Annotated in this window: 104 protein-coding genes and 1 tRNA gene (2 of these 105 running past the window's edge); 45 read left to right on the forward strand and 60 right to left on the reverse strand. The window is 61.4% G+C overall.

Going from position 1 to position 114,658, the window contains the following annotated elements; all coding sequences use genetic code 11:
* Window positions 1-286, forward strand: the 3' end of a protein-coding gene (gene etfB / locus Q8X51_RS10800; RefSeq protein WP_065947490.1) for an electron transfer flavoprotein subunit beta. The gene continues 485 nt to the left of window position 1, outside the view; 286 of the gene's 771 nt are visible here — the last part of the coding sequence; its start codon lies beyond the left edge, outside the window; the stop codon is at window positions 284-286.
* 118 nt (window positions 287-404) lie between these two features.
* Here etfB and Q8X51_RS10805 read toward each other — a convergent pair whose 3' ends face one another.
* From Q8X51_RS10805 to gbcA, 14 genes are all read right to left on the reverse strand, one after another.
* A complete protein-coding gene (locus tag Q8X51_RS10805) occupies window positions 405-2,330 on the reverse strand; it encodes a secretin N-terminal domain-containing protein (protein ID WP_065925454.1) in 1,926 nt (641 codons plus the stop codon).
* Between the two features lie 18 nt (window positions 2,331-2,348).
* Complete coding sequence (locus tag Q8X51_RS10810; RefSeq protein WP_065947488.1) at window positions 2,349-2,840, reverse strand: hypothetical protein; 492 nt, start codon at window positions 2,838-2,840, stop codon at window positions 2,349-2,351.
* Window positions 2,837-3,373, reverse strand: coding sequence for a hypothetical protein (locus Q8X51_RS10815; RefSeq protein ID WP_027605995.1), 537 nt, complete (start codon window positions 3,371-3,373; stop codon window positions 2,837-2,839). Before Q8X51_RS10815 ends, Q8X51_RS10810 begins: the two co-directional genes overlap by 4 nt.
* A gap of 6 nt (window positions 3,374-3,379) precedes the next feature.
* Window positions 3,380-3,937, reverse strand: coding sequence for a hypothetical protein (locus Q8X51_RS10820; protein ID WP_407693658.1), 558 nt, complete (start codon window positions 3,935-3,937; stop codon window positions 3,380-3,382).
* Window positions 3,934-4,659 carry a hypothetical protein gene (locus Q8X51_RS10825; RefSeq protein WP_407693657.1) on the reverse strand — a complete coding sequence of 242 codons (726 nt, stop codon included), beginning with the start codon at window positions 4,657-4,659 and terminating at the stop codon, window positions 3,934-3,936. Before Q8X51_RS10825 ends, Q8X51_RS10820 begins: the two co-directional genes overlap by 4 nt.
* Window positions 4,640-6,277: a GspE/PulE family protein gene (locus Q8X51_RS10830; protein ID WP_407693656.1), complete on the reverse strand. Its 1,638-nt coding sequence runs from the start codon at window positions 6,275-6,277 to the stop codon at window positions 4,640-4,642. The genes Q8X51_RS10825 and Q8X51_RS10830 overlap by 20 nt, the downstream gene beginning before the upstream one ends.
* 4 nt (window positions 6,278-6,281) lie before the next feature.
* The gene (locus Q8X51_RS10835) at window positions 6,282-7,466 is read right to left on the reverse strand and encodes a type II secretion system F family protein (protein ID WP_407693655.1); all 1,185 of its coding nucleotides are present in this window, start codon (window positions 7,464-7,466) and stop codon (window positions 6,282-6,284) included.
* On the reverse strand, window positions 7,463-7,927 hold the full coding sequence (locus Q8X51_RS10840) for a transglycosylase SLT domain-containing protein (RefSeq protein WP_407693654.1): 465 nt from the start codon (window positions 7,925-7,927) through the stop codon (window positions 7,463-7,465). The genes Q8X51_RS10835 and Q8X51_RS10840 overlap by 4 nt, the downstream gene beginning before the upstream one ends.
* 6 nt (window positions 7,928-7,933) lie before the next feature.
* Window positions 7,934-8,365: a type II secretion system major pseudopilin GspG gene (gspG, locus tag Q8X51_RS10845; RefSeq protein ID WP_407693653.1), complete on the reverse strand. Its 432-nt coding sequence runs from the start codon at window positions 8,363-8,365 to the stop codon at window positions 7,934-7,936.
* A 218-nt stretch (window positions 8,366-8,583) separates the two neighbouring features.
* Window positions 8,584-10,128 carry a lytic polysaccharide monooxygenase gene (locus Q8X51_RS10850; protein ID WP_407693652.1) on the reverse strand — a complete coding sequence of 515 codons (1,545 nt, stop codon included), beginning with the start codon at window positions 10,126-10,128 and terminating at the stop codon, window positions 8,584-8,586.
* Between the two features lie 75 nt (window positions 10,129-10,203).
* Window positions 10,204-10,710 (reverse strand): type II secretion system protein, encoded by a 507-nt coding sequence (locus tag Q8X51_RS10855; RefSeq protein ID WP_407693651.1) that lies wholly within the window; start codon window positions 10,708-10,710, stop codon window positions 10,204-10,206.
* Window positions 10,697-11,077 carry a type II secretion system protein gene (locus Q8X51_RS10860; RefSeq protein WP_065925445.1) on the reverse strand — a complete coding sequence of 127 codons (381 nt, stop codon included), beginning with the start codon at window positions 11,075-11,077 and terminating at the stop codon, window positions 10,697-10,699. Before Q8X51_RS10860 ends, Q8X51_RS10855 begins: the two co-directional genes overlap by 14 nt.
* Window positions 11,052-11,546: a type II secretion system protein gene (locus Q8X51_RS10865; RefSeq protein ID WP_074847786.1), complete on the reverse strand. Its 495-nt coding sequence runs from the start codon at window positions 11,544-11,546 to the stop codon at window positions 11,052-11,054. The genes Q8X51_RS10860 and Q8X51_RS10865 overlap by 26 nt, the downstream gene beginning before the upstream one ends.
* Before the next feature lie 929 nt (window positions 11,547-12,475).
* Complete coding sequence (gene gbcA, locus Q8X51_RS10870; protein WP_065925443.1) at window positions 12,476-13,771, reverse strand: glycine-betaine demethylase subunit GbcA; 1,296 nt, start codon at window positions 13,769-13,771, stop codon at window positions 12,476-12,478.
* A gap of 281 nt (window positions 13,772-14,052) precedes the next feature.
* Between gbcA and gbcB the strand changes: the two genes are divergently transcribed.
* On the forward strand, window positions 14,053-15,153 hold the full coding sequence (gene gbcB / locus Q8X51_RS10875) for a glycine-betaine demethylase subunit GbcB (protein WP_065925442.1): 1,101 nt from the start codon (window positions 14,053-14,055) through the stop codon (window positions 15,151-15,153).
* 86 nt (window positions 15,154-15,239) lie between these two features.
* Here the strand turns inward: gbcB and Q8X51_RS10880 are convergent, their stop codons facing one another.
* Complete coding sequence (locus Q8X51_RS10880) at window positions 15,240-16,280, reverse strand: threonine aldolase family protein (protein WP_027605982.1); 1,041 nt, start codon at window positions 16,278-16,280, stop codon at window positions 15,240-15,242.
* A gap of 90 nt (window positions 16,281-16,370) precedes the next feature.
* On the opposite strand from Q8X51_RS10880, the gene Q8X51_RS10885 reads away from it, so the two are divergent.
* The 8 genes from Q8X51_RS10885 to fdhA all read left to right on the forward strand — a co-directional run bounded on the left by Q8X51_RS10885 (window position 16,371) and on the right by fdhA (window position 26,307).
* The gene (locus tag Q8X51_RS10885; RefSeq protein ID WP_065925441.1) at window positions 16,371-17,099 is read left to right on the forward strand and encodes a TraX family protein; all 729 of its coding nucleotides are present in this window, start codon (window positions 16,371-16,373) and stop codon (window positions 17,097-17,099) included.
* Between the two features lie 251 nt (window positions 17,100-17,350).
* Window positions 17,351-18,604, forward strand: coding sequence for a serine hydroxymethyltransferase (gene glyA, locus Q8X51_RS10890; RefSeq protein ID WP_065947481.1), 1,254 nt, complete (start codon window positions 17,351-17,353; stop codon window positions 18,602-18,604).
* A 22-nt stretch (window positions 18,605-18,626) separates the two neighbouring features.
* On the forward strand, window positions 18,627-19,877 hold the full coding sequence (locus tag Q8X51_RS10895; protein ID WP_010207084.1) for a sarcosine oxidase subunit beta: 1,251 nt from the start codon (window positions 18,627-18,629) through the stop codon (window positions 19,875-19,877).
* 15 nt (window positions 19,878-19,892) lie between these two features.
* Window positions 19,893-20,195 (forward strand): sarcosine oxidase subunit delta, encoded by a 303-nt coding sequence (locus Q8X51_RS10900; protein WP_003194855.1) that lies wholly within the window; start codon window positions 19,893-19,895, stop codon window positions 20,193-20,195.
* The gene (locus Q8X51_RS10905) at window positions 20,192-23,209 is read left to right on the forward strand and encodes a sarcosine oxidase subunit alpha (RefSeq protein WP_065925439.1); all 3,018 of its coding nucleotides are present in this window, start codon (window positions 20,192-20,194) and stop codon (window positions 23,207-23,209) included. Before Q8X51_RS10900 ends, Q8X51_RS10905 begins: the two co-directional genes overlap by 4 nt.
* Before the next feature lie 145 nt (window positions 23,210-23,354).
* Window positions 23,355-23,987 (forward strand): sarcosine oxidase subunit gamma, encoded by a 633-nt coding sequence (locus Q8X51_RS10910; protein WP_027605977.1) that lies wholly within the window; start codon window positions 23,355-23,357, stop codon window positions 23,985-23,987.
* Window positions 23,988-24,129: 142 nt separating this feature from the next.
* The gene (purU, locus tag Q8X51_RS10915) at window positions 24,130-24,987 is read left to right on the forward strand and encodes a formyltetrahydrofolate deformylase (protein ID WP_057702207.1); all 858 of its coding nucleotides are present in this window, start codon (window positions 24,130-24,132) and stop codon (window positions 24,985-24,987) included.
* Between the two features lie 120 nt (window positions 24,988-25,107).
* Window positions 25,108-26,307, forward strand: coding sequence for a formaldehyde dehydrogenase, glutathione-independent (fdhA, locus tag Q8X51_RS10920; RefSeq protein ID WP_053130983.1), 1,200 nt, complete (start codon window positions 25,108-25,110; stop codon window positions 26,305-26,307).
* Window positions 26,308-26,442: 135 nt separating this feature from the next.
* Here fdhA and Q8X51_RS10925 read toward each other — a convergent pair whose 3' ends face one another.
* Window positions 26,443-26,901, reverse strand: coding sequence for an anti-sigma factor (locus Q8X51_RS10925; RefSeq protein WP_065925437.1), 459 nt, complete (start codon window positions 26,899-26,901; stop codon window positions 26,443-26,445).
* 138 nt (window positions 26,902-27,039) lie between these two features.
* On the opposite strand from Q8X51_RS10925, the gene Q8X51_RS10930 reads away from it, so the two are divergent.
* Window positions 27,040-27,612: a DUF2780 domain-containing protein gene (locus Q8X51_RS10930; protein ID WP_407693650.1), complete on the forward strand. Its 573-nt coding sequence runs from the start codon at window positions 27,040-27,042 to the stop codon at window positions 27,610-27,612.
* On the opposite strand, the gene Q8X51_RS10935 is transcribed toward Q8X51_RS10930, so the two are convergent.
* Complete coding sequence (locus Q8X51_RS10935) at window positions 27,609-28,496, reverse strand: acyltransferase (protein WP_065925435.1); 888 nt, start codon at window positions 28,494-28,496, stop codon at window positions 27,609-27,611. The two genes, Q8X51_RS10930 and Q8X51_RS10935, sit on opposite strands and share 4 nt — an antisense overlap.
* Window positions 28,497-28,669: 173 nt before the next feature.
* Between Q8X51_RS10935 and rloA2 the strand changes: the two genes are divergently transcribed.
* The 4 genes from rloA2 to creD are packed head-to-tail and all read left to right on the forward strand — an operon-like array spanning window position 28,670 to window position 32,713.
* The gene (rloA2, locus tag Q8X51_RS10940; protein WP_065925434.1) at window positions 28,670-29,170 is read left to right on the forward strand and encodes a retropepsin-like aspartic peptidase RloA2; all 501 of its coding nucleotides are present in this window, start codon (window positions 28,670-28,672) and stop codon (window positions 29,168-29,170) included.
* Window positions 29,171-29,179: 9 nt separating this feature from the next.
* Entirely contained in the window at window positions 29,180-29,848 is a 669-nt protein-coding gene (gene creB / locus Q8X51_RS10945) for a two-component system response regulator CreB (protein WP_407693649.1), read from the forward strand.
* On the forward strand, window positions 29,848-31,287 hold the full coding sequence (gene creC, locus Q8X51_RS10950; RefSeq protein ID WP_407693648.1) for a two-component system sensor histidine kinase CreC: 1,440 nt from the start codon (window positions 29,848-29,850) through the stop codon (window positions 31,285-31,287). The genes creB and creC overlap by 1 nt, the downstream gene beginning before the upstream one ends.
* Before the next feature lie 52 nt (window positions 31,288-31,339).
* The gene (gene creD / locus Q8X51_RS10955) at window positions 31,340-32,713 is read left to right on the forward strand and encodes a cell envelope integrity protein CreD (protein WP_065925432.1); all 1,374 of its coding nucleotides are present in this window, start codon (window positions 31,340-31,342) and stop codon (window positions 32,711-32,713) included.
* Between the two features lie 225 nt (window positions 32,714-32,938).
* Here creD and Q8X51_RS10960 read toward each other — a convergent pair whose 3' ends face one another.
* The 8 genes from Q8X51_RS10960 to Q8X51_RS10995 form a co-directional block, all read right to left on the reverse strand.
* On the reverse strand, window positions 32,939-33,568 hold the full coding sequence (locus Q8X51_RS10960; protein WP_065947477.1) for a glutathione S-transferase: 630 nt from the start codon (window positions 33,566-33,568) through the stop codon (window positions 32,939-32,941).
* Between the two features lie 106 nt (window positions 33,569-33,674).
* The gene (locus Q8X51_RS10965) at window positions 33,675-33,845 is read right to left on the reverse strand and encodes a DUF4175 domain-containing protein (RefSeq protein ID WP_137212390.1); all 171 of its coding nucleotides are present in this window, start codon (window positions 33,843-33,845) and stop codon (window positions 33,675-33,677) included.
* On the reverse strand, window positions 33,842-34,945 hold the full coding sequence (locus Q8X51_RS10970; RefSeq protein WP_407693647.1) for a PepSY-associated TM helix domain-containing protein: 1,104 nt from the start codon (window positions 34,943-34,945) through the stop codon (window positions 33,842-33,844). The genes Q8X51_RS10965 and Q8X51_RS10970 overlap by 4 nt, the downstream gene beginning before the upstream one ends.
* Before the next feature lie 171 nt (window positions 34,946-35,116).
* Complete coding sequence (locus Q8X51_RS10975; protein ID WP_065947475.1) at window positions 35,117-37,549, reverse strand: TonB-dependent siderophore receptor; 2,433 nt, start codon at window positions 37,547-37,549, stop codon at window positions 35,117-35,119.
* 86 nt (window positions 37,550-37,635) lie between these two features.
* Window positions 37,636-38,616 (reverse strand): FecR domain-containing protein, encoded by a 981-nt coding sequence (locus Q8X51_RS10980; RefSeq protein WP_407693646.1) that lies wholly within the window; start codon window positions 38,614-38,616, stop codon window positions 37,636-37,638.
* Window positions 38,613-39,131, reverse strand: coding sequence for an RNA polymerase sigma factor (locus tag Q8X51_RS10985; RefSeq protein ID WP_027605963.1), 519 nt, complete (start codon window positions 39,129-39,131; stop codon window positions 38,613-38,615). The genes Q8X51_RS10980 and Q8X51_RS10985 overlap by 4 nt, the downstream gene beginning before the upstream one ends.
* 100 nt (window positions 39,132-39,231) lie before the next feature.
* Complete coding sequence (locus tag Q8X51_RS10990; RefSeq protein WP_065925427.1) at window positions 39,232-39,939, reverse strand: 3'-5' exonuclease; 708 nt, start codon at window positions 39,937-39,939, stop codon at window positions 39,232-39,234.
* Window positions 39,936-41,858: a putative nucleotidyltransferase substrate binding domain-containing protein gene (locus Q8X51_RS10995; protein WP_407693705.1), complete on the reverse strand. Its 1,923-nt coding sequence runs from the start codon at window positions 41,856-41,858 to the stop codon at window positions 39,936-39,938. The genes Q8X51_RS10990 and Q8X51_RS10995 overlap by 4 nt, the downstream gene beginning before the upstream one ends.
* A gap of 246 nt (window positions 41,859-42,104) precedes the next feature.
* On the opposite strand from Q8X51_RS10995, the gene Q8X51_RS11000 reads away from it, so the two are divergent.
* The gene (locus tag Q8X51_RS11000; RefSeq protein ID WP_065925425.1) at window positions 42,105-42,551 is read left to right on the forward strand and encodes a response regulator; all 447 of its coding nucleotides are present in this window, start codon (window positions 42,105-42,107) and stop codon (window positions 42,549-42,551) included.
* A gap of 118 nt (window positions 42,552-42,669) precedes the next feature.
* Here Q8X51_RS11000 and Q8X51_RS11005 read toward each other — a convergent pair whose 3' ends face one another.
* Complete coding sequence (locus Q8X51_RS11005; protein WP_407693645.1) at window positions 42,670-44,847, reverse strand: malate synthase G; 2,178 nt, start codon at window positions 44,845-44,847, stop codon at window positions 42,670-42,672.
* 266 nt (window positions 44,848-45,113) lie between these two features.
* Between Q8X51_RS11005 and Q8X51_RS11010 the strand changes: the two genes are divergently transcribed.
* A complete protein-coding gene (locus Q8X51_RS11010; RefSeq protein ID WP_027605957.1) occupies window positions 45,114-45,626 on the forward strand; it encodes a glycine cleavage system protein R in 513 nt (170 codons plus the stop codon).
* A gap of 222 nt (window positions 45,627-45,848) precedes the next feature.
* On the opposite strand, the gene rarD is transcribed toward Q8X51_RS11010, so the two are convergent.
* The 5 genes from rarD to Q8X51_RS11035 all read right to left on the reverse strand — a co-directional run bounded on the left by rarD (window position 45,849) and on the right by Q8X51_RS11035 (window position 51,594).
* Window positions 45,849-46,733: an EamA family transporter RarD gene (rarD, locus tag Q8X51_RS11015; protein ID WP_065925422.1), complete on the reverse strand. Its 885-nt coding sequence runs from the start codon at window positions 46,731-46,733 to the stop codon at window positions 45,849-45,851.
* Window positions 46,734-46,921: 188 nt separating this feature from the next.
* The gene (locus Q8X51_RS11020) at window positions 46,922-47,896 is read right to left on the reverse strand and encodes a serine/threonine protein kinase (protein WP_407693644.1); all 975 of its coding nucleotides are present in this window, start codon (window positions 47,894-47,896) and stop codon (window positions 46,922-46,924) included.
* A gap of 165 nt (window positions 47,897-48,061) precedes the next feature.
* Window positions 48,062-49,960, reverse strand: a complete 1,899-nt coding sequence (locus Q8X51_RS11025) for a PhoX family protein (protein ID WP_065947470.1) — start codon at window positions 49,958-49,960, stop codon at window positions 48,062-48,064.
* Window positions 49,961-50,039: 79 nt separating this feature from the next.
* On the reverse strand, window positions 50,040-50,804 hold the full coding sequence (locus tag Q8X51_RS11030) for a TOBE domain-containing protein (protein ID WP_407693643.1): 765 nt from the start codon (window positions 50,802-50,804) through the stop codon (window positions 50,040-50,042).
* Between the two features lie 52 nt (window positions 50,805-50,856).
* Entirely contained in the window at window positions 50,857-51,594 is a 738-nt protein-coding gene (locus Q8X51_RS11035; protein WP_407693642.1) for a ComF family protein, read from the reverse strand.
* 93 nt (window positions 51,595-51,687) lie between these two features.
* Here Q8X51_RS11035 and bioB point away from each other — a divergent pair, with 93 nt between their 5' ends.
* From bioB to Q8X51_RS11085, 10 genes are all read left to right on the forward strand, one after another.
* Complete coding sequence (gene bioB / locus Q8X51_RS11040) at window positions 51,688-52,743, forward strand: biotin synthase BioB (RefSeq protein ID WP_137212396.1); 1,056 nt, start codon at window positions 51,688-51,690, stop codon at window positions 52,741-52,743.
* Window positions 52,744-52,789: 46 nt separating this feature from the next.
* Entirely contained in the window at window positions 52,790-53,971 is a 1,182-nt protein-coding gene (gene bioF, locus Q8X51_RS11045; protein ID WP_407693641.1) for an 8-amino-7-oxononanoate synthase, read from the forward strand.
* The gene (locus Q8X51_RS11050) at window positions 53,964-54,695 is read left to right on the forward strand and encodes an alpha/beta fold hydrolase (RefSeq protein ID WP_065925415.1); all 732 of its coding nucleotides are present in this window, start codon (window positions 53,964-53,966) and stop codon (window positions 54,693-54,695) included. Before bioF ends, Q8X51_RS11050 begins: the two co-directional genes overlap by 8 nt.
* Entirely contained in the window at window positions 54,688-55,500 is an 813-nt protein-coding gene (bioC, locus tag Q8X51_RS11055; protein WP_065925414.1) for a malonyl-ACP O-methyltransferase BioC, read from the forward strand. Before Q8X51_RS11050 ends, bioC begins: the two co-directional genes overlap by 8 nt.
* Window positions 55,497-56,177: a dethiobiotin synthase gene (bioD, locus tag Q8X51_RS11060; RefSeq protein ID WP_065925413.1), complete on the forward strand. Its 681-nt coding sequence runs from the start codon at window positions 55,497-55,499 to the stop codon at window positions 56,175-56,177. The genes bioC and bioD overlap by 4 nt, the downstream gene beginning before the upstream one ends.
* Window positions 56,178-56,283: 106 nt before the next feature.
* The gene (locus Q8X51_RS11065) at window positions 56,284-56,565 is read left to right on the forward strand and encodes a pyrroloquinoline quinone biosynthesis protein PqqE (protein WP_065925412.1); all 282 of its coding nucleotides are present in this window, start codon (window positions 56,284-56,286) and stop codon (window positions 56,563-56,565) included.
* A 252-nt stretch (window positions 56,566-56,817) separates the two neighbouring features.
* A complete protein-coding gene (locus Q8X51_RS11070; protein WP_027605944.1) occupies window positions 56,818-58,623 on the forward strand; it encodes a phenylacyl-CoA dehydrogenase in 1,806 nt (601 codons plus the stop codon).
* Between the two features lie 204 nt (window positions 58,624-58,827).
* Window positions 58,828-60,117, forward strand: coding sequence for a GGDEF domain-containing protein (locus tag Q8X51_RS11075; RefSeq protein ID WP_065925411.1), 1,290 nt, complete (start codon window positions 58,828-58,830; stop codon window positions 60,115-60,117).
* A 90-nt stretch (window positions 60,118-60,207) separates the two neighbouring features.
* Window positions 60,208-61,977 (forward strand): acyl-CoA dehydrogenase C-terminal domain-containing protein, encoded by a 1,770-nt coding sequence (locus Q8X51_RS11080; RefSeq protein ID WP_065947467.1) that lies wholly within the window; start codon window positions 60,208-60,210, stop codon window positions 61,975-61,977.
* A gap of 122 nt (window positions 61,978-62,099) precedes the next feature.
* A complete protein-coding gene (locus Q8X51_RS11085) occupies window positions 62,100-63,878 on the forward strand; it encodes an acyl-CoA dehydrogenase C-terminal domain-containing protein (RefSeq protein WP_065925409.1) in 1,779 nt (592 codons plus the stop codon).
* A 240-nt stretch (window positions 63,879-64,118) separates the two neighbouring features.
* On the opposite strand, the gene Q8X51_RS11090 is transcribed toward Q8X51_RS11085, so the two are convergent.
* Entirely contained in the window at window positions 64,119-65,018 is a 900-nt protein-coding gene (locus Q8X51_RS11090) for a LysR family transcriptional regulator (RefSeq protein WP_407693640.1), read from the reverse strand.
* A 209-nt stretch (window positions 65,019-65,227) separates the two neighbouring features.
* Between Q8X51_RS11090 and Q8X51_RS11095 the strand changes: the two genes are divergently transcribed.
* From Q8X51_RS11095 to Q8X51_RS11110, 4 genes are all read left to right on the forward strand, one after another.
* A complete protein-coding gene (locus Q8X51_RS11095) occupies window positions 65,228-66,496 on the forward strand; it encodes an aspartate aminotransferase family protein (RefSeq protein WP_407693639.1) in 1,269 nt (422 codons plus the stop codon).
* A gap of 224 nt (window positions 66,497-66,720) precedes the next feature.
* Entirely contained in the window at window positions 66,721-67,086 is a 366-nt protein-coding gene (locus Q8X51_RS11100; RefSeq protein ID WP_074847776.1) for a type II toxin-antitoxin system RelE/ParE family toxin, read from the forward strand.
* Window positions 67,070-67,390, forward strand: a complete 321-nt coding sequence (locus Q8X51_RS11105) for a helix-turn-helix domain-containing protein (protein WP_065925406.1) — start codon at window positions 67,070-67,072, stop codon at window positions 67,388-67,390. Before Q8X51_RS11100 ends, Q8X51_RS11105 begins: the two co-directional genes overlap by 17 nt.
* A 95-nt stretch (window positions 67,391-67,485) precedes the next feature.
* Entirely contained in the window at window positions 67,486-67,644 is a 159-nt protein-coding gene (locus Q8X51_RS11110; RefSeq protein ID WP_010207008.1) for a YqaE/Pmp3 family membrane protein, read from the forward strand.
* A gap of 5 nt (window positions 67,645-67,649) precedes the next feature.
* Here Q8X51_RS11110 and pqqE read toward each other — a convergent pair whose 3' ends face one another.
* The 10 genes from pqqE to Q8X51_RS11160 form a co-directional block, all read right to left on the reverse strand.
* Window positions 67,650-68,780, reverse strand: a complete 1,131-nt coding sequence (pqqE, locus tag Q8X51_RS11115) for a pyrroloquinoline quinone biosynthesis protein PqqE (RefSeq protein WP_065938222.1) — start codon at window positions 68,778-68,780, stop codon at window positions 67,650-67,652.
* Window positions 68,773-69,048 (reverse strand): pyrroloquinoline quinone biosynthesis peptide chaperone PqqD, encoded by a 276-nt coding sequence (gene pqqD, locus Q8X51_RS11120; protein WP_065925404.1) that lies wholly within the window; start codon window positions 69,046-69,048, stop codon window positions 68,773-68,775. The genes pqqE and pqqD overlap by 8 nt, the downstream gene beginning before the upstream one ends.
* Window positions 69,045-69,797 carry a pyrroloquinoline-quinone synthase PqqC gene (gene pqqC, locus Q8X51_RS11125; protein ID WP_065925403.1) on the reverse strand — a complete coding sequence of 251 codons (753 nt, stop codon included), beginning with the start codon at window positions 69,795-69,797 and terminating at the stop codon, window positions 69,045-69,047. The genes pqqD and pqqC overlap by 4 nt, the downstream gene beginning before the upstream one ends.
* A gap of 106 nt (window positions 69,798-69,903) precedes the next feature.
* The gene (pqqB, locus tag Q8X51_RS11130; RefSeq protein WP_323146723.1) at window positions 69,904-70,815 is read right to left on the reverse strand and encodes a pyrroloquinoline quinone biosynthesis protein PqqB; all 912 of its coding nucleotides are present in this window, start codon (window positions 70,813-70,815) and stop codon (window positions 69,904-69,906) included.
* Window positions 70,816-70,886: 71 nt separating this feature from the next.
* Window positions 70,887-70,961 (reverse strand): pyrroloquinoline quinone precursor peptide PqqA, encoded by a 75-nt coding sequence (gene pqqA / locus Q8X51_RS11135; RefSeq protein ID WP_003194766.1) that lies wholly within the window; start codon window positions 70,959-70,961, stop codon window positions 70,887-70,889.
* 159 nt (window positions 70,962-71,120) lie between these two features.
* Complete coding sequence (gene pqqF / locus Q8X51_RS11140) at window positions 71,121-73,490, reverse strand: pyrroloquinoline quinone biosynthesis protein PqqF (RefSeq protein ID WP_407693638.1); 2,370 nt, start codon at window positions 73,488-73,490, stop codon at window positions 71,121-71,123.
* Between the two features lie 47 nt (window positions 73,491-73,537).
* Window positions 73,538-74,332: a carbon-nitrogen hydrolase family protein gene (locus tag Q8X51_RS11145; protein ID WP_407693637.1), complete on the reverse strand. Its 795-nt coding sequence runs from the start codon at window positions 74,330-74,332 to the stop codon at window positions 73,538-73,540.
* Window positions 74,333-74,342: 10 nt separating this feature from the next.
* Entirely contained in the window at window positions 74,343-76,025 is a 1,683-nt protein-coding gene (locus Q8X51_RS11150; protein WP_065925505.1) for a flavin monoamine oxidase family protein, read from the reverse strand.
* A 168-nt stretch (window positions 76,026-76,193) separates the two neighbouring features.
* Window positions 76,194-76,640 (reverse strand): Lrp/AsnC family transcriptional regulator, encoded by a 447-nt coding sequence (locus Q8X51_RS11155; RefSeq protein ID WP_032883895.1) that lies wholly within the window; start codon window positions 76,638-76,640, stop codon window positions 76,194-76,196.
* Between the two features lie 36 nt (window positions 76,641-76,676).
* Complete coding sequence (locus Q8X51_RS11160) at window positions 76,677-77,546, reverse strand: LysR family transcriptional regulator (protein WP_065925400.1); 870 nt, start codon at window positions 77,544-77,546, stop codon at window positions 76,677-76,679.
* A gap of 111 nt (window positions 77,547-77,657) precedes the next feature.
* On the opposite strand from Q8X51_RS11160, the gene Q8X51_RS11165 reads away from it, so the two are divergent.
* Window positions 77,658-78,083, forward strand: coding sequence for a VOC family protein (locus Q8X51_RS11165; RefSeq protein WP_027605927.1), 426 nt, complete (start codon window positions 77,658-77,660; stop codon window positions 78,081-78,083).
* Between the two features lie 73 nt (window positions 78,084-78,156).
* Here Q8X51_RS11165 and Q8X51_RS11170 read toward each other — a convergent pair.
* The 5 genes from Q8X51_RS11170 to rpsU all read right to left on the reverse strand — a co-directional run bounded on the left by Q8X51_RS11170 (window position 78,157) and on the right by rpsU (window position 86,662).
* Window positions 78,157-78,233, reverse strand: a tRNA-Ile gene (locus tag Q8X51_RS11170).
* 15 nt (window positions 78,234-78,248) lie between these two features.
* Entirely contained in the window at window positions 78,249-81,992 is a 3,744-nt protein-coding gene (locus Q8X51_RS11175; RefSeq protein WP_407693636.1) for an EAL domain-containing protein, read from the reverse strand.
* 121 nt (window positions 81,993-82,113) lie between these two features.
* Entirely contained in the window at window positions 82,114-83,964 is a 1,851-nt protein-coding gene (gene rpoD / locus Q8X51_RS11180; protein ID WP_065925398.1) for an RNA polymerase sigma factor RpoD, read from the reverse strand.
* Window positions 83,965-84,031: 67 nt separating this feature from the next.
* Window positions 84,032-86,002, reverse strand: coding sequence for a DNA primase (gene dnaG, locus Q8X51_RS11185; RefSeq protein WP_027605924.1), 1,971 nt, complete (start codon window positions 86,000-86,002; stop codon window positions 84,032-84,034).
* A gap of 444 nt (window positions 86,003-86,446) precedes the next feature.
* Window positions 86,447-86,662, reverse strand: coding sequence for a 30S ribosomal protein S21 (gene rpsU, locus Q8X51_RS11190; protein WP_002551877.1), 216 nt, complete (start codon window positions 86,660-86,662; stop codon window positions 86,447-86,449).
* Between the two features lie 203 nt (window positions 86,663-86,865).
* On the opposite strand from rpsU, the gene tsaD reads away from it, so the two are divergent.
* On the forward strand, window positions 86,866-87,891 hold the full coding sequence (tsaD, locus tag Q8X51_RS11195) for a tRNA (adenosine(37)-N6)-threonylcarbamoyltransferase complex transferase subunit TsaD (protein WP_027605922.1): 1,026 nt from the start codon (window positions 86,866-86,868) through the stop codon (window positions 87,889-87,891).
* A gap of 33 nt (window positions 87,892-87,924) precedes the next feature.
* On the opposite strand, the gene plsY is transcribed toward tsaD, so the two are convergent.
* Window positions 87,925-88,494, reverse strand: a complete 570-nt coding sequence (gene plsY, locus Q8X51_RS11200; protein WP_065925396.1) for a glycerol-3-phosphate 1-O-acyltransferase PlsY — start codon at window positions 88,492-88,494, stop codon at window positions 87,925-87,927.
* 72 nt (window positions 88,495-88,566) lie between these two features.
* Here plsY and folB point away from each other — a divergent pair, with 72 nt between their 5' ends.
* Together folB and folK are read left to right on the forward strand one after the other, a co-directional pair.
* Entirely contained in the window at window positions 88,567-88,920 is a 354-nt protein-coding gene (gene folB / locus Q8X51_RS11205; protein WP_046069798.1) for a dihydroneopterin aldolase, read from the forward strand.
* On the forward strand, window positions 88,911-89,441 hold the full coding sequence (gene folK, locus Q8X51_RS11210) for a 2-amino-4-hydroxy-6-hydroxymethyldihydropteridine diphosphokinase (protein WP_137212403.1): 531 nt from the start codon (window positions 88,911-88,913) through the stop codon (window positions 89,439-89,441). Before folB ends, folK begins: the two co-directional genes overlap by 10 nt.
* Here the strand turns inward: folK and Q8X51_RS11215 are convergent.
* The 11 genes from Q8X51_RS11215 to Q8X51_RS11265 all read right to left on the reverse strand — a co-directional run bounded on the left by Q8X51_RS11215 (window position 89,424) and on the right by Q8X51_RS11265 (window position 103,471).
* Window positions 89,424-90,656, reverse strand: a complete 1,233-nt coding sequence (locus tag Q8X51_RS11215) for a multifunctional CCA addition/repair protein (protein WP_407693635.1) — start codon at window positions 90,654-90,656, stop codon at window positions 89,424-89,426. The genes folK and Q8X51_RS11215 overlap by 18 nt on opposite strands.
* Window positions 90,657-90,719: 63 nt before the next feature.
* Window positions 90,720-92,285, reverse strand: coding sequence for a SpoVR family protein (locus Q8X51_RS11220; protein WP_065925393.1), 1,566 nt, complete (start codon window positions 92,283-92,285; stop codon window positions 90,720-90,722).
* Window positions 92,282-93,553 (reverse strand): YeaH/YhbH family protein, encoded by a 1,272-nt coding sequence (locus Q8X51_RS11225; RefSeq protein ID WP_407693634.1) that lies wholly within the window; start codon window positions 93,551-93,553, stop codon window positions 92,282-92,284. The genes Q8X51_RS11220 and Q8X51_RS11225 overlap by 4 nt, the downstream gene beginning before the upstream one ends.
* Before the next feature lie 113 nt (window positions 93,554-93,666).
* Window positions 93,667-95,589, reverse strand: coding sequence for a PrkA family serine protein kinase (locus Q8X51_RS11230; protein ID WP_003194732.1), 1,923 nt, complete (start codon window positions 95,587-95,589; stop codon window positions 93,667-93,669).
* 284 nt (window positions 95,590-95,873) lie between these two features.
* On the reverse strand, window positions 95,874-96,203 hold the full coding sequence (gene glpE, locus Q8X51_RS11235) for a thiosulfate sulfurtransferase GlpE (RefSeq protein ID WP_065925391.1): 330 nt from the start codon (window positions 96,201-96,203) through the stop codon (window positions 95,874-95,876).
* A gap of 9 nt (window positions 96,204-96,212) precedes the next feature.
* Window positions 96,213-97,064: a symmetrical bis(5'-nucleosyl)-tetraphosphatase gene (locus Q8X51_RS11240; protein WP_065925390.1), complete on the reverse strand. Its 852-nt coding sequence runs from the start codon at window positions 97,062-97,064 to the stop codon at window positions 96,213-96,215.
* Window positions 97,064-97,444 (reverse strand): Co2+/Mg2+ efflux protein ApaG, encoded by a 381-nt coding sequence (gene apaG / locus Q8X51_RS11245; protein WP_027605913.1) that lies wholly within the window; start codon window positions 97,442-97,444, stop codon window positions 97,064-97,066. Before apaG ends, Q8X51_RS11240 begins: the two co-directional genes overlap by 1 nt.
* 103 nt (window positions 97,445-97,547) lie before the next feature.
* Entirely contained in the window at window positions 97,548-98,360 is an 813-nt protein-coding gene (rsmA, locus tag Q8X51_RS11250) for a 16S rRNA (adenine(1518)-N(6)/adenine(1519)-N(6))-dimethyltransferase RsmA (RefSeq protein WP_065925389.1), read from the reverse strand.
* Window positions 98,357-99,346, reverse strand: coding sequence for a 4-hydroxythreonine-4-phosphate dehydrogenase PdxA (gene pdxA, locus Q8X51_RS11255; RefSeq protein WP_407693633.1), 990 nt, complete (start codon window positions 99,344-99,346; stop codon window positions 98,357-98,359). The genes rsmA and pdxA overlap by 4 nt, the downstream gene beginning before the upstream one ends.
* Window positions 99,343-100,683 carry a peptidylprolyl isomerase gene (locus Q8X51_RS11260; protein ID WP_027605910.1) on the reverse strand — a complete coding sequence of 447 codons (1,341 nt, stop codon included), beginning with the start codon at window positions 100,681-100,683 and terminating at the stop codon, window positions 99,343-99,345. The genes pdxA and Q8X51_RS11260 overlap by 4 nt, the downstream gene beginning before the upstream one ends.
* Entirely contained in the window at window positions 100,658-103,471 is a 2,814-nt protein-coding gene (locus Q8X51_RS11265) for an LPS-assembly protein LptD (protein ID WP_065925387.1), read from the reverse strand. Before Q8X51_RS11265 ends, Q8X51_RS11260 begins: the two co-directional genes overlap by 26 nt.
* A 130-nt stretch (window positions 103,472-103,601) precedes the next feature.
* Between Q8X51_RS11265 and Q8X51_RS11270 the strand changes: the two genes are divergently transcribed.
* From Q8X51_RS11270 to Q8X51_RS11280, 3 genes are read left to right on the forward strand one after another with little or no spacing between them, the layout of a single operon-like run.
* Window positions 103,602-104,627 carry an aminoglycoside phosphotransferase family protein gene (locus tag Q8X51_RS11270; protein WP_407693632.1) on the forward strand — a complete coding sequence of 342 codons (1,026 nt, stop codon included), beginning with the start codon at window positions 103,602-103,604 and terminating at the stop codon, window positions 104,625-104,627.
* Window positions 104,624-105,298 carry an N-acetylmuramate alpha-1-phosphate uridylyltransferase MurU gene (gene murU, locus Q8X51_RS11275; RefSeq protein WP_065925385.1) on the forward strand — a complete coding sequence of 225 codons (675 nt, stop codon included), beginning with the start codon at window positions 104,624-104,626 and terminating at the stop codon, window positions 105,296-105,298. The genes Q8X51_RS11270 and murU overlap by 4 nt, the downstream gene beginning before the upstream one ends.
* Before the next feature lies 1 nt (window position 105,299).
* Entirely contained in the window at window positions 105,300-106,067 is a 768-nt protein-coding gene (locus Q8X51_RS11280; RefSeq protein ID WP_065925384.1) for a TerB family tellurite resistance protein, read from the forward strand.
* A 44-nt stretch (window positions 106,068-106,111) separates the two neighbouring features.
* Here the strand turns inward: Q8X51_RS11280 and Q8X51_RS11285 are convergent, their stop codons facing one another.
* Entirely contained in the window at window positions 106,112-107,086 is a 975-nt protein-coding gene (locus Q8X51_RS11285; protein ID WP_065947453.1) for an alpha/beta hydrolase family protein, read from the reverse strand.
* Between the two features lie 77 nt (window positions 107,087-107,163).
* On the opposite strand from Q8X51_RS11285, the gene Q8X51_RS11290 reads away from it, so the two are divergent.
* The 7 genes from Q8X51_RS11290 to Q8X51_RS11320 form a co-directional block, all read left to right on the forward strand.
* A complete protein-coding gene (locus tag Q8X51_RS11290) occupies window positions 107,164-109,158 on the forward strand; it encodes a PAS domain-containing sensor histidine kinase (RefSeq protein WP_407693631.1) in 1,995 nt (664 codons plus the stop codon).
* Between the two features lie 18 nt (window positions 109,159-109,176).
* The gene (locus tag Q8X51_RS11295; RefSeq protein ID WP_027605903.1) at window positions 109,177-109,806 is read left to right on the forward strand and encodes a response regulator; all 630 of its coding nucleotides are present in this window, start codon (window positions 109,177-109,179) and stop codon (window positions 109,804-109,806) included.
* A gap of 225 nt (window positions 109,807-110,031) precedes the next feature.
* Window positions 110,032-111,144 (forward strand): ABC transporter ATP-binding protein, encoded by a 1,113-nt coding sequence (locus tag Q8X51_RS11300; protein WP_065871779.1) that lies wholly within the window; start codon window positions 110,032-110,034, stop codon window positions 111,142-111,144.
* 43 nt (window positions 111,145-111,187) lie between these two features.
* Window positions 111,188-112,228, forward strand: a complete 1,041-nt coding sequence (locus Q8X51_RS11305) for an ABC transporter substrate-binding protein (RefSeq protein WP_065925381.1) — start codon at window positions 111,188-111,190, stop codon at window positions 112,226-112,228.
* 139 nt (window positions 112,229-112,367) lie between these two features.
* Window positions 112,368-113,600: an ABC transporter permease gene (locus Q8X51_RS11310; protein WP_323146732.1), complete on the forward strand. Its 1,233-nt coding sequence runs from the start codon at window positions 112,368-112,370 to the stop codon at window positions 113,598-113,600.
* A gap of 12 nt (window positions 113,601-113,612) precedes the next feature.
* A complete protein-coding gene (locus tag Q8X51_RS11315; RefSeq protein WP_017739612.1) occupies window positions 113,613-114,437 on the forward strand; it encodes an ABC transporter permease in 825 nt (274 codons plus the stop codon).
* A 116-nt stretch (window positions 114,438-114,553) separates the two neighbouring features.
* Window positions 114,554-114,658, forward strand: the 5' end (the start) of a protein-coding gene (locus Q8X51_RS11320; RefSeq protein WP_065925379.1) for an iron-containing alcohol dehydrogenase. The gene runs 1,044 nt beyond the window's last position; only the first 105 of its 1,149 coding nucleotides appear in the window; it begins with the start codon at window positions 114,554-114,556; its stop codon lies off the right edge, out of view.

A 114,658-nucleotide genomic window follows, 5' to 3' on the forward strand; every position in this document is an offset into this window, starting at 1 on the left:
GCCAAAACCTCGGCAAAGCGCCTACGGTCCGGCACAACGCGGTGAATTGGCGGCCCACGAAGTGGAAGTCGAGCAGGACGCGTTATTCACAGGCGCCGTGCTGCAACCGGCCAAGCCCCGGCCCAAGCGCCTCAAGGTGATCAAGGCCAAGAGCGGCGCCGACCGCATGAAAGCCGCCACCGCCAAGGCCAGTGGTGGCGGTGGGCAGGTGCTCAAGGGTGTGAGCGCCGAGGAAGGTGCCCAGGCAATCCTCAAGTTGCTCATAGAAGAAGGCGTCGTGCGCTAACCCACCAACACTGCAAAACAAATGTGGGAGGGGGCTTGCCCCCGATAGCGGTGGACCAGTCAAGGATACTGAGACTGACACATTGCAATCGGGGCAAGCCCCCTCCCACATTGGATCTTCATTGGGGCGCAGGTTCGGGCGCAGGCTTGGGCACCAGATCCGGCAGCAGTGGCGGCAGGGGTTGCCAGGTGGCATCCGGCTGTTGCATCGGCGGTGGCAGCGCCGGCGTGGGGTCGCCGCCAATCGGCTTGAGGATCATTTTGTCGGTGGTGTCGCGCAGGATCATGCCCTGGGTCGAACTGCGCGCCTCGGTGCCGCTGTGGAAGGTGCTGATCTGGGCAATCGGCAGGTCCAGGTTGCGTTCGATCCTCGGGGTCAGCAGCAGGATGATCTCGGTTTTCTGCTGGGTATTCTGGTTGGTGCCGAACAGCTTCTTGCCGATCCACGGGATCTGGCTCAACCATGGCAGCCCCGAGCCCTCGTCGACGTCCGCCGTGCGGATCAGCCCCGAGACGATCTGGGTTTCATTGTTGCGCGCGGTCAGCAGGGTCTTGGTGGCCCGTGAGCCGAGTTCGAAGGTGGCCGGTACGTTTTCCGAGCCGGGAATACGCTTGGTGATATGGCTCATTTCCACGTTCAGCTCCAGGTTCACCTCATCGCTCAGGCTGATGTTCGGCTTGACCGTGATCTGCAGTCCCACGTCCTGGTAGGACACCGACGAGGTGGTGATCTGGTTGGCGGTGGTGGTGGTCACCACGGGGATCTTGTCGCCGATGTTCACCTGGGCTTCTTCGCGGTTGCGCACCCGCACCCTGGGGTTGGCCAGGGTCACGGTGTTGCCGCTGCGTTGCAGCATATTGATGCGCGCCGAGGTACTGCCCGCGTCGAGCAGGATGTTGTCGCCGTTGATCCCGCGCAATGCGCTGAGTGGGATACCCGCCAGCCCGGCAGGCACGTTGGCCAGGTTGCCCACGGACAGGCCGATGCTCTCCGGGTACTGGATGCCCAGGTTCAACTCGTCGGTCAGGCTGACCTCCAGCACCTGGATGTCGATGGTCACTTCCGATTGTGCGATATCAATGGCTTCCACCAGTTTTTCCACGGCGCTCAGGGTATCCAGGCCATCGCGCACGATCACCGCGTTCAGGCGTTCGTCCACCAGCACCTCTTTGGGCTTGAGCACCTGTTTGATCTCGGCGGCGATGACCTTGGGGTCGCCATGGCTGAGGTAGAAGGTACGCACGGCCAACTCGCGATATTCCCGTTCCTTGTCCGGGCGGCGGGGGTAAACCAGGAGGGTGTTGGCGTTGAGGACCTTCTTGTCCAGTCCCTGGGTGGTCAGCAGCAGGTTCAGCGCGTCTTCGGCGGTGGTTCGGCTCGCGGTCATGCTCGCCGAGGCACTGGGATTGACGTCCTTGTCGATGACGAAGTTGACCCCCGACAGGCGCGCAATGGTCTCGAAAATCGTGGTCAGGCTTTGGGCGCTGAACTCCAGGCTCAAGGGTTTGCGCATGGCCTCGGAGAGGTCGGCGCTGAGGTAATCGGCGCTCACCAGTTCACGGGTCAGGGCATTGCGAAAGTCCAGGGCCTCTCGGTAGTTGGGCTTTTGCGCGATGATCCGGCGCACCAGGTTGAGGGCTTCCACCGGGTTGGAGCGCTTCATTTCGTAGGCCTGGGCCAGTTGCGGGCGCAGTTGTTTCATCGCCTGGATGCTCTGGATTTCCTGGCGCGCGCCGAGGTTGCTGGGGTCGTATTTGAGGATGGTTTCCAGGGCGCGGATGGCAGCGGCATCGTCGCCACGCATCAGCGCGGTGCTGGCTTCGCGGCTGTATTGGGCCACCAGCAATTCCAGCTTGCTGAAGTTGGCGGTGCGCAGTTGCACATCGTCGGGGGCCTGTCTGGCTTCGGCTTGCAGCACTTCGACCGAACGGATGATGTCGCCCTTCTGGCGCAACTCGTCGCTCTCCTTGATCGCCCGCTGGGTCTGGCAGGCGCTGAGCAGGGCCACGGCCAGGCTCAAGGGTATCCACGTGCGTATGGCCATGATCGTGTCCTGCGCCGGTCAGTGAGTGTCCAGCCGCAAGGTGCTGACATGCTTGAGGGGCATGTAGGTCAGCACCACGGCGGTGTCGGTAAGTTTGTCCAGCCGGTAATGGGCGTCGAGCATCTTGCCGGGCACGATGCGCCCGGGTACCGAGCAACGGTTGCACAGGGTGTACTGGCTGCCATTGCCGCTGAGTACGACGATTTTCGCCTGGTTCTCGTAGCGCCATTGCGCGCTCACGGTGAAGGGCAGGGGCGGCGGCTTGGGCGCTGAGGTGTCGACCGGTATGGGCGGCGGTGCAGGTGTCCAGGTCTGGGCAGGGAACAGGTCGATGGCTTCGGCCACCGCCGGTGCAGGTGCGGCAACCGGTGCCGAGGGCACCTGTACAGGGCGGGCGATCACTGGCACCGGCGAGGGTGCGGGGTTGTCCGCAGTGTCCTGCCAGAACAGCCAGCCGCAGCCGATCAAGGTCAGCAGCAACAGCACGCGCAGATACAGCGGCAGCGTCATTCCACCACCCCCAGCACACTCACCTTGAGGCTGATGTTCAACATGCCGCTGGTGATTTCCTTGCGCTCCAGGGCCAGGCGTTCGATGCGCACGGCCGGCTCATTGGCGACGTCGACCAGGGCATCGCGCAGCAAGGCGTAGGGGCCGACGAGGGGAATGTCCACGTCCAGCCGTTGCAGCCCGGTGTCGCCGGGCGCGGAGTAGGCCAGGGTGGTCTGTTCGATGATAAAGCCGCGCCGGGTGAGGACGTCCAGCAGCTTTTCCAGGCGTGGGGCGAAGTCCTGTGCACTGGGCAGGCGTTCGACCACGGCCGGTTCGGTCACCTGCACATCCTGGGGCTGCTCGGCGATACCGGCCTCCAGTTCCTGGCGCCGCAGGCTGTCGGCAATGCCTGCCGGATGTATCACTGTGACTTCGATCAGCAACGTTGCCGCCATCAGCCCCAACGCCAGCAGCCCCCAAAAGCCCAGGCGCTGCTGCCATTGCATCAGGTGCCAGCGCACGCGCGGGAGGTGGCGGGTCAGTGCGTCCATGGGCGACTACCCTGCACCAACCGCAAGTTTGACCTGCACCGGGTGTTGCGGGTCATTGGCCTTGCGTGCGCTTTGTTGCAGGTTCACGTGCACACCTGGCTGGGCCTTGAGCCGTTCGACAAAGCGAAAGGCATCGCCCAGCACCTTGGCTTCCAACTCCAAGTGAATCAGTCGGGCCTGGGTGTCGACCTCCACGCGCGTCAGCGCGACTTCCGCGGACCAGGCCCGGGCCACGGCGTCCATCAGTGCGAAGGGCGTGTCCTGCTGTCGGGAAAAGGCGGCCAGTTGTTGTTTCTGCTGGGGTGACAAGCGAATGGCGGCCTGGATCAATTGCTCCTGGCGACGTGTCAATTCGATAAAGCGCTGCTCCAGTGCGTCGGTCTGTTGTTGCTGATGCTCCATGCGCTGCCAGTGTTGCCAGGTCACGAAGACAAGCCCGGCGGCGACCAGCCACAACACACTCACCAGCGGCCGATAGACGGCATTGGGGGGCAGGAAGTCGATGCCCGGCGCCTGCCGCTGTCGCCAGGCACCGGCGAGTTGTGATTTCAGCTGAGCGATCATGCCAGCGGCTCTCCGAGCCAGGGATGCAGTGGCCCCAGCCAATGTTCAGTGGGGTGATTGGCGACGACCCATGTGGCCGCCGCGTGCCGTTGCGCCAGCAGGTCGGCGGTGAACAGGTTGTCGCTCAAGTGGCTGCCGGGTGGGGTTTGCAGCACGCAGACTTGTTGAGCCACACCCTGTTGCCGGTAAAGGCAACTGAGACCTCGCGCCTCAGGTACCGCCAGCACGCAATCGTCAGGCAATTGCTGCCAGTACCGTTGGGCCACGGCCGTCAACAATGGCGTGCATGTCACCAGCGGCAGGTGCTGCCGCTTGAACAACTCCCGCAGGTCTTGCAGCAAATTCCGTGACGTCGCGACCGCCAGGCGTTCATCTCCAAAGGTGCTGTTGGCGACTTGCACTTGCCACTGTCCGGGGTCGATGCCTGCCTGTTGGTTGAAGGTCACTTCGGCCAAGCCTTGCCAGTCGGCCTGGCTGTACACGCCGGTTTGCCACGCCAGCATCAGGTAGTGCACATGGGGGAAGCCCAGCAGCACCGTGGCCCGGTCCAGAAACCCGACGCGGCCGCGCGGCGCCTGTTCCAGCAGTTCGGCACAGGCGGCCAATGGCTCGCCAGCCTGTTGCGCACGCCATACTGCCGCACCGCGCCAGCGCGGTCGTGCGGCCCATTCGGCGCCGTCGCTGTGCAGCCACACCACATGCTCAATAAAGGGAAATGACACGGTGGATCTCCTTGAGCGTGGTGTCGCCCTGGGCGGCGTGGGCCAGGGCGATGTCGCGGATAAACACGTGGCCGGCTTCACGGGCCAGTTCGCGCAGGGTGGCGGCCGAACTGCGGTTGAGCAGGCCCTCCTTGATGCTGTCGGTCAGTGTCAGCACTTCGGCCAGGGCGAGCCGGCCGCGATAGCCGGTGTGACGGCAGGCCTCGCAGCCTTTGCCCACGCGATAGTGACCCTGTTGGAGTTGAGCCTCGGCGAGTTGGGCGAGGTGGGTGATCTCGGGGTCGGGGGCGGCATCCGTGCCGCAGTCCGGGCAGATGCGCCGCACCAGGCGCTGGGCGACCACGCCGTTAAGGGCTTCGACAAAGCTGGCCGGGTCCACGTCCATGTAGGTAAAGCGCTCCAGCACACTGAACGCGCTGTTGGCGTGCACCGACGACAGCACCAGGTGCCCGGTCAACGCCGCTTGCACCGCAATGCCGGCCGTTTCACCGTCGCGTATTTCCCCCACCAGGATGGTGTCCGGGTCGTGGCGCAGGATCGAGCGCAGGCCACGGGCGAAGGTCAGGCCCTTCTTGTCGTTCACCGGGATTTGCAGGACCCCGGGCAGTTCGTATTCCACCGGGTCTTCGATGGTGATGATCTTTTTCTCGCCGGTATTGGTCTCCGACAGGGCGGCATACAGCGTGGTGGATTTGCCGCTGCCGGTGGGGCCGGTCACCAGCAACATGCCATAGGGTTCGCCGGCCAATACACGGATGCGCGCGATGGTCTCGGCGTTCAACCCCAGGGTTTCCAGGCTCAGGGACTCACCGCGCTGGGACTTGTCGAGAATCCGCAGCACCGCATCTTCACCGTGGATGCTGGGCATGATCGACACGCGAAAGTCCACTTCGCGACCCTGGATTTTCATCTTGAAACGCCCGTCCTGGGGCACCCGCCGCTCGCCGATATCCAGCTCCGACAACACCTTGATCCGCGACAGTGCCTGCTCGGCCATGTCCAGGCCGCTGGCCTGGCCCATCTGCTGCAACACACCGTCGATGCGGTACTTGATCACCAGGCCCTGGGGCGTGGTTTCCACATGCACATCGCTGGCGCGGCTTTGCAGGGCATCGAACAGCATGGAGTTGACCAGGCGCACCACCGGGTTGTCGTCGCGGGCGATGCTGCTCAGGGAAATTTCCTGGGCGGCCTGGCTGACGCGGGCATTCTCGTCGTCCTCACCGAAAGGTTGCATCAACCGTTGGCTGGCTTCGGCCAGGCTCAACTGGGCCTTGACCGCGCCGGGCAGGCTCATGGCCAGGGGCAGTTGACGCAAGGTTTTCGAGGATTGCAGCCAGTGCCGGCTGGCCAGGGTGAAAGGGTCTCCCAGTACCAGGCACGGCTGGCCGTGGTTATCCACCGGCAGCACGTTATGGATCAGCGCCTGGGGCAGTGCCAGCAGATCGAAGCGCCAGTGTTCACTGAGGTTTTCCGGGGCGATGGCAAGCAGGCCCAGGGGCTGGGCGATGGTGCTTAATTGGTCGGGCGCTTTCTCCAGCACCTCCAGCAGGTAATTGGACAAGCTCAGCCCGCGTTGCTCTGCAAGGGCCTGCCATTGCCGTGTCTGTTCGCTCATCGCACTACCCCTGGATGGAGCCTGCCAGTTCGAAAATCGGCATGTACAACATGAATACGATCAGGCCGATCAGCCCGCCCACCACCAGCATCAACAACGGCTCGAAGACTTTGCTGAACAGCTCGATGGCACGCTCCAGCGCTTCATCGTGGAACTGCGCGATGCGCTCGCACATCGCCGCCAGCTCACCGCTTTGTTCACCCACGCGTAGCAGGCGTTCGGCGACGGCGGTGGTCAATCGATGGCGGGCGAGGGCAGTGGACAGTGGCTGGCCGGCCTGGATGTCGGTCATGGCCTGGCGCAGGTCCGCCTGGCGTTCCACGGGCAGCAGCGCACCGGACAGCTCCACCGCAGTGACCACCGGCATGCCGCCCATCAGCAACATGCCGGCGGTGCGATAAAAGCGCGCGAGGATAAACAGCGTGCGTTGGGCGCCCAGGCTGGGGATCTTCCAGAACAGCTGGGCGATGCGGCGCTTGAACCCGGCGCTGCGCAACAACAGCACCAGCGCGGCAATCGCCAGCACCAGGCCAAGCAGCAACTCCATGCCACGCGTGTCTACCAGTGCGCCCCACCACACCATAAAGCGTGCGGTGGCCGGCAGATCGGCCACGGCGTCGAACACCGAGGCAAAGCGCGGGATCACGAAGAACAGCAGGAACAGCAGGATCAACGCGCCGACGCTGAGTACCACCAAGGGGTACATCAGGGCGCCGCTGACGCGCTTCTTCACGGTTGCCAGGTGGGCTTCAAAATGATGGTAGCGGCGCAGGGCCACGGCCAATTGGCCGCTGTGTTCCGAGGACGCCACCGTGGCAATCAACAGCGGCGCAAAGGTCTGCGGCTTGAGCTGCATTGCCCTGGACAGCGAGTTGCCCTCATACATCGAGGCGAGCAGATCGCTCATGACCTGCCGGTTGATGCCGGCGGGCGCCTTGTCGCGCAGGGTTTCCACCGCTTCCACCAGCACCAGGCCGGCGTCCAGCAGCACCACCAGTTCCTGGATAAACAGGCCCAGGGCGAACTTACTGCGCCGGCCGGGCAGTTTGAGTGAGCGACGGGCTTTCAGCGAGACAACGTGGACGCCTTCGGCCTGCAATTGCTGGCGCGCCTGGGCAAGGTCGAGGGCTTGCAGTTGCAGGGTTTGCATATGGCCGTCGCGGATGATGCGAGCGTCAACGTCGATCATGGCATTTGCCTCGCCCGTTGCTGGCGCTGTTGCAGCAACTCGCCGTAGTAACGCCACACCGCCAGGGCATAGCGCGAGCGCCGCCCTTGCCGGTCCGCCTTGGCGCCTGCGTTGTAGGCACCCACCGCTTGCCAGCTGTAACCCTGTTCGCGGATAAACCCGGCGAGGATCCACGCGCCGACCATAACGCTGGTACAGGGCTGGCTTATCAGGTGATGTTCGGTGATGCCCCACTGTGCGAGTGCGGGCAAGTGGCGGCTGTTGATCTGCATCAGGCCGATGTCTTGGCTGCCATCACGGTTGACGTTGCGCGCGAGCGGGTTGAGGCCGGACTCCACCTTGGCGATGGCGTACAGCAGCAGCGGGTCGACGTGGTAACGGCTGGCCGCCAACTGCCAGCAATTGGCCTGGACCACACCCGCAAGGCACAGCCAGGCCAAGGCCACTCGCAGCGTGCACATGGCGGCTTACAGCCCGTACACGATGTCGGCGTAGGTGTTCACACCGCCCGCCTTGCCATCGCGACCCAGGGAGATGACCTCGGCATCGTTGGGCGCTGTGCCGGGGTTCTTGAACAGATAAGGGTTGCCCCAAGGATCGGGTGGCAACGCTTTCAAATAGGGGCCGTGCCAATTGCCTGCATTGGCCGGGCGCTCGGTGAGCGCACCCAGGCCGAGGGTTTCCTCAGGATAATTGCCGTTATCCAGGCGGTACTGGTGCAAGGCATCCGCGAGGGACTTCATCTGGCCCTGGGCGGTCTGCACCTTGGCCAGCTCCAGGCGGTCGAACATCTTCGGACCGACGTAGCCGGCGAGCAGGGCGATGATCAGCAGGACGACCAGCAGTTCCAGCAAGGTGAAGGCACGCTGGGGGCTGTGGATAAATGAGCGAATACGCATGGAAATACCCTGTTGGGAGTGCCAAGGTACGGCGGTTGTGTATAACTCTCCCGGCCCGCTGTGAAGCGGGCACCGCCGGTAGGACTGCGTTAGAACTTTTTCAATTCAAGTACATCTTCAACTGTAGCGTTGCTCGATATAAGGCGCCGTGAGGCGCCCTATAACGTTTGGCTCTTATGCTTATCCATTAACTGAATATGCGTATGTGCAGCGATGGATCATTGCACCCGTTCCCAGGCTTGATCCCACGCTGTGCCCGTACCCGGCGCATATGCCCACGCGGCCCCTGCACACCAAGCGGTGTAAGGGTGGGGCTTGCACTTATAGTTTGCGCCCGCGTTGGTCACGATATCGCCGGCGTTGTACGCAGTGCCTTCTTTGTAGCCCGGATAGTCCCCGCCGCCACTGGAAGGGGTCACGATAAAGGTCTGCCGCGCCAGGCCGGTCTTGCCATTCTGCTCGTCCCGTACCAGCAATCGCACCTCGTGCTCCGTTGGCTGAGGAACGGTAACCGCCACACCGTTTACAGTCATCTGGTTGTAGGGCTTATTCATCCCGATAACAGTCCAGCTATAGAGCAAGGGGCCGTTACTGCCGGTCGACCCAGTGCCACTAAATGTAAAGGCTTGCTCCGATTTCAATGTGGTCGGGCCAGTAATCCGTGCCACAGGTGGGGCTGGGTTCACGGGGCCAGGTCCGCCGTCAACCACCGACATCTGTACGGTATGATCCTTATTAGCAACATAGAACTGGTTAGCGGCCATGTTACTTGGATCAAAGATCACACTGCTGCCGCTCAGTACACCGACTTGAACAATCTGAGCATGTTTGGCCAAGAGGTTCTTCAGCTCAACTCCCCACTGAGCGGGTGCTTGATTGGCTGCCGTGATGCTGATGGATTCATCCACTATCTCGGTGAAGCCTCTGGTACTCCCGAACACACGCACTCTGATGCTCTCGCCTGGTTTAGGTGCGATGTCAGGAGCAATGAACGGGCCCTTTGGCGTCCACGGGGATGGAATGACGGTGCCGCCAAACGTGACGTCAGCACAATTGCCGAACCCTTCGTTACCGTTATCTTCTCGCTGCCAATAGGTATAAAGGATGGCTTCGCCTGTCTGCCCGTTGGGCACGGGAACATCGAATTGGAAGAACCCGATGGGGGCAGGCACGAGGGTAGGTTTTGGCGCAACGCTTGCGGCCCAATCAGTACGATAATTGCTGAGTTCTTCCGTATGTATTAATTGCAGATCACTCCATTTCAATGGGGCTGTAGCGACGTAACCTGGACGGGTCAAAAATACCCTGACGTAGCTGGGTACATGGGGTTGCGAGCCGACGATACGTATCGTCATCTTCCCATTTACTACATTTATTGGGGTTTTTTGCCAATCCGGGAGTGCTAGGTCGAACCCTTTTTTCTTCTGGTCGCCCGCTGAACAGAGTGTTCCGTCTGCGATATGCGCTTTGAGTTTTTCCAAGTCTCGATGATCGGCCACATTATTGGCAAATTCATGCCAGTGCGAGAGGGGGTACAAACGATCAGATGGGTTAGACCAAATGAGCGCTGCTGTTTTACAGGCGCCGGGTGTGATACCTGAACCATCGGGTGGCCACGAATAGTTGCCCGCCGATATGCATATGCCTTGGCGGCTATTGGGATAGTCCAGCATCCCATGCCCCCACACTAGTGCGGGCCCCAATAGCAGTGTCATCAGTACCCACTTGATTAACAATGTCGTATACCGCTGTAAGTTATTCATGCTCTAGTCCACCTTCAATTCAGATAAACAAGTTCCGAACTGCTGGAACGATCAGTGTGTGGTTGTACGCTTGCATCAATGTGTCAGCTGATCTCCCATGGGAGCGATGCGGGTTGCAGGGTTACTCTGCCCAGTGCCATGCAGAAACACCCACCCTTGATAACTGCCTTGCCCTGTAAAACTGTGATTGATGACGGCAACGTTGCCTTGCTTGAAGGGCGTGCCGGCGGCCGTGCTGAATACGCCCATGATGGTGTCGCCCGGCCCGCTGACTACGCCCCAGTCGGCGGCGCCGGTCAGTGGGTCGGTGTAGACCCGGCGCAGGTAGCGCATGACGGTCGGCTGCCTGCGGTCGAGCACCAAGTCGTCGAGGGACTTGGGAAAGGTATTGCCCGCGGCGTAATACAGCCCGATCGCCCGGCGGATTTCATTGCCCCGCGCCAGCAGTTCCAGCTCGCGTTCGCGCTGCAGCACGCTGGACCACAGGGTGCCGACTTCCATCAGCATCACGGCCACCACGGCCACTGTCACCAACATGCCCATGAACACCGAGCCCTGCTGGTTGTGCCTACCAATCTGCATAGGCGCTCCCGTTCGTGTCGGCACCTGTGGCACCGCTGCGTACATCGCCCAGGCCTTGTTCGTCCGAAGGTTGCAGTTGCCAGGTGTCACGCCTGCCGGTCAGCGGGTCCATGGGGATCTCGCGCAGGTAGCGACGGTCCACCAGGGCTTGCAGGGACTCGGGATTGGCGCTGTGGTCCTCGCGGTATTGGTCCAGGGCCTGGCGAATGGAAGACAGGTTGTGGCGCAGCACGGTTTCCTGGGCCTTGGTGTGCTGGCGGAAGTACTGCGGGGTGACCAGGGTCATGAGGGTGGCGATGATCGCCATGACCACCAGCAACTCAATCAGGGTAAAACCCCGATCACCATTGGCTGTATGACGTTCCATTCAAGCTCTCCCGGGTGCTTCGGGATGAAACGTCGAATACATCTTCTCCCTCTTGTGGGTTGTCGGCGCTGCTCTTGTAACTGCGCAATTGCCAGGTTTTGTCAGCCGCCAGCTCGGGACACTCGCAGAATGGGTCCCGGGGAATACGTCGCAGGAAATAGAGTTTGTTGCCTTGCAGATGGGTGTTGTCCGTTACGCCTTCGACCAATACCTGCAGGGAAGGTGGATAACCGCTGTCGGTGATGCTCTTTTCAATGCGGCCATCGTCACTGGCGTCTTTGTAGGCATCGATCGCACGCCGGATTTCCCGCAACGAACGTTGCAGGTCCAGTTCTCGATCACGTTTACCCATCAATGCTGTCAGCGGATAAGCCACTGTCGCAAGCGTGGCCAGCAGGGCCAGCGTCAGTAGTAATTCAATCAGCGTAAAACCTTTGGCGCAGTGATGGCTGGGCTTGCCCTGCCACATCACCGTTCTTCCTCCCGATCAGGCTGCCAAGGACTTCCGCGTTAACCCAGGCCATGGAATTGACTGCAAGGGTGAGTGTAGATGCTGGGTGTTTTTTGTACAGGTTGTGCGGTTACCCACAAACGCTGTGAGCCTGGCTGTGGATAAGGTGTTGGTGGTTATCCACACGCCCCGTAAATCAAGGCCTGCAAGCTCCTGTACGAAAAACGACCAAGCTAAGTTACGGTTTTCTGGTGCTTTTTTGTGTGGATAAGGAGGAAGCAGCGGTTTGAGTTGCCCCCAAAGTCTGTTGGCGCTTCTGTGGATAAGATGTTTGCTATCCGCTACAGGCCTTATGAATAGAGGCTTTCCGTCGTCTGGTTGTTTATTGATCAAATTGTCGCTAAACCCCAGGAATATAGCTGAAACCCTTGGTATATGAAGGTTTGACGCGGTTTTCCACAGCGCTGCCGAAGTTGCCCCCAAAGTCTGTTGGCGGTTCTGTGGATAAGGTGTTTGCGTACCGCTACAGGTCACGTTCTACGTAGCTTGTAGGGTTTTGATCAATAAATGATCAATGTGCCGTTGGAACCGTCAACTTGAATAAGTCACGGATTTTCTTCAATTAATTTTGGTTGGATAGCGCAGTTGCCCACAATTGTTGTGGGTGGCTTTGTGGATAAGTTGTTGGGTAAAGGCTGGAGGGCAGGCTGCCAGTGGTCTGCGAGAGAGTTGATCAAATATTAAGCAGTGTGAGGTTCAAATGTGGGAGGGGGCCCTAATGCCGGTCGCGTACATCGCTTCTTGTAGGAGCGAGCTTGCTCGCGAAAAACGTCAACGATAACGCGTGCTTCCTGAATGAACGCGGCGCTTGTGAGTTTTTCGCGAGCAAGCTCGCTCCTACAAAAAGCCTTAAGCCCCCTCCCACAGTTTTGAGTTGTGGGTATCGGTTATTCGTGTGCAGCCACACCCTTGAGGTAAGGCGCCGGGGCTGCGCCGAGGTTGTTCAACATGCGCTCGCTGTACCAGTCCACGAAGTTCACCACGCCGAACTCATAGGTCTTGGAGTACGGGCCAGGCTGGTAGGCGGTGGAGTTGATCCCGCGCTGGTTCTCTTCGGCCAGGCGACGGTCCTGGTCGTTGGTGGCGTCCCACACCTGGCGCATGCGCTCCACGTCGTAGTCCACGCCTTCAACGGCGTCCTTGTGCACGATCCACTTGGTGGTGACCATGGTTTCCTGGGCACTGATCGGCCACACGGTGAACACGATGATGTGGTCGCCCATGCAGTGGTTCCACGAGTGCGGCAGGTGCAGGATGCGCATCGAGCCCAGGTCGGGGTTCTTGATGCGGCCCATCAGCTTGGCGCAGCCCTGCTTGCCGTCCAGGGTCATCGACACGGTGCCCTTGAGCAGCGGCATGCGCACGATGCGGTTACGCAGGCCGAAGCTGGCGTGGGCGTAAGGGATCTTCTCGGCGTCCCAGGCGGCTGCAGAGGCGGCTACGTGGTCCTTGAACGCCTGGTCGGCGCGTGGGTCGGTGACGTCGTCCCATTCCAGCAGGGTTTTCAACAGTTCGGGGTGCGACGCGTTGCAGTGGTAGCACTCGCGGTTGTTTTCCAGCACCAGTTTCCAGTTGGCCTTCTCGAACAAGGTGGTCTGGATCGCCACCTTGGTGTTTTCCATGTCGTACGGTTCCATGTAATGGTTCAGCGTCGACAGGAAGTCATCGATGGCCGGCGGGTTTTCGGCCAGGCTGATGAAGATGTAGCCACCGGCGGTCTTCACGTTCACAGGCTTGAGGCCGTACTGCTTCATGTCGAAGTCGGCACCCATCTCGGTGCCCGCGAACAGCAGGCGCCCGTCCAGCTCGTAGGTCCACTGGTGGTAGTGGCACACGAGCTTGGCGACTTTGCCTTTGTCGCTGGTGCACAGGCGCGAACCCCGGTGGCGGCAGACGTTGTGGAACGCATGCACCACGCCTTCGGCACCACGGATCACGATGATCGGGTTCTTGCCGATTTGCAGGGTCAGGTAGTTGCCCTTGGCGGGAATTTCGCAGGTCATGCCGGCGATCAACCACTCTTTCTGGAAGATCTCCTGCATATCGATATCAAACAGCCGCTCATCAGAGTAGAACGGCTGCGGCAGCGAAAACGTGCGCTCGCGCTCTTGCAGCATTTGCGCGGTGGCCTTGCGTGCGGGTTCCAGCGGATCGCCCAAGCTTAAGGTTGCGGTGACGTCCATCGTGTGTGTCCTCAAGGCCATTCTGTGTGGCCGACGAATAGTGGCTGATCAGGTTTGCAGCAAGGCGTAAAGAAAACGTCGTTGTTGGGAGCGAGTGTGGGGCTGCTGATGCGCCGAACCTTATCCATGAGCGACATGGCCCACTCTGTTCCCGACGCGCAACCCCCGTGGCATGGGGGCTGGTCGCGATAAGTATGTGAATGTCGCAGATAGGTAAATGGGCGGTTCCCGCGTTACGCAGAATCGCCACCATAAGGCCGACGTCGGCGGTGGAGAACAACATGTCCAATAATTTCCTGAATCCGGTAACCACCCAGACCTGGGCCAATGGTCGGCACATCGTCCGTTGCGTCAAAGTCATCCAGGAAACCTGGGATGTGCGCACCTTCTGCTTTATGGCCGACCAGCCGATCCTGTTCTTTTTCAAGCCGGGGCAGTTCGTCACCCTGGAGCTGGAGATCGAGGGTCAGCCGATCATGCGCTCGTACACCATTTCCAGTTCGCCGTCGGTGCCCTACAGCTTCTCGGTGACCATCAAGCGTGTGCCGGGCGGCAAGGTGTCCAACTGGCTGCACGACACCCTGCATGAAGGCCAGGAATTGGCGGTGCACGGGCCGGTCGGGTTGTTCAATGCCATCGACTTCCCCAGCCCGAAAGTGCTGTACCTCAGTGGCGGCGTGGGGATCACGCCGGTGATGTCCATGGCGCGCTGGTTCTACGACACCAACGCCAACGTCGACATGACGTTTATCCACAGTGCCCGCTCGCCCAAGGACATCATCTACCACCGCGAGCTGGAGCATATGGCGTCGCGGATCGACAACTTCAGCCTGCACCTGATCTGCGAAAAGCATGGCCTGGGCGAGCCGTGGGCTGGGTATCGCGGTTACTTGAACCACAAGATGCTCGAACTGATGGTGCCCGACTTCCTTGAGCGCGAAGTGTTCTGCTGCGGCCCGACGCCCTACATGAATGCGGTGAAACGCCTGTTGGAAGTCGCCGGTTTCGACATGGCGCGCTACCACGAGGAATCCTTCGGCGCTACGCCGCCGGAAGCCCGCGCCGACGCGGTGGAGCAGGCCGAGCAAGCGGCGGATGCCCCGGAAATCGACCTGGCGGATCTGCATCAGGTGGAGTTCATCGCCTCGGGCAAGAGCATTCGCGTCGCCCCTGGCGAGACCGTCCACGCAGCGGCGGCCAAGCTTGGTCTGTTGATTCCGAAAGCCTGCGGCATGGGGATTTGCGGAACGTGCAAGGTGATGAAGCTGGGTGGTGAGGTCGAGATGGACCACAACGGCGGGATTACCGAGGAAGACGAAGCCGAAGGCTACATCCTGTCGTGCTGCAGCGTACCGAAGGGCGATGTGCGCATCGAGTTCTGATTGCTCGAGCAGGCACAACACAATCCAAATGTGGGAGGGGGCTTGCTCCCTCCCACATTTGTTTTATGCACATCAGTGAGTCATTGTCAGGCGCCCATGACTTCGCGGATGTCTGCGGCCAATTCTCTTACTCGCTCTTCGTCGGTATCCCACGCGCACATGAACCGCGCACCGCCTTTGCCGATGAAGGTATAGAAGCGCCAGCCCTTGGCCGTCAGCGCGGCAATCGCCGGTTCCGACAGTTGCAGGAACACACCGTTGGCCTGCACCGGGAACATCAACTCCACACCGGGAATATCCGCCACCAGGCTACTGAGCAATTGCGCGCAGTGGTTGGCGTGGCGCGCATGTTTGAGCCAGGCGTCGTTTTCCAGCAGTCCCACCCAAGGGGCGGACAGGAAGCGCATTTTCGAGGCCAGCTGGCCGGCCTGTTTGCAGCGGTAGTCGAAGTCTTCCGCCAGTTTGTGGTTGAAGAACAGGATGGCTTCACCCACGGCCATGCCGTTCTTGGTGCCGCCAAAGCACAACACGTCCACTCCGGCTTTCCAGGTCAGGTCGGCGGGTGAGCAGCCGAGGAAAGCACAGGCGTTGGAAAAGCGTGCGCCGTCCATGTGCAGGTTCAGCCCCAGTTCCTTGCAGGTAGCACTGATGGCGCGGATTTCTTCCGGGGTGTAGACGCTGCCGACTTCGGTGGCCTGGGTCAGGGTCACTACGCGGGGTTTGGGGTAGTGGATGTCCTGGCGCTTGAGGGCGATCTCGCGGATCGATTCCGGGGTCAGCTTGCCGTTTTCGGTGCGGGCTGTGAGCAGCTTGGAGCCGTTTGAGAAAAACTCCGGCGCGCCGCATTCGTCGGTTTCGACGTGGGCGGTTTCCGAGCAAATCACGCTATGGTAGCTCTGGCACAAGGAGGACAGCGCCAGGGAGTTGGCGGCCGTACCGTTGAAGGCGAAGAACACTTCGCAGTCGGTTTCGAACAGGTTGCGGAAACCGTCGGCGGCGCGGTGGGTCCATTCATCATCACCGTAGGCACGTTGATGACCCTGGTTGGCTTGTTCCATGGCGGCCCAGGCTTCGGGGCAAATGCCCGAATAGTTGTCACTGGCGAATTGTTGGCTCTTGTCGGTCATGGCCCATTCCTGTGGTCGATGTTGGTGCGCACTGTAACCAAGATGGTTGGCGCTGCGCACGCACTGTAAATGCAAAGTCACTGGGGAATTATGCACGGTTCTGAAACGATGCCTGTCGGACGCGTCCGTGATGGCGCTTTGGATTTGCTCAAGTGGCTGGCGCTGCTGAGCATGGTGCTGGACCACCTGCGTTATGTCGGTCTGAGCCTCGATGGCCTGTATGTGCCGGGGCGCCTGGCGTTTCCGTGGTTTTGCCTGGCGATTGCGGCGAACCTGCACCGGGCCCGAAATGCGCCGGTGACCGGCCAGTGGCGCTACCTGGGCTGGCTGCTGCTGTTCAGCGTGATCAGCGAAGTGCCGTATCGGCTGTTTATCGAGGACGCCGATACGTTGAACGTGCTGCCCACCTTGGCGTTGGGGCTGCTGGTTGCCCGAGGATGGCAGCAGAAGGCGTTTTTTGATCGAGGATTGGCGTTGATCGCCGTCACGATAGCGGCGGTATTTTCGTCGCACTTAATGTTCGGTTTCTTTGGTGTGTTGCTGCCACTGGCGATGTTGCTGGTGTTTCGTCGGCCTTGGTACTTCAGTGTGTTGCCAGGATGGGTCTGCGTGGCCGCCAACCAATGGCAGATCCTGCTCAATAGCGCCACGCCAGTGGCGCTCCTGGGATTGGTCGCGTGTCTGATCGCGCCGTTGGCGGGCTTGGTCTTATTGCGACATGCCAAAAATGTCTCGCCACCGCCTATGCGCCGCTGGGCGTATGCCTTATATCCAGTGCATTTCCTCCTGCTGCTACTGGTCCGTCAGATCATCGCCTGACCCCTGTGGGAGGGGGCTTGCTCCCGATGCTGAGTGTCAGCCACTGCATAGGCAAGCTGACCCACCGCTATCGGGAGCAAGCCCCCTCCCACACAAGCCCTATTCCACATTTATTTCGTGGCGCTCCTCTAATGTCGTAAACGCACCTTTGCGTGGCGTGCGCAGGCATTTGGCCTGTCTGCGCCAGCCCTACCATCGCATCAAAGGGCCCTGCACGGGCCTCAACAATACGAAAGGCTGGGAGAGACGCGATGTTCAGCAAACAAGACCAGATCCAGGGATATGACGACGCACTGCTGGCGGCCATGAACGCCGAGGAGCAGCGTCAGGAAGATCATATCGAGCTGATCGCGTCGGAGAACTACACCAGCAAGCGTGTGATGCAGGCCCAGGGCAGCGGCCTCACCAACAAATACGCCGAAGGCTACCCGGGCAAGCGCTACTACGGTGGCTGCGAGCACGTGGACAAGGTCGAGGCCCTGGCCATCGAACGCGCCAAGCAACTGTTCGGCGCCGATTACGCCAACGTACAGCCACACTCCGGTTCGTCCGCCAACAGCGCCGTGTACCTGGCGCTGATCAATGCGGGCGACACCATCCTGGGCATGAGCCTGGCCCACGGCGGTCACTTGACCCACGGCGCCAAAGTGTCGTCCTCGGGCAAGCTGTACAACGCGGTGCAGTACGGCATCAACACCGACACCGGCCTGATCGACTACGACGAAGTCGAGCGCCTGGCGGTGGAGCACAAGCCGAAAATGGTCGTGGCCGGTTTCTCCGCCTACTCCAAGACCCTGGATTTCCCACGCTTCCGCGCTATCGCTGACAAAGTAGGCGCGCTGCTGTTTGTCGACATGGCCCACGTCGCCGGCCTGGTCGCCGCCGGCCTGTACCCGAACCCGCTGCCGTACGCCGATGTGGTCACCACCACCACCCACAAGACCCTGCGCGGTCCCCGTGGCGGTCTGATCCTGGCCAAGGCCAACGAAGAGATTGAAAAGAAACTCAACGCCGCCGTCTTCCCTGGCGCCCAGGGCGGCCCGCTGATGCACGTCATCGCCGGCAAAGCCGTGTGCTTCAAGGAAGCGCTGGAGCCCGGTTTCAAGGCCTACCAGCAGCAAGTGATCGACAACGCCCAGGCCATGGCCAGCGTGTTTATCAAACGCGGCTACGATGTAGTGTCCGGCGGCACCGATAACCACCTGTTCCTGGTCAGCCTGATCCGTCAGGGCCTCACCGGCAAAGAGGCGGATGCCGCCCTCGGTCGCGCCCACATCACCGTCAACAAGAACGCCGTGCCGAATGACCCGCAGTCGCCGTTCGTGACCTCGGGCCTGCGCATCGGCACCCCGGCGGTGACCACGCGCGGTTTCAAGGTGCCGCAGTGCATCGAGCTGGCTGGCTGGATCTGCGACATCCTCGACAACCTCGGCGACGCCGACGTCGAGGCCAACGTGGCCAAGCACGTGTCTGCCCTGTGCGCTGATTTCCCGGTTTATCGCTGAGCGCGGTTTTGGAGTAATGACTATGCAACGCTACTCGGGCTTCGGCCTCTTCAAGCACTCCCTCAGCCACCACGAAAACTGGCAGAAGATGTGGCGCACGCCGACCCCGAAAAAGGTCTACGACGTGGTCATCGTCGGCGGCGGCGGGCATGGTCTGGCGACGGCTTACTACCTGGCGAAAGAGCACGGCATCACCAACGTGGCCGTGGTCGAGAAAGGCTGGTTGGGCGGCGGTAACACAGCGCGCAACACCACCATCGTGCGTTCCAACTACCTGTGGGACGAGTCGGCGCACCTGTACGAACACGCGATGAAATTGTGGGAAGGCCTGTCCCAGGACCTGAACTACAACGTGATGTTCTCCCAGCGTGGCGTCTACAACCTGTGCCACACCCTGCAGGACATCCGTGATTCCGAGCGTCGCGTCAGCGCCAACCGCCTGAATGGCGTGGATGGCGAGCTGCTGAATGCCAAGCAAGTGGCCGACGAGATTCCGTATCTGGATTGCTCGAAAAACACCCGTTACCCGGTACTCGGTGCCACCGTGCAACGTCGCGGCGGCGTGGCTCGTCACGATGCCGTGGCCTGGGGCTTTGCCCGCGCCGCCGACGCACTCGGCGTGGACCTGATCCAGCAGACCGAAGTGATCGGCTTCCGCAAGGAAAACGGCGTGTGCATCGGTGTGGAAACCAACAAGGGCTTTATCGGCGCCAAGCGCGTCGGCGTGGTGACCGCCGGTAACTCCGGGCACATGGCCTCGCTGGCGGGCTTCCGCCTGCCGATCGAATCCCACCCGCTGCAAGCGTTGGTGTCGGAGCCGATCAAACCAATTATCGACAGCGTGATCATGTCCAACGCCGTGCACGGCTACATCAGCCAGTCCGACAAGGGCGACCTGGTGATCGGCGCCGGTATCGACGGCTACAACGGCTACGGCCAGCGCGGCTCCTACCCGGTGATCGAACACACCATCCAGGCCATCGTCGAGATGTTCCCGGTGCTGTCGCGGGTGCGCATGAACCGTCAGTGGGGCGGCATCGTCGACACCACGCCGGATGCGTGCCCGATCATCTCCAAGACCCCGGTACCGAACATGTTCTTCAACTGCGGTTGGGGCACCGGTGGCTTCAAGGCCACGCCGGGCTCAGGCAACGTATTTGCCGCCAGCCTCGCGAAGGGTGAAATGCACCCATTGGCGGCGCCTTTCTCCATCGACCGTTTCCACAACGGTGCGTTGATCGACGAACACGGCGCTGCGGCCGTCGCCCACTAACAGGAGAAATTCCCTATGTTGCATATCTTCTGTCCTCACTGTGGCGAACTGCGCTCCGAAGAGGAATTCCACGCGTCCGGCCAAGCGCACATCCCGCGCCCGCTGGACCCGAATGCCTGCACCGACGAGCAGTGGGGCGACTACATGTTCTTCCGCGATAACCCCCGTGGCCTGCACCACGAACTGTGGATTCACGCCGCCGGTTGCCGCCAGTACTTCAACGCGACCCGCGACACCGTGACCTACGAAATTCTTGAAACCTACAAGATCGGTGAGAAGCCTCAGTTCACCGCCAAGGCCTCTGGAGAGAAGGTATGAGCCAGATCAATCGCCTGTCCAACGGTGGCCGGATCGACCGTAACAAAGTCCTGACCTTCAGTTTTAATGGCCAGAGCTACAAAGGCTTCGAGGGCGACACCCTGGCCGCTGCTTTGCTGGCCAACGGCGTCGATATCATCGGCCGCAGCTTCAAGTACTCGCGCCCGCGGGGCATCTTTGCCGCCGGTGCCGAAGAGCCGAACGCCGTGCTGCAGATCGGCGCTACCGAAGCCACGCAAATCCCTAACGTGCGCGCCACGCAACAGGCGCTGTACCAGGGCCTGGTCGCCACCAGCACCAACGGCTGGCCGAGCGTCAACAACGACATGATGGGCATCCTCGGCAAGGTCGGCGGCAAGCTGATGCCGCCGGGCTTCTACTACAAAACCTTCATGTACCCGCAATCGTTCTGGATGACCTACGAGAAGTACATCCGCAAGGCCGCCGGCCTGGGGCGCTCGCCGACCGAGAACGATCCGGACACCTACGACAACTTCAACCGTCATTGCGACGTGCTGGTGGTCGGCGCCGGCCCTGCCGGCCTCGCCGCTGCACTGGCTGCAGCACGCAGTGGTGCGCGGGTGATCATTGCCGATGAGCAGGAAGAGTTCGGTGGTTCGCTGCTCGACTCCCGCGAAAGCCTCGACGGCAAGCCGGCCACCGAGTGGGTCGCCAGTGTCATCGCCGAACTGAAAGCCCTGCCGGACGTGGTGCTGCTGCCCCGCGCCACCGTCAACGGCTACCACGACCATAACTTCCTGACCATCCACGAGCGCCTTACCGACCACCTCGGTGACCGTGCGCCGATTGGCGTGGTGCGCCAGCGTATCCACCGTGTACGTGCCAAGCGCGTGGTGCTGGCCACCGGTGCGTGCGAGCGTCCGCTGGTGTACGGCAACAACGATGTGCCGGGCAACATGCTGGCCGGTGCGGTCTCCACTTACGTGCGCCGCTACGGCGTGGCACCGGGCAAGAAACTGGTGCTGTCGACCAACAACGACCACGCCTACCGCGTTGCATTGGACTGGCTGGATGCGGGCCTGCAAGTGGTGGCAGTGGCCGATGTGCGCCACAACCCACGCGGTGCACTGGTTGAAGAAGCCCGCGCCAAAGGTATTCGGATCCTCACCGGCAGCGCCGTGATCGAGGCCCGTGGCACCAAGCGCGTGACCGCTGCGCGTATCGCCGCGATCGACGTCAAGGCGCATAAAGTCACCAGCCCCGGCGAATGGCTGGACTGCGACCTGGTGGCCAGCTCCGGCGGCTACAGCCCGGTGGTCCACCTGGCCTCGCACCTGGGCGGCAAGCCGACCTGGCGCGAAGACATCCTCGGCTTTGTACCGGGCGAAGCCCCGCAGAAACGTGTGTGCGTCGGTGGCATCAACGGCGTCTACGGCCTTGGCGATTCCCTGGCCGACGGTTTTGAAGGCGGCGTGCGCGCCGCCAGCGACGCCGGTTTTGCCCCGGTGGAAGGTACGCTGCCAAAAGCCTTGAGTCGTCTGGAAGAGCCGACCCTGGCGCTGTTCCAGGTGCCTCACGAGAAAGCGACCGCACGGGCGCCGAAGCAATTTGTCGACCTGCAAAACGACGTCACCGCCGCCGCCATCGAACTGGCCACCCGCGAAGGTTTCGAGTCGGTGGAACACGTCAAGCGCTACACCGCGCTGGGCTTCGGCACCGACCAGGGCAAGCTCGGTAACGTCAACGGCCTGGCGATTGCCGCGCGCTCGCTGAACGTGACCATCCCGCAGATGGGCACCACCATGTTCCGCCCCAACTACACGCCGGTGACCTTCGGCGCGGTGGCGGGCCGGCACTGTGGGCACATCTTCGAGCCGGTGCGCTACACCGCCCTGCAAGCCTGGCACGTGCAAAACGGCGCCGAGTTCGAAGACGTCGGCCAATGGAAACGCCCATGGTACTTCCCACGCAACGGTGAAGACCTGCACGCTGCGGTAAAACGCGAATGCCTGGCCGTGCGCGACAGCGTCGGCCTGCTGGATGCGTCCACCCTCGGCAAGATCGATATCCAGGGCCCGGATGCCCGTGAGTTCCTCAACCGCATCTACACCAACGCCTGGACCAAGCTTGACGTGGGCAAGGCGCGCTACGGCCTGATGTGCAAGGAAGACGGCATGGTCTTCGACGACGGCGTTACCGCCTGCCTCGCCGACAACCACTTCCTGATGACCACCACCACCGGCGGCGCCGCCCGTGTGCTGCAGTGGCTGGAAATCTACCAACAGACCGAATGGCCGGACCTCAAGGTGTACTTCACCTCGGTCACCGACCATTGGGCGACCATGACCCTGTCCGGCCCCAACAGCCGCAAGCTGCTGGCGGAAGTCACCGACATCGACCTGGACAAGGACGGCTTCCCGTTCATGACCTGGAAAGAAGGCCTGGTGGGTGGCGTACCGGCGCGGGTGTTCCGTATCTCGTTTACCGGTGAGCTGTCGTACGAAGTCAACGTGCAGGCCGACTACGCCATGGGCGTGCTGGAACAGATCGTCGCGGCCGGCAAGAAGTACAACCTGACCCCGTACGGCACCGAAACCATGCACGTACTGCGGGCCGAGAAGGGCTTCATCATCGTCGGCCAGGACACTGACGGCTCGATGACCCCGGACGACCTGAACATGGGCTGGTGTGTCGGTCGCACCAAGCCGTTCTCGTGGATCGGCTGGCGCGGCATGAACCGGGAAGACTGTGTGCGTGAAGAGCGCAAGCAACTGGTGGGCTTGAAGCCGATCGACCCGAACGTGTGGCTGCCGGAAGGCGCGCAACTGGTGTTCGATCCGAAGCAGACGATCCCGATGAAGATGGTCGGTCACGTCACCTCCAGCTACGCGCACAACTCCCTGGGTTATTCGTTTGCCATGGGCGTGGTCAAGGGTGGCTTGAAGCGCATCGGTGAGCGGGTGTTCTCGCCCCAGGCGGATGGCAGCGTGATCGAGGCGGAGATTGTGTCTTCGGTGTTCTTTGATCCTAAGGGTGATCGGCAGAACATCTGATAGACCGCGGCGCGGCCATCGGGAGCAAGTCGAATCGTCGCACCGCCCCTCCCACATTTTGATGTGTGAATACTTTCAAATGTGGGAGGGGGCTTGCTCCCGATGAGGCCATCAGCCTCACAACAGAATTCAGGAAAGGTGCTCCATGACAGCAGCCAATGTTTACCAGCAACGCCCCACCTCCGGTGCCAAGGCCGAGTCGTCGCTGCACCATGCCGACCTCGCCAGCCTGGTCGGCAAGGGCCGCAAGAACGCCGGCGTGACCGTGCGCGAAAAGAAATTGCTTGGTCATCTCACGATCCGTGGCGACGGCCATGACGCCGCCTTCGCCGCCGGTGTGCACAAGGCCCTGGGCATCGAACTGCCTGGCGCCCTGCAGGTCATCGTCAAAGGTGAAACCAGCCTGCAATGGCTCGGCCCGGATGAGTGGTTGCTGATCGTGCCAGGCGGTGAGGAATTCGCCGCCGAACAAAACCTGCGCGCCGCCCTGGGTGACCTGCATATCCAAGTCGTCAACGTCAGCGGCGGCCAGCAGATCCTCGAACTCAGCGGCCCGAACGTGCGCGATGTGCTGATGAAGTCCACCAGCTATGACGTGCACCCCAACAACTTCCCGGTGGGCAAGGCGGTGGGCACGGTGTTCGCCAAGTCGCAGCTGGTGATTCGCCATACCGCTGAAGACACCTGGGAGCTGGTGATTCGTCGCAGCTTCTCGGATTACTGGTGGTTGTGGTTGCAGGACGCCTCGGCCGAATTTGGCCTGAGCGTTCAAGCCTGATATGACCCTGTAGGAGCGAGCTTGCTCGCGAAAAACGTCAACGATAACGCGCGCATCCTGAATGAACGCGGCGCCCTTGGGTTTTTCGCGAGCAAGCTCGCTCCTACAGTAAGCAGCATCGCTGTATGAGGAGTTAACTGTAATGAGCCGCGCACCCGATACATGGATTTTGACCGCCGACTGCCCCAGCGTGCTCGGCACGGTGGACGCGGTTACCCGCTACCTGTTCGAGCAGGGCTGTTACGTCACCGAGCACCATTCGTTCGATGACCGCCTCTCGGGCCGGTTTTTTATTCGCGTGGAATTCCGTCAGCCGGATGGCTTCGATGAGCAGGCGTTCCGCGATGGCCTGGCCTCGCGGGGTGAAGCCTTTGGCATGATCTTCGAGCTGACGGCGCCGAACTACCGGCCAAAAGTGGTGATCATGGTCTCCAAGGCCGATCACTGCCTCAACGACCTGCTGTACCGCCAGCGTATCGGGCAACTGTCGATGGACGTGGTCGCGGTGGTGTCCAACCATCCCGATCTCAAACCTTTGGCCGACTGGCATCAAATTCCCTACTACCATTTCCCCCTCGACCCTAACGACAAACCGTCCCAGGAGCGTCAGGTGTGGCAAGTGGTGGAAGACACCGGCGCCGAACTGGTGATCCTTGCGCGTTACATGCAAGTGCTGTCGCCGGAGCTGTGCCGCAAGCTGGACGGCAAGGCCATCAATATCCACCACTCGTTGCTGCCGGGGTTCAAGGGCGCCAAGCCGTATCACCAGGCGTACAACAAGGGGGTGAAACTGGTCGGTGCCACGGCGCATTACATCAACAACGACCTGGACGAAGGCCCGATCATCGCCCAAGGTGTGGAGGTGGTGGATCACAGTCACTATCCCGAGGATTTGATTGCGAAGGGGCGGGACATCGAAGGGTTGACCTTGGCCCGGGCCGTTGGGTATCACATTGAGCGACGGGTGTTTTTGAACGCCAATAGGACTGTGGTGCTCTGACTGCCCCCGATGAGGCCCTGACAAACAACACAAGCAACAGCATCTGTACCCGAGCACTTAAACGCGCTGCCCACCCAAAAGGGCAACGCAGTTCCATAAAAACAACAGCGAGGTGAAAGCATGTCTGGTAATCGTGGTGTCGTGTATCTCGGCAACGGCCAGGTCGAAGTACAGAAAATCGACTATCCCAAAATGCAGGACCCCCGTGGCAGGAAGATTGAGCACGGCGTCATCCTGCGCGTGGTCTCCACCAACATCTGCGGCTCCGACCAACACATGGTGCGCGGCCGCACCACTGCCCAGACCGGCCTGGTGCTCGGTCACGAGATCACCGGTGAAGTGATCGAGAAGGGCAGCGACGTTGAAAACCTGAAGATCGGCGACCTGGTTTCCGTACCCTTCAACGTCGCCTGCGGGCGCTGCCGCTCGTGCAAAGAACAACACACCGGCGTCTGTCTCACCGTCAACCCGGCCCGTGCCGGTGGTGCCTACGGCTACGTCGACATGGGCGACTGGACCGGCGGCCAGGCCGAGTACGTGCTGGTGCCGTACGCCGACTTCAACCTGCTGAAACTGCCGGACCGTGACAAGGCCATGGAGAAAATCCGTGACCTGACCTGCCTCTCCGACATTCTCCCGACCGGCTACCACGGCGCCGTCACTGCCGGCGTTGGCCCTGGCAGCACCGTCTACATCGCCGGTGCAGGTCCTGTCGGCCTGGCGGCGGCGGCGTCTGCACGCCTGCTCGGCGCTGCGGTGGTGATCATCGGCGACGTCAACCCGATCCGCCTGGCCCACGCCAAGGCCCAGGGTTTTGAAATTGCCGACCTGTCCACCGACACCCCCCTGCACGAACAAATCGCCGCGCTGCTCGGCGAGCCCGAAGTGGACAGCGCCGTTGACTGCGTAGGCTTTGAAGCCCGCGGCCACGGCCACGACGGCGTCAAGGCCGAAGCCCCGGCCACAGTGCTCAACTCACTGATGGGCGTGGTGCGCGTGGCGGGCAAGATCGGTATCCCTGGCTTGTACGTCACCGAAGATCCAGGTGCTGTGGATGCCGCCGCGAAAATGGGCAGCCTGAGCATCCGCTTCGGCCTGGGCTGGGCAAAATCCCACAGCTTCCACACTGGGCAAACGCCGGTGATGAAGTACAACCGCCAACTGATGCAGGCGATCATGTGGGACCGTATCAACATTGCCGAGATCGTCGGCGTGCAGGTGATCAGCCTGGATGACGCGCCACGTGGGTATGGCGAGTTCGATGCGGGCGTGCCGAAGAAGTTTGTGATTGATCCGCATAAGTTGTTTAGTGCGGCGTAAATCCCAGGCATACGAAAACCCAAATGTGGGAGGGGGCTTGCTCCCGATAGCGTTCAGTCAGTTACCTATTTGCTGGCTGACTCAACGCCATCGGGAGCAAGCCCCCTCCCACAGTGGGTTGTGGTGTTTGGAACATCAGCGGTTGGCCAAAGCCCCCTGATAGACGGTCGGTCCCGTCGGTTGCTTGCTCACTGAGCCGCCTTTGCTCTCCGCACTCACCATCAATTCCACCGGTTTGCTGATCGAGGCCTGCTGCCTCGGGTTCAAGCCGATGATGCCCTCGCCATCCTTTGGTATCAGTCCAAGTGACACGGGCTTGCCGCCGTCGGGTATCGCCCACAGTTCCAGGCTCTGGTCCGGCGCGGGTGCGGTGATGGCGATGGGTTGCACTTCCAGGTAATCCTTGTGCGCCATGATCTGCGCCGCCGGCTGTTGGGTGGTGGTGATCAGGGTGGCGGCGGACTTGACGTTGTCCTGGGTGTAAAACGCGCCGCCGAGGCCGGCGACTATGGCCACGCACACACCGATAAACAGACGGGGGCGGCTCCAGAAGGGGGGCTTGGGCTCAATCACTTGGGGACGGGTCGCGCTCATAGGGCTGTTTCCTGGCAAGTTTTTGACGTTGTTTCATGGACTCTGACCTGGCCATTGGGTTCCTGGGGCGCCCGGAACAATGCGCCGGATACCCAGTCAAACGCCTGCTTTCACCCCCTACACCCAGAGGTTGTCTCGATGAAGATTTCACGCGGTTTCGCCTTTTCCTGCCTGATGAGCCTGGCCGCCACCCCGGTGTTTGCCGCAGGGTTCAGCCTTGGCGACGCGGCCAATGCCATTTCCGGCATGCAAGGGGGCAACAACAAGGCCGCAGCTGCTGCACCGTCGTCCGAGACGGCCGGCCTGCTCAGCGCCCTGACCTCGCAACTGAACATCACCCCCGAGCAGGCCGTCGGCGGTACCGGCGCGATGCTGGGCCTGGCCAAGAACAAACTCAGCGGCAACGACTATTCGCAGCTGGGCAACAGCGTGCCGGGCCTCGACCAACTGTCGGGTAACAATGCATTGGGCAGCCTCGGGGCCTTGAGCGGGATGCTCGGCCAGGCCGGCGGCAGCAAGACCAGCGGCCTGGACGGCCTGCTGGGTAACGTGAAGAACACCAGCGACCTGAACACCGCGTTCAGCGCACTGGGCATGGACAGCGGGATGGTCAGCCAGTTTGCTCCGGTGATCCTGCAATACCTGGGCGGGCAGGGCGCCAACAGCTCGCTGCTGGGTAAACTGGCCCAGACCTGGGGCACCGGTAGCTAAATACGCTCCGCGCGCAGTTGTTCGATGCGCGCATCCTTCTGCGTCCAGAGCTGGTTGACCCAGTTCTGGACGGTCTGGCGAAACGCCGGATCATTCTCGTAATCCCCCTGCCACAACGCCGGGTCCAGCTCACGGGTCTGGATGTCGATGATCACCTTGGGCACCGCGCCGCTGATCAAATCCCAGAACCCCGGAATCTTTTGCTGCGGATAGACCACGGTCACGTCGAGCACGGCGTCCAGCTGTTCGCCCATTGCCGCCAGCACAAACGCCACGCCGCCCGCCTTGGGCTTGAGTAAGTGAGTGAATGGCGAAGCCTGCTGCTTGCGCTTGGCCTCGCTGAACCGCGTGCCTTCGAGGTAATTGACCACGGTCACCGGCTGGCGCTTGAACAGCTCGCACGCCTCCTTGGTGATCTTTAAATCCTGCCCTGCCAGCTCCGGGTGTTTGGCCAGGAACACCTTGGTGTAGCGTTTCATGAATGGGTAATCCAGTGCCCACCAGGCCAGGCCCAGGAAGGGCACCCAGATCAGTTCTTTTTTCAGGAAGAATTTGAAGAACGGTGTGCGGCGGTTGAGGGCCTGGATCAGCGCCGGGATGTCCACCCAGGATTGGTGGTTGCTGATCACCAGGTAGCTGGTGTCGCCGCGCAGCTCGTCGCCGCCGCGAATGTCCCATTGGGTGGGGATGCACAAGGCGAAAATAAGCTTGTCGATCTCGGCCCAGGTCTCGGCAATCCACATCACCGCCCATGAGGCGTAGTCCCGATAGCGCCCGGGCGCCACCAGTTTGAGCAGGGCAAACACCAGCAGCGGCCCGATCAAGACCAGGGTGTTGAGCAACAGCAGCAGTGAAACCAAACAGCCGGTGAGCAGGCGGCGCATAAGTAACTCTTGGAATCTTGTGGGCGGGCCATCATAAGCAAGCTGAGTCTAGAGGCCAAATCGCAAATGGCCGTACGAATGTTTCACAATGTGCCAGTTATGGTGGGCGTGACTAACTAAGTGCTGTCTTTGCGGTCTAGAATCCGCCTACTTCTTTCCGAGGAAATCACTTCGTGAAACTGCTTCTTGCCTCCCTCGCCCTGGTTGCCCTGCCTGTCATGGCCGCCGAGCCGACCCTTTACGGTCGCTACGAATACATCCAGTTGCCGGAGATCGGCGAAACCTTCAAGGCCAAAATGGACACCGGCGCGCTGACCGCCTCGCTGTCGGCCCGTGACATCGAGACCTTCACCCGTGACGGTGACGACTGGGTGCGCTTCCGCCTCGGCGGCAAGGACGCTACCAACAAGGTCTACGAGCACAAGGTCTCGCGCATCAGCAAGATCAAGAGCCGCGCCGACGAAGACGACGAAAAAGACGAAGCCTCTGTGACCAAGCGCCCGGTGATCGACCTGGAAATGTGCCTGGGCAACGTCAAGCGTACCGTCGAGGTCAACCTCACCGACCGCAGCAGCTTCAATTACCCGTTGCTGATCGGCGCCAAGGCCTTGCGTGAATTTGGCGCAGCAGTAAACCCGGCCCGTCGCTACACTGCCGACAAACCGGACTGCTGATTTGAACCCATGCCCCACATCCTGATTGTCGAAGACGAAGCGGCGATAGCCGACACGCTGATATTCGCCTTGCAAGGCGAGGGCTTTACCACCACTTGGCTGAGCCTCGGCCAGGAGGCGTTGGCCCATCAGCGCCAGACCCCGGCCGACCTGATCATCCTCGACATCGGCCTGCCGGACATCAGCGGTTTTGAAACCTGCAAGCAATTGCGCCGTTTCAGTGAAGTGCCGGTGATGTTCCTCAGCGCGCGGGATGGCGAGATCGACCGCGTGGTGGGGCTGGAGATCGGCGCCGACGATTATGTGGTCAAGCCGTTCAGCCCACGGGAAGTGGCGGCGCGGGTGCGGGCGATCCTCAAGCGCGTCGGCCCTGGTGTGGCGCCGGCGCTGTTCCAGGTCGATCTGGAGCGCATGCAAATCAGCTATCGCGGCCAACCCCTGAGCCTGACCCGGCATGAATTCCGCCTGCTGCAAAGCCTGCTGGAGCAACCCGAGCGGGTGTTCAGCCGCGAGCAGTTGCTGGACGCGGTGGGCGTGGCGGCCGACGCCGGTTACGAGCGCAATATCGACAGCCACATCAAGAGCCTGCGCAGCAAGTTACGCAGCGTGGCCCCCGATGCCGAGCCGATCCAGACCCATCGCGGCCTCGGCTACAGCTACAGCCCGAGCAACAGCTGATGCGCCTGGGGCTGCGGATTTTCCTGGTGTATGCGCTGTTTATCGGCCTCACCGGTTACTTCGTGCTCAGCACCGTGATGAAGGAAATCCGCCCCGGCGTGCGCCAGTCCACTGAAGAAACCCTGGTGGACACCGCCAACCTGCTGGCCGAAATCCTGCGCGATGACGTGAAGCACGGCACCCTCGGCCAGAGCCACTGGCCCGAATTACTCAAGGCCTATGGCAACCGCCAGCCCGGCGCGACCATCTGGGGGCTGGCGAAAAACCAGGTCAACCACCGTATCTACGTGACCGACGCCAAAGGCACCGTGCTGCTCGACTCCACGGGCGAAGCCGTGGGCCAGGACTACTCGAAGTGGAACGACGTCTACCTGACCCTGCGCGGCGAATACGGCGCGCGCTCCACCCGTAGCGCAGCGGATGACCCCACCTCATCGGTGATGCACGTCGGCGCACCGATCCGCGATAACGGGCAGATCATCGGCGTGGTCACCGTGGCCAAGCCCAACAGCTCGTTGCAGCCGTATGTCGACCGCACTGAGCGCCGCCTGCTGTGGTACGGCGCGGGCCTGGTCATCCTCGGCCTGTTGCTCGGTGCGTTGCTGTCGTGGTGGCTGAGCGTTGCACTGCGTCGCCTGACCGCCTACGCCGAAGCCGTCAGTGAAGGCCGAAGGGCAGAGCTGCCGCATTATCGCGGCGGCGAGCTGAAGCAGCTGTCCACCGCCGTCGAGCACATGCGCACGCAACTGGAGGGCAAGGCCTACGTCGAACATTACGTGCACACCCTGACCCATGAATTGAAAAGCCCGCTGGCAGCGATTCGCGGCGCGGCCGAGCTGTTGCAGGGCGAGATGAGCCGCGAACAGCAGCAGCGCTTCGTCGGCAATATCGACAGCGAAAGCGCGCGCCTGCAGCAGTTGATCGAACGTCTGCTGAACCTGGCGCAGGTGGAGCAACGCCAGGGGTTGGAGGCGCAGGCGAGTATCCCGCTGGCGGCCTTGGTCGATGACGTACTCAACGCCCAATGTGCGCGAATCGAAGGCGCCGGGCTGCACGTCGAGCAAGGGATTGCGGCGGATGTGAAGGTGTTTGGCGAGCCCTTCCTGTTGCGCCAGGCACTGGGCAACTTGCTGGACAACGCGCTGGACTTCACACCGCCCGGTGGCGTGTTGAGATTCAGCGCACAGACGCTGCACAACGACGTGCAGGTGAGCCTGTTCAACCAGGCCGCGCCTATCCCCGACTATGCCCTGCCGCGCCTCAGCGAGCGCTTCTATTCCTTGCCGCGTCCCGGCAGCGGGCGCAAGAGCACCGGCCTGGGCCTCAACTTTGTCGAGGAAGTCATGAAGCTGCACGGCGGCACCTTGCAGATCGGCAATGTGCCGGGCGGCGTGCACGTGGTGCTGCATCTCCACACAGTCTCCACATTGCCCTCATAAATCCCCCACACGGGCGGCCCAGACTCTCCCCCATCAAAACAGGGAGAGACCCATGAACCGCAGCCTGCTTTTCAAACTTGGCGCGATTGCGCTGCTGATCCTGCTGTTGCTGATTCCATTGCTGATGATCAACGGCATCATCAGTGACCGCCAGCAACTGCGCGACGGCGTCCTGATGGACATCGCCCGAAGTTCCAGCTACGCCCAGCGCCTCACCGGCCCGGTGATGGTGGTGCCGTATCGCAAGACCGTGCGCGAGTGGAAGCTCAATGAAAAGCTCAACAAGCGCTACGAGGTCACCCGTGAAGAGCGGGGGCGCCTGTATTTCCTGCCGGACCGTTTTGAGCTCGACGGCAAGGTGCAGACCGAACTGCGCGCACGGGGGATTTACCAGGCGCGGCTGTTCCATGCCGACAACCGTATCAGTGGGCGTTTCGAGCTGCCGGCACAGTTGGGCATCACCGAAGACTTTGCCGATTACCGCTTCGAACCGGCGTTTCTGGCGGTGGGGATCAGCGATATTCGCGGCATCGAAAATGCGCTGAAGCTGGAGCTGGGCAGCCAGCGCCTGGAGTTCGAGCCGGGCTCCCAAGTGGACTGGCTGGGGGAGGGCGTGCATGTGGCATTGCCGGAGCAGGACAGCAAGAAACCGGCTGTAGTGGACTTCGCCTTCGACCTGCGCCTGCAAGGCACCGAGCAACTGCAAGTGGTGCCGGTGGGCAAGACCAGTCAGGTGTCCCTGGCCTCCAACTGGCCGCACCCCAGTTTTATCGGCAACTTCCTGCCGGCCCAGCGCGAAGTGACTGACAACGGCTTCACGGCCAACTGGCAGACCTCATTCTTTTCCACCAACCTCGAACAGGCCCTGCAAACGTGCCTGGACGGCCAGGGCTGCAACGACTTCAACAACCGCAGCTTCGGCGTGAACTTCATCGATCCGGTGGACCAGTACCTCAAGAGCGACCGCGCGATCAAATACGCGCTGCTGTTTATCGCCCTGACCTTTGCCGGTTTCTTCCTGTTCGAAGTGCTCAAGAGCCTGGCGGTGCACCCCGTCCAGTACGCATTGGTGGGCGTTGCCTTGGCGTTCTTCTACCTGCTGTTGTTGTCGTTGTCCGAGCACCTGGGCTTTGCCTTGGCCTACCTGATTTCGGCGAGTGCCTGCGTGCTGTTGATCGGGTTCTACGTGTGCCACGTGCTGCGCAGCGTTGCCCATGGCCTGGGGTTTTCGGCGGGGCTGGCGGCGCTGTATGGCTTGCTTTACGGGCTGTTGAGTGCCGAGGACTACGCGCTGCTGATGGGCTCGCTGCTGCTGTTCGGGCTGCTGGGTACGGTGATGGTGTTGACGCGTAAGCTGGATTGGTACGGCGTGGGCAAGCGCAAGGCGGCCGAGCCGCTGCAGTTCGACCTGGAGGCAGTGCAATGATCGGGTTGCGCGAGGATCAGCAGGCGCGGGTGCTGTTGGTGGGCAAAATCAATGCGCTATTTCCAGTGTGGCGAAGTGCTGTTGTGGTGAGCGGGCTTGCCCCGCGCTGGGGCGCGAAGCGGCCCCATTCCAGGCAATGAGTTTCTCCAGATGGACCGCCATTGCAGGTTTTGGGGCGGCTTCGCCACCCAGCGCGGGGCAAGCCCGCTCACTACAACAGGCCCGCTAGGCCGGCGGCTGGGTCTGCTGCATCGAAGGCCGCTGGCTGACCTCGAGGTACCAGGCGGCAAGCTTGGGGTTATCCAAGCGCCATTGCATGTCGGGATGACGGAAGTCGAGGTAACCCAGGGCGCAGGCCACGCTGATCGAAGCGATATCGAAGTGGCTGGTCAGTTCGGCAATGGCGTCCTGTTCCAGCTCGGCGAGGGCGCGGCGGATCTTGTTGCGCTGTTCGTCGAGCCACTGCGCCCAGTGTTTTTCCACCGGGCGCAGGGCGGTCTCGTAGCGCACCAGCACGGCGGCATCCATGATGCCGTCGGCCATCGAAGCCAGGGTCAGGCGGCGCCAGCGGGCCGAGCCATCGCGGGGGATCAGCGGGTTGCCGACGTGCTGGTGGTCGAAGTAATCGAGGATCACCCGGCTGTCGTGCAGCACGCTGCCGTCGGCCAGGCGCAGGGCCGGGATCTTGCCCACGGGGTTGTCTTGCACCAGCTGCGCATCGGGGTTGACCGGGGTCGGCATGCAGCCATGCAGGGCGACGCGGTCCTGCTGGCCGGTCTCGGCCAGCAGCACGCGGACTTTACGCACGAACGGTGACGCGGGGTTGTGGAACAAGGTCATGCTGGGCGCAGACATGGGCTTTCCTCTGTAGGAGCGAGCTTGCTCGCGAAGAACGTTAACGATAACGCAGCGCGTCTGCTTTGACGCGGTGCTCTCTGGTTTTTCGCCGGCAAGCCGGCTCCTACAGGAGGGCCCATGCGCCGATCAACGCGGGGATGCCCAACCCCACCCAACTCAACGAATCCCACAGCCCATCCCCCAGCAACGCCGCAAACAACCCGGCGGCGCTGAGCAGGCCAATCCCCAGGGGAATGCCAAATACCCTCCAGAAACTCGACTGCCTTGGCTTCATGCCTTGCCCGCCTTGCGCCGCACGATCCACAAGTAAATCCCGCTCACCAGCACGATGATGGTCAGCACATCCAGCGCCGCCCAGAGGATCTTCATCGGCATGCCGCCGTAGTCGCCGAAGTGCAGTGGTTGCGACATGCCCATGGCGTCCATGTACCACGGCCGTTCGGCGATGGCGGTGACGGCCAGGGTGCTGGCGTCGATCAGGACCGGCGTGAGCAGGTGCGAGGTCAGGTGTGTGCTGCCCTTCATGAACACTGCGTAATGGTGCTCGCTGGAAAAGCGTGTGCCGGGGAAGGCGATAAAGTCCGGCTGCATGCCGGGCGCGGCCTTGGCGGCGATGCTCAGCAGCTCGCTCGCGGGGGCGCGTTGGGTCAGGGGCGGGGCGTTTTTGTAGGGTTCGATCATCGCGCTGAGGCTGTCGGTGCGCCAGGCGGCGATGATCAAGTCGGCACAGGCGCTGATCACGCCGGTCACGCCCACCACCAGCGCCCAGGTCAGGGTGACCACGCCGATCAGGTTATGCAGGTCGAGCCAGCGCAGGCGCCTGGACTTGTCCTGGCGCACCGTGGCGAACTTCAAGCGGCGCATGAATGGCAGGTACAGCACCGTGCCCGAGACAATCGCGAGCACAAACAGAATGCCCATGAACGCCAGCAGCAACTTGCCCGGCAGGCCGGCGAACATATCCACATGCAGGCGCAGCAGGAACAGGGTGAAGCCGCCATTGGCCGAAGGCATCTCGACCGCGTCGCCGGTGCGCGCATCGAGCATGAAGGTGTGGGACGAGTTGGGCTCGGTGCCCGCTGTGGCGGCCATGATCGCGATCACGCCGTTCTTGTCATCTTCATCCCACGCCAGGTATTGCATGGCCTCGCCCGGGCGATGGGCCTGGGCCTTGCTCACCAGCTGCTCAAGGTCGAGCTGTGGCGTATCGGCAGGCATCTGCGCCAGATCGGGCTCGTTGCCCAGCAGGTGGTCGATCTCATGGTGAAACACCAGCGGCAGGCCGGTGAGGGCGAGCAGCAGCAGGAACACCGTGCAGATCAGGCTGGTCCAGGTGTGGATGAAGGACCAGCGGCGGATGGTTTTGCTTTTCATTTTCTAGCCTTGTAGCAGCTGACGAGCGCAAGCGAGGCTGCGTTTGCGTTATGCCTGACACACCGCAAACGCAGCCTCGCCAAGGCTCGACAGCTGCTACGCATTAGCCTATTGAAGTTGTGTAGAGACTCATGCTTCAAACACGCCAAAGCCGCCCACATAAGCGGTCGATTACCACTGGTAGGTGGCGCTGGCGACGACGCTGCGCTGGTCGCCGAAGTAGCAGTAGTTGCCATCACAGGTCGACAGGTAGTCCTTGTTGAACAGGTTGGTGGCGTTCAACTTGACCGATGCACCCTTGAGGCTGTTGTCCAGGCGGCCCAGGTCGTAATGCACCGCACCGTCAAACACGGTATAGGCGTTGGCCTTTCCCAGCCAGGTGTTGGCCTGGTCGCCATAGGTGTTGCCGGTGTAACGGGCGCCAAAGCCGATGCCGAAACCGTCAAGCACACCGGTGTGCCAGGTGTAGTCGGTCCACAGCGAGGCTTGCTGGTTGGGCATCAGTGTCAGGCGGTTGCCTTTGTAGATGCCTTTCTGCACTTCGGATTTTGCCAAGGTATAGGCGGCGATGACCTTAAGGTTCTCGGTCACATCGGACACGGCTTCCAACTCCAGGCCCTTGACCTTCACTTCGCCGGTCTGGCTGTTGATCTGCTGGCCCCCAGCGCCGAGGGTGGTCACCTGCACATTCTTCTGGGTCAGGTCGTAGACCGCTGCACTGAGCAACGTATTGGAGCCGGGCGGCTGATACTTGACCCCCATTTCCCACTGCTTGCCTTCGGTGGGCTTGAACGTCTTGAGCGCGTTTGTATCGGCGTTGCTCGCCGGTTGAAACGACTCGGCGTAGGACAAGTAGGGTACGAAGCCCGAGTCGAATACATAGCTCAGCGCCGCGTTGCCGCTGAAGTGTTTGATGCGGTCAGTGTTGGTCGCATCGCTGTCGTTGAAGTAGGTGGTGCCCTGATGCACCCAATCTTCACGCCCGCCCAGGGTCAGGCGCCACTTGTCCAGGGCCATCTGGTCCTGCACGTAGAGACCGGTCTGCACGGTTTTCTGGTTGTAGTCGTAAAAAGGTCGGACATCGGTCGGGCGCAGGGTTGGCTGGGTATTGATCGGGTTGAAAATATTGGTGCCCGAGGCCGTCCCGAATATCGCGCGATAGGAGGTATCGGTGCGCTGGTGGTCCAGGCCGAGCAGCAGGGTGTGGATGACATCGCCAGTGACAAAGTCTGCCTGGAAGTTGTTATCCACTGCGAACTGGCCGATGTCCTCGTCGACGTTGGTGGTCGAGCGGCTGATATTGCCCGCTGCATCCGCGGGGGAGAACGCGTAGGAACCCACGGTCAGTTGCTGGAACGACAGATCCGACTTGGTGTAGCGCAGGTTTTGCTTGAACTGCCAGGTGTCGTTGAAACGATGCTCGAAGGCATAGCCCAGCGCGTAGTAGGTGCGATCATAGAACTCGTAGTCCGGGTCGCCCAGATTCTTGTGGTGGGAGACCTCGCCCAGCGGCGATTTGATCTTGGTGCCCTGGATCGGCATGAACTGGCTGGTGGTCCCGGTATCGTCACGGGTGAACTGCGAGAGCAGGGTCAGCTTGGTGTCGGTATCGATGTTCCAGGTCAGGCTCGGCGCAATGTTGTAGCGCTTGTTGTCGATGTGATCGACCTGGGTGCCGGCATCGCGTACCACGCCGCTGAGGCCATAGAGGAATTGGCCTTCATCATCGATCTTGCCGGTGCTGGCGAAGTTGATCTGGCGGTAGTTGTCGCTGCCGTATTGCACCTGGATGGCGTTGCTCGACTCTGCGCTGGGGCGTCGGCTGACCATGTCCAGCAGGCCGCCCGGTGGGGTCTGGCCGTACACCGACGAGGCCGGGCCACGCAGCAGGGCGAGGCGGTCGAGGTTCCAGGTTTCCGCTTTGGGGTTGGCGTACACGCCGCGCGGCAATGGCAGGCCGTCGAGGAACTGGGTGGGCTCGAAGCCGCGCACGCGCATCCAGTCGTAGCGGGTGTCGCTGCCATAGCTGGCGGACACGATGCCGGGCATGTATTTGACCGCGTCGTCCAGGTTCTGCACGTTGCGATCCTGCATTTGCTCGCGGGTGGCCACGGAGATCGAACGCGGGGCCTCCACCAGGGCGGTGTCGGTCTTGGTGCCGGCGGCGGTGCGTGTGGCCAGGTAGCCTTGGACCGGACCCCAGGCACTTTCCTGGTTGCCATCTTGCCCTGTGATGTTAGTCACCGGCAGCGCCATCACCCCCTCCGGAACCGCCACCAGCGTGTACGTGCCCGCGCTGCTCTGCTCCAGCTGCAACCCGGTGCCACGCAAGGCTTCACGCAGTGCACCCGGTGCATCGAACTGGCCCTGGACCGGGGCCGAGGTCTTGCCCGAGGCCAACGCTGGGTTGAGGGTCAGTGCCAGGCCGGCCTGGCTGGCGATCTGGTTCAGGGTGCTGGTCAAGGGCGCGGCCGGCAGGTTGTAGGCGCGCACGCTGGAGGCTTGTTCGGCGGCAATCAGCGCAGTGCTGGCCAGCGGGGCGCTGAGGGCAATGGCCACGGCTAACAGGCTGGGGCGCAACAAGGTGTCTAGCGTGCGGGACATAGGGCGGCTCCTGAATGGAAGTAATTCGCAATTGCCTATGTGCCGAGCGAGATTTCAAAAGTGATAGGGCCGGTGGAAAATATTTTTTATTTGGCCTCAGGTGTCTTGGCGACCACTGTCACCCACCACGGCGTGTGCTGTTCGATCTGCACCGGCAGGGTCGGCAGCAGCGCGTTGAGCGCCAGGGTGGTGTCGTGCAGCGGGAAGCTGCCGGTGATGCGCAGGTCGGCCACGTCTTTATCCACCCCGAGATGGCCTGTACGGTAGCGGCTGAGTTCCTGCACCACATCGCCCAGGCGGACGTTGTCGACCACCAGCATGCCGCGCGTCCAGGCATCGCTGGCGGGCGTGACGGCCAGGGCAGGGCCGAGGCCGTCGCTGCGCATCAGCACTTGCTGGCCTGCCTTGAACACCTGTTCCTGCGCCAGCGCTTCGGGCTGGGCGCCCACCGCCGATTGCAGCACGCTCAGGCGCGTGGCGTCGTCTTCGCGCTTGACGATAAACCGCGTGCCCAGCGCGCGCAGGCTGCCGTCGCGGGTTTGCACATAAAACGGGCGCGCATCGTTGTGGCCGGTTTCGACGAGGATTTCGCCTTCCTGCAACACGATCAGCCGGCGCTTCTCATCGAAGCGCACGTCGATGGCGCTGTGGGTGTTGAGGTTGATCAACGTACCGTCCGCCAGTTTCAGCGTGCGCTGCTCGCCGGTGGCGGTGCGCTGGTCGGCCAGCCAATAGTGGATCGGCACGTAGCGCTCGCCGGCAAACAACGCCAGGCCGCACACCAGCGCAATGCTCGCCAGGCCGCTGCCGAGCTTGCGCACGCGCTGGCGAATGCCCTCGCGCGACTGTAACAACGCCGCCCGCGCCGGGCCCGAGGCCACGCTGAAACGCTGGTCGAGCATGCCCAGTTGGCGCCAGGCACGGGCGTGCTCTTCATCGCTGGCCAGCCATTTGTTGAATTCTTCGCGCTCCACCGCGCTGCCATCACCCGAATCGAGGGACAACTGCCAGGCAATCGCCGCATCCAGGACACGGGCCGACACGGGCTTGGAGCTGATCACGTTCACAGCGGCTCGCCATACAGGGCGATGTAGCACTGGCGAATGCCCTGGGCCAGGTACTGGCGCACACGCGGCACCGACACGCCCAGGCGCTGGGCGATTTCGGCGTGGCCCAGGCCGTCGAGGCGGTTATAGAGGAAGGCGGCGCGGGCCTTGCTCGACAGCTTGCCGAGCAGGCGGTCGATGGCCTTGAGGTCTTCGAGGATCAGTTGCTGTTCTTCCGGCGACGGGTGTTCGCTTTCCGGGATCAGCATCAGTTCGCTGAGGTAGGCCTGTTCGAGGGCCGCGCGGCGGAAGTAGTCGAACAGCAAGCCCTTGGCGATAGCCACCAGAAACGCCCGTGGCTCGCGGGGCTCGCGCAACTCGTCACGGCCGAGCAGGCGCATGAAGGTGTCCTGGCTCAGGTCTTCGGCACGGCTCGGGCAGGCCACATTGCGCCGCAGCCAGGCCAGCAGCCAGCCACGATGGTCGCGGTACAACGCGCCAACAAGCTCACTGTGTGGGTTCTGGACCGACGACAAGGCATCACCGAATAAACAAGAGGTTTAAACTAACGAGAATTATTCGCGATTGTGTCAGAGGCGTGGGGCGGGCGCAATTGGCGTCTGTCGGGAGATCACATTAAAACGATGGCGCGTGTTTACGCCGTTTCCATTGGCTCAAGCGCTCTTGCAGCGCCTGAGGCGTATCGATCTGCTGCTGACGCGCGCGGCTGAACAGGATCAGCATCAGCTCCGCCGTGGCCAGGGCATCGGCGCTGGCGTGATGGCGTTCGCCCACGTGCAGGTTGAAGTGGTTGACCCAGTCGTCCAACCCGGCTTCGCGGATATGCGCCTCGGGGCACAACAGCGGGGCGATGTCGGCCACATCGAGGAAAGTGTGGGCCAGTCGATACCCCAGGCTGTCCTTGAGCGCGCGGCCCAGCATGTGTTGATCGAATGGGGCGTGGAAGGCGAGCAGCGGGCTGTCGCCGACGAACTCCATGAAGTCCAGCAGGGCCTCGGCCGGGTCGCTGCCCGCCGCGATGGCGCTGGGGCCGAGGCCGTGGATCAGCACACTGGGGCTGAGTTTGGTGTCGGCGCGGTGCAGGGTGCGCTCGAACAGTTGGGAAAAATCCACCGCGCCGTCCTCGATCACCACCGCGCCGATGGACAGCACCTGGTCACGGTTGAGATTCAGGCCGCTGGTCTCCAGGTCCACCACTACCCAGCGTTGGCTGCGCAACGTGCTGTCGCCCAACACCGCGGGCTTGGAGAGTTGTTCCAGGCGCTGTTGTTGCGCGGTATCCAGTCTGGGCTTGGCTGTGCGCAGCCAGTCAAACAAGCTCACAGCTGATACCGCAAGGTCAGGCTGCTTTGCAGGCGCTGGGCCTGGCGCAGGGATTCGCGCAGGATGCGGCGGTCCAGGTGGTTGAGGCTGTCGGGGTCGACGCGGTTGGAGTAAGGCTGGTTCTCGCGGGTCTGCAACTGATGCTGTTGCATGCGGGTTTGCTGGATAAAGTGATAAGCCTCTTCATAGGCGGCGCCGTCCAGGGGCTCGATCACTTCCTTGACCACCAGCTGGCGCAGGCGCTCCAGGGTGTTATTGGCATGGATGCCGTTGGCCAGGGCCAACAGGCGTGCGCCGTCGACAAAGGGGGTAAGCCCCTGCACCTTGAGGTCGAGGGTGGCCTTTTCCCCGCCTTTACGCGTCAGCACAAAATCGCGAAAGCGTCCTACGGGCGGGCGCTGGCGCAAGGCGTTCTCGGCCAGCATGCGCTGGAACAGCCGGTTATCCCCGACCTGGTCGAGAATGCCCTGGCGCAGTTGCTCGCAGCCACGTTCATCGCCCCACACCACGCGCAGGTCAAAATAGATACTCGAGCCCAGCAGGTTTTCCGGCGTCGCCTCGCGAATAAACGCCGCAAACCGCCGCGCCCATTCCGCCCGCGAGAGGCACAGCTCGGGATTACCGGCCATGATGTTGCCCTTGCACAGGCTGAACCCGCACAGCGCCAGGCTCTGGTTGATCTGTTGCGCCAGGGGCAGCAACCGCTCGCGAATCTCGGCGGCTTCCACCGCGTCCCTGGCCTCGAACAGGATGCCGTTGTCCTGGTCGGTGTACAGCGTCTGCTCGCGCCGGCCTTCGCTGCCGAAACACAGCCAACTGAACGGTACGCCGGGATCGCCTTTTTCGGCCAGGGTCAACTCGATCACCCGGCACACGGTGTGATCGTTGAGCAGGGTAATGATGTGGGTGATCTGGGTAGACGACGCCCCATGGGCGAGCATGCGCTCCACCAGTTGGCCGATCTCGCCGCGCAGCGCTACCAGGTTCTCCACCCGTGGCGCATTGCGGATGGTGCGGGCCAGGTGCACCAGGTCGACCCGTTGCAGGGAAAACAGGTCGCGCTCGGACACCACCCCGCACAGACGCTGGTCCTTGACCAGGCAGACGTGGGCGATATGCCGCTCGGTCATGGCGATGGCCGCGTCGAAGGCGCTGTGGTCCGGCGTTAAAAAGAACGGCGCCTGGGTCATATGGCCTTCAATGTCCTGGCTGAAGTCGCCGGTACCGTCGGCCACCACCTGGCGCAGGTCGCGCAGGGTGAAAATGCCCAGGGGCGCCTTGTGTTCATCGACAATCACAATGCTGCCCACCTGCTGCTCATGCATCAGCGTTACCGCTTCGCGCAACGGTGTCTGCGGGCTGCAGGTGACCGGATGGCGCATGGCCAATTCGCCCAGGCGGGTATTCAGGGAATATTGGGTACCGAGGGTTTCCACGGCTTTTTGCTGCACTTGCTGGTTGACCTGGTCGAGCAGGCTGCTGACACCGCGCAGGGCGAAGTCGCGGAACGGGCTCGACAGCGCGAACAGCTTGATAAAGGCCGGTTTGTTCAGTTGCAGGCAGAAGGTGTCTTCAGCGGCCTTGTGTTCGGTGCGGGTGGCGCGCTCACCTAACAGCGCCGCGAGGGGGAAACACTCGCCGGTGGTGATTTCGAAGGTGGCTTGCGTGGCGTCCGGCCGTTCACCCACGACGCGGCCCTGCTTGACGATGTAGAAGTGTTCCACCGGCCCGCCCGACGGCTTGAGGATGCTCTCGCCGGGGCCGAAGAAGCGCAGTTGGCACTGTTCCACCAGAAACGCCAGGTGCGCGTTTTCCATCTGGTTGAACGGTGGGAAGCGTTGCAGGAACTGCAGGGTGCCGTGGATGTTCTGCAATACAGCAGTTTTTCCCGCCTGGGCGAAGGCATCAGCTTTACTCATAACCATGACCGCAATTTTTTTGTCGTTATCGTCCTGCATGGTCGACTCCTGAGCGGCGGGTGCCCATTGGACGTAAGTCTAGGTCGATGAAAACGCCGCAGAACTAGGGAAAAACCTTACACGACTATCGTCCAAACCCCGTAGAACACCCACTAGGCAAACTTTCCGACGAAGTGCACATTGAACGCCCTTCCGCAGATGTCTGACGAGTGTGCTGGAAGATTGTCGAAAACCGCTGAGAAACGTATGTCCGACCACGATATTTTGAGTGATGCCGAGCGCGAGGCGCTGAGCGCCGTGATGCTGGAGCCTGATTTACCGCCACAACGCGTGTTGATTGTTGATGACGACAAGGACGCGCGTGAACTGTTGGCGGAGATCCTGGGCTTGGACGGTATTCGCTGCATGACGGCCGACAGTGGCGAGGCCGCGTGGGATTTATTGAAGTCCAGCAGTTCCATCGGCTTGCTGATCACCGATCTGCGCATGAAACCCAGCAATGGTCTGGAGTTGATCAAGCAAGTGCGCGAATCCACCCGCGCGGCGTTGCCGATCATCATCATGTCGGGGGATGCCGAAGCGCCGGATGTGATTGATGCGATGCATTTGAGCGTGGTGGATTTTTTGCTCAAGCCGATCGACAGCGTGAAGTTGGCGAAGTTGGTCAAGCGGGAGTTGGGGATGGCTTCCTGATTTTTGCAGTGTCTGTACGGGCCTCATCGGGAGCAAGCCCCCTCCCACAGTTGACCGGGTACATCCCCACCACAGCCCCAAAGAAAAAGCCCTGATCTCACGATCAGGGCTTTTTCATTTACAGGCCGTTTTTAGCCTTGAACTCCCGACGCCTGCGGTGCAACACCGGCTCGGTATAGCCATTGGGCTGTTTGGTCCCTTCAATCACCAACTCCACCGCTGCCTGGAACGCGATATTGCTGTCGAAATCCGGCGCCAGCGGACGGTACAGCGCATCCCCGGCATTCTGGCGGTCCACCACCGGCGCCATGCGCTTGAGGCTTTCCATCACCTGGGCTTCGTTGACGATGCCGTGGCGCAGCCAGTTGGCAATGTGCTGGCTGGAGATGCGCAGGGTGGCGCGGTCTTCCATCAGGCCGACGTCGTTGATGTCCGGCACTTTCGAGCAGCCCACGCCCTGGTCGATCCAGCGGACCACATAGCCGAGGATGCCCTGGGCGTTGTTGTCCAGTTCGTTGCGGATTTCTTCGTCGGACCAATCGGTATTGCTGGCCAGGGGAATGGTGAGGATGTCGTCCACCGACGCGCGTTCGCGCTTGGCCAGTTCGGCCTGGCGTGCGAACACGTCGACCTTGTGGTAGTGCAGCGCGTGCAGTGCGGCGGCCGTCGGCGATGGCACCCAGGCGGTGTTGGCGCCGGCCAGTGGGTGGGCGATTTTCTGTTCGAGCATCGCCGCCATCAGGTCGGGCATCGCCCACATGCCTTTACCGATCTGCGCACGGCCTTGCAGGCCGGTGCTCAAGCCGATATCGACGTTCCAGTTCTCGTAGGCGCCGATCCATTTTTCCGCCTTCATCGCCGCCTTACGCACCATCGCACCGGCTTCCATGGAGGTGTGGATCTCGTCGCCGGTGCGGTCGAGGAAGCCGGTGTTGATAAACACCACGCGCTCGCTGGCGGCCTTGATGCAGGCCTTGAGGTTGACCGTGGTGCGGCGCTCCTCGTCCATGATCCCGACCTTGAGGGTGTTGCGCGGCAGGTTCAGCACGTCTTCGATGCGGCCGAACAGCTCGTTGGTGAACGCGGCTTCTTCAGGGCCGTGCATCTTCGGCTTCACGATGTAGACCGAGCCGGTGCGGCTGTTCTTGCGTGTGTTGTTGCCGTTGAGGCTGTGGATCGCGGCCAGGCTGGTGAGCAGGCCGTCGAGGATGCCTTCCGGTACTTCGTTGCCGTGTTTGTCGAGGATCGCGTCGATGGTCATCAGGTGGCCAACGTTGCGCACGAACAGCAGCGAACGGCCGTGCAGCGTCACGTCCTGGCCGTCGACGCCGGTGTAGACGCGGTCGGCATTCATGGTGCGGGTGAAGGTCTTGCCGCCCTTGGCCACTTCTTCGGCCAGGTCGCCCTTCATCAGGCCGAGCCAGTTGCGGTAGATCACCACCTTGTCATCGGCATCGACGGCGGCGACGGAGTCTTCGCAGTCCATGATGGTGGTGAGTGCGGCTTCCATCAGCACGTCTTTGACACCGGCGGCATCGGTCTGGCCAACCGGGGTGCTGGCGTCGATCTGGATTTCGAAGTGCAGGCCGTTGTGTTTCAGCAGGATCGCGATCGGCTCGGCCGCAGGGCCCTGGAAACCAATCAACTGGGCGTCGTCACGCAGGCCGCTGTTGCTGCCGCCCTTGAGGCTGACGATCAGCTTGCCGTCGACGATCTTGTAGCCGGTGGAATCGACGTGGCTGCCGGCGCTCAGCGGCGCGGCTTCGTCGAGGAAGGCGCGGGCGAAGGCAATCACCTTGTCGCCACGCACTTTGTTGTAGCCCTTGCCCTTTTCGGCGCCGTCGGCTTCGCTGATGGCGTCGGTGCCATACAGGGCGTCGTACAGCGAGCCCCAACGGGCATTGGACGCGTTGAGGGCGAAGCGGGCGTTCATCACCGGCACCACCAGCTGCGGGCCGGCCATGCGGGCGATCTCGTCATCGACGTTTTGGGTCGAGGCCTGGAAGTCTGCGGCTTCTGGCAGCAGGTATCCGATGTCTTGCAGGAAGGCTTTGTAGGCCACCGGGTCGTGGGCCTGGCCGGCGTGAGTCTGGTGCCAGGTATCGATCCGCGCCTGGAAATCGTCGCGTTTGGCGAGCAGGGCTTTGTTCTTCGGTGCCAGGTCGTGGATGACCTTGTCGGCACCGGCCCAGAACTGGTCGGCAGTGATGCCGGTACCGGGAATGGCTTCGTTGTTCACGAAGTCGAACAGGACTTTGGCGACCTGCAGGCCACCGACTTGAACGTGTTCAGTCATTGCTTGCCTCACTCTGCGGAGCTAATGCGCTGTTTCGGATTTTCATTATGTAGTGCACGGGAGGGCATACTACATGATGACTTGCGGTTGTGAAAATTAGACTAAATACGTCGTTTAGCGACCCACTTTGGTCGTACGGTCACAGCGGAGAACCGGATGTTCTCAAAAAACTATTGGATTGTTCCAGATAAATATAAAAATGGTACACGATTTGTTTTCGCGGGCCCCCGGGTCCACCTTGTAGATTGAATTCAGAGGGCTTCGCCATGGACCATCTTGTACTCACTATTATCGCCGCCGACAAACCCGGCCTGGTGGAACGCATCGCGCAGAACATTGCGGCCCACGGCGGCAATTGGCTGGAAAGCCGAATGGCGCATATGGCCGGGCAGTTCGCCGGGATCCTGCGGGTCAGCGTGCCTGCCGAGAGTCGTCAGGCCTTGGTGGGGGCTTTGGAGGATTTATCCACACACGGTATTCGCGTGCTGGTGGGCGAGGGCAGCAGTGGCCAGGCATCGGCGTCCAAGTCGATTGTGATGACGCTGCTGGGCAACGACCGTTCGGGCATCGTGCGCGAGATCACGGCGCTGTTGAGCAAACAGGGTGTCAACCTGGAGCGCTTGAGCACCGATGTACGCCCGGCACCGATGAGCGGTGATCCGCTGTTCAGCGCCGAGGCGTTGTTGCAGGTGCCATCGAGCTTGTCCTTGGAGGCGTTGCAGGAATCCCTGGAAACCCTGGCGGATGATCTGATGGTGGAACTGCACAGCGAGGAATAACCACCCTCAAGGTTATGCATGGAAATCTTGCATGGACCTGTGGATAACCTGTAGAGACCCGGCGCCAGGCCACGTCCACCGGGCTTCTCCGCCAGCTGAGCAAAAAACGAGCAGTTTCAAGGGCTTGTGCACAAATGACGGGGACCAGGTTGTGGGTAACCTTGGGGTGGATCTCTGCAAGCCAGGCCGGCTGGGGCTTGCAGAGGTTTGTACGTTATTTGATCAGCGTTTGCGCACGCTCAACCAGGCATCGACGCTGTAGACCACCAGCCCGGCCCAGATAAAGGCAAAGGCGATCAGCGTGCTCGATGCCAGGTGCTCACCGAACAGCAGCACCGCTTCCAGCAACACCAGGGTCGGTGCCACATACTGTAAAAAGCCCAAGGCGGTGTAAGGCAAATGCCGTGCGGCGGCGTTGAAGCACACCAACGGGATCAACGTCACCGGACCGGCCGCCACCAGCCACCAGGCTTCGGATGTGCTCCAGAACGCCAGTTGCGCACTGTGGGCCGACGGGTTGAACAACAACCAGGCCACCGCAATCGGCACCAGCATCCAGGTCTCCACCACCAGCCCCGGCAGCGCCTTGACCGGCGCCTGCTTGCGGATCAGGCCGTAGAAACCGAAGGTCAGCGCCAGTACCAACGATACCCACGGCAAGCTGCCCACCTGCCAGACCTGTTGCGCCACACCCACTGCGGCCAGCCCCACGGCCACCCATTGCAGGCGACGCAGGCGTTCGCCGAGCAACAGCATGCCCAGCAGCACATTCACCAGTGGGTTGATGTAGTAACCCAGGCTGGCTTCAAGCATTCGCCCGCTGTTCACCGACCACACATAGGTCAGCCAGTTACCGGCGATCAACGAACCGCTGAGGGCCAGGATTGCCAGGCGCTGGGGGTTGTCGCGCAGTTCGCGAAACCAGCCGGGGTGCTTCCACACCATCAGCAGCAAACCACCGAACAGCGCCGACCACAGCACCCGGTGCACGATGATTTCGGCGGCGGGCACACTGGCGATGGCTTTGAAGTAGAGCGGGAACAGACCCCAGATGACATAGGCGCTCAGGCCCAGGATGTACCCCTTGCGGGGGTTGGCGGCTTGCATGCGTAATCCTTGCTTAGGCAGCTAACAAAGCGCGATTGTAAGGATATTTGTCAACCAATGGGATTACCCTTCTGTAGGAGCGAGCTTGCTCGCGAAGATCGTTAACGATAACGCGGGCATCCTGACTGCACGCGGCGCCCTCAGGGTTTTAGCGAGCAAGCTCGCTCCTACAGGAGCGAGCGGCGATTTCAGAAGAGTTTGAGGGGTTCTTCGTTGAGCGCTGAGAGTTGCTCGCGCAGCGCCAGCACCTGGTCGCCCCAATACCGCTCGCTGCCGAACCACGGGAAGCTGTGGGGGAACGCCGGGTCATCCCAGCGCCGTGCCAGCCACGCGCTGTAGTGCATCAGGCGCAACGCGCGCAGCGGCTCGATCAGCGCCAGTTCACGCGGGTCGAAGTCGTGGAATTCCTGGTAGCCGTCCATCAGTTCCGACAGCTGGCCCAGGCATTCCTGGCGATCACCGGCGAGCATCATCCATAAGTCCTGCACCGCCGGGCCCATGCGGCAGTCGTCGAGGTCGACGATGTGGAACATCTCATCGCGGCACATCATGTTGCCGGGGTGGCAATCGCCGTGCATGCGGATGTTCTTGTGCGACGTGGCTTTGTACACCTCTTCCACGCGCTTGAGCAGGTCGCGGGCCACGGACTCGTAGGCTGGCAGCAGGCTCTTGGGAATGAAATTGCCTTCGAGCAGGGTGGTGAGGGAGTCGTGGCCGAAGTTCTTCACACCCAAGGCTTCGCGGTGTTCGAACGGGCGGGTAGACCCCACGGCGTGCAAACGGCCGAGCAGTTGCCCAAGGCGATAAAGCTGGTCAAGGTTGCCCGGCTCCGGTGCGCGGCCGCCACGGCGGGGGAACAGGGTGAAGCGGAAACCGGCGTGTTCGAACAGGCTTTTGCCGTTATGAATCATCGGCGCGACGACCGGCACTTCGCATTCGGCCAGTTCGAAGGTGAAGCGGTGTTCTTCAAGGATCGCGTCGTTGGTCCAGCGCTGGGGGCGATAGAACTTGGCGATCAGCGGCTCGGAGTCTTCGATGCCCACCTGATACACGCGGTTTTCGTAGCTGTTGAGCGCCAGGACGCGAGCATCGCTGAGGAAACCGATGCTTTCGACGGCATCGAGCACCAGATCAGGGGTGAGGGTTTCAAACGGATGGGCCATGGGAACTCCTGCGGGCAGCAGGGCGCCGCTTCCGGCCGAGTATGGTACCGCTGTAGGAGCGAGCTTGCTCGCGAAAAACCTGAGCGCGCAGTGGAGTGTCAGGTTCCGCTGCGTTATCGCTGACGATCTTCGCGGGCAAGCCCGCTCCTACAGTGGGGCGGTCTATCAGGCACCGACAATCCCGCCATCATCCCGCCGAATCGCCATCACCGAGGAGCGCGGCTTGCCATTCGGCAGATGCTCCGGCCAGGTCGAACCCCCGGTTTCACCCGGGTGCTGGATCCCCACAAACAGGGTTTTCTGATCCGGCGAAAAGCTGATCCCCGTCACTTCACAGGCCACCGGCCCAACCATGAAGCGGCGGATTTCGCCGGTCGCCGGGTCGGCGCAGAGCATCTGGTTGTTGCCCATGCCGGCGAAGTCGCCCGCGTTGCTGTAGTCGCCGTCGGTGAGGATCCACAGGCGCCCGGCCTTGTCGAAACCCAGGCCATCGGGGCTGTTGAACATGTTCTGCGGGTTGATGTTGGACGATCCGCCCTTGGGCTTGCCGGCGTGCACGCCAGGGTTGCCGGCCACCACAAACAGGTCCCAGCTGAAGTCCGCGGCGCCATGGTCATCGGCGTTGGCCTTCCAGCGCAGGATCTGGCCGTAGACGTTTTTCTCACGCGGGTTGGGCCCGCCCACCGGTTGGCCGTCTTCGCCGCGCTTGGCGTTGTTGGTCAGGGTGCAGTAGACCTGGCCGTCGGTGGGGCTGACCACGATCCATTCCGGGCGGTCCATGCGCGTGGCTTTGACCACACTGGCGGCCAGGCGCGCGTGGATCAGCACTTCGGCCTGGCTGGCGAAGCCGGTGCTGGCGTCGATGCCGTTTTTGCCATGGGTCAGCTCGACCCATTGCCCTTTGCCCTTCGGATGATCGGCGTTGCCATCGCCCGCATCGAAGATAGCCACGTACAAGGTGCCGTGGTCGAGCAGGTCTTTGTTGGCCTTGGGGCTCTTGTGGTTGATCTTGTCGCGGCTGACGAATTTGTAGATGAACTCGCCGCGCTCGTCGTCGCCCATGTACACCACGGCGCGGCCGTCACGGGTTTGCGCCAGGGCGGCGTTCTCGTGCTTGAAGCGGCCCAGGGCGGTGCGTTTTGCCGGGGTGGATTGCGGGTCGAACGGGTCGATTTCCACGACCCAGCCGTGGCGGTTGAGTTCATTGGGGTTCTTGGCCAGGTCGAAGCGCGGGTCGTGCAGGTGCCAGTTGATCTCTTTGCTGGCGGCCACCACGCCGTAGCGTTTCTGCCCGGCATCGAACGCTTGCTGGGGGTTGCTGCTGCCAAAGCAGTCGGTGAAGTTCTCTTCGCAGGTCAGGTAAGTGCCCCATGGGGTCTGGCCGTTGGCGCAGTTCTGGAAGGTGCCGAGGGCTTTTTTGCCGGACTTGTCGGCGCTGGTTTTCAACCATTCGTGGCCGGCGGCGGGGCCGCTCAGGCGGATCGGCGAGTTGCCGTGGATGCGCCGGTTGTAGCGCGAGTCCTGGACGAACTGCCAGGTATCGCCCTTGCGCCGTACTTCGATCACCGACACACCTTCACTGGCCTGGGCCTTGTGCACGTCTTCGGCCGATTGCGGCGCGCCGCCGTGGGCGAAGAGGTAGCGGTAGTTGGTGTATTCGTTGTTGATTGCCATCAGCGCGCGGTTGTCGTCGCCGGGGAAGGCGAACAGGCTCATGCCGTCGTTGTTGTCGCCGAACTGTTGTTCCTGGGCTTTGGCGGTGCCGTTGCCGGACGGGTCGAAGGCCGGCGCGCTCTTGTGCAGCGGCTGGCCCCAGCTGATCAGCACCGAAGCGCTGTAGCCCGGCGGCAGGGTGATGGTGTCGCTGGTGGCCGCAGCGATGCTGGTAAAGCCCAGCAGCGGGCTGGCGGAGGCGGCGTTGACGGCCAGGGCGCTGCGGCTCAGCAGGTTGCCACCGAGGAACATCGCCGCACCGCACAGGGCGCCGGCACCGATGAAGCGGCGGCGGGTAAGGCCGACCATCTGTTCGAGGTCGGTGGCTTGGTTTTCTTCTAATAGGTTCATGTCAGGCTCCCTGCGGTTTTTGCAGACACCATAAGGAGCGGGCGTGACGAAATTGTTGCAGTTTGAAGAGCTACTCGGCTCAGACCGGCGTGCCGAGCAGCACATTGCTGGCGGCAAACTGCACTTGGAGCGTCCCGCCAGCGGCGGCGCCCAGGGCCTCGAGCGCGGCGGGCTGCGCCAAGGCGCATAAAACCTGGCCATTGGGCAGGGCGATGCGCACTTCGCTGGGGCCGTCCTCGGCGGCGAGAATCGCGTCTACGGTCCCGCTCATGCAATTGTGTCCAGGTGTTGCAGGTTTGTCGGGCGCCAGCAATTCCAGCCAGCCGGCCTTGATCAGCGCAACGACTTCCACGCCGACTTCCAGCTCCAGCCGTTGCGTACTGTCATGGGTGATTTGCGCCGCCAGGGTCAGCCCTCCGGCGAGCTGCAAGTGAATCAGGTCGTTGCGGCCACGCTGTTCAATCGCAATGACCTGACCATGCAACTGGTTACGGGCGCTGGTGCGCAGCATCAAGCGGCCGAGCAGGTTGAAGTCGCTGGCGGCCTCGTCCGAGCCGAGCACTTCGGCCTGCAACACTTGCAGGCGCTGGTAGAGGCGCAACACCCGTTCACCCTCGGCCGTGAGTTTGGCGCCGCCGCCGCCCTTGCCGCCGACACTGCGTTCGACCAAGGGTTTTTGCGCCAGGTTGTTCAGCTCGTCGATGGCGTCCCAGGCGGCCTTGTAGCTCAAGCCCGCACTTTTGGCGGCGCGGGTGATGGAGCCCTGCTCGGCGATATGCCCCAGCAGGGCGATACGCTGGGGGCGGCGGACAATATGTTGGCTGAGCAGCGTCGGTAGGGACATGGGCATTCGCTGTGGTGGGATGAGCGGACGTTGCGGCCGCGAGGCATGAGAGTCAAGTGCCAGGCTTTGACGTGCGGGCCAGGCAGTACACGTCTACCTGTCGCGCGCCGGCGTTGATCAATAACCGCGCCAGGCTGTGGGCGGTGGCGCCGGTGGTGAGCACGTCGTCCACCAGTGCCAGGTGGCGGCCGCGCACCTCGGCACCCGGGGCCAGGGCGAAGGCGTTGAGCAGGTTGCGCTTGCGCGTCTTGGCGTCGAGGGCTTGCTGCGCGACGGTTTCATAAGGGCGTAGCAATAGATGTTCATCGTGGGGAAGGTCGAGGTCGACGCTGAGCCAGCGCGTCAGCATCAGCGCCTGGTTATAGCCCCGTTCACGCAGGCGCCTGCGGGCCATGGGCACTGGCAGCAGCATGTCCGGGCGGGTGAGTGAGTGGTTGTCGAAGCGATGTTGCAAGTAGTGCCCCAGCAAGCGCCCCAGCATATGCCCGAGGGGCCAGCGTGCCTGGTGCTTGAAGCGACTGATCAGGGTGTCCACCGGAAAGCTGTAGGTCCAGGGGGCGATCACGTGTTTAAAGGCGGGCGGTTGTCTCAGGCACTGGCCGCAGACCAGGCCGTCCATCGCCAAAGGCAGGGCGCAGATTTCGCAATGCTCCATCAGCCAGGGCAGCTCGGTTTCGCAGACGTTGCAGACACAGTCGGCGGTTTCAGTCGTCTCGTCGCAGATTAAACATGTCTGTATGTTTTTTGACCAGATGTAAACTTCGTGTTTGTAGCTTGGTTGACAGTGCATGAATCTTCCTTAAATATGCCGAGCATCCGTGTCGTGTCTGTGGGTATTGCCCCTTCCCGCAGCGCTTGCCAAAGCATAATCAAGGAATCGCCCATGAGCGCCAGCACCACCGCCACCTTGCGTCACGATTGGTCCTTAGCCGAAGTCAAAGCGTTGTTCGTGCAGCCGTTCAATGACCTGTTGTTCCAGGCGCAGACCGTGCACCGCGCGCATTTCGATGCCAACCGTGTACAGGTGTCGACCCTGCTGTCGATCAAGACCGGTGCCTGCCCGGAAGATTGCAAATATTGTCCGCAGTCGGGCCACTACAACACGGGCCTGGAAAAAGAAAAGCTGATGGAGGTGCAGAAGGTCCTCGAAGAGGCCGCTCGCGCCAAGGCCATCGGTTCGACCCGTTTCTGCATGGGCGCCGCCTGGAAACACCCGTCGGCCAAAGACATGCCTTATGTGCTGCAGATGGTCAAAGGCGTGAAGGCCATGGGCCTGGAAACCTGCATGACCCTCGGCCGTCTCGACCAGGACCAGACTACGGCCCTGGCCCAGGCCGGCCTGGATTACTACAACCACAACCTGGATACGTCGCCGGAGTTCTACGGCAGTATCATCACCACCCGTACCTACAGCGAGCGCCTGCAAACCCTGGCCTATGTGCGTGAGTCGGGGATGAAGATCTGCTCCGGCGGCATCCTTGGCATGGGCGAGTCCCTTGATGACCGCGCCAACCTGCTGATCCAGTTGGCCAACCTGCCGGAGCATCCGGAGTCGGTGCCGATCAACATGCTGGTGAAAGTCGCCGGCACACCGTTGGAAAATGCCGAGGACATCGACCCGTTCGATTTCATCCGCATGCTGGCCGTGGCGCGCATCCTGATGCCGCAATCCCATGTGCGCCTGTCGGCGGGGCGCGAAGCGATGAACGAGCAGATGCAGGCCCTGGCGTTCTTTGCCGGTGCCAACTCGATCTTCTACGGCGACAAACTGCTGACCACCGCCAACCCTCAGGCCGACAAGGACATGCAGCTGTTCTCGCGCCTGGGCATCCTGCCGGAAGCCCGTGAAGAGCATGCGGATGAAGTGCACCAGGCGGCCATCGAACAGGCGTTGGTGGAGCAGAAGAGCAGCGAGCAGTTCTATAACGCCGTTGTTTGATTCCCACCTGTTTTGACCGAGTTGCACCTGCCACCCCGAGGCCTGCATGTCTTTTGATCTCTCCGCGCGCCTCGCTGCCCGCCGTGCCGAACACCTTTACCGTCAACGCCCGCTGCTCCAGAGCCCCCAAGGCCCGGCGGTGGTGGTTGACGGTCAACCCCTCCTGGCATTCTGCAATAACGATTACCTGGGCCTGGCCAATCACCCGCAAGTGATCGAGGCCTGGCGCGCCGGGGCGTCCCATTGGGGCGTGGGCGGCGGTGCCTCGCACTTGGTGGTGGGCCATTCCACGCCGCACCATGAACTGGAGGAGGCGCTGGCCGATCTCACTGGCCGCCCGCGTGCGCTGCTGTTTACCACCGGCTACATGGCCAACCTCGGTGCGGTCACGGCGTTGGTGGGGCAGGGCGATACGGTGCTGGAAGACCGTCTCAACCATGCCTCGCTGCTGGATGCCGGCTTGCTGTCCGGTGCGCGCTTCAATCGCTACCTGCACAACGACGCGATCAGCCTGGCCAAGCGCCTGGAGAAAGCCACCGGTAATACGCTGGTGGTCACCGATGGTGTGTTCAGCATGGACGGCGACCTGGCCGACCTGCCGGCACTGGCCCGTGCAGCCAGGGCCAAAGGCGCCTGGTTGATGGTGGATGATGCCCATGGCTTTGGTCCGCTCGGCGCTAATGGCGGCGGGATCGTCGAGCATTTCGGCTTGAGCCAGGACGACGTGCCGGTATTGGTCGGCACCCTGGGCAAAGCGTTCGGCACGGCGGGCGCGTTTGTCGCGGGCAGTGAGGACCTGATCGAAAGCCTGATCCAGTTTGCCCGGCCGTATATCTACACCACCAGCCAACCGCCGGCGCTGGCCTGCGCCACCCTGAAAAGCCTGGAGCTGCTACGCACCGAACATTGGCGGCGCGAGCACCTCGACCGCCTGATTCGTCAGTTTCGCCAGGGCGCCGAGCAGCTTGGCCTGGACTTGATGGACAGCTTTACACCGATCCAGCCGATCCTGATCGGCGACAGTGCCAAGGCCGTGCGACTGTCGCAGATGCTGCGTGAGCGGGGCCTGACGGTCACGGCGATCCGCCCGCCCACCGTACCCGCCGGCAGCGCGCGTTTGCGCGTGACCTTGACCGCAGCCCACAGCGAGGCGCAGGTACAGCTATTGTTAAACGCATTGGAAGAGTGTTTCCGCTTGTCTGGTGCCACGGAGCCCGACCATGCGTGATCGACTGATCCTGCTGCCCGGCTGGGGTCTCGGCGTATCGCCGCTGGAGCCTTTGGCCGCCGCCTTGCGTGGCCTGGACGCACACCTGCAGGTGCAGGTCGAGCCATTGCCGGCGCTTGCTTCCAGCGACCTCGATGAATGGCTCGACGAACTCGACGCTACCCTGCCCGACAACGCCTGGCTGGGCGGCTGGTCCTTGGGCGGCATGCTCGCTGCCGAACTGGCGGCGCGGCGCGGCGAGCGTTGCTGCGGCTTGCTGACCCTGGCGAGCAACCCGTGCTTCGTCGCACACGACGGCTGGCCCCATGGGATGCCCGCCGCGACCTTCGATGCGTTCCTGGCCGGCTGCCATGCCGACTCCCAAGTCACCCTCAAGCGCTTCGGCCTGTTGTGCGCCAAGGGCGCCGAGGACCCGCGGGGGCTGTCGCGCCTGCTGGTCAGTGGCGCGCCGCATTCAGCGTCCAGCGTGTTGATGCCCGGTCTGGAACTGCTGGCCCAACTGGATACCCGCGAAGCCTTGCTGGCTTATCGCGGCCCACAGTTGCACCTGTTCGCCGGCATGGACGGATTGGTGCCCGCCGAAGCCGCCAGCGACCTGCTGAGGCTGCTGCCGGATGTGGAAATCGGCCTGATTGAACAGGCTGGTCACGCTTTTCTTCTGGAAGACCCCCACGGTGTGGCGGGGGCCATCCAGGCTTTTTTGCATGAGTGCGTCGATGACTGATTTATCCCATCCCTCCCTGCCGGGCGCCTTGCCGGACAAACGTCAGGTGGCGGCGTCGTTTTCCCGTGCGGCGGCCAGTTACGACAGCGTCGCCGAGTTGCAGCGCGCCGTAGGGCATGGGCTGCTGGCCCGCCTGCCATCAGCGTGTGCGCCACGGCACTGGCTGGATATGGGCTGCGGCACGGGTTATTTCAGCCGTGTGCTGGGCGAGTTGTTGCCCGCCAGCCAAGGTGTGGCGCTGGATATTGCCGAGGGCATGCTTAACCATGCCCGGCCTTTGGGTGGCGCACATCATTTTGTCGCGGGTGATGCAGAACGCTTGCCGCTGAAAGCCGAGAGCTTCGAGCTGCTCTTCTCCAGCCTGGCGGTGCAGTGGTGTGCGAACTTCGAGGCGGTGCTCAGCGAGGCCTATCGCGTGCTGCAGCCGGGTGGCGTGCTGGCGTTCGCCAGTTTGTGCGTCGGGACGCTGGATGAGTTGCGCGAAAGCTGGCGGGCGGCGGATGGCCTGGTGCACGTCAATCGCTTCCGCACTTTCGAGGCGTACCAGCAGCTGTGCGCGGCCAGCGGTTTGCGCGTGGTCAGCCTGGAGCGACGTGCCCATGTGCTGCATTATCCGGATGTGCGCAGCCTGACCCATGAGCTCAAGGCGCTCGGTGCGCACAATCTCAATCCGGGCCGCCCGGGAGGGTTGACGGGCCGTGCGCGGATTGTTGCACTGGTAGACGCCTACGAGCAGTTCCGTCAGGCCGAGGGACTGCCGGCCACTTATCAAGTGGTGTATGCCGTCCTGGAGAAGCCCCTATGAGCGCCGCCTATTTCATCACCGGCACCGATACGGATGTCGGCAAGACCACTATCGCCGCCGGCCTGTTGCACGCCGCTCGGCTAGCAGGCAAAAGTACTGCGGCGGGAAAACCCGTGGCTTCCGGCTGCCAGGTCACGGCCAAGGGCTTGCGCAACGCCGATGCCCTGGCGCTGCTGGCCGAATGTTCATTGCCGTTGAGTTATGCCGAGGTCAACCCGGTGGCGTTCGAACCCGCCATCGCGCCCCATCTGGCCGCGCGGGAGGCCGGCGTCGCGCTGACGGTGCAGTCGTTGTTGAAACCCATGCAGCAGATTCTGGCGCGTCAGGCGGATTTCACCCTCATCGAAGGCGCAGGCGGTTGGCGTGTGCCGTTGGCTGACCAGGACAACCTGTCGGACCTGGCCATGGCGCTGCAACTGCCGGTGATCCTGGTGGTGGGCGTGCGCCTGGGATGCATCAGCCATGCCTTGCTCACCGCCGAAGCCATCGCCCGGGACGGTTTGCCCTTGGCCGGTTGGGTGGCGAATATCATCGACCCCAAGACCTCTCGTCTGGAAGAAAACCTCGCCACCCTGGCCGAGCGTTTGCCCGCGCCATGCCTTGGACGAGTGCCCAAGCTCAAGCACGCCGGCGCCGAGGCGGTAGCTGAGTACCTGCAACTGGACCTGCTTGACTGATTCTGGCTATCGGCAAGGCATTATGCCATTAGTGTTTTTAACGGGCTTTTTGCCAGTATGTCTGCTTCAATTCAACTTCACGATTCTCTAAAGGCAGGTTGAAGCCATGGACATCTCTGGCAGCAGCGCGTTTTACTCGGGGCTGAGCACCATTCAGGCCGGGCAGAGCCGTGTCGACCAGGCCGCCGGCAGGATTGCCAGCGCCGCGACCACCCAGCCGTCGGACGCACAGCGCGACCGGTTGCAAGCCAATGACCGCGCCCAGCCGACGAACTCGGCGAGCAATATGGTTGAAATGGCCCAAGGCAAGTTTCAAGTGGAGTTGGGCGCCAAGGTCGCCAAGGCTTCAGACGAAATGCTCGGTACCCTGATCGACACCTTCGCTTAACCCCTCTTTCGTACGACCGGCTTCTTCCTGGGGCTGGTCGCCTTTGCGCAATCCTCCATTTTCTTCTGAACACCTTGTGGCATCCCGCCGCAGGCCTCGCAATGCCTGCCATTGACCCGCGTCATGACAAACGGTGTCTGGACGACGCTTGACATCCCCAGGTCGTAAACGTATGTTTCAAACACCTGTTTGACCGCCATAACAAATCCACGCGGTTGTTCATTCCAGATACATCAGCAGAGGTTTATCGCTATGCCTGACTACAAGGCCCCCTTGCGTGATATTCGCTTCGTTCGTGACGAACTGCTCGGCTATGAAGCGCACTATCAAAGCCTGCCGGCTTGCCAGGACGCTACCCCGGACATGGTTGACGCCATTCTCGAAGAAGGCGCCAAGTTTTGTGAGCAAGTGCTGGCACCGTTGAACCGCGTGGGTGACATCGAAGGGTGCACCTGGAGTGAGTCTGGCGTAAAAACCCCTGCTGGTTTCAAAGAAGCCTACAAGCAATTTGTCGAAGGCGGCTGGCCAAGCCTGGCCCACGACGTGGAGCACGGTGGCCAAGGCCTGCCGGAATCCCTGGGCCTGGCCGTGAGCGAAATGGTCGGCGAAGCCAACTGGTCGTGGGGCATGTACCCGGGCCTGTCCCATGGTGCGATGAACACCATTTCCGAGCATGGCACCCCCGAGCAGCAAGAGGCTTACCTGACCAAGCTGGTGTCGGGCGAGTGGACCGGCACCATGTGCCTGACCGAGCCACACTGCGGTACCGACCTGGGCATGCTGCGCACCAAGGCCGAGCCTCAGGCCGATGGTTCCTACAAAGTCTCCGGTACCAAGATCTTCATCTCGGCCGGTGAACACGACATGGCCGACAACATCGTCCACATCGTGCTGGCCCGCCTGCCGGACGCACCGGCGGGTACCAAAGGCATCTCGCTGTTCATCGTGCCCAAGTTCCTGCCCAACGCCGACGGCTCGATCGGTGCGCGCAACGCCGTGAGCTGTGGTTCCCTGGAACACAAGATGGGTATCCACGGTAACGCCACCTGTGTGATGAACTTCGACGCGGCCACCGGTTTCCTGATCGGCCCGGCGAACAAAGGCCTGAACTGCATGTTCACCTTTATGAACACCGCTCGCCTGGGCACCGCGCTGCAAGGCCTGGCCCACGCCGAGATCGGCTTCCAGGGCGGCCTGAAATACGCCCGCGATCGCTTGCAGATGCGTTCCCTGACTGGCCCGAAAGCGCCGGAAAAGGCCGCTGACCCGATCATCGTGCACCCTGACGTGCGCCGCATGCTGCTGACCATGAAAGCCTTCGCCGAAGGTAACCGTGCGATGGTGTACTTCACCGCCAAGCAAGTGGACATCGTCAAGTACGGCACCGACGACGAGGCCAAGAAACAGGCCGACGGCCTGCTGGCATTCATGACCCCGATTGCCAAGGCGTTCATGACCGAAGTCGGTTTTGAATCCGCCAACCACGGCGTGCAGATCTATGGCGGCCACGGCTTTATCGCCGAGTGGGGCATGGAGCAGAACGTTCGCGACAGCCGTATCTCCATGCTGTACGAAGGCACCACTGGCATCCAGGCACTGGACCTGCTCGGCCGTAAAGTGCTGATGACCCAGGGCGAAGCGCTCAAGGGCTTCACCAAGATCGTGCACAAGTTCTGCCAGGCCAACGAAGGCAACGACGCGGTCAAGGAATTCGTGGCACCGCTGGCTGCGCTGAACAAAGAGTGGGGCGAGTTGACCATGAAGGTCGGCATGGCCGCGATGAAAGACCGCGAAGAGGTGGGGGCCGCTTCGGTGGATTACCTGATGTACTCCGGTTACGCGTGCCTGGCTTACTTCTGGGCCGACATGGCGCGCCTGGCTGCCGAAAAACTCGCCGCCGGTACCAGCGAAGAAGCGTTCTACACCGCCAAGCTGCAAACCGCGCGCTTCTACTTCCAGCGCATCCTGCCGCGGACCCGTACCCACGTGGCCACCATGCTGTCGGGCGCCAGTAACCTGATGGACATGAAAGAAGAAGACTTCGGCCTGGCTTACTAAGCCTTACCGGGTTCATTTGAAACCGTCGCTTCCCTTGGGAGCGGCGGTTTTTTCATTGGGGGATAAAAAACACAGTGCAGCGCTCAGGGATTTTCTCCGGCTGCCGTTACAGTGATGGCAATGTGATACATGACGGGCAAGGTGTGCTTAACTGTTCGCATCAAGGCACAGTGCCACTACTTTTTGCGGGTCGGAGTTTTACCCTTGTCACGCGTGTCTGCTTTACGTTTCAGTCACTTTCTTCCTTCGTTGCTGCTGTTGCTGGCCGGGCTCTCGGCTGCGTACGTCAAGGACCTCAGCGTCTTCTTCACCTCGCTGTTCAATGTGTTGCCGACCCTGGTGCTGTTGCTGGGCGGTTCGTACTGCGCGGTTTATCGCCGTCAGCGTGAATTGTTCCTGATGATCACGGTGTACATCGCCTACTTCCTGCTCGATACCCAGACCGATTTCTATCGCGACAATGGCCGCGTGCGCGAAGACGCGGCCGTGGTGTTTCACCTGTGTTGCCTGTTATTGCCGTTGCTGTTCAGCATCTACGCGCTGTGGCAGGAGAAGACCCACCTGTTTCGCGACTTCGTTGCCCGTTGTGCGGTGCTGCTGGCAATCGGCAGCGTGGCGCTGGCCCTGGAGCAAAGTTATCCCCAGGCACTGCTGAACTGGCTGGCGGAGATCCGCTGGCCCGCTCTGCATGGGACCTGGATGAGCCTGATCCAGTTGTCTTACCCGATGTTCCTGGTCGGCTTCCTCGCCCTGGCAGCGCAATACTGGTACCAGCCGCGCCCGCTGCATGCAGCGCAACTGGTGGGCTTGCTGGGGATGTTCTGGATGTTGCCGCAGACCTTCATCCTGCCGTTCACGCTGAATATCATGTGCAGCCAGGTCATGCTGATGATCGCCGCCGGCGTGGCCCACGAGGCTTATCAAATGGCGTTCCGCGACGAACTGACCGGCCTGCCGGGGCGCCGTGCCCTGAACGAACGCATGCAGCGGCTGGGGCGCAACTATGTGCTGGCGATGACCGACGTCGATCACTTCAAGCGCTTCAATGACACCCATGGTCACGATGTGGGCGACCAGGTGCTGCGCCTGGTCGCGAGCAAGCTGTCCAAGGTCAATGGGGGTGGGCGTGCCTACCGCTACGGCGGTGAAGAGTTCGCCGTGGTGTTCGCCGGCAAGACCCTGGATGAGTGCATGCCGCACCTGGAGGAAATCCGCGAGATCGTCGCCAACTATGACATCAAGCTGCGTAATTCGGACCGGCCCCAGGATGATCAACAAGGCCGTCAACGCCGGGCGGGCAGCGGCGCGTCGAGTGTGTCTGTGACGGTCAGCATCGGCGTGGCCGAACGCCAGATCGACCAGCGCACGGCGGAAGAAGTGCTCAAGTCCGCCGACCAGGCGCTGTACGCCGCCAAGGGCGCGGGGCGTAACTGTGTGGTTGCGGCCGGGCAGACCCGCCGTGGCGCGGTGCGCATGCAGAGCGCTGCCGGTTGAGTGATGGCGCTGTATTCAGCGGTTCTACAATGATTGTCCGAGGCGCTGGCCGGCAGTAGGTTGAAAGGATCTGCTGCCGGAGACATCGACATGCCTGAGTACAAAGCTCCCCTGCGCGACATGCGCTTTCTGATCGACAACGTGTTTGATTTCCACGGCCACTACGCTGCCCTGGGCGCCACGGACGCCAGTCCGGACATGGTCAGTGCAATCCTGGAAGAAGGTGCCAAATTCTGCGAGAACGTGCTTTCGCCACTCAACCGCAGTGGTGATGAGGAGGGCTGCCATTTCGACAACGGCGTGGTGACGACGCCCAAGGGCTTCAAGGAAGCCTTCGCCCAGTACGTCGAGGGCGGCTGGCACGGTGTGGCGGCAGACCCGGCCTACGGCGGCCAGGGCCTGCCGCAATCGTTGGGCCTGGTGCTCAGCGAGATGATCGGCTCCAGCAACACCTCGTGGGGCATGTATCCGGGCCTGACCCACGGCGCGATGTCGGCGATCCACGCCCACGGCACCGAAGAGCAGAAGGCCACGTTCCTGAGCAAACTCACCGCAGGCGAATGGACCGGCACCATGTGCCTGACCGAAGCCCATTGCGGCACCGACCTGGGCCTGATCAAGACCCGTGCCGTGCCCCAGGCGGATGGCAGCTACGCGATCACCGGGAGCAAGATCTTCATCTCGGCCGGTGAGCACGACATGAGCGCCAATATCATCCATCTGGTGCTGGCCAAGCTGCCGGATGCGCCGGCGGGCACCAAGGGTATCTCGTTGTTTATCGTGCCCAAGTTCCATGTGGATTCGGCTGAGCGCAATGCGGTGCACTGCGGCTCTATCGAGCACAAGATGGGCATCAAGGCCTCGGCCACGTGCGTGCTCAACTTCGACGGCGCCAAGGGCTTTTTGATTGGCGAGGCGAACAAGGGCCTCAACTGCATGTTCACCATGATGAACCACGCCCGCCTGGGCACCGGCATGCAGGGCCTATGCAATGGCGAGGCGAGCTTCCAGGGCGCGATCAAGTACGCCAACGACCGCCTGCAAATGCGCGCGCTGACCGGCGCCAAGGCCCCGGAGAAAGCCGCCGACCCGATCATCGTGCATCCCGATGTGCGCCGTATGCTGCTGACCATGAAAGCCTTCAACGAAGGCAACCGCGCACTGACCTATTTCACCGCGCAGTTGCTCGACACCGCGCACCTTTGCAGCGACGCCGGCCAGCGCCAGGAGGCCGAAGACCTGTTGGCGTTCCTCACTCCCATCTGCAAAGCCTTTATGACCGACACCGGGCTGGAGGTGACCAACCACGGCATGCAGATATTCGGCGGCCATGGCTACATTCGTGAGTGGGGCATGGAACAACTGGCGCGCGATGCGCGGATTGCGCCGATCTACGAAGGCACCAACGGCATCCAGGCCCTCGACCTGCTGGGGCGCAAGGTGTTGGGCAGCCAGGGCAAGCTGCTGCGCGGCTTTACCAAAATCGTGCATAAGTTTTGCGCGGCGAATGCCGAACATGCGCAGCTCAAGGGCTATGTGGTGCAGCTTAATCAACTGAATCAGGAATGGGGCGAGCTGACTACCCAGGTCGGTATGGCCGCGATGAAAAACCCGGATGAGGTGGGCGCAGCGGCGGTGGATTACTTGATGTACAGCGGTTACATCATCCTCGCCTACCTGTGGCTTCGGATGGCCATTGCAGCGCTGGCGCACGATGACACTGACTTCGCCAAAGCCAAGCTGGCGACCTGCGACTTTTACTTCAAGCGCCTGTTGCCACGTACCGCAACCCACCGCGCCGCCGTGGAAGCGGGCAGCGAATGCCTGATGAGTCTGCCTGCGGAGTCGTTTGCGCTGTGATGACTTAAAAATACCAGTCAGTCACAAGTGGACCCTATGTGTCTGAAAAGTTGTTCGGGTACACTCGGAGCCTGTAAAACCGATCCTATCGAATCACTTTTCACGTTCTCACGAGGTTTGCCATGGCTGATTACAAAGCGCCGCTGCGTGATATGCGCTTCGTCCTCAACGAAGTCTTTGAGGTCGCCACCACTTGGGCCCAATTGCCGGCATTGGCAGACAGCGTTGACGCCGAAACCGTAGAGGCCATCCTCGAAGAAGCCGGCAAGGTCACCGCCAAATCCATCGCCCCGCTCAGCCGTGGCGGCGATGAACAGGGCTGCCGCTGGGATAACACGGCGGTGTTTACTCCGGATGGTTATCCACAGGCCTACAAGACCTACGCTGAAGGTGGCTGGGTCGGCGTAGGCGGCGACCCCGTGTTTGGCGGCATGGGCATGCCCAAGGCGGTATCGGCCCAGGTCGAGGAGATGATCAACTCGTCAAGCCTGGCGTTCGGCCTGTACCCGATGCTGACCTCCGGCGCCTGCGTGTCGATCAACACCCATGCCAGCGAGGAACTCAAGGCCATCTACCTGCCGAAGATGTATTCCGGCGAGTGGGCAGGCTCCATGTGCCTGACGGAAGCACACGCGGGTACCGACCTGGGGATTATCCGCACCAAGGCCGAGCCGCAGGCAGACGGTTCCTACAGGATCAGCGGAACCAAGATCTTTATCACTGGCGGTGAACACGACCTCACCGAGAACATCATTCACCTGGTGCTGGCCAAACTGCCGGACGCACCGGCCGGTCCCAAGGGGATTTCGCTGTTCCTGGTGCCGAAGTTCATGGTCAACGCCGACGGCAGCCTGGGCGCGCGCAACCCGGTGAGCTGCGGCTCCATCGAACACAAGATGGGTATCCAGGCATCCGCCACCTGCGTGATGAACTTCGACGAAGCCGTTGGCTACCTGGTGGGCGAACCCAACCGTGGGTTGGCGGCGATGTTCACCATGATGAACTATGAGCGCCTTGGCGTGGGTATCCAGGGCCTGGCGTCCGGCGAGCGCTCCTACCAGAACGCGATTGAATATGCGCGGGACCGCCTGCAAAGCCGTGCGCCGACCGGTGCCCAGGCCAAAGACAAAGTGGCCGACCCGATCATCGTCCACCCCGACGTGCGCCGTATGCTGTTGACCATGAAAGCCTCCAACGAAGGCGGACGCGCGTTTTCCACCTATGTGGCGACGCAGCTGGACATCGCCAAGTTCAGTGAAGATGCCGCTGCCCGCGAGCGGGCCGATAACCTGGTGGCCTTGTTGACGCCGGTCGCCAAGGCGTTCCTCAGCGACTTGGGCCTGGAAACCACCGTGCTCGGCCAGCAAGTGTTTGGTGGCCACGGTTACATTCGTGAGTGGGGCCAGGAGCAACTGGTGCGTGATGTACGCATCACCCAGATCTACGAAGGCACCAACGGCATCCAGGCACTGGATTTGATGGGACGCAAGATCGTCGGCAGCGGCGGTGCGTTCTACACCTTGTTCGCCGACGAGATTCGCCAGTTCATCGCCTCGGCGGGGCCCGAATTGGCGGAGTTCACCCAGCCACTGGGCGCAGCGGTGGATAACCTGGACGAATTGACCGCCTGGGTGCTGGATCGTGCCAGGACCAATCCGAACGAGATCGGCGCAGCCTCGGTGGAGTATTTGCATGCATTTGGTTACATGGCCTACGCCTATATGTGGGCGCGCATGGCCAAGGCCGCGTTGGGCAAAGAGACTGAGGAAGACTTCTACGCCAGCAAGCTGGGCACCGCGCGCTTCTACTTTGCGCGTCTGTTGCCACGTATTCACTCGCTGAGTGCGTCGGTAAAAGCCGGTAGCGAATCACTGTTTTTGCTGGATGAGGCACTGTTCTAACGGCTTGGAGGGCGTGTAAGCATTCTCTTACATGACGTACTGCTAATCGTCCTCTATCGCCAAATTGGATCCACGGATAATCTACTTCACATGGACGTCGCGCAGGAAGCGCAAAGCAACAACACGGACACGTAGGATTCTGCCAGGATGGCGGAGTGAAATGGATGTCAGGGAAACAGTCTGCAAAGCCCCGCTTCGGCGGGGTTTTCTTTTGCCTGCGAAAAAGTCAGGCGCCGAATTTCAGGGCAGGGCCTGCGGCGCATTCATCACGTCTTCCAGCAAGGTGCGCAGCAGCGCCATGGTTGCCTGCTGGCGCTGTACATCGCGACACACCAAACCTACCTTTAACGGCACCCTGGGTTCACTCAAGGGTTTCCAGAGCAGCGACTGGCTGTTGTGTTCGTCCTGGGAGCGTCCCGGCAGCACCGTGGCCAATTTGGTGTTAGGCAAGCTGTCGAGAATCCCCACCATGGTATTCAACTCCGCCTGTACCTGCGGCCGGCGTCCGAGGTTGGATAACTGACCCTGCCAGATCTGTCGAACCTGGAACTCTTCCCCCAGCAACAACATCGGCAGTTCGGCGGCCTGTTTCAGCGAGACTTTCTTGAATTCGCGCAGGGGATGGTCCTCGGGGATGACTATCTTCAATTCATCTTCGTACAACAACACACCGTGCAGCCCCGGCTGGCGTGGCGGCAGATAGCTGATGCCGATGTCCAGCGAGCCGTTAAGTAACCGCCGTTCAATCTCGATCCCGGTCAATTCGTAGATCTGCACCACCAGGTGCGGCTGGGCCTTGCGCACGCGCTCGAGCATTTGCGGGACCAGGCTGGTGTGCACGGTTTGCAGCACGCCGATGGCCAGGGTGCGCATGGCCTGGCCCTTGAAGTTACGCAAGGCTTCGACGGCTTGCTGCATGCCATCGATCAGCGGCAAGGCATGGTTGTACAGCGTATGGGCGGCCAGGGTGGGCAGCAGGCGTTTGCTGCTGCGTTCGAACAGGCTCACATCGAGGTTGCTCTCCAACTGGCGGATCTGTTGTGAGAGCGCTGGCTGGGAGATCGACAGGCGTTCAGCGGCACGGCCCACATGGCCTTCTTCATACACCGCGACGAAATAACGCAGTTGCTTAAAATCCATAAGGTTTGCTTATCGAAAAAGCTGGAAAAACGAAATGGCCGGTGGCCCCCGAGGCGCCTAGTCTAGCGCCTATTCGCAGGGCTTACAGGGCCGGATCGGGCAATGAACAGCGTTTATGTTGATGGCGTTTACATAGGCAAGGCAACACACCCGCAGACAGTGATTGCAGGGAAAACCGACCAAGGCCCGGTTGCCACTGGGGGCAAGCTGTGAATCTCTTCAATATGCGTCGCCCCGTGCCCAGCCTGGACGACCTGCTGCTGGAGGCTTCACCCGATACGCTGTCCAGTGAGGCGCTGATGCCCACCGTGGCGAGGCCGCGTCAGGTATTCGTACGTGGCCAGGGCTCGTGGCTGTGGGACAGCGACGAGCGTGCCTACCTGGATTTCAGCCAGGGCAACGCTGCCAACAGCCTCGGCCACAGCCCGCAGGTCTTGATCAAAGCCCTTGCCGACCAGACCCAGGCCCTGATCAATCCAGGCCTGGGTCTGCATAACCGCGCTCAACTCAATCTTGTCGACCGCCTGTGCCATCGTACCGGCAGCGACCAGGCCTACCTGCTCAACAGTGGCGCCGAGGCCTGCGAAGCGGCGATCAAGCTGGCGCGCAAGTGGGGCCAACTGCATCGCGGCGGGGCCTATCGCATTATCAGTGCGAGCAATGGTTGCCATGGTCGCAGTTTCGCGGCACTGGCGGCGTCGGGGGGAGCGCTGGAAAACCGCTTTGAACCGCAATTGCCCGGCTTCAGCCATGTGCCGTTCAACGATCTGCCGGCCCTGCATGCAGCGGTCGATGCACAGACAGTCGCCATCCTGCTGGAGCCGGTCCAGAGCGAGGCCGGTGTGATCCCCGCGACGGAGCATTACCTCAAGGGGGTTGAACGGCTGTGCCGCGAACTGGGGATCCTGCTGATCCTCGACGAAGTACAAACCGGCCTTGGCCGTTGCGGCACCTTGCTTGCCGAACAGCAATACGGCGTGCGAGCCGACATCATCACCCTCGGCAAAGGCCTGGGCGGCGGCGTGCCATTGGCTGCGCTGCTGGCGCGCGGCAACGCCTGTTGCTTCGGCGTGGGTGAGCTGGAAGGTACCCATCATGGCAACGCATTGATGGCATCGGCCGGGCAGGCGGTACTCGATACGGTGCTGGAGCACGGCTTCCTGGAACACGTACGTGAATCCGGCCTTTACCTGGGCGAAGGCCTTGCCCGACTGGCCTACCGCTACGACCAGGGCCAATTGCGCGGCCACGGCCTGATGTGGGGCCTGACGTTGGCGGATGATTCTGCAGATGCAGTGGTAAAAGCCGCCCTGCACGAAGGCCTGATCCTCAACGCCCCGCAACCTGACTGCCTGCGCTTCACCCCGGCGCTTACGGTGAGCAAAAGCAACATCGACGAAATGCTCCTGCGCCTGGCCCGCGCTTTTTCCCGGGTGCGCACCGCCCAGTTGCAATGCCGCAAGGGCATCGCCGTTTAACCCACATTCCTGAACCGTCTCGCGGTATACGCGGCGCCTCCAGCCTGATTTTTTCGGCTGGGGGCGTTTTTTTGCGTGTGAAATTTTTGGATTGAAAGCGTTGATTGATCGCCTGTGAAAACAATGGCTTTTTAGCGTGCGTCGATAAGGACTGTCGACGGAGCATTGGTTGCTCCACTTCTAATCTATGCCACTGGGTGGTATGTTTATGGGAAGGGATATCCATGAGGCTTAGGTTGTTTAAAACCAGGAATTTTGCTGAGGCGGCCAGAAAGGCGTGGATCTGTGATTCGGAGTTGAGGGAGGCGTTCGGCCAATTGCTCAGGGGGCAAGCTGACAATTTGGGAGGTGGTGTCTGGAAGAAACGCCTCAAAGAGAACCGACATCGATCTATTGTCTTGGCCAAGGGCAGGCATTACTGGGTTTATAACTCTCTTTTTGACAAGCAGAGGCGAAGCAATATCAGCCATAAGGAACTCAGCGCGTTGCGAGCACTGGCTAAGGTTTATGAAGGGTTAAACGAGGTACAGGTTCAACACCTTCTGGATAGTGGGGAATTTGTGGAGATGCACCATGACCAAAAAATATGAAAGCGAAATTCTTGAGTCTGTTCACCAATCTGCCAAAGCGCTTTATGCAATTGGCGCCATCAACAAAACTACTCTTCGTGAGTTCGACGAGGCATGCCTTGCAAAGATCCCGGCGCAAATCCCTGCCGAACAGATCAAGCAGCTACGTGAAAGTAGCCATGTCAGCCAACCGGTGTTTGCTCGTTACCTGAATACCAGCGCCTCCACGGTGAAGAAATGGGAATCTGGCGAGAAGCAACCCAGCGGCATGGCGCTCAAACTTCTTAGCATCGTGCAAAAGCATGGGTTAGAAATTCTGGCCTGAAGGATGGCCCGGTGCCAGATCCCACTGAACCCTCACGAACGCCCAAGGTCGATTAGCTACACGGCTCACACGAGCCGATTTTCTGGAGCTGACCCATGGACATCATTCGTATCATCATCGCCATTCTGCTGCCGCCACTGGGTGTGTTCCTGCAAGTGGGTTTCGCTGGCGCGTTCTGGCTGAATATTCTGCTGACCTTGTGCGGTTACTTCCCAGGCATCATTCACGCCGTATACATCATCGCCAAGCGCTGAGCCCGTCAGCCTTTTGCGATGAGCCGTGAATTGCGCTCATTGCGAAAGGCCAGTTGCTCGATGGTCTGGGTAGCGTGCTCGGCTTCTTCCCGCGCCTTGAGGATGATGCCGTGCTGCTCGGACTTGCTGCACACCGGGTCGGCATTGCTCGCATCCCCCGTGAGCATGAAGGCCTGGCAACGGCAGCCACCGAAATCCTTTTCCTTTTCATCGCACGAACGACACGGCTCGGGCATCCAGTCGTAGCCGCGAAAGCGGTTGAACCCGAAAGAGTCGTACCAGATGTGCTGCATGCTGTGGTCGCGCACATTGGGAAACTGCACCGGCATTTGTCGGGCGCCGTGGCAGGGCAGGGCAGTGCCGTCTGGCGTCACGGTCAGAAAGATACTGCCCCAGCCGTTCATACAGGCCTTCGGGCGCTCCTCGTAGTAGTCCGGTGTCACGAAGATCAGCTTGCACGGATGGCCTTCGGCTTCGAGCTTGGCACGGTATTCGTTGGTGATGCGTTCGGCGCGCACCAGTTGTTCCTTCGTCGGCAATAAACCCACGCGATTGAGTTGTGCCCAGCCATAGAACTGGCAGGTGGCAAGCTCGACAAAATCCGCCTCCAGCGCAATACACAGCTCGATGATGCGGTCGATCTTGTCGATATTGTGCCGATGGGTGACGAAGTTCAGCACCATCGGGTAGCCATGCGCCTTCACGGCGCGGGCCATTTCCAGTTTTTGCGCAAAGGCTTTTTTCGAACCGGCCAGCAGGTTGTTCACCTGTTCGTCGCTGGCCTGGAAGCTGATCTGGATATGGTCCAGGCCGGCTTTCTTGAAGTCGCTGATCTTCTGCTCGGTCAGGCCGATGCCCGAGGTGATCAGGTTGGTGTAGAACCCCAGCTTGCGCGCCTCGGCGATCAACTCGGCGAGGTCCTGGCGCACCAGCGGCTCACCGCCGGAAAACCCCAACTGCGCCGCGCCCATCTCACGGGCCTCACGAAATACCTTGATCCACTGCTCGGTGCTCAGCTCCTTGCCCTGCTCGGCAAAGTCCAGCGGGTTGGAGCAATACGGGCATTGCAGCGGGCAGCGATAGGTCAGCTCGGCGAGCAACCACAGCGGCAGGCCGATGGCGGGTTTTTCAGGCAAGGGTGATCCAGTGCTCAGCACGGGCGACCTCCATGAATTGCTCGATGTCGTCACCCAGCTCAGGTACGCCGGGGAACTGTTCTTCGAGGGCGGTAATGATCGCCGCCACGTCGCGCTCACCGTCAATCAGGCCACCAATCAGCGCGGCGCTGTCGTTGAGCTTGATCATGCCTTCGGGGTAGAGCAACACATGGCCTTTTTGCGCGGGTTCGTACTGGTAACGGTAGCCCTGGCGCCAGGTCGGTTTTCTGCTGCGATCAAAGCTCATAGGGTGATCCCTTTATGCCACACCCGCTGCTCGGTCACGCTGTGATACGGCGGGCGTTTCAGTTCGTAGGCCATGCTCATGGCATCCAGCATGCTCCACAGGATGTCGAGTTTGAACTGGAGGATTTCCAGCATGCGCTCCTGGCCTTCTCGGGTGGTGTAGTGCTGCAAGGTGATTGCCAGCCCATGCTCCACGTCGCGCCGCGCCTGGCCCAGGCGGGTGCGGAAATATTCGTAGCCGGTGGGGTCGATCCACGGGTAGTGCTGCGGCCAGCTGTCGAGGCGCGACTGGTGGATCTGCGGCGCGAACAGCTCGGTGAGCGAGCTGCTGGCGGCTTCCTGCCAGCTGGCGCGGCGCGCAAAGTTGACGTAGGCGTCTACCGCAAAGCGTACGCCGGGCAATACCAGTTCCTGGGAGCGCAACTGGTCGGGGTCGAGGCCGACCGCTTGGCCCAAACGCAGCCAGGCTTCGATACCGCCGTCCTCCCCCGGTGCGCCATCGTGGTCGAGCAGGCGCTGAATCCACTCGCGACGGATCTCGCGGTCCGGGCAGTTGGCCAGGATCGCCGCGTCTTTCAGCGGGATGTTCACCTGGTAATAGAAACGGTTGGCGACCCAGCCCTGGATCTGCTCGCGGGTGGCACGGCCTTCATACATCGCCACGTGGTACGGGTGATGGATATGGTAGAAGGCGCCTTTGGCCCGCAAGGCGGCTTCGAATTCGGCGGTGTTCATCGGTCTATCAGTCATAAGAGGTCTCCTGTAGGAGCGAGCTTGCTCGCGAAGGTCGTTAACGATGACGTGGGCGTTCTGAATGAGCACGGTGCCCTTGGGTTTTTCGCGGGCAAGCCCGCTCCTACAGTTCGATGCTCATGCCGTCGTAAGCGACTTCGACATTGCGCCGCACCAGTTCCGCGCGCTCTGGAGAATCTTCATCGAGGATCGGGTTGGTGTTGTTGATGTGGATAAGCACCTTGCGCGGCTTGGGCAACTGCTCCAGCACTTCGAGCATGCCGCCGGGGCCATTTTGCGCCAGGTGGCCCATCTCGCGGCCGGTGCGGGTGCCGACGCCACGGCGCTGCATTTCATCGTCGTCCCACATCGTACCGTCCACCAGCAGGCAATCGCTGCCGGCCATGATCTCCAGCAACGGCGCGTCGACCTTGCCCAGGCCCGGGGCGTAGAACAGTTTGCCGCCGGTGCGCAGGTCTTCGACGATCAGGCCGATGTTATCGCCTGGGTGCGGGTCGAAGCGGTGCGGCGAGTACGGTGGGGCGGCGCTACGCAGGGGCAACGGGGTGAAGCGCAGGTTGGGGCAGGCCGGGATGGTGAAGCTGGCATCCAGCTCGATGCGGTTCCAGGCCAGGCCGCCGTTCCAGTGGGTGAGCATGGTGAACAGCGGGAAGCCGGTGCTCAGGTCTTCATGGACCATGTCGGTGCACCACACCTGGTGCGGGCAACCTTCGCGCAGGCTCAACAGGCCGGTGGTGTGGTCGATCTGGCTGTCCATCAGGATGATGGCACTGATGCCGGTGTCGCGCAGTGCGCGGCCGGGCTGCATCGGCGCAAAACCCTGGAGTTGCGCGCGGATATCCGGTGAGGCATTGCACAGTACCCAGTTCACGCCATCGTCGGAAATGGCGATGGACGACTGGGTCCGCGCCTGCGCCCGCAGGCTGCCGTCACGAAAACCTGCGCAGTTCACGCAGTTGCAGTTCCACTGCGGGAAGCCGCCGCCAGCGGCGGAACCTAGAATCTGGACAAACATGGCCGCTCCATCAAGCAAAGCTCAAAACAAAAACGCCCCGGGCGAACCGAGGCGTTGTATTACCCAGCGGCTTAGCGGCTGGCGAAGTACATGGTGACTTCGAAGCCGATACGCAGATCAGTGTAAGCAGGTTTGGACCAGGTCATATTCTTACTCCTACGAAGGGATGGGACGTTTACTACCAAGTAATACATATAGTCCACCTCCAGTCGGAGATGTTCAGATGTGTGCGTGGGAATGTTACGCAATTCTTCTCAAGTTAGCGCTGTCTTGGTGGAAAAAGCCTGTTGCAGGGTTGGCAATGATCAGCTCGCCGGTTGCCAGCTCTCGTCGACAGGTGGGCCGTTGGCGATGCAGCGCCAGCCGCCGGTCGCGTCCTGCAGCTGTTGGGCCGCGTGTTGCAGGTCCTCCCGTGTGCGGGCCTGGATCAGCTGTTGAAGCCGGTACAGATAATCCGACGGATGGCCCGCCAGGCGCGCGTGCCAAAGCAGTTCGGCGCTTTGGGTGATCGGTAACGTCGCGGCGCAGAACTGCTGTGCCAAGGCGTGATTGCCCACGTCAACGCTGCCGTCGATCAACACCGGTAGGTGTTTCAGGAAGGTTTGCAGGTGATCGACGATACCTGCCAGTGAAACGCTGGGTGATTGCACACCCAACAGCAGGCCGGTTTGCCCGTTGATCTGTCGGACACCGCTGAATACGGCGTAGCCCAATTGCAACTCGACCCTCAGGCGTTGGTAGAACGGCCCTTGGAGCAGGTGCCCAAGCAGCAGCCATGAGGCTTCATCGGCCAGGGATTGGCTGGGTGCCGGGCAAAACAGCAGCACGGCGGCTTCGGTTGAGTGGGTTTTAACCGTATGCCACACACGTTGACCACCGAGGTGTTGAAGAGACGGTTCGAAGTGTGCAGGTTGCCCAGGCAGACGGGCGGCGGCGGCCTTTATCAACGTTTCACATGCGGCGGGCAGACTCAGCCCCAGGCCGTGCCAGCGGGCAGTGGCCCAGGATCCAGGCTGTTCGCTGGCGTCGGCATGACCGGTGGCGCAGCACGTGGGCAGGGCCTGGAGCAGTTCCCGGATAGCGATCATGGGCGCAGGTGCCGGGGCAGTTTCCTGCGGCAGGTTGAGGTGTTGCGCCAACGCCTCCAGCACGGCCGGCATCGGCTCGTGCAGTCCTATCATTTTCATCCGCCACTCATTGCCGGTGGCTTCGAACGATAATTCGACGCCCGCCTGGCGCGCATGCTCACGCAATGGCTGCAAGGTGTTTTCCAGCCCGGCAGGCGCTGGCGCGTCGAAGCGCCACTGCACGTACAGCGCGCCTTCATCGCCGTCATCCGCCAAGGCCTGGCTGAAGGTCAGCGCCGATACGTCCCTTCGCCCCCGTGAACGATCCTGGGCAAACGTGCGCAAGCCTCGGTGAGCGCTGGTTTGGCCACGGATCAGGCCGGCGCGTTCTTCTTTGACCGGTGGGCGCAGGAACGGGTTGTTCGGGGGCAGTTGCCAACGGTGTTCGGCGGGCGGCAAATGCAGTGAATCAAGCAGGGCCTTGAGCGCGGCGACGCCCTGTTCACTGAGGTCTTCGCTGTCGTTTCGAGCCAATGCCAGGGCGCCCTGGACCTGTTGTTGGCGAGCGTTCAGCAGGGCGAACTCTTCGCGCAGTGGCGTCCAATCGCTGTGAGCGAAAAAGCTCAGCCAGTCGTGCAGCAGCGTCTCAATGTGTGTGGGCGGTTCGTCCTTGCTGTCGAGTGTAAAGTCGATGTCCAGCACGGCTTGACCGGCGAAGTGGTACAGCACCGATGCCTGCAGGGCGCTGGCCAAGTGTCGGGTTTTCAACTCGGCGAGCAGCCCGCCCGGCGCAGAGGCATTGAGCCAGGTGCAGAGGAAATCCAGGGCTTCACGGGGCGCGTCACAGGTGATGACGTGGTGCAAGTGGTTGTTGTCGATGTATTGATAGCGCCGAGCCTGGCCTTGCATCAAGGCCGGTGGTGAGGCCTGCGGATGCAAGGGGCCAGCGATCAGTTGCGCGCTGAAACGCTGCGCCAGGGCTTCCAGTTCTTGCAGCGGTTGCGGGCCGGCGAGGCTCAATGTCATCTGCCCGCTCTGATAGAAATGCGTGTGGAATTCCCGCAGTGCTTGCTGAAACGCCTCGCGCTCCACCGGCAGGCTGTCGCGGTTGCCCGCGTGAAAGCCGCGCAGTGGATGATCCGCTGCCAAGCCTTCTAGCAGCGCCACCTGCTGCTGTGCCTTGGCATCCTGGGACCAGGCGACGTACTCGGCGTGCAGCACTTCGCGCTCGCGCCGTTGATCTTCCAGGGTCAGGCGCGGATGGGTCAGCATGTCCGCCAGTCGCTCCAGCCCGTGCGCATAGACTGAAACCGGTAGTTCAAAGAAGAAGTCCGTGGTGCGTTCACGGGTGCTTGCATTCACTTGGCCGCCGTGGCGCTGCACGTAGGCCATCAGCCCTTCGCCTGCAGGAAATCGCTCGGTTCCCAGAAACAACAAATGCTCAAGAAAATGCGCCAGCCCCGGCCAGGCCAACGGCACGTCGTGGCTACCGGCAGCCACCCGCAGCGCCGCCGCGCAACGTTTTAAGCGCGGTGCATGGCGCAGGGAAACCCGCAGGCCATTGGCCAGGGTCAGGTGAACGGGATAAAGGTGGGCCGGGGCGGGCATGGGCACTTCCAGAACGGGCAAGTGCCTATGCTAACAAACCCATTCAGTCAGGGCTTGTACAGCGGGCCGTAAAGCTCGGGACGCCGGTCTTGCAGGTAATGGTTGGCGGCGCGGGCGTCGAGGATCGATTGCCGGTCCACTGTCCCGACAATCAAGGCTTCATCCAGGCCGGCCTGGGCGATTCGCTGGCCATCTGGTGCGGCAATGCTGCTTTGCCCGCAGTACTGGATATCGCCTTCGTGCCCGCAGTAATTGGCGTAGGCCACGTAGCACTGGTTCTCGAAGGCCCGCGCCCGCACGGTGACATCGGCGACGAAGTCGAACGGCACCATATTGGCGGTGGGCACCAGGATCAGCTCGGCACCGGCCAGGGCCAGGCGTCGGGTGTTTTCCGGGAACTCCAGGTCATAGCAGATCAGGAACCCCAACTTCCATCCGTTGAGTTCCGCCAGCGGGAAATCATCGTCGCCGGCACTGAACATCGAGTGATCCAGATCGCCGAACAGATGGGTCTTGCGGTAGTTGCACAGGCGCTGGCCGTGGGCGTCGATCAACTGCACGGCGTTGTAGATCTGCCCGTCTTCGACCCGCTCCGGGTAGCCGTACAGAATCGCCAGCCCGGCGCTCTGCGCGATTTCGGCAACGGCTTGGGCAGACTCCCCGTCCTGGGCTTCGGCCAAGGCACCCACGGCTTCGGCACCGATGTTGTAACCGGTGAGGAACATCTCCGGCAGCACCAGCACATCGGCACCGGACGCTTCATGCGCCAGTTGGTGCAGACGCTTGAGGTTGCCTGCGACATCCAGCGGCAGCGGTGGGCATTGGTACAGGGCGACGCGCATGTTCAACTCCTTAGTCAGCCAGGGCAATCGGCCCGATCTCATCGAACACATCACCCGGCCCCGGGTTCTCGGGGTGAGTGCTGCCACCAAAGTGGGTCATGATGCCCCACACCGCGTTCAATGAGGTTTGTACCGCGCCCTCCACCCATGCTGGAGTCCAGGACACGTCGTCACCGGCGATAAAAATCCCACGCTGTTCAGCGGGCATGTCCTTCTGCATGAAGTGCGCATACATACGTTGGTTGTAGCGGTAGTGACCCGGCAGCGCGCCTTTGAAGGCCCCGAGGAAATGCGGGTCGGCTTCCCAGGACACGGTGATCGGGTCGCCGATGATGCGCGCCTTGATGTCGACTTTCGGGTAGATCTTGTTCAAGGCGTCCAGCGCCAGTTTCACCCGTTTGTCGATGGGCTGCGGGAGCATTTTCAGCGCGTCGCTCATCCACGAGTACGACAGGCAGATCACCCCTGGCTTGTCGTCGCCGTTGTCGAAAAGGTAAGTGCCGCGCGTGAGGCGATCGGTGAGGGTCATGCTCATCAGGTCGCGGCCGGTCTCCGGGTCTTTGTCTTTCCAGAACGGGCGGTCGACCATCACGAAGGTCTTTGACGATTGCATGTAGCGCGTGCGGTCGAGGGCCATCCACATCTTTTGCGAGAACAGTGTTTCATCGCACTCGATCTGGGTGGTCAGCAGCCAGCTTTGGCAGGTGGTGAGCACGGCCGCGTATTCGCGGGTATCGCCGTAGTTGTCGGTCACCGCGAAACGGCCATCGGCAGCATGGGCGATGCGTTTTACCCCGGCCCGTGGTGCACCGCGGTGCAGCGAGCTCAGGCTGGTACCGGCGGGCCAATGGGCGCAACGCTCCGGCACATGGCGCCAGATGCCCATCGGCACCTGGGCTACGCCGCCGACCACCAGGTGCTGGTGATCGTCACAGTTGGTCATGACCACGCGGAATATTTCCAGCATGGAGTTGGGGAAATCCGAGTCCCAGCCACCGGTGCCGAAACCTACCTGGCCAAACACCTCGCGGTGGTGGAACGACAACTTGGCGAAGGCCTTGGAGGTGGCTACGAAGTCGTAGAAGGTGCGGTCGTCCCACAAGGGCACCAACTTGTTCCACAGCGCTTTGAGGCGCGGCACATCACGGTCGCGGATGGCTTGCTGGATATCGCCGAACTGCGAGCCGGCTTCCAGGGCGTCGGCCCAGGCGTCAGCCACTTCCTGGAACAACGCAGGCAGATCGGACAGCTTTTGTGCGTAGTGGGTCTGGCCTTCGAGATCGATCACCGTACTGCCGGAAGCCGGCGTCAGCGGGTTGGGGAAGGGTTTGGTTTCCAGACCCAGCTTGTCGACGTAGTGATAGAACGCGGTAGAGGACACCGGAAAACGCATGCCGCCCAACTCGGCGATGATACCTTCGGCGCCTTCGAAGGCCTGGGAACGCAAACGGCCGCCCATCTTCGAGGCCTCATACACCACGGGCTTGAGGCCCAGCTTCATCAGCTCGTAGGCGGCGACCAGCCCGGCGATACCGGCGCCGACGATGGCCACTTCGGCGCCATGATTGGCGGCGGGGATACTGCCGAGTCCGGCGGGGTGTTCGATCCAGTCATCGAAGGCGAACGGGAAATCCGGGCCAAAGATGGTGATGGGTTTTTTACCGTCGGCAGGGTGGCGATGGGTCTTGCTGATAGTGCTGGACGGAATGCTCATGGCGGGCCCTTGCTGACGACTCGGCGGGAAGTGACCCGCTGAGTATAGGAAAAGATGGCAGCCAGTTTAGGGAGCGTTGCGTTCGTTAATAAGACGCAAAGTGTCGTCGGAATGAATTGTTTTTAGTCATAGTGACGAATTAGGTGGTCAGATTGGTTGGCCGCGATCCAATTTGTTACTGAGGATGATCGATGTGGTGGTTTTCTCCACGCCATCGACACTGCCGATCTGGTCCAGTAATTGATCGAGCTGTTCCGGCGAATCGGTGCGCAACCAAGCCACGTAATCGAACTCGCCGCTGACCGCGCACAATTGTTGAACCTGGGCCATGGCGCTCAGCCTGCGCAGCACTTCTTTGCCCGAGCGCGGTTGCACGGTGATCCCCACATAGGCCTGCAAGCCGCCATCTGCCACGCGTTGACCCAGGCGCACACCATAACCGGTGATCACCTGGGTTTTCTCCAGGCGCGCAAGGCGCGACGTCACAGTGGTGCGCGCAATGCCCAACTGCCGGGCAAGCATGGCCACGCTTTCGCGGGCGTTGATCTGCAAGGCGGCGATCAACTGGCGATCGATTTCATCTAGAACAGGCACGTGGGGCTCCGTGACGGGCGGCAATGGGAACGCATGTTACAGGCTTGGATCGGCCAGCAGGCAGCGGGCAAACAGTTGTGGTACCGGCAGGTGACGTTGGCTGTAGCGGCCCAGCAGGATGATCTCGCGGAAAAAAGTCAGCTTGCCCAGCGGGATTATTCTTACTTGGGGCGAGCGCTCCAGCCACAAGCCTGCCTTTGGAATCAACGATACGCCCAGGCCACACTCCACCATCCTGACGATGGCTTCGAGTTCATCCAGCTCCAGCGCCACTTGCACCTCAAGCTTCTGCTCGCGCAGAAACCGGCTTACGAGTCGGCCGCCAAACGAAGCACGGTCATAGCGCACATGGGGCTGGGTGTTGAGTAGGTGCAAAGGGTCGTCGCCCACCAATGTGTTCGGCACGACCAACACGAACGGCTCCTTGCGCAGCACCTGCACATACAACTCCTTGGGCAGGTCGAAGGGCGGTCGAATGATGATTGCCGAATCCAACTCTCCAGCGTCGACCTGGTTCAACAGCTCCAGGGAGACACCAGGCACCAACTTGCACTCAACCGTTGGCGCGGCCTGGCGCAAGCGCACCAGCGCCTGGGGCAGCAAACCGGTTTGAGCCGTAGTGATAGCACCGACTTTCAACTCACCCCGGTATTCATTGGTATTCACCGGCACCGCCATGCGGTTGAAGGTCTCCAGAATCTCCTTGGCCAAGGGTAATGCGCGCAAACCGGCGGCATTCAGGGTGGCCTGGCGGCCGGTGCGGTCGAACAGCTGCACGCCCAGCGCTTGCTCCAACTGACGAATCTGGGCACTCACCGCTGACTGCGTCAGCCCGATATGCATGCCCGCTGACGCAAACGTCCCGTGGCGCGTTACCGCAATAAAGGTCTTCAATTCACGCAGCATCGATGTCTCGATTCATCAAAAATTTTTGAGCTCGACGCAAAAACTATCGTCTTTTCATCGTTGGGAGCAAGGCTAAACTCGGGTTACTAACGCCCATAGAGGTTTGAACTGATGACACTCGCGCCCTTTCACCTGGCAATTCCGGTATTCGATCTCGCCGCTGCACGGCACTTCTACGGCGACGTCTTTGGGTTGGAGGAGGGCCGCTCCAGCGAACACTGGGTCGACTTCAACTTCTTCGGCCATCAACTGGTGATCCACGAACACCCGAAAACCGCCTCCCAGGAAGCCGCCCACACCAACGCCGTCGACGGCCACGACGTGCCCGTGCCGCATTTTGGCGTGGTGCTGGGCTGGGAAGATTGGCACGCCCTGGCAGACCGTTTACAGGCGCGGCAGACGACGTTTGTGTTGGAACCGCATATTCGGTTCAAGGGACAGGTGGGTGAGCAGGCGACCTTGTTCCTGTTCGACCCGTGCGGCAATGCGTTGGAGTTCAAGGCATTCAGGGATATTGGGCAGTTGTTTGCGAAGTGAGGTTGTAGGCAGCCCCCCACGCAAAACGCCTGTGCCAGACACACAAAAGCCGCGCAATGCGCGGCTTTCGAATTGGTGGGCCCACACGGACTTGAACCGTGGACCAAAGGATTATGAGTCCTCTGCTCTGACCAACTGAGCTATAGGCCCTCAGTAGGTCGCGGATTATAACGATGGTTTCTCCACTGTGCTATCCGAAAAATCCTCAATGCTCCTGCGAAGGAAGGTAGCCGCAAAAAGCTCGGGCGGTAGCGGCAGGCTGACGATGTAGCCCTGCATCTGTTCGCAGCCTTCAGCGGCCAGGAAGGCTTGCTGTGCGGGGTTCTCCACGCCTTCTGCGATGATGGTGAATTGCATGCTGTGGCCCAGGGCGATGATGGCGCGCACGATGGCGACGTCGTGGGGGTCGTCAGGTAGGCCGCGGACGAAGGACTGGTCGATCTTCAGGAAATCCAGGGGCAGGCGCTTGAGATAGCTGAGGGACGAATAGCCGGTGCCGAAATCGTCGATCGCCAGCTGTACGCCCAGGCGCTTGAGTTGGTGCAGGACTGCCAGCGCTTCTTCGGCCTGGCTCATGATGAAGTTTTCAGTGATCTCCAGTTGCAGGCAGCCCGGTTCGAGGCTGTAGTCGCGCAGTAGCTGTTCGATACGAGCCAGTAAACCAGGGTGGCGCAGTTGCGCGCCGGCGAGGTTGACCGATAGCGGGCCAAAACCATCGAAAGTGCTTTGCCAGGTGTGCATTTGCAGGCAGGCGTGCTCCAGCACCCAGTCGCCAATCTGCAGGATCATGCCGTTCTCTTCGGCCAGGGCAATGAAGTGTTCGGGCGAGACGTCGCCAAAGGTGGGGTGGTGCCAGCGGATCAAGGCTTCGGCGCCGATCAATTCTTGTGTCAGCAGGCTCAGTTTTGGCTGGTAATACAGGACCAACTCATCACGTTCGATGGCTCGCCGCAGTTCGTGCTCCAGTGCCACGCGCTCGTTGGCCTGAGCTGTCAGGTCGCGGGTGTAACTTTCGACCCGGTTACGCCCCTTGGCCTTGGAGCGGTACATCGCGGCGTCGGCGTTCTTGACCAGGGTGGCCACGTCGGTGCCGTCCTGGGGGTACAGGCTGGTGCCGATGCTGGCGCTGATGAAGAACTCGTGTTCGCCGGCCTGGAACGGTGGGGTGAAGCAGGCCAGCAGCTTATTGGCCAGTTGCTCGGCGTCGCTGGCGTGTTGCAGGCCGGGCAGCAGGATGATGAATTCATCGCCGCCCAGGCGCGCGACGGTGTCGATGTCACGCAGTTGCTCCTTGAGGCGTACGGCGATGTCTTTGAGCAGCAGGTCGCCGATCGGGTGGCCGAGGCTGTCATTGATGTGTTTGAAACGATCCAGGTCGAGAAACAGCACCGCGCCTTGTTTGCCGGTTTCCTGATGGCCGTTGAGGGCCGCCTGCAGCCGACTTTCAAACAGTGTGCGGTTCGGCAGGCCGGTCAGCGGGTCGTGGTGCGCCTGATAGTCGAGGCGCGCCTGGGCCAGCTTGAGGCTGGAGATGTCGGCAAACACCGCGACAAAATGCGTGATCAACTGGTCGCGGTTGCGCACGGCGCTGATGGTCAGCCAGCTGGGGTACAACTCGCCGTTCTTGCGGCGGTTGGAGATTTCGCCCTGCCAATGACCTTGGGCCGTCAACTGGTGCCACATGGCGGCGTAGAAGGCACTGTCATGCAGGCCGGAGGCGAGCAGGCGCGGTGTCTGGCCAAGGGCTTCGGCTTCGCTGTAGCCGGTGATCTCGCTGAAGGCGCGGTTGACGGCGCTGATGTTCTGGCGCGTGTCGGTGATCAATACGCCCTCGGCGGTACTCTCGAATACCGTGGCGGCCTGTTGCAGTTTTTCCTGCATCAGCTGGCGCTCGGTGATGTCCCGGGCGATGGTGAGCATGCAGTCTTCACCGGCAATTGGCAGTGGTCGGCTGGAGACTTCGCACAGCCGGATCTGCCCGTCGCTGCGGCGTATATGGCAGATGAAGTCACGCACGTATCCATCTTGATGCATCAACTCCAGCATGTGCTTGCGTTCGTTAAGATCGACCCAGATGCCCAGGTCAAGGGTCGATTGGTCGAGGGATGTCGTGCTGTTGAAGCCGGTGATGCGACTGAAACCATCGTTCACTTCAATCAGCAGGCCATCCCGCTGGCGGCTCAGCAGCAAGCCATCGGGAGAGGCGTGGAAGGCCTTGGCGAATTTCTCTTCGGAGATTTGCAGTTGTTGCTGGGTTTCCTTGAGCTGGGTGATGTCGCGGACCACCACCACAATGGCTTCAGTGGTGTCGAGTTGAAACGGCTCGGCGGAAATCAGCCCGATAAAGGCCTGGCCATTGCTGCGCAGAAAGGGCATTTCCAGGTTGCGAATGCTGGTGGTTTGCACGCGTTTCAACAGATCGGGGCCGATACCGGGGATGCCCCAGATATTCAGGGCGGTCGCGGTTTTTCCGATCACCTGCGCGGCTTTCAGGCCCACTTGGTCCTCAAATGCTTTGTTGACCTCAAGCAGGCAGCCATCGGACAGTCGCGCGATCACCAGGATGTCCGGGCATTGCTGAAACACGGAAGCAAACTTTTGCTCGGAAAGCTGCAGCGCCTCTTCAGTGCGTTTGGCTTCGCTGATGTCGATCATCAAGCCCCGCAACACTGGCTCATGGCCGTGTTCGATCAGGCTCACAATGTCACGCACCCAAAGGCAGCGGCCGTCCGCCGTGATCACCCGATAGTCGATGCTGTGGTCGCGGTTGGCGCGGGTTTCCCGGTAGCAATAGGCTTCGGCGCGGATGAGGTCGGCGGGGTGAATGATATTGCGCCAGAAGCCCGGAATCAGCCAATGGGCGCGCGGGTAACCGAGCAGATCCTCGGCGTGGGGTGACACATAGCTGTAGGTGAAATCGCTAACGCTGGCTTCCCAGGCGATGGCAGACAGGCTCTCCACCAGGCCGCGATAGTGGTATTCGCTGCTGCGCAGTTCCTGTTCGAGGGCGACGCGGCGGGAAATTTCCGAGCTCAGTCGGCGATTGATCCGAATGACGATGGCCAATACGGTGCTCAACAACAGCACGGCGGGCAGGCCGTACATCAGCAGGTCGGTCCAGAACGTACGATGGTTGGTGAGGCTGCCCACCCAGTGTTGCTGGATGGCTTCGGTTTCGGCCGGGCTCAGGTCAGCGAGAACCTTGTCCAGGATACCCACCAGTATTTTGTTGTCCCGTGGTACACCCATCGCCAATTGATAGCGGTACGGCGTTTCGCCACTTACGTACAGGCCATCGAGCTTGAGCTGGCGCAGACTCCAGACGCTCGACGCGAGGTCGCCCACCACGGCGTCGACTTCGTCGGTGGCCAACGCCTGCAGCGTCGAACTGACATTGGGCAGGGCCACCAGGTTGAGGTCTGGATGGTGGGTGCGTAGCAGTTCATGGGGGGCATAATTTTCCACCACAGCAATCTTCAGCCCATAAAGGTCATTGAGGTTGCGTGGTCGGGCGCCGCCTTCATGGGCAAGGATGACAATGGGAAAGTCCAGGTAAGGGCGTGTGAATGCCATGAAGTCCTGGCGCTCGGGGGTAGACATGATGCCCGGCAGCAGGTCGAGTTGGTTGTGGCGTGCCCGCTCCAGCAAGGCACTCCAATTGACCGGCTCAATCAGTTTGATCCTGACCCCCAGGCGTTCCTGGATCAGGCGTATGTAGTCCGCCGCCAGGCCTTGGTAGCGGCCCTCTTCATCACGGTATTCGAAAGGTGGCCAGGAGGCGTCCACCCCCACGCGCAACTCCTGATGGTCCGCCAGCCAGCCACGCTCATCATCGCTAAGAGTCAACGCGCCAGCCGTTGCGGTCCAGGTCAGCAGCGACAGCAGTAACACAGTCGGCAATCTGGGCATAACGGTCTCGTTATGGCACGGGGAATGTTTCGAGTGTAGACGGGCATTGCGGGGGAGGGGATTTGCGCGGGATTTTATCTGTACAAAGCAAAACCCCCGGCCTGGGCCGGGGGTTCTGGTGTCACTCGTCGAGGAAGGAGCGCAGATGCTCGCTCCGCGTCGGGTGGCGCAACTTGCGCAACGCCTTGGCTTCGATCTGGCGGATCCGCTCGCGGGTCACGTCAAACTGCTTACCGACTTCCTCAAGGGTGTGGTCGGTATTCATGTCGATGCCGAAACGCATACGCAGTACCTTGGCTTCACGGGCAGTGAGGCCGGACAGTACGTCGCGGGTCGCTTCTTTAAGGCTCTCAACAGTGGCGACATCGATTGGCGACTGCATGGTCGAGTCTTCGATGAAGTCACCCAGGTGGGAGTCTTCGTCATCACCGATCGGGGTTTCCATGGAGATCGGCTCTTTAGCGATCTTCAATACCTTGCGGATTTTATCCTCAGGCATTTCCATGCGTTCGCCCAGCTCTTCCGGGGTCGGTTCGCGACCCATTTCCTGCAACATCTGCCGGGAAATACGGTTGAGCTTGTTGATCGTCTCGATCATGTGCACCGGAATACGGATGGTGCGGGCCTGGTCGGCGATCGAGCGAGTGATCGCCTGACGGATCCACCAGGTGGCATAAGTCGAGAACTTGTAGCCGCGACGGTATTCGAACTTGTCCACAGCCTTCATCAAGCCGATGTTGCCTTCCTGGATCAGATCGAGGAATTGCAGGCCACGGTTGGTGTACTTCTTGGCGATGGAGATCACCAGACGCAAGTTCGCTTCAACCATCTCTTTCTTCGCGCGGCGGGCCTTGGCCTCGCCGATCGACATGCGACGGTTGATGTCCTTGATCTCGGCAATCGTCAGACCTGTTTCGGTCTCGAGTGCGGTCAGCTTCTGCTGGCAACGGATGATGTCCGGCTGCAGGCGACCAATGGCTTCAGCGTACTTCGCCTTACCTTTGGCCAGGGCGTCGCTCCAGCTTTCGTCAACTTCGTGGCCCGGGAACTGGCGCAGGAAGTCGGTACGCGGCATGCGCGCATCACGGACACAGAGCTGCATGATCGCGCGCTCTTGTGCACGCAGACGCTCAAGGGCGCTACGAACGCGTTCAACCAGGCCTTCGAATTGCTTCGGGACCAGCTTGATCGGCATGAACAGCTCAGCCAGCGCCAGCAGCTCGGCAATTGCCAGCTTGTTGGAGCGACCGTGCTTTTTCAGGGCCTTGCGGGTGATTTCCATTTGATCGGAAACCGCGCCGAAACGCTGGGCAGCAATGATCGGGTCTGGGCCGCTTTCGACTTCGTCTTCGTCGTCGGTGCTGGCTTCAGCCTCGTCGTCTTCGGTGTCATCGTCCGCTTTCGCGGCTTTGGCATCGACAGGCGGCGGTACTTCGGCAGCAGGCGGCGCGATGCCGTCGTCCGGGTCGATATAACCGCTCAGGACGTCGGACAGGCGGCCACCTTCGGTGGTGACGCGAGTGTACTCGGAGAGAATGTGGTCAACCGTGCCAGGGAAGTGCGCGATTGCGCCCATCACTTCACGGATACCCTCTTCGATACGCTTGGCGATTTCGATCTCGCCTTCGCGCGTCAGCAACTCGACGGTACCCATTTCACGCATATACATGCGCACAGGGTCAGTCGTGCGACCGATGTCGGTCTCCACCGCGGCCAACGCGGCAGCGGCTTCTTCAGCGGCTGCCTCGTCGGTATCGGCGTCGGCCAACATAAGGGCGTCCGCATCCGGAGCACTCTCGTGTACGGGGATCCCCATGTCATTAATCATGCGGATGATGTCTTCCACCTGCTCTGGATCTGAAATATCCTCAGGCAGGTGATCGTTGACCTCTGCGTAAGTCAGATACTTCTGCTCACGACCAAGGGTGATCAACTCTTTGATACGAGACTGCTGTTGCGCTTTTCCGGACATAACACCCTATCCACTGAAGGTCTTGGCGGGCAAAAAACAAGCCGAGGATTATACCCGAGCTATGACCTCACACGCCAGCTGAGGTCGGGTTTGATGCGGAAACATTCTGTTTTAAGAGGTCGCGCATCTGTTTTGCTATCTGAATTTGCTCTTCAGCCGATAATCCCGGCTGTCTTGCTCTCTTGATCAGTTCATCGAGGGTCTGCGTGTGCTGACCCGCGGATAACCTAGTAATGGTGTCTAAAAACTGTTGTTCAAGGTTATCGCCGTCAATTAGCCACTCCTTTTCCGCGAGTGCCTTCAACAAACGACCCTGTTCCGTGCCATGCCAGCGAGCCATCAGTTGAATGGAGTTTAGCTTAGGATTTTTCTGCACGGCCTCGATCAGTGCGATCAGCACCTGAGCGTAGGTATTGCTCGCGTTGGCAAAATGGTCGGCGCTTTCAACCTTGCTCGCTAATTGCGGGTGGTGGATAAGCGTGCGCAGGGCAATCAATGTGGGCGCTTCTACGGCGACCGGCGTGCGAGGTGCGTAGGCTTCATCGCGATCACCGCGCTTGCCGTTTTTGCTCCAGGGTTTCTTGTCCCATTTCTTGCCGCCGGCACCGGGCTTCTTCGGCGTCCATTCCTGCTGGGGGGCATACGCCTCCTGGGGTTGATGGAAGTCGGCATAGTCCGGCATGGCGTCATAATCCATGCCTGGGTCGTAGGCAGGCGGCGCGTCCTGCGGCGCGCTGTGCACCAGCTGGCTGACGGCCTCGCCACTCAGTCCTGTAATTTCCAGCAGGCGTTGGCGCATCAGGGTGCGCAGGTTCGCCCCTGGAACCTTGTCGATCAAGGGTGCCGCGAGGGTGGCCATATGGGCCTTGCCTTCGAGGGAGCGTGGGTCGGCTTCTTCGGTCAGTTGCTGGAAGAAATAATCCGCCAACGGCTGCGCATGTTGATTGATGCGGGCGCGGAATGCGTCGGTGCCTTCGGAGCGCACCAGGGTATCCGGGTCTTCCCCTTCGGGCAGGAACAGGAAGCGCGCGCGGCGCCCATCCTGCAGGCTCGACAGGGTGGCTTCGAGCGCGCGCCAGGCGGCGTTGCGGCCGGCCTGGTCGCCGTCGAAGCAGAACAGCACGCTTGGCACGACGCGAAACAGGCGCTTCAAGTGTTCTTCGCTGGTGGCGGTGCCGAGGGTGGCCACGGCGTTGCGCAAACCTTGCTGGGCCAGGGCGATCACGTCCATATAGCCTTCGACCACGATGATTTCATCGAGGTTTCGATTGTTCTTGCGCGCTTCGAACAGGCCGTAGAGTTCCTGGCCCTTGTGGAATACCGGGGTTTCCGGGGAGTTCAGGTACTTGGGCTTGTCATCCCCCAGCACTCGGCCGCCGAAGGCGATGATGCGGCCACGGCTGTCGCGGATCGGGAACATTACGCGGTCGCGGAAGCGGTCGTAGCGCTTGCCGGTCTCGGCGTTCTCAACCAGGAGGCCGGCGTCGATCATGGCTTTTTGCTGCAGGGTATCGCTGCTCAGGTGTTTGTACAGGTTGTCCCAGCCAGGTGGAGCAAAGCCGAGGCCGAAGTCGCGGGCGATTTCGCCGGTCAGGCCGCGCCCCTTCAGGTAGTCGACGGCGGCCTTGCGCTGTGGATGGCTTTTAAGGGCCTGACGGTAGAAGTCGGCAGCGGCAGTCAGCAGCGGGTACAGAGGCGAGTCGGTGGGTTGCCGTGGTTTATGCGGGCGGCCACTTTCTTCGCGGGGGACTTCCATGCCGGCGGCTTTCGCCAGGTCCTCGATCGCCTGGGGGAAGTCCAGGTTGTCGTGGTCCATCAGGAAGCCGAGGGCGTTGCCGCCTGCGCCGCAGCCGAAGCAGTAGTAGAACTGCTTGTCGGGGCTGACGCTGAATGACGGGGTTTTTTCCTTGTGGAACGGGCAGCAGGCTGTGTAGTTTTTGCCGGCCTTCTTCAATTGCAGGCGCGAGCTGACAACATCGACAATGTCGGTGCGGTTCAGAAGGTCGTCAATAAAGCTCTGGGGAATCAGCCCGGCCATGGCGTTCTCGTCATCACTGCGTGTAAATGAGTGCCCGTGAAGTGCTCAAGCGCACGTATCGAATGGCTTGACCATCAATCGTCTGCTTGGGCTGTCAGGAAGTGTATCTGCCGAACATTCACTGACGTTAGTTTCAATCAGTGTGTCGGCCTGGAAATGTTGCCCTCGAGTCCGGCGCCGGCCAATCGTGGCCTCGGATGCTCGTCGCTGGGCACAGCCGATACAGTTGATCGCCTGCTTATAAAATGAGTGTGCTCGTCAGTAGCCTTGTTAGGCTCGTCAGAAGAGACGTGCACCGCTGGCAAAAGAGCCAGTCCTGACGTTTGAAGCAGGTGTATCAGTCGCGTGTGCGGCGTCAACGATGAAGCATCAAGCGATATCCGCAAATGCCAACAGCCCGGCTGAGGCCGGGCTTGGCAGAAGCTTGCTACGAACGTCTGTGTATTAGTACAGACGAACGGCGCGGCGCTGTTCGCGCTGAACTTTCTTGGCGTGACGCTTAACAGCGGCTGCTGCTTTACGCTTACGCTCAGAAGTTGGCTTCTCATAAAATTCGCGGCTACGAACTTCAGCCAGAACACCGGCTTTTTCGCAGGAGCGCTTGAAACGACGCAGAGCTACGTCGAAGGGTTCGTTCTCTTTTACTTTGACGGCTGGCATCCAGAGCTACCTTCTTTCATTACCGGGAATCAACGTTCTCGTCGCAAAAAATTCGCGGCTGAGGTCGTCGGTTTTTAAGGGTTGCGGATGTTAACCCCTCATTGGCAGGAATGCAAAGCCTCTGATCGAAAACCGCTAGTCGGGAGGGGGAGTGGCGACTATTATGCGCGCCTTCGAATTCAGCCTCTACAAGGCGCAAACCCATGCTAGTACTGGGACTTGAAACCTCCTGCGACGAAACCGGTGTCGCACTTTACGACAGTGAACGCGGGCTCTTGGCCGATGCACTGTTCAGTCAGATCGACTTGCATCGGGCCTATGGCGGCGTTGTGCCGGAGCTGGCCAGTCGTGATCACGTCAAACGTATGCTGCCGTTGATTCGCCAGGTGTTGGACGAGGCCGGTTGCGTGCCGACCGAGATCGATGCGATTGCCTATACGGCGGGCCCTGGATTGGTCGGAGCCCTTCTGGTTGGCGCCTCTTGTGCCCAGGCGCTGGCTTTTGCCTGGGGCATTCCGGCCCTCGGCGTGCACCATATGGAAGGCCATTTACTGGCGCCGATGCTGGAAGAAAACCCGCCGCAGTTCCCGTTCGTCGCTTTGTTGGTTTCGGGCGGGCATACGCAGCTGGTCCAGGTCGACGGAATCGGTCAATACACGCTGTTGGGCGAGTCCTTGGACGACGCCGCCGGCGAAGCTTTCGACAAGACCGCGAAGATGATGGGCCTCAATTACCCGGGTGGGCCGGAAATCGCCCGCCTGGCCGAAAAAGGCGTTGTCGGTCGCTACACCTTCCCGCGCCCGATGTGCGATCGCCCTGGTCTGATGTTCAGCTTCAGCGGCTTGAAAACCTCCGCGTTGAATACCTGGCAGCACAGTGTCAGCGCCGGGGACGACAGTGAGCAAGCCCGTTGCGACATCGCGCTGGCGTTCCAGCAGGCCGTGGTGGAGACTTTGACCATCAAGTGCAAGCGTGCCCTGAAACAGGCCGGCATGAAGCGCCTGGTGATCGCCGGTGGCGTCAGCGCCAACAAGGCGTTGCGCAGTTCATTGGAAAAGATGCTTGGTGATATGAAGGGTGATGTGTTCTACGCCCGCCCTGAGTTCTGCACCGACAACGGCGCGATGATCGCCTATGCCGGTTGTCAGCGCCTGCAGGCGGGGCAGCACGAAAGCCTGGCGATCAGCGTGCAGGCGCGCTGGCCGATGGAGCAGCTGCCGCCCTTGTAAGAGTGCAACGTGAGTCGGGCTCATTGGCGGTATTTAAAAATGCCGTTCGCGCCCGGCAAACAGGTCGCGTAGATTGCCCCGGTGTCGCCAGACGATCAGCAGTGTCAGCACGCTCATCGGCAGCAGCGCCGCCGGTTCCTGCCAGGCCAGCAACGGCAGGGTGAGCGGTGTGGCGATCAGAGCTGCCAGCGAGCTGGTGCGGGTCAGGTAGAACGTCAGCAGCCAGGCGAGCACGGCCAGCAACGCCGCCGGCGGGTAGATCCCCAGCAGCATGCCGGCTGCCGTGGCGACACCTTTACCACCGCGAAAACGGAAGTACAGGGGAAACAGATGGCCGAGGACGGCGCACACGCCCACCCAGGCCTGCTGCTGTAGGGTCAGGCCGGCGAGGCTGGCGATCAGTACGGGCAACAGGCCCTTGCATACGTCGCCCAGCAGCGTCAGTACGGCGAGCTTCTTGCCGGCCAGGCGCAACATATTGGTGGCGCCGGCATTGCCTGAACCACTCATTCGCGGGTCGGGATTTCCCGTCAGGCGGCTGAGCAAAATGGCGAAGGACAGCGAGCCGAGCAGGTAGGCGAGAATCGCCAGTGACCAAAACATGCTAACTATTCCGGGCGAGGATGCCCTGATTCTAACGGGGCATCGCGCCCTTGTCGTGCTGCGGAGAAGAGCTTGGACAGAGTGTTTATCGAAGGCCTGGAAGTCGACACCGTGATCGGGGCCTACGACTGGGAGCGCGGGATCCGCCAATGCCTGCGCCTGGACCTGAGCTTCGCTTGGGATAACCGCCCGGCTGCGGCTGGCGACGACCTGGCCCTGGCACTGGATTACGCCAGTGTGTCCGCGCGGATCCAGGCCTTTGCCGAGCAGTCCCAGTACCAGCTGGTCGAGACCTTTGCCGAACGCCTGGCCGAAGTGCTGATGAGCGAGTTCCAGATTCCCTGGCTGCACCTCAAGCTGACCAAGCCCGGCGCAGTGCCGGCTGCCAAGGGTGTAGGCGTGGAGATTGAGCGCGGATGTCGCTGACTCAGGTTTACCTTGGCCTCGGTAGTAATATCGAGCGCGAGCCCCACCTGCGCGCCGGTCTCGACGCGTTGGCGAGTTTCCTTACGGATATGTGCTGCTCGGCGGTGTTCGAGAGCCAGCCGGTGGGCATCAAAAGCGGGCCATTCTTCAATCTGGTGGTGTCGGCCTATACCGACCTGTCATTGATGGAGTTGGATCGTCGGTTGAAATCCATCGAGGCTGACAATGGCCGCTATGCGCCGGATCGCAAAGGCCTGCCGCTGGATATCGACGTGCTGCTGTACGGCGAGTTGGTGGGTGACTTCGATGGTTTGATCCTGCCGCGGGCGGAGATCCTGAAAAATGCCTTTGTGCTGTGGCCGCTGTCGATGATGGCGCCGGACCGGGTGCACCCTGAAGCGGGCAAGACGATGGCTGCGTTGTGGCGTGATGCTCAGATTGATCAGGTGCTGGCGCCTGTCGGGTTTGAATGGCAGGGCCAGCAACTCACCCCGGACTCGCTCCTACAAGGGTTTGTGTAGTTCCTTGTAGGCTTTGAGTGCCCTGAGTCGTTCACGCTTGAGCGCCTCGCCCAACTCCGGCCCCTTGAATCCCCGCTCAAGCAGTGGCGCAACTGCAACCTCGCGCGCTGCTTTCGCCGCGCCGCGTAAGTAATCCGCCTGTGGATAACTTCTTCGCTCCAGCCCCTTGCGGCCCCGGGCATCCATTTCGCAGGCGACCACAAACTCCTCAAAGCGCTGTGGCCTGCGGTATACGTCAAAACTTTGCAGCAACTCCAGCAACGTCGAGGCTTTCAGCTCCAGCGCGCGATGACCGTGGGTGTGATACTGGCCCACCAACAGCGCCAATTCCTGGCAATCCCTTGGCACTTTGAAGCGCTCATTGACGGCCTTGATCAGCTTCAAGCCTCGATGCTCATGAGCGATGTGCTGCGGTAACTTACCCACAGGCGTCAGGCCCTTGCCCAGGTCATGCAGCAGGCAGGCCCAGCGTACGGTCAGGGGCTGTTTGTGCTCGGCAGCTTGTTCCAGCACGCTCAAGGTGTGCACACCCGTGTCGATCTCGGGGTGATGGGCCTCGGGTTGTGGCACGCCAAAGAGTGCGTCCACTTCCGGCATCAAGATCTTCAGCGCATTACAGTCCCGAAGTACCTGGATAAACACCTGGGGCTGATCTTCCATCAACGCCCTGGAGATTTCTTTCCAACTGCGCTCCGGGGTCAGGGCTTCCAATTCACCGGACTCGCTGAGTTGACGCATCAGCTCCAGTGTCTCCGGTGCTACCGTAAAACCCAGGTGTGCGTAGCGCGCGGCAAAACGGGCGACACGGAGAACTCTGAGTGGATCTTCGGCGAATGCGGGGGAAACGTGACGAAGTATGCGGGACTCAAGGTCGCGCTGGCCGTGATACGGATCAGTCAGGTTACCGTCGTCGTCTTCGGCGATGGCGTTGATGGTCAGGTCGCGACGGATCAGGTCTTCTTCCAGCGTCACCTCGGGGCTGGCGTGAAACACAAAACCACCGTAACCCCGACCACTCTTGCGTTCGGTACGGGCGAGGGCGTACTCGTCGCCGTTTTTTGGATCGAGGAACACCGGGAAGTCCGAACCCACTGGCTTGAAGCCCTTGGCGAGCATCTCTTCGGTGCTCGCGCCGACGACCACGCGGTCGACATCGGTGACCTTGATGCCCAGCAGGCGGTCACGCACGGCGCCGCCGACTTTGTAGATTTTCATGAAAAAGCCTCCATTAGCGGCACAGGATACCGCCTGTGCCTGGCCAATGGAGGCTTTGCTGTTTCAGAGATGAACGACGGCCAGGTCCAGGCGGCCGTAGTCGTTGTCGTTGTGATCGTTGCGCGGTGGTACATGGTGGGTCTTCATCACTTGGTCGCCCTGCAGGGTTTCCAGGTGGATGTCGAAGCCCCAGAGCCGATGCAGGTGCTTGAGCACTTCTTCGGTGGATTCGCCCAGGGGTTTGCGGTCGTGCTGCTGGTGGCGCAGGGTCAGCGAGCGGTCGCCGCGCACATCGATGCTGTAGATCTGCACGTTGGGCTCACGGTTGCCCAGGTTGTATTGCGCCGCCAGGGTTTCACGGATGGTGCGGTAGCCGGGTTCATCGTGGATGGCCGGCACCACCAGGTCATCCTTGAGGTCATCATCCAGGATGCTGAACAGTTTGAGGTCGCGGATCACCTGGGGTGAGAGGTACTGCAGGATAAAGCTCTCATCCTTGAAGCTGCTCATGGCGAACTTGATCGTCGACAGCCAGTCACTGCCGGCGATTTCCGGGAACCAGCGGCGGTCCTCATCGGTGGGGTGTTCGCACATGCGCCGAATATCGCGGTACATGGCAAAACCCAGCGCGTAAGGGTTGATCCCGCTGTAATACGGGCTGTCGAAGCCGGGTTGGAACACCACGCTGGTGTGGGACGTCAGGAACTCCATCATGAAGCCGTCGGTGACCAGGCCTTCGTCGTACAGGTCGTTCATCAGCGTGTAGTGCCAGAACGTCGCCCAACCTTCGTTCATCACCTGGGTCTGGCGCTGTGGGTAAAAGTACTGGGCGATCTTGCGTACGATACGCACGATTTCCCGTTGCCACGGCTCCAGCAGCGGTGCGTGCTTTTCCAGGAAGTACAGGATGTTTTCCTGTGGTTCGGAGGGGAATCGCGCGTTGTCCTTGTCGCTGTTCTTGCCGGCGCGTTTGGGAATGGTGCGCCACAGGTCGTTGATCTGCTTCTGCAGGTGCTCTTCGCGCTCCTTCTGGCGCAGGCGCTCTTCCTCGGCAGAAATAGGGTACGGGCGCTTGTAGCGGTCGACGCCATAGTTCATCAGGGCATGGCAGGAGTCGAGCAAGTCCTCCACGGCGTCGATACCGTGGCGCTCCTCGCACTGCATGATGTACTGCTTGGCAAACACCAGGTAATCGATGATCGAGCTGGCGTCGGTCCAGGTGCGGAACAGGTAGTTGCCCTTGAAGAAGCTGTTGTGCCCATAGCAGGCATGGGCCACCACCAGCGCCTGCATGCAGATGGTGTTTTCTTCCATCAGGTAGGCGATGCACGGGTCGGAGTTGATCACGATCTCGTAGGCCAGCCCCATCTGCCCCCGGGTGTACGACTTTTCGGTACTGAGGAAGTGTTTGCCGTACGACCAGTGGTGGTAACCCAGGGGCATGCCGACGGAAGCATAGGCATCCATCATCTGTTCGGCCGTGATCACTTCGATCTGGTTGGGGTAGGTGTCCAGGGCATAACCCGCCGCGATGCGGCTGATTTCCCGGTCATAGGCCTGGATCAGTTCAAAGGTCCACTCGGAGCCGGTGGAAATGGGTTGGCGCTTAGTCTCTTTTTTGGCGGTCATGTCACTAACCTGCGCTGGAAGAGTTCACGGAAGACCGGATAGATATCGCCGGCCGAGACCAGTTGCTGCTGGGCGAACGTGTCGGCAAAGGCTTCGCCGATGCGCTCGTATTCAAACCACAGGGCCTGGTGCTCACGGGGGGTGATTTCGACGTAAGTGTAGTACTGCACAAACGGCATGATGTGGTTGATCAGGATGTCGCGGCAGATCGGCGAATCGTCGTTCCAGTTGTCGCCGTCGGAGGCCTGGGCCGCGTAGATATTCCACTCGTTGGCCGGGTAGCGCTCGACCATGATCTCCTGCATCAGCTTCAAGGCGCTGGACACGATGGTGCCGCCGGTTTCCCTCGAGTAGAAGAACTCCTCCTCATCCACTTCCCGTGCGCTGGTGTGATGGCGGATGAACACCACGTCGATCTTGTCGTAGTTCCGCTTCAGGAACAGGTACAGCAGGATAAAGAAACGCTTGGCGATGTCCTTGGTCGCCTGGGTCATTGAGCCTGACACGTCCATCAGGCAGAACATCACGGCTTTTGAGCTGGGGTTGGGCTGCTTGACCAGCAGGTTGTACTTGAGGTCAAAGGTATCGAGGAACGGCACGCGGTGGATACGCGCGCTGAGTTTCTCTATTTCCGCCTCGATTTCCTGGATATCGCCGAAGTTGTCTGGCTCTTCGCGCTTTAAACGCGCCAACTCTTCCTTTGCCGTCCTCAATTTTGCGCGGCTGCTGCCCGACAGGGCGATACGCCGTGCATGGGCCGAGCGCAGCGTGCGGATGATGTTGATTCGAGAGGGGTTGCCTTCGTTGCTGATCCCGGCGCGTACGGTCTTGAAGGTATCGGTGCCGGTCAGGTTACGCTTCACCAGGTTGGGCAGTTCCAGGTCTTCGAACATGAACTCGAGGAATTCTTCCTGGGTGATCTGGAACACGAACTCGTCCATGCCTTCGCCGGAGTTACCGGCCTTGCCCGGGCCTTTGCCACCGCCACCGCCCTGCGGGCGCTGGATATGCTCGCCGGTGGTGAACTCTTTATTGCCGGGGTGTACGACGGTCTGCTTGCCGCCCCGGCCGTGGTGCAGCACCGGTTCGTCGATGTCGCGTCCGGGAATGCTGATTTGTTCGCCATGCTCCATGTCTGTAATGGAGCGGCGGCTGACGGCCTCTTCAACGGCCTTTTTGATGTGGTCACGGTAACGCCGCAGGAAACGCTGGCGGTTTACCGTGCTCTTGTTCTTGCCATTAAGGCGTCGGTCGATCACATAGCTCATGAGGAGCCCTCCGGGCAGCTTCACGTTACAAGCTTCAAGCGGCGAGCTGGAAGCTTAGAGACAAGCGGTCAACTGCCAGGCCCATGACCTGGCAGTTGACGCCCATCGCTGCCTTACTGCGATTTGCGTACCCGCAGGTACCACTCGGAGAGCAGTCGTACCTGTTTATCGGTGTAGCCGCGCTCGACCATTCGTGTGACGAAGTCGTTGTGTTTTTGCTGGTCCTCCTTGCTGGCCTTGGCATTGAAGCTGATGACCGGCAGCAGATCCTCGGTGTTGGAGAACATTTTCTTCTCGATGACCACCCGCAGCTTCTCGTAGCTGAGCCAGGTAGGGTTCTTGCCGTTGTTGTTGGCGCGGGCACGCAGTACGAAGTTGACGATTTCGTTGCGGAAATCCTTCGGATTGCTGATGCCGGCGGGTTTCTCGATCTTCTCCAATTCTTCGTTGAGGGCTACGCGGTTGAGGATTTCGCCGGTTTCCGGGTCGCGGTATTCCTGGTCCTGGATCCAGAAGTCCGCATACAGCACGTAGCGGTCGAAGATGTTCTGGCCGTACTCGCTGTAGGACTCCAGGTACGCGGTCTGAATTTCCTTGCCGATAAACTCGATGTAGCGCGGCGCGAGGTATTCCTTGAGGAAGCGCAGGTAGCGTTCGCGGGTTTCGGCCTGGAATTGTTCCTGTTCGATCTGCTGCTCCAGCACATACAGCAGGTGCACCGGGTTGGCGGCGATCTCATGGGGGTCGAAATTGAAGACCTTGGACAGGATCTTGAACGCAAAGCGCGTCGACAGGCCGTTCATGCCTTCATCCACGCCCGCTGTGTCGCGATATTCCTGGATCGACTTGGCCTTGGGATCGGTGTCCTTGAGGTTCTCGCCGTCGTACACGCGCATCTTCGAATAGATATTCGAGTTTTCCGGCTCCTTGAGACGCGACAGCACGGTGAACTGGGCGAGCATCTTCAGTGTGTCGGGTGCGCAGTGGGCCTTGGCCAGGGAGCTGTTGAACAGCAGCTTGTCGTAGATCTTGATTTCATCGCTGACCCGCAGGCAGTACGGCACCTTGACGATGTAGATCCGGTCGATGAAGGCTTCATTGTTCTTGTTGTTGCGGAAGGTGTGCCATTCCGATTCGTTGGAGTGGGCCAGCAGGATCCCGGTGAACGGAATCGCGCCCAGGCCTTCGGTACTGTTGTAGTTGCCTTCCTGGGTGGCGGTGAGCAGTGGGTGCAGCACCTTGATCGGCGCCTTGAACATTTCCACGAATTCCATCAGGCCCTGGTTGGCCCGGCACAACGCGCCCGAGTAGCTGTAGGCGTCGGCGTCGTTCTGCGGGAATTCCTCCAGCTTGCGGATATCGACCTTGCCCACCAGCGCCGAGATGTCCTGGTTGTTCTCATCGCCCGGTTCGGTCTTGGCCACGCCGATCTGGTTGAGGATCGACGGGTAGAGTTTCACCACGCGGAACTGGCTGATGTCGCCGCCGAACTCGGCCAGGCGCTTGGTGGCCCAGGGCGACATGATGGTGTTGAGGTAGCGTCGTGGGATACCGAAGTCTTCTTCGAGGATCGCGCCATCTTCCGTGGCGTTGAACAGGCCCAGGGGCGATTCGAAGACCGGCGAGCCCTTGATGGCGTAGAAGGGCACCTTCTCGATCAGTTGCTTGAGTTTTTCGGCCAGGGACGATTTACCACCGCCAACGGGGCCGAGCAGGTAGAGGATCTGTTTCTTCTCTTCCAGGCCTTGGGCGGCGTGGCGGAAGTAGGAGACGATCTGGTCGATGCATTCTTCCATCCCATGGAAGTCTTCAAAGGCCGGATAGCGGCGGATCACCTTGTTGGAAAATATTCGCGACAGGCGCGAATTATTGGCGGTTTCCACCAGCTCCGGCTCGCCAATCGCCAATAACAGGCGTTCGGCGGCAGATGCGTAGGTGCTGCGGTCCTGCTTGCACAGCTCGAGATACTCTTGCAGCGTGAGTTCTTCCTGCTGTGTGGACGCGAAGCGTTGTTGGAAGTGGCTGAAAATACTCATGACGTCGTCACCTCGCTCGATACGTGGAGCCGACGCCGGATCTATCAGTCGATGCTGGCAGTCATTGGCGAACGCCAATGGCTGTTTTCCCCCCAGAACACCCTGAAACGCTACCGATGACCCGTACGCCGGTGTACCGGCTCTCCCCTGATTCGGATGGCCTGCGCTTAAGGATAGTCGGAATCGGAGAGGGCAAGGGATGATGAGCAATTAGTTTGGCTGCGCCGTTCGTCAGAAACGGCGCGAGCCCAAGCGTCACGCGGGGTAGCGGGGTGTGAAAAAAATTATTGCGAATCGCCGGAGGCAATTTCTGCAGGATACGTCGTACGCCACAGCTCAAAGCCGCCGTCCAGGCTGTAGACGTCGGAGAAGCCCTGGCTGACCAGATAGGCGGCTGCGCTCTGGCTGGAATTGCCGTGGTAGCAGGCCACGATCAGCGGTGCATCAAGGTCGGCGGCACGGATGAAATCAGCGATGTTGACGTTGTCCAGATGCTGGGCGCCAGCGATATGGGCGGCGGCGTAAGTAGGCTGGTCGCGGATATCGACCACCACTGCACCTTGCTCGCGCAGGGCCTGGGCTTGTTCGGGAGGGATACGTTTGAATTCGCTCATGGCGGGCTCCTATGGCTTGGCTGCAGCCGGCAGGGTAACGGGAAGAGTGGGTTGGCACTGGCAGCCGTGGCGCTCGCCGGTGTCGATGTTCATCAGGGTCATGGCGCCGCCCCACACGCAGCCGGTGTCGAGGGCAAACACGCCAGGTTCGTCGCACTTGCCTTCAAGGGCGGCCCAGTGACCAAAGATGATCCTGGTGTCGCGGGTCTTGCGTTCCTTATGGGCAAACCATGGTTTGTAGCCAGGCAGTGCCGTGTCGGCGCCTTCCTTGCTCTTGAGGTCCAGCTTGCCCTCGGCGGTGCAGAAGCGCATGCGTGTGAAATAGTTGGTAATCACCCGCAGGCGGGCGACGCCGGTAAGGTCGTTGTCCCACTTCACTGGCTCGTTGCCATACATGCCGTCGAGGTAGGCGGTGTACAGGCTGTCATCGGCCAGGGCGTTTTCGACTTCGGCGGCGCACTTGAGGGCTTTTTTCAGCGTCCACTGCGGCGGGATACCGGCATGGACCAAGGCCATATTGCGGCTTTCGTCGTAATGCATGATTTTTTGCCGACGCAGCCAGTCAAGCAGTTGTGCGCGATCTGGCGCTTCGAGGATTTCGCGCAGGGTATCGCCCTTTTTCAGGCGCTCGATGTTATTGCCGGCCGCCAGCAGGTGCAGGTCATGGTTGCCCAGTACGCACACCAGGGAATCCCGCAGGCTATACAGGTAACGTAGCGTTTCCAGGGACTCGGGGCCGCGATTGACCAGGTCGCCGACCAGCCACAGGCGATCGTTGGCCGGGTCGAAGGCCACCCGTTCAAGCAGGCACTTGAGAGGCTCCAGACAGCCTTGCAGGTCGCCGACCGCGTACGTTGCCATCAGTGCAGGGCGCCTGGTACGGCGAGGCGGAAAGGCTTGATGATGGCGTCGAACAGTTTGCCATCAGTGGCTTTCATCTGATACGAGCCTTGCATGGTGCCGACCTTGGAGGTCATTACCGTGCCGCTGCTGTAAGTGTGGCTGGCGCCAATGTCGATCAACGGTTGCTGGCCGACAACGCCTGCGCCGCGAACTTCCTCGACCTGACCGTCACCGTCGGTGATCACCCAGTGGCGTGACAGCAGCTTGGCCGGCACCTGCCCGTTGTTTTTCACCGTGATGGTGTAGGCAAAGGCGAAGCGGTTCTGTTCAGGTTGCGATTGGTCCGCGAGGAAGCGGGTGACGACGCTGACGTCGATCTGGTAGCGAGGATCGGACATGCAAGAGGCCTTAAAAGCAAAAGCGGAGGACAGCAGATGCGGATCAGTCTAGGCCAAGAGGTGGGCACTAGGCCAGACATGTGTCTGGCCATGCCTGGGGGTTTCAGTCGGCGACTGGCGCAGGCTGGATGGCAAGTTGGTCGGCCAGGCGCACGAACGCGGCGAGGTCCAGTTGCTCGGGACGCAGGCTGCCGTCGACGCCGGCTGCTTCGATCTCGGCGTTGCTCAGCAGGGCCTTGAGTGTGTTGCGCAGGGTCTTGCGGCGCTGGTTGAACGCCTCACGCACCACGCGTTCCAGCAATTTGTGATCCTTGGCCGGGTGTGGCAGCACGGCGTGAGGCACCAGGCGCACGATGGCCGAATCGACCTTCGGCGGCGGGTTGAATGCGCCCGGGCCGACATTGAACAGGTGTTCGACGCGGCAGTGGTACTGAACCATGATCGACAATCGGCCCCAATCACCACCACCAGGGCCGGCAGCCAGGCGTTCCACCACTTCTTTTTGCAGCATGAAGTGCATGTCGCGGATGATCCCGGCGTTGTTCAGCAGGTGGAAAATCAGCGGTGTGGAGATGTTGTACGGCAGGTTACCCACCACACGCAGGCTATTAGGCGCGGCGTTGAGGGTATTGAAGTCGAACTTCAGTGCATCGCCCTGATGCAGGTTGAAGTTGGGCTTGCCGGCGAACTGCTGGTTGAGGATCGGGATCAGGTCCTTGTCCAGTTCCACCACGTCCAGTTGGCCGCCACTGGCGAGCAAGCCTTGGGTCAGCGCGCCCTGGCCCGGGCCGATTTCCAGCAGGCGGTCTTCTGGCTTGGCATGGATGGAGCGCAGGATACGGTCGATCACGCCTGCGTCGTGCAGGAAGTTTTGCCCAAAGCGCTTGCGCGCCCGGTGTTGGTAATGCTCGGTCATATACGGGTCTCGGCCATCTGATAGGCGGTTTCCAGGGCCACGTGCAGGCTGCCGGTATCGATCTTGCCGCTGCCTGCCAGGTCCAGGGCGGTGCCATGGTCGACGGAGGTGCGGATGATCGGCAGGCCCAGTGTCACGTTGACTGCGGCGCCGAAGCCTTTGTACTTCAGCACGGGCAGCCCCTGGTCATGGTACATCGCCAGCACTGCGTCGCAGTGCTCCAGATATTTGGGGGTAAACAGAGTGTCTGCTGGCAGTGGGCCACGCAGGTCCATGCCTTCTTGGCGCAGGCGCTCCAGGGTTGGTTCAATGATGTCGATTTCTTCATGGCCCAAGTGTCCGCCTTCGCCGGCGTGGGGGTTGAGCCCGCAGACCAGGATGCGCGGTTGGGCGATGCCGAATTTTTGTTGCAGGTCGGCATGCAGGATGCGCGTAACGCGCTCCACACGCTCGGCGGTGATGGCGTCGGCAATGTCGCGCAATGGCAGGTGCGTGGTCACCAGGGCGACCCGCAGGCCGCGTGTGGCCAGCATCATGACGACTTGAGCGGTGTTGGTCAGCTCGGCCAGGAACTCGGTGTGGCCGGAAAACGCAATGCCCGATTCGTTGATCACGCCCTTGTGGACCGGCGCGGTGATCATGCCGGCGAAGTCGCCGTCGATGCAGCCTTGCCCCGCGCGGGTCAGGGTTTCCAGGACGAACGCCGCATTGGCCTTGTCGAGTTGACCGGCAACGACCTTGGCTTGCAGCGGGGTGTTCCACACATACAAGCTGCCGGCGGGCGCCGGCAGGTCGGGCCAGTTGCCCGGTGCCACGTCCAGCAGACTGACGACCACACCCAGCTGCGCGGCCCGCTCAAGGAGCAGGTCGCGGCTGGTAATGGCAATCAGGGGGTGCGGCTGGGGGTGCGAGGCGAGCAGCAGGCACAGGTCTGGACCAATGCCGGCCGGCTCGCCGGGTGTCACGGCGAAACGCTGGGGTTTCACGGAGCTGCCTGGTCGGTGCCTGTTTGCTCGGCGCCTGGCAGCTTGTTTTCCACGTAGGCTTCGTCACGGATCTGACGCAGCCAGGTTTGCAGCTCTTCGTCGTATTTGCGGTTACGCAGTACGTTCAGCGCCTGCTGCTCGCGGGCCTGGCTGGTGTTGTCGGTGGCACGACGACCAAGGACTTCCAGTACATGCCAGCCATATTGGGTCTTGAACGGCTTGGACAGTACGCCTTGCGGAGTATCGGCCATTACCTGCTGGAACTCAGGCACCAGGGCTTTCGGGTCGATCCAGTTCAGGTCGCCGCCGTTGAGGGCGGAACCTGGGTCTTCCGAGAAGCTCTTGGCCAGGGTGGCGAAGTCTTCACCGCTTTCGATGCGGTCATAGATCTTCTGGGCCAGTTCCTTGGTTTGGGCCTCGGTGCGGATTTCGCTTGGTTTGACCAGGATATGACGAACATGCACTTCGTCTTTCAGCGAGGTCTCGCCACCGCGACGTTCCAGCAACTTCAGGATGATGAAGCCGCCTGGGGTGCGGGCTGGCTGGGTGATGCCACCCACTTCCATGGCACTCAGTTCACGGTCGAACGGAGGTGGCAGTTGAGCAGCTTTACGCCAGCCCATATCACCACCTTCAAGGGCGTTGTCGCTGCCGGACTGGGCAATGGCCATCTGGGCAAAGTCAGCGCCGGCTTTCAGGCGATCATAGATAGCCTGGGTTTTCGCCGCCGCCGCATTCAGTTGCTCGGAGTTGGCACTGTCCGGCGTCGGAATCAGGATATTGGCCAGGTGCAGTTCTTCGGAAAGCTGCATCTTGCCCAGGTCCGAGGCCAGGAAGTTCTTCACTTCCTGCTCGGATACCTGGACCCGCTCGGCAACGCGACGCTGGCGCACACGGCTGATGATCATTTCGCGGCGGATCTGGTCACGGGCGTCTTCATACGAAAGACCATCGTGGGCCAGGGCCGCGCGGAATTGATCAATGCTCATGTTGTTGCGCTGAGCGATGGTGCCGACCGCCTGGTTCAGTTCTTCGTCCGAAATGCGGATGCCGGAACGCTCGCCGATCTGCAGTTGCAGGTTTTCGACGATCAGGCGTTCCAGTACCTGCTGGTCCAGCACGCTGGTCGGTGGCACGCCACCGCCACGCTTGGCGATGGTTTGCTGCACTTCCTTGACGCGCTGGTCCAGTTGGCTTTGCATGATCACGTCGTTATCGACGATGGCCACTACTTTATCCAGTTGCTGAACCGCAGCGTGAGCCGATACGGTGCCCAGGAACAGCGCGCCCAGCACTAGCGGGCGCAGACAATCAGAAAGCTTGGTCTTCACGTTCACGATAACCTTCAATGCCTTTGTCGAGGAAGCTCTCTACCTTGGCGCCGGTCAGGCCGCCGAGTCCTTTGAGGACGATCTGCAGGAAGAGCCCGTGGTCACCCTTTTCGTTAAGCGGGGCGATCTGGCTGTATTCGTCGTTGGAAACCCAGTAACGGTTGATGACGCGCAGTTTCCAGCAGCAGTTGTCGTACTCGAAACCACCGAAGGCTTCCAGGGTACGGTTGCGAGCGTAGTCATACTGCCAGCGGGTGATCAGGTTCCACTGGGGAATGATCGGCCACATCATCGAGAAGTCGTGTTGTTGGATTTTGTAGTAATCCTTCACGTAGTTCGGATCGCCTGGTTGACCGTAGTCGCCACCGAACTGCCATTTGCCGGTCAACTGGTTGTAGACGACCTGGTCGTTACGATAGCGATAACCGACGTTGATGATCTTGTTCGGGTTGTCTTCCGGCTGGTAGTGAAGCATCGCGCTACCGGAACGAGGGCTGTGCTCCTCGGTGTCCCAGTTGTAGTCGGCAGTGGCGCGCCAGTCGCGGTTGAAGCGGAACTCGTAGTCCAGGGCAACGGGCGATACGTCGGACTGTGCATCGGCACGGTCGGCCGCCAGGATACCAGGCAGTTGTACTTCACGATCCTTGAAGTACAAAGCCTGTCCCACGGATACGCGTTGACGCTCGAAACCGTTTTCTTCGATCCACCGGCTGGTCAAGCCCAGGGACAGCTTGTTCTCGTCGCCGATACGGTCGGAGCCGCTGAAGCGGTTGTCGCGGAACAGGGACGCGTAGCTGAACGAGTATTCGCTGGTGTCGAAGACCGGGATATCGGCCTGGTCCTTGTTCGGCACGTACAGGTAGAACGCGCGCGGCTCGAGGGTCTGGCGATAATCCTTGCCAAACCAGTTGGTGTTGCGATCGAAATACAGGCCGCTGTCGACGCTGGCCACCGGAACCGCACGGTCCTGGGAGCTCTTGAAGGTGCCGCCCGCGTACTGGGTACCGGCTGCCACTGCTGCAGCCTGATCAACAAGGATCTGGTTCTTGCCGATGTTATCCAGGTCCAGGTCGTACTTGGTGTACACGTACTTGAGCTTCGGCGTTACAAAGCCGTAGGTCCAGTTCATCGGGTACTCGACAGCCGGCGCTACGTTCAGGCGCGTGCCATTGGCACGGGTAAGACCGCGGACATAAGTGTCGAGGCGGCGCTCGATGTCCCCGTTCTCATTGCTGAAATTGCCGTTTTCCAGGTCGCGATCAAAGCGTACGGCTTCGGTCTCATAACTGAAGTTCAAGCCACCCGGATGATAAGGCAGGGTACCGTTGAAGGTGATCTGCGGCAGGCGGTTATACGGCGTGACCTGGGAGATCGTTGCCAACTGGTAAGCCTGCAGGTTCAGGCGTGCCTGGAAGGTGTCACCGCGATAAGCCACGGAGCCCTGCTGGTTGACGTAGTCGCGGCTCTCGACACCTTCCTGGTAGGACTTGAGGTCCTGGAAGTAGTAAGGGTCACTGATCGTGGTGTAGTCGACCTGGGTCAGTACACGCGAATCCAGCCCGCCCTTGTGCTGCCAATTGAGCATGTAGCGGGTTTTTTCGTAGTCGGTCTGCTTCTTGCGTTCGTCGTTGTCGTCGTTCAGGTACGCGCCGCCGAACTGGCCTTCGCTGGACTTGGTGAGGTAGCGGAATTCGCCTTCCATCATCATGCCGCGCTTGGTCATGTATTGCGGGTACAACGTGGCGTCGTAGTTTGGCGCCAGGTTGAAATAGTACGGTGTGACCAGGGTAAAGCCGGTTTCGCCGCCGGTGCTGAAGCTCGGAGGCAGGAAGCCGGACTGACGACGGTCGTCGATCGGGAAGTAGATGTAAGGGGTGTACAGGATCGGAATGTTCTTGATCCGCAGCGTCGCGTTGGTGGCCGTACCGAAACCGGTGGCCGGGTTCAACGTGATGTTGTTGCCCCTGAGCTGCCAGGCATTGCTGTCCGGCTCGCAGGTGGTGTACGTACCGTCCTTGAGGCGGATGATCGCGTTTTCGGCGCGCTTGGCATACAGCGCGTTACCGCGGATACGCGACTTGTGCAGCACGTATTCGGCGTTGTCGATCTGCGCAGCGCCGGTATCCAGTTGAACCTGGGCGTGGTCGCCGACGATCAATGCACCGTTGTCGCGCAGTCGCACGTTACCGTTCAGCTCGCCACGGTTCTCGGCCTGGTACAGGCTGGCTTCTTCCGACTCCAGCTGCATGCTGCCCTGGCGCATGACGACGTCACCGGCCAGGGTTGCGACTTGTTGTTCCTGCTCGTAACGAGAGGCCTTGGCACCGATGAAGGTGGGCGCATCGCTCTTGTTCGTCTTGTCGTTCATGCCAGGACGAGTTGGCTCGATGTACGCGCCGCCGCAGTAAGGACCGGTTTCCGCCAGCTGGGCTGCGGTCAACTTTTCGCGAGGCACCCAGTCCAAGTGGCTGTAGTCGGCGCTGCGCGAACGCAGGCCACGGCCCTTGGACTCGGTGACCAGTGCGGTCTTCGGCTCGGCTTCGGCACTGCCGCCAGCGTCGGCCTGCGCCGTGCTGTTGGCCGAGCTGACGGCTGCGCCGTCATGCACCGGGCGCGGTGGCAATGGGGCTGCGGCGGTCTTCGGCGCGCAGTCCCAGGCACCCGAAGCAGAGACTGAGCAGTCATACTGTTCCGCGGCGACCACGAATGAGGTGGCGAAGGGTTGCATGACCAGCAGACTGCCGGTTACCAGCAACGGAAATTTTCTACGAAACGCGGGGGATTTCAATGCCATCTTATTAGTCCGGGCTTCCTGCGTGCCATCTGCCCGCGGTTTGGGCCGCACGCCTCTCGATGGTCTGAAAAAGATGCGTGATAATAAAGCATGACCCGCTTGACGGCTAGCGCCGTCGGAGACCCTTGTAATGCCCGAGCAAGATCTACGTTTACAGCAGCTGGAAGTCTGGCTGGATGAGCAGTTGCCGATCCTTTTCAACGCTCAAGGCTGGGGTGCCGTACCCCCGGCCACATTGACCGCGGCCAGCAGCGACGCGAGTTTCAGGCGCTATTTCCGTTGGGAAGGCGGCGGTCGGACTTTCGTGGTAATGGACGCGCCGCCCCCTCAGGAAAACTGCAAGCCTTTCGTCGATATCGCTTATTTGTTGTCGACGTCGGGAATAAATGTTCCAAAAATTTATGCACAAGACTTGCCGCGAGGCTTTCTTTTGCTCAATGACCTGGGCAGAAAAACCTACCTGGACGTGATAAACGACGAAAACGCCGATCAATTGTTTGCCGATGCCATTGACGCCTTGCTGGCTTATCAGCAGTTGCCGATGGACGCACCACTGCCCAGCTATGACGTCGCCTTGCTGCGCCGTGAACTCGAATTGTTTCCCGAATGGTACGTGCGCCGACACTTGGGTCTCGAGCTGGATACCCGGCAGCATGCACTTTGGCAGCGTGTCAGCGATCACTTGATCGACAGCGCCCTGGCGCAACCCAAAGTGCTGGTGCACCGCGACTATATGCCACGCAACCTGATGATCAGCGAGCCTAACCCTGGCGTGCTGGATTTCCAGGACGCGGTGTATGGTCCGGTCACCTACGACATTACCTGCCTGTTCAAGGACGCCTTTCTCAGCTGGCCCCAGGCCCGTGTGCGGGAATGGCAGCGCGACTACTGGGAGCGTGCGGGCCAGGCCGGCATTCCGGTACAACCGGATTTCGAAGACTTCCTGCGCGCCAGCGACCTGATGGGCGTGCAGCGCCACCTCAAGGTTATCGGTATCTTTGCGCGCATCTGCCATCGCGACGGCAAGCCACGCTACCTGGCCGACGTACCGCGCTTCTTTGCTTATATAGAGGCGGTGCTGGCCGATCGCCCGGAGTTGAGCGAACTGGCTGAGTTACTGACCAGCCTGCGCCAGCCCGCAGAGGCCGGCGTATGAAGGCCATGATCCTGGCCGCCGGCAAAGGCGAGCGGATGCGTCCGCTCACCTTGCACACCCCCAAGCCGCTGGTGCAGGCCGGCGGCAAGCGCCTGATCGAGTACCACCTGGAGGCGCTGGCCAAGGCCGGCTTTACCGATGTGGTGATCAACCATGCCTGGCTCGGCCAGCAGATCGAGCGCTACCTGGGGGATGGCGCGCAGTTCGGCTTGCGTATCCGCTACTCCCCGGAGGGCGAACCGCTGGAAACCGGCGGCGGGATTTTCCAGGCGCTGCCGTTGCTGGGGGATGAGCCATTCCTGGTGGTCAACGGCGATATCTGGACCGACTACGACTTCACCCGACTCAAGCAGCCGCTTAAGGGCCTGGCTCATCTGGTGATGGTCGACAACCCGGCACATCACCCCTCGGGCGGTGATTTCTACCTTGATCAGGGCTTGCTTCATGATGCGGCGCCCGGTGCCGATAACCTGACCTTCAGTGGCATTTCAGTGCTCGACCCCCGGCTGTTCGAGGGTTGCAACGCCGGTGCCTTCAAGCTGGCGCCGCTGCTGCGTGCGGCCATGGCGAAAGGTTTGGTAACGGGGGAACACATGGCGGGACGCTGGATTGATGTCGGCACGCTGGAGCGCCTGGCGCACGTCGAAACCCTGCTGACAGCGGGGCAGTAGCATGTTGTGGCCAGGGACGCTGATCGGCGCCGGGGCTGGCTTTGCCATTGCCAGTATTCCGGGGGCCTTGTTGGGTGCGCTGTTGGGGCAGGCGCTGGATCGCCGCCTGCAACTGCACAGTTGGGCACAGTTGCGCGAGCGCTTGGGCGGGCGTCCGGCGTTACGCAATGACGAGTTATTGTTTGTGTTGCTCGGGCGCCTGGCCAAAAGCAACGGGCGTGTGGTGGACGGGCATATCCAGCAGGCGCGGCAGGAAATGCGCTCACTGGACATGACCGAATCGGCCCAGCGCCGCGCGATTGCGGCGTTCAACCGCGGCAAATCCGGTTCCGACCGGGTACGCCGCTACCTGCGTGTGCTCAAGGCCCAGCCCCATGCGGCGGAAGGGGTGTTGCGGGCGTGCTGGCGGATGGTCTGGGCGGACGGCAAGGCGGATGCCGCCGAGCGCGACTTGATCGACCTGTGGGGGAAGTGGTTGGGCTGGACACCGCAACAGCTCCAGGCGCTGGCGGCCGACTACACACCTGAGCGCAAGCCGCTGGTCAATCGTGGCACGACCTACCAGGAAGCGTTGCGCTTGCTCGGCGTGACAGCTACCACCGAGCCGTCGGTCATCAAGCGTGCCTATCGCCGCCTGCTGAGCCGTCACCACCCGGACAAGGTGGCCGGCAGTGGCGCCACCCCCGCGCAAGTGCGTGAAGCGACCGAGCGCACCCGTGAATTGCACAATGCCTATTCGTTGATTCGCGAGCGCCGGGATTTTCGTTAGAGGCCACTATTTCACGGATAACCACATTGGTTCTGTGCTGATCCTCAGTCGGCGCTGGCCTGCGGGCTCAACCAGCCGCGAACCCGGCGATACAACTGTTCCTGCTCGGCGGCGCTGTTGCCGGGCAGGGTCTTCAATGACACCTGCTTATAGCCGTCATTTTTCAAGCGCTTCGCAGCCTGGGCGCGTGCCAGAGCGTTATTGCGTGCTTGAGCGTTGTCTTGATAGAAGACGTCGGCCGTCGGCAGCTTCAGCGCCGGCGCCAGTTGCTGCACATCCGGATGACGCCCGGCAGGCGTCTGGGCGGCAACCATCACGAGCTTCTGCACCTGGGAGGGTTGTTTTTCAGTCAGGTAACGCGCCGCCCACCAGGCGCCAGTGCCATGGCCCACCAGCACCACCGTGCGTGCGCTCTGGGTCTGGGCAAAAGCCACGGCGGCATCGATGCGCGCAAAGATGCGCGAGGCGTCGGTCTTGTCCTGTTCGTCTGCACCCGGGACCACCGCCGGGTCGGTGCCTTCCGCCTCGGCGCTGGCGGCTTGCTCGATCGGCTTGTCGGCGGTGCTCGCGTCTTTACTGCTGGTGTCGACGGTGGCGTTGGGTGCTTCCATGACGCGCGGTGGCAGGGTGTCCATGCTCACGTCCGGTAACGACAGGCTGAGGCTGCCCCAATTGGCATCCGGCAATTTACGTCGCAACGGGCCGATTGCTTGCGGCCAGTCAGCATTTTCGCCGGCGCCCGGTACGATAATCACCACGCCTTCGGGTTCGGCGCTGTTGGCCGGTTTCCACAGGGCAAGGAATGAATCACTGCCGGCCTGCAACTGTTGCTGTTCCTGCTGCGGGATTTTGCGTTCCAGGGCGCTGGCCTCTTCCTGGCTACGCTCGGGCAGGGATTGGCGTTCGACGGGTTTTTCGGCAGCCGGTGCCGGTGCGTCTTCAGCCTGCACAGAAAAGGCACTGGTAAACAGCAGTGACAGGCACAATGCTGGCAGTGCCGAACGGTTTCGATAGGACATCGTTGATTTCCGGCCAGAAGTGATTCCAGCAGCCTAATGGGTTGGTCAGTATTTGTCAGTGATGTGAGACGTGGATCATGGGTTTTCGCTGTCTGCTGGTTATCGGCTGTTTGTGCCTTGCCTTGATGGCAAACGCTTCCCCCGCGCCCGCCACACCGCAGGCGCAGCTGAATGCGCCGCAGCGCGAATGGCTGGCCCGGCACCCGGAGCTGCGGGTGGGCGTGGTCTTGCAGGCGCCTTACGCGCAATACGACCGACGCCTGCAGCGCTTGTCCGGGGCGAATGTCGAGTTGATGCAGTGGCTGGCCAAGGCACTGAATATCGAGCTGACCTGGCGCAACTTCCCTGATCAGGAGCAGTTGGAGGCGGCCGTACGCGACGACGAGGTGGACATTGCCCCTGGCCTGCAGCAAACCCCGGCCGGTTTGCGCCTGTGGCAGTTCACCGACCCGTATATGCGTGTGCCTCAACACATTGTCGGCATCCGCGAGGGTGGTGGTGCCGTGGAGTTGGAGAAGCTCGACGATCAATCCCGTGTTGCCGTGCGCATGCCCAGTGCTGTGGCCGATTACCTGCGTAGTACCTATCCCGGCCTCAACCTGCAAGGCGTGCCCATGGAGCGCCAGGCCTTGCAGTTGTTGGTCAGCCAGCAGGCGCGTTATGCCGTGGTGGATGAAGCGCAATTAAGCCGCTTGTCTGCAGAGGCGGAGTTCAGCGGGCTGGCGGTGGTCGGGGACATCGGCCTGCCGCAATTGCTGCGGGTCGCCACGCGGCGGGACTGGCCGGAACTGGCCGGCATCATGGAAAGTGCCCTGAGCGCGATCCCGGCCCGCGACCTGGATCAACTGCACAGTCGCTGGCTGCAACCCAAATACCCACGTTTATCCGAATCCAAAGGCCTTTGGCAGAACCTCAGCCTGCTGCTCGGCCTGTTGCTGCTCGCCAGCCTGGCCGTGGTGTTCTGGCAGCGCCGCCAGCAACGCGTGCTGGAGCACGACCTGCTGGCCGCCCGCGAAGAAAGCGCGGCCCGTGCCGCCGGTGCCGAAGCGTTGCGCTTGACGCAGTTTTCCATCGACCAGAGCACCGTCGGCATCCTCTGGGTCAACTGGGACAGCCACGTGCGCTACGCCAATCGTGCGGCCGAGAGCATGCTGGGTTACGAGCCCGGTGCACTGATCGAACGGCCGCTGGTCGACCTCGACCCGACCCTGGATATGGACCGCTGGCTCAACCTGTGGAAGCGCGCACGGGCCAGCGAAGAGGGGCCGCAGAACTTCGCCACCGATTGTTTGCGCGCCGATGGCAGCATCCTGCCGGCCAACGTGTCCTTGAGCTTTCTGCGATTTGCCGAGGCCGAATACCTGGTTGTCTACCTGAACGATGTCACCGAACTGCGCCGCACCCTGGCCGCCTTGATGCAGAGTGAAGCGCAACTGCGCGAGTTGTCCGCCCACCTGGAAACCGTGCGCGAAGAAGAAAAGGCCCGCATCGCCCGGGAAGTGCACGACGAACTCGGGCAAATGCTCACGGTGCTCAAGCTGGAAACCTCCATGTGCGAGCTGTCCTACGCGCAACTGGATCCTGGCCTGCATGAGCGCTTGAACAGCATGAAGCGCCTGATCGCCCAACTGTTCCAGTTGGTGCGGGACGTGGCGACGGCGCTGCGCCCGCCGATTCTCGATGCCGGGATTGCCTCGGCCATCGAATGGCAGGCGCGGCGTTTCGAAGCGCGCACGCAGATTCCCTGCCTGGTGCAAGTGCCGGATAACCTGCCGGCCTTGAGCGATGCCAAGGCCATCGGCCTGTTCCGTATCCTGCAAGAGGCGCTGACCAATGTGATGCGCCATGCCCAGGCGCATACTGTCGAACTGACCCTGGCGGTGGAAGGCTCCGACCTGCGGCTGACCATCAGCGACGATGGCGTCGGTTTCGTCCAGGCCCAGGGGCGCCCGGTGTCGTTTGGCCTGGTGGGGATGCGCGAGCGGGTGCTGATCATGGGCGGGCAACTGAGCCTGGACAGTCAATTGGGCGAGGGCACCACCCTGAGTGTCACGGTGCCTTTGGATGCATAACGATAAGAGGAAGCCCTTGTGATCCGTGTACTGGTAGCCGAAGACCACACCATCGTTCGTGAAGGCATCAAGCAATTGATCGGCCTGGCCAAGGACCTGCTGGTGGTGGGGGAGGCGAGTAATGGCGAGCAGTTGCTCGAGACCTTGCGCCATGTGCCTTGCGAGGTGGTGTTGCTGGACATCTCGATGCCAGGCGTGAATGGCCTGGAAGCGATTGCGCGCATTCGTGCGCTGAGCAATCCGCCGGCGATCCTGGTGCTGTCGATGCACGATGAGGCGCAAATGGCCGCTCGCGCCCTCAAGGTGGGTGCTGCGGGTTACGCCACCAAGGACAGCGACCCCGCGCTGCTGCTGATGGCGATTCGCAAGGTCGCGGCCGGCGGGCGCTACATCGACCCGGACCTGGCGGACCGCATGGTCTTCGAGGTCGGCCTGACGGATTCAAGGCCTTTGCATTCGCTGCTGTCCGAGCGTGAATTCTCAGTGTTCGAGCGCCTGGCCCAGGGCGCCAACGTCAATGACATCGCCCAGCAACTGGCGTTGAGCAGCAAGACCATCAGCACTCACAAGGCGCGGCTGATGCAAAAGCTGAATATCACCTCCCTGGCCGAGCTGGTGAAGTACGCCATGGAGCACAAGCTCCTCTAACCACATATCCAATAACGACAACCCCAAAACACCGCCGAACCCATTCTTGCCGCTTGCAGCTCGCCTCTTGCCGCTGCCCTGTCCCATCCCCGCCATCCGTGTAGGGCGATCCCTACCCCAAACCTTCCATCCGGCTGATGCCATTCTCTCCTGGCCCCCGATTTCCGGGGTCTCGCGCCTGGACTACGCTTGTGCCACAGCAGTCCAAAACACAAAGGTGCGGGTATGAGCGAGGTGGATTCAAATGATGTGCTGGTCAGCTTTCGTGGCGTGCAGAAGAGCTACGACGGCGAGAACCTGATCGTCAAAGACCTCAACCTGGAGATTCGCAAGGGCGAGTTCCTCACCCTGCTCGGGCCTTCCGGTTCGGGCAAGACCACCAGCCTGATGATGCTGGCCGGCTTCGAAACGCCGACCGCCGGCGAAATCCAGCTGGCCGGGCGCTCGATCAACAACGTGCCGCCGCACAAGCGCGACATTGGCATGGTGTTCCAGAACTACGCGCTGTTCCCGCACATGACCGTTGCGGAGAACCTCGCGTTCCCGCTGTCGGTGCGGGGCTTGAGCAAGACCGATATCAGCGAGCGGGTCAAACGCGTGCTGAGCATGGTCCAGCTCGATGCCTTTGCCCAGCGTTACCCGGCGCAACTGTCCGGCGGCCAGCAACAGCGTGTGGCCTTGGCCCGGGCGTTGGTGTTTGAACCGCAACTGGTGTTGATGGACGAACCCCTCGGTGCCCTCGACAAGCAACTGCGCGAACACATGCAGATGGAGATCAAGCACCTGCACCAGCGCCTCGGCGTGACCGTGGTGTACGTGACCCACGACCAGGGCGAAGCCTTGACCATGTCCGACCGCGTGGCGGTGTTCCACCAGGGCGAGATCCAGCAGATCGCTGCGCCACGCACCTTGTATGAAGAGCCGAAGAACACCTTCGTCGCCAACTTCATCGGTGAAAACAACCGCCTCAATGGTCGCCTGCACAGCCATACCGGCGAGCGTTGCGTGGTGGAGCTGGCGCGCGGCGAGAAGGTCGAGGCGCTGGCGGTGAACGTCGGCCAGATCGGCGGTCCGGTGACCCTGTCGGTGCGACCTGAGCGTGTCAGCCTCAATGGCTCCAGCGAAAGCTGCGTCAACCGTTTCTCCGGGCGGGTGGCGGAATTCATCTACCTGGGCGACCACGTGCGCGTGCGCCTGGAAGTCTGCGGCAAGGCCGATTTTTTTGTGAAACAACCGATCGCCGAGCTGGACCCGGCGTTGGCGGTCGGCGACGTGGTACCGATTGGCTGGCAAGTCGAGCACGTTCGCGCACTCGACCCACTTCTAGAGGCGAATTGATCGCCCCATGGCTTCACCAACCCTGCACGTGGAGAGAACAACAATGTTGAGATCCCTGAAATATTCCGTCCTGGCCCTGAGCTTGATGGGCGCGACACAGGCCATGGCTGGCCCGGACCTGACCGTCGTGTCCTTTGGCGGTGCGAACAAGGCTGCACAGGTCAAGGCTTTCTATGCGCCTTGGGAAAGCGCGGGCAACGGCAAGATCGTCGCCGGCGAGTACAACGGTGAGATGGCCAAGGTGAAAGCCATGGTCGACACCAAGAGCGTGTCCTGGGACCTGGTGGAGGTGGAGTCGCCGGAGTTGTCCCGTGGCTGTGACGAAGACATGTTCGAGCCGCTGGACCCGAAACTGTTTGGCAACAGCGCCGACTACGTGAAGGGCGCGATCCAGCCGTGCGGCGTGGGCTTCTTCGTATGGTCGACCGTTCTGGCCTACAACGCGGACAAACTGGCTTCTGCGCCAACCAGTTGGGCGGATTTCTGGGACACCAAGAAATTCCCGGGCAAGCGCGGCCTGCGCAAGGGCGCCAAGTACACCCTGGAATTCGCCTTGATGGCCGACGGTGTTGCACCGAAGGACGTGTACAAAGTGCTGGCCGGCAAAGATGGCCAGGACCGTGCGTTCAAGAAACTCGACGAACTCAAGCCGTCGATCCAGTGGTGGGAAGCCGGCGCACAACCGCCGCAATACCTGGCCTCGGGTGACGTGGTGATGAGCTCGGCCTACAACGGCCGCATCGCCGCGGTGCAAAAAGAAAGCAACCTGAAAGTGGTGTGGAACGGCGGCATCTACGACTTCGACGCTTGGGCCATCCCTAAAGGCCTGTCCAAGGAGCGTGCCGAAGCGGCGAAGAAATTCATCGCCTTCTCGGTGCAGCCGCAGCAGCAGAAGACCTACTCGGAAAACATCGCCTACGGCCCGGCCAACACCCAAGCCGTACCGTTGCTGGCCAAGGACATCCTCAAGGATATGCCGACTACGCCGGAAAACATCGCCAACCAGGTGCAGATCGACGTGAGCTTCTGGGCGGATAACGGTGAACAGCTCGAGCAGCGCTTCAACTCCTGGGCTGCTAAATAACACCGCCTAACCCTTGTGGGAGGGGGCTTGCTGCCGATGACGGTGTGTCAGGCGACACATGTGCTGACTGACCCACCGTCATCGGGAGCAAGCCCCCTCCCACAGGTTATTGCATTCATTTTCTGAATCGGAGTTTGCCATGGATATCGCCATTCCTGGCCCCACCCTCAAGCAGCGCCTGGCGCGTGCCGAGCGGCTCAATCGCTGGAAGGCCCAGGCCTTGATTGCGCCGCTGGTGCTGTTTTTGCTGCTGGTGTTCCTGGTGCCGATTGTTGCGCTGCTGTTTAAAAGCGTCGGCAACCCGGAAGTGGTGGGCGGTCTGCCGCGTACCGTAGTGGCGGTGACGGCCTGGGACGGTCGTGGTCTGCCGGGTGAGCCGGTGTACCAGGCCCTCAGTGAGGACTTGGGCGAGGCACGCAAAAACCAGACCCTGGGCGACCTGTCCAAACGCTTGAACATGGAACTGGCCGGCTATCGCAGCCTGCTGACCAAAACCGCGCGGGCGCTGCCGTTTACCGAAGCGCCTGCCTCTTATAAAGAAGCGCTGGAAAACCTCGACGAACGCTGGGGCGACCCGGCGTACTGGCAGGCGATCCGGCGCAATACCAGCAGCCTGACGCCGTTCTACCTGCTGGCGGCCGTCGATCATCGCATCGACGACCTTGGCGAAGTGGCCCCGGCCACCCCGGACCAGGCGATCTACCTGGACATCTTCGCCCGCACCTTCTGGATGGGCCTGGTGATCACCGCCATCTGCCTGCTGCTGGCTTATCCGCTGGCGTATTTGCTGGCCAACCTGCCGGCGCGCAAAAGCAACCTGCTGATGATTCTGGTGTTGCTGCCGTTCTGGACCTCGATCCTGGTGCGGGTGGCGGCGTGGATCGTGTTGCTGCAATCCGGCGGGCTGATCAACAGTGCGCTGATGGGCATGGGCCTGATCGACAAACCCCTGGAGCTGGTGTTCAACCGCACCGGGGTCTACATCTCCATGGTGCATATCCTGCTGCCGTTCATGATTTTGCCGATCTACAGCGTGATGAAAGGCATCTCGCCCACCTACATGCGTGCGGCGATCTCCCTGGGCTGTCACCCGTTCGCCAGCTTCTGGCGCGTGTACTTCCCACAGACGTATGCCGGTGTCGGCGCCGGCTGCCTGCTGGTGTTCATCCTGGCGATTGGTTACTACATCACCCCGGCACTGCTGGGCAGCCCGAACGACCAGATGGTCAGCTACTTCGTGGCCTTCTACACCAACACCAGCATCAACTGGGGCATGGCGACGGCGTTGGGCGGCTTGCTGCTGCTGGCGACCGTGGTGCTGTACCTGATCTACAACCGGCTGGTGGGCGCCAGCCGCCTGCGCCTGAGCTGAGGAGACCTTGCGATGCTGAGCCCTTATATGTCACCAGTGGAACGGGTGTGGTTCTACAGCTTGCGGATCCTCTGCGGCTTGATCCTGTTGTTCCTGATCTTGCCTGTGCTGGTGATCATCCCGCTGTCGTTCAACAGCGGCAGTTTCCTGGTGTATCCGCTGCAAGGCTTCTCGCTGCATTGGTACCAGGATTTCTTCGCCTCGGCGGAATGGATGCGTGCGCTGAAGAACAGCATCATTGTGGCCCCGGCCGCCACGGTATTGGCCATGGTGTTCGGCACCCTGGCGGCGATCGGCCTGACCCGTGGGAATTTCCCCGGCAAGGCGTTGGTGATGGCCCTGGTGATTTCGCCGATGGTGGTGCCGGTGGTGATTATCGGTGTGGCCAGCTACCTGTTTTTTGCGCCACTGGGCCTGGGCAACAGTTTCTTCTCGCTGATCGTGGTGCATGCGGTGCTTGGGGTGCCGTTTGTGATCATCACCGTGTCGGCGACCTTGCAGGGTTTCAACCATAACCTGGTACGGGCCGCGGCCAGCCTGGGTGCCTCGCCTTTGACGGCGTTTCGCCGGGTAACCTTGCCGTTGATTGCACCGGGGGTGATCTCCGGCGCGCTGTTTGCCTTCGCGACCTCGTTCGATGAGGTGGTGGTGACCCTGTTTCTCGCCGGCCCCGAGCAAGCGACCCTGCCGCGCCAGATGTTCAGCGGCATCCGCGAAAACCTCAGCCCGACGATTGCGGCGGCGGCGACCTTGCTGATTGCCTTCTCGGTGTTGCTGTTGCTGACCCTGGAGTGGCTGCGTGGGCGTAGCGAGAAACTGCGCACGGCCCAGGTCTAAAGCCCACACAGCCGCCTCCCACAGGGGGGCTGTGACCATTCAGCGCCTGAATGGAAGACAACCCGATCCAGTCAGCTACTCTTGTGCCAGCCCATCACCGATAAGAGGCCGCGCACATGAGTACTTCCTCATTCAAGATCGCCCACAAACTGCTGACTGGCGCTGGCGCCATTGAGCAACTCGCCGCCGAGCTGACGCGCCTGGATGTGGATAACCCGTTG

This window comes from Pseudomonas sp. Yb2C2 (assembly GCF_052112325.1).
GTDB classification, from domain to species: domain Bacteria; phylum Pseudomonadota; class Gammaproteobacteria; order Pseudomonadales; family Pseudomonadaceae; genus Aquipseudomonas; species Aquipseudomonas marginalis.

Bases quoted from the DNA above. Each gene is read 5' to 3' on its own strand.
- Q8X51_RS10805 (WP_065925454.1), bottom strand. From the start codon at position 2,330: ATGGCCATACGCACGTGGATACCCTTGAGCCTGGCCGTGGCCCTGCTC.
- Q8X51_RS10810 (WP_065947488.1), bottom strand. From the start codon at position 2,840: ATGACGCTGCCGCTGTATCTGCGCGTGCTGTTGCTGCTGACCTTGATC.
- Q8X51_RS10815 (WP_027605995.1), bottom strand. From the start codon at position 3,373: ATGGACGCACTGACCCGCCACCTCCCGCGCGTGCGCTGGCACCTGATG.
- Q8X51_RS10820 (WP_407693658.1), bottom strand. From the start codon at position 3,937: ATGATCGCTCAGCTGAAATCACAACTCGCCGGTGCCTGGCGACAGCGG.
- Q8X51_RS10830 (WP_407693656.1), bottom strand. From the start codon at position 6,277: ATGAGCGAACAGACACGGCAATGGCAGGCCCTTGCAGAGCAACGCGGG.
- Q8X51_RS10835 (WP_407693655.1), bottom strand. From the start codon at position 7,466: ATGATCGACGTTGACGCTCGCATCATCCGCGACGGCCATATGCAAACC.
- Q8X51_RS10840 (WP_407693654.1), bottom strand. From the start codon at position 7,927: ATGTGCACGCTGCGAGTGGCCTTGGCCTGGCTGTGCCTTGCGGGTGTG.
- gspG (WP_407693653.1), bottom strand. From the start codon at position 8,365: ATGCGTATTCGCTCATTTATCCACAGCCCCCAGCGTGCCTTCACCTTG.
- Q8X51_RS10850 (WP_407693652.1), bottom strand. From the start codon at position 10,128: ATGAATAACTTACAGCGGTATACGACATTGTTAATCAAGTGGGTACTG.
- Q8X51_RS10855 (WP_407693651.1), bottom strand. From the start codon at position 10,710: ATGCAGATTGGTAGGCACAACCAGCAGGGCTCGGTGTTCATGGGCATG.
- Q8X51_RS10860 (WP_065925445.1), bottom strand. From the start codon at position 11,077: ATGGAACGTCATACAGCCAATGGTGATCGGGGTTTTACCCTGATTGAG.
- Q8X51_RS10865 (WP_074847786.1), bottom strand. From the start codon at position 11,546: ATGTGGCAGGGCAAGCCCAGCCATCACTGCGCCAAAGGTTTTACGCTG.
- gbcA (WP_065925443.1), bottom strand. From the start codon at position 13,771: ATGGACGTCACCGCAACCTTAAGCTTGGGCGATCCGCTGGAACCCGCA.
- gbcB (WP_065925442.1), top strand. From the start codon at position 14,053: ATGTCCAATAATTTCCTGAATCCGGTAACCACCCAGACCTGGGCCAAT.
- Q8X51_RS10880 (WP_027605982.1), bottom strand. From the start codon at position 16,280: ATGACCGACAAGAGCCAACAATTCGCCAGTGACAACTATTCGGGCATT.
- Q8X51_RS10885 (WP_065925441.1), top strand. From the start codon at position 16,371: ATGCACGGTTCTGAAACGATGCCTGTCGGACGCGTCCGTGATGGCGCT.
- glyA (WP_065947481.1), top strand. From the start codon at position 17,351: ATGTTCAGCAAACAAGACCAGATCCAGGGATATGACGACGCACTGCTG.
- Q8X51_RS10895 (WP_010207084.1), top strand. From the start codon at position 18,627: ATGCAACGCTACTCGGGCTTCGGCCTCTTCAAGCACTCCCTCAGCCAC.
- Q8X51_RS10900 (WP_003194855.1), top strand. From the start codon at position 19,893: ATGTTGCATATCTTCTGTCCTCACTGTGGCGAACTGCGCTCCGAAGAG.
- Q8X51_RS10905 (WP_065925439.1), top strand. From the start codon at position 20,192: ATGAGCCAGATCAATCGCCTGTCCAACGGTGGCCGGATCGACCGTAAC.
- Q8X51_RS10910 (WP_027605977.1), top strand. From the start codon at position 23,355: ATGACAGCAGCCAATGTTTACCAGCAACGCCCCACCTCCGGTGCCAAG.
- purU (WP_057702207.1), top strand. From the start codon at position 24,130: ATGAGCCGCGCACCCGATACATGGATTTTGACCGCCGACTGCCCCAGC.
- fdhA (WP_053130983.1), top strand. From the start codon at position 25,108: ATGTCTGGTAATCGTGGTGTCGTGTATCTCGGCAACGGCCAGGTCGAA.
- Q8X51_RS10925 (WP_065925437.1), bottom strand. From the start codon at position 26,901: ATGAGCGCGACCCGTCCCCAAGTGATTGAGCCCAAGCCCCCCTTCTGG.
- Q8X51_RS10930 (WP_407693650.1), top strand. From the start codon at position 27,040: ATGAAGATTTCACGCGGTTTCGCCTTTTCCTGCCTGATGAGCCTGGCC.
- Q8X51_RS10935 (WP_065925435.1), bottom strand. From the start codon at position 28,496: ATGCGCCGCCTGCTCACCGGCTGTTTGGTTTCACTGCTGCTGTTGCTC.
- creB (WP_407693649.1), top strand. From the start codon at position 29,180: ATGCCCCACATCCTGATTGTCGAAGACGAAGCGGCGATAGCCGACACG.
- creC (WP_407693648.1), top strand. From the start codon at position 29,848: ATGCGCCTGGGGCTGCGGATTTTCCTGGTGTATGCGCTGTTTATCGGC.
- creD (WP_065925432.1), top strand. From the start codon at position 31,340: ATGAACCGCAGCCTGCTTTTCAAACTTGGCGCGATTGCGCTGCTGATC.
- Q8X51_RS10960 (WP_065947477.1), bottom strand. From the start codon at position 33,568: ATGTCTGCGCCCAGCATGACCTTGTTCCACAACCCCGCGTCACCGTTC.
- Q8X51_RS10965 (WP_137212390.1), bottom strand. From the start codon at position 33,845: ATGAAGCCAAGGCAGTCGAGTTTCTGGAGGGTATTTGGCATTCCCCTG.
- Q8X51_RS10970 (WP_407693647.1), bottom strand. From the start codon at position 34,945: ATGAAAAGCAAAACCATCCGCCGCTGGTCCTTCATCCACACCTGGACC.
- Q8X51_RS10975 (WP_065947475.1), bottom strand. From the start codon at position 37,549: ATGTCCCGCACGCTAGACACCTTGTTGCGCCCCAGCCTGTTAGCCGTG.
- Q8X51_RS10995 (WP_407693705.1), bottom strand. From the start codon at position 41,858: ATGAGTAAAGCTGATGCCTTCGCCCAGGCGGGAAAAACTGCTGTATTG.
- Q8X51_RS11000 (WP_065925425.1), top strand. From the start codon at position 42,105: ATGTCCGACCACGATATTTTGAGTGATGCCGAGCGCGAGGCGCTGAGC.
- Q8X51_RS11005 (WP_407693645.1), bottom strand. From the start codon at position 44,847: ATGACTGAACACGTTCAAGTCGGTGGCCTGCAGGTCGCCAAAGTCCTG.
- Q8X51_RS11010 (WP_027605957.1), top strand. From the start codon at position 45,114: ATGGACCATCTTGTACTCACTATTATCGCCGCCGACAAACCCGGCCTG.
- rarD (WP_065925422.1), bottom strand. From the start codon at position 46,733: ATGCAAGCCGCCAACCCCCGCAAGGGGTACATCCTGGGCCTGAGCGCC.
- Q8X51_RS11020 (WP_407693644.1), bottom strand. From the start codon at position 47,896: ATGGCCCATCCGTTTGAAACCCTCACCCCTGATCTGGTGCTCGATGCC.
- Q8X51_RS11025 (WP_065947470.1), bottom strand. From the start codon at position 49,960: ATGAACCTATTAGAAGAAAACCAAGCCACCGACCTCGAACAGATGGTC.
- Q8X51_RS11030 (WP_407693643.1), bottom strand. From the start codon at position 50,804: ATGTCCCTACCGACGCTGCTCAGCCAACATATTGTCCGCCGCCCCCAG.
- Q8X51_RS11035 (WP_407693642.1), bottom strand. From the start codon at position 51,594: ATGCACTGTCAACCAAGCTACAAACACGAAGTTTACATCTGGTCAAAA.
- bioB (WP_137212396.1), top strand. From the start codon at position 51,688: ATGAGCGCCAGCACCACCGCCACCTTGCGTCACGATTGGTCCTTAGCC.
- bioF (WP_407693641.1), top strand. From the start codon at position 52,790: ATGTCTTTTGATCTCTCCGCGCGCCTCGCTGCCCGCCGTGCCGAACAC.
- Q8X51_RS11050 (WP_065925415.1), top strand. From the start codon at position 53,964: ATGCGTGATCGACTGATCCTGCTGCCCGGCTGGGGTCTCGGCGTATCG.
- bioC (WP_065925414.1), top strand. From the start codon at position 54,688: ATGACTGATTTATCCCATCCCTCCCTGCCGGGCGCCTTGCCGGACAAA.
- bioD (WP_065925413.1), top strand. From the start codon at position 55,497: ATGAGCGCCGCCTATTTCATCACCGGCACCGATACGGATGTCGGCAAG.
- Q8X51_RS11065 (WP_065925412.1), top strand. From the start codon at position 56,284: ATGGACATCTCTGGCAGCAGCGCGTTTTACTCGGGGCTGAGCACCATT.
- Q8X51_RS11070 (WP_027605944.1), top strand. From the start codon at position 56,818: ATGCCTGACTACAAGGCCCCCTTGCGTGATATTCGCTTCGTTCGTGAC.
- Q8X51_RS11080 (WP_065947467.1), top strand. From the start codon at position 60,208: ATGCCTGAGTACAAAGCTCCCCTGCGCGACATGCGCTTTCTGATCGAC.
- Q8X51_RS11085 (WP_065925409.1), top strand. From the start codon at position 62,100: ATGGCTGATTACAAAGCGCCGCTGCGTGATATGCGCTTCGTCCTCAAC.
- Q8X51_RS11090 (WP_407693640.1), bottom strand. From the start codon at position 65,018: ATGGATTTTAAGCAACTGCGTTATTTCGTCGCGGTGTATGAAGAAGGC.
- Q8X51_RS11100 (WP_074847776.1), top strand. From the start codon at position 66,721: ATGAGGCTTAGGTTGTTTAAAACCAGGAATTTTGCTGAGGCGGCCAGA.
- Q8X51_RS11105 (WP_065925406.1), top strand. From the start codon at position 67,070: ATGACCAAAAAATATGAAAGCGAAATTCTTGAGTCTGTTCACCAATCT.
- Q8X51_RS11110 (WP_010207008.1), top strand. From the start codon at position 67,486: ATGGACATCATTCGTATCATCATCGCCATTCTGCTGCCGCCACTGGGT.
- pqqD (WP_065925404.1), bottom strand. From the start codon at position 69,048: ATGAGCTTTGATCGCAGCAGAAAACCGACCTGGCGCCAGGGCTACCGT.
- pqqC (WP_065925403.1), bottom strand. From the start codon at position 69,797: ATGACTGATAGACCGATGAACACCGCCGAATTCGAAGCCGCCTTGCGG.
- pqqB (WP_323146723.1), bottom strand. From the start codon at position 70,815: ATGTTTGTCCAGATTCTAGGTTCCGCCGCTGGCGGCGGCTTCCCGCAG.
- pqqF (WP_407693638.1), bottom strand. From the start codon at position 73,490: ATGCCCGCCCCGGCCCACCTTTATCCCGTTCACCTGACCCTGGCCAAT.
- Q8X51_RS11145 (WP_407693637.1), bottom strand. From the start codon at position 74,332: ATGCGCGTCGCCCTGTACCAATGCCCACCGCTGCCGCTGGATGTCGCA.
- Q8X51_RS11160 (WP_065925400.1), bottom strand. From the start codon at position 77,546: ATGCTGCGTGAATTGAAGACCTTTATTGCGGTAACGCGCCACGGGACG.
- Q8X51_RS11165 (WP_027605927.1), top strand. From the start codon at position 77,658: ATGACACTCGCGCCCTTTCACCTGGCAATTCCGGTATTCGATCTCGCC.
- Q8X51_RS11175 (WP_407693636.1), bottom strand. From the start codon at position 81,992: ATGCCCAGATTGCCGACTGTGTTACTGCTGTCGCTGCTGACCTGGACC.
- rpoD (WP_065925398.1), bottom strand. From the start codon at position 83,964: ATGTCCGGAAAAGCGCAACAGCAGTCTCGTATCAAAGAGTTGATCACC.
- dnaG (WP_027605924.1), bottom strand. From the start codon at position 86,002: ATGGCCGGGCTGATTCCCCAGAGCTTTATTGACGACCTTCTGAACCGC.
- rpsU (WP_002551877.1), bottom strand. From the start codon at position 86,662: ATGCCAGCCGTCAAAGTAAAAGAGAACGAACCCTTCGACGTAGCTCTG.
- tsaD (WP_027605922.1), top strand. From the start codon at position 86,866: ATGCTAGTACTGGGACTTGAAACCTCCTGCGACGAAACCGGTGTCGCA.
- plsY (WP_065925396.1), bottom strand. From the start codon at position 88,494: ATGTTTTGGTCACTGGCGATTCTCGCCTACCTGCTCGGCTCGCTGTCC.
- folK (WP_137212403.1), top strand. From the start codon at position 88,911: ATGTCGCTGACTCAGGTTTACCTTGGCCTCGGTAGTAATATCGAGCGC.
- Q8X51_RS11215 (WP_407693635.1), bottom strand. From the start codon at position 90,656: ATGAAAATCTACAAAGTCGGCGGCGCCGTGCGTGACCGCCTGCTGGGC.
- Q8X51_RS11220 (WP_065925393.1), bottom strand. From the start codon at position 92,285: ATGACCGCCAAAAAAGAGACTAAGCGCCAACCCATTTCCACCGGCTCC.
- Q8X51_RS11225 (WP_407693634.1), bottom strand. From the start codon at position 93,553: ATGAGCTATGTGATCGACCGACGCCTTAATGGCAAGAACAAGAGCACG.
- Q8X51_RS11230 (WP_003194732.1), bottom strand. From the start codon at position 95,589: ATGAGTATTTTCAGCCACTTCCAACAACGCTTCGCGTCCACACAGCAG.
- glpE (WP_065925391.1), bottom strand. From the start codon at position 96,203: ATGAGCGAATTCAAACGTATCCCTCCCGAACAAGCCCAGGCCCTGCGC.
- Q8X51_RS11240 (WP_065925390.1), bottom strand. From the start codon at position 97,064: ATGGCAACGTACGCGGTCGGCGACCTGCAAGGCTGTCTGGAGCCTCTC.
- apaG (WP_027605913.1), bottom strand. From the start codon at position 97,444: ATGTCCGATCCTCGCTACCAGATCGACGTCAGCGTCGTCACCCGCTTC.
- rsmA (WP_065925389.1), bottom strand. From the start codon at position 98,360: ATGACCGAGCATTACCAACACCGGGCGCGCAAGCGCTTTGGGCAAAAC.
- Q8X51_RS11265 (WP_065925387.1), bottom strand. From the start codon at position 103,471: ATGGCATTGAAATCCCCCGCGTTTCGTAGAAAATTTCCGTTGCTGGTA.
- Q8X51_RS11270 (WP_407693632.1), top strand. From the start codon at position 103,602: ATGCCCGAGCAAGATCTACGTTTACAGCAGCTGGAAGTCTGGCTGGAT.
- murU (WP_065925385.1), top strand. From the start codon at position 104,624: ATGAAGGCCATGATCCTGGCCGCCGGCAAAGGCGAGCGGATGCGTCCG.
- Q8X51_RS11280 (WP_065925384.1), top strand. From the start codon at position 105,300: ATGTTGTGGCCAGGGACGCTGATCGGCGCCGGGGCTGGCTTTGCCATT.
- Q8X51_RS11285 (WP_065947453.1), bottom strand. From the start codon at position 107,086: ATGTCCTATCGAAACCGTTCGGCACTGCCAGCATTGTGCCTGTCACTG.
- Q8X51_RS11290 (WP_407693631.1), top strand. From the start codon at position 107,164: ATGGGTTTTCGCTGTCTGCTGGTTATCGGCTGTTTGTGCCTTGCCTTG.
- Q8X51_RS11300 (WP_065871779.1), top strand. From the start codon at position 110,032: ATGAGCGAGGTGGATTCAAATGATGTGCTGGTCAGCTTTCGTGGCGTG.
- Q8X51_RS11305 (WP_065925381.1), top strand. From the start codon at position 111,188: ATGTTGAGATCCCTGAAATATTCCGTCCTGGCCCTGAGCTTGATGGGC.
- Q8X51_RS11310 (WP_323146732.1), top strand. From the start codon at position 112,368: ATGGATATCGCCATTCCTGGCCCCACCCTCAAGCAGCGCCTGGCGCGT.
- Q8X51_RS11315 (WP_017739612.1), top strand. From the start codon at position 113,613: ATGCTGAGCCCTTATATGTCACCAGTGGAACGGGTGTGGTTCTACAGC.